Origin of the sequence: Shewanella kaireitica (assembly GCF_023284045.1) — a bacterium.
GTDB lineage: Bacteria > Pseudomonadota > Gammaproteobacteria > Enterobacterales > Shewanellaceae > Shewanella > Shewanella kaireitica.
In genome coordinates, this window is sequence record NZ_JAKIKQ010000018.1 from 1 (window position 1) to 106304 (window position 106304).

At 43.5% G+C, this 106304-nt stretch carries 92 protein-coding genes, 9 tRNA genes and 2 rRNA genes; 38 read left to right on the forward strand and 65 right to left on the reverse strand.

Annotated features, from left to right (window positions below):
- Nucleotides 1-93 (forward strand): 23S ribosomal RNA (locus L2730_RS17965); the annotation flags it as partial.
- A gap of 219 nt (nt 94-312) precedes the next feature.
- Nucleotides 313-428, forward strand: a 5S ribosomal RNA gene (gene rrf / locus L2730_RS17970).
- Nucleotides 429-677: 249 nt separating this feature from the next.
- On the opposite strand, the gene L2730_RS17975 is transcribed toward rrf, so the two are convergent.
- Nucleotides 678-1628, reverse strand: a complete 951-nt coding sequence (locus L2730_RS17975; protein WP_248975857.1) for a patatin-like phospholipase family protein — start codon at nt 1626-1628, stop codon at nt 678-680.
- Nucleotides 1629-1949: 321 nt separating this feature from the next.
- Between L2730_RS17975 and L2730_RS17980 the strand changes: the two genes are divergently transcribed.
- From L2730_RS17980 to rimI, 3 genes are all read left to right on the forward strand, one after another.
- Nucleotides 1950-2026: transfer RNA gene (locus L2730_RS17980), tRNA-Trp, on the forward strand.
- A 126-nt stretch (nt 2027-2152) separates the two neighbouring features.
- Nucleotides 2153-2500 carry a hypothetical protein gene (locus tag L2730_RS17985; protein WP_248975858.1) on the forward strand — a complete coding sequence of 116 codons (348 nt, stop codon included), beginning with the start codon at nt 2153-2155 and terminating at the stop codon, nt 2498-2500.
- Nucleotides 2500-2937: a ribosomal protein S18-alanine N-acetyltransferase gene (rimI, locus tag L2730_RS17990; protein ID WP_248975859.1), complete on the forward strand. Its 438-nt coding sequence runs from the start codon at nt 2500-2502 to the stop codon at nt 2935-2937. The genes L2730_RS17985 and rimI overlap by 1 nt, the downstream gene beginning before the upstream one ends.
- 78 nt (nt 2938-3015) lie before the next feature.
- Here the strand turns inward: rimI and lipA are convergent, their stop codons facing one another.
- The 14 genes from lipA to leuS all read right to left on the reverse strand — a co-directional run bounded on the left by lipA (nt 3016) and on the right by leuS (nt 17051).
- On the reverse strand, nt 3016-3981 hold the full coding sequence (lipA, locus tag L2730_RS17995; protein ID WP_248975860.1) for a lipoyl synthase: 966 nt from the start codon (nt 3979-3981) through the stop codon (nt 3016-3018).
- On the reverse strand, nt 3978-4634 hold the full coding sequence (lipB, locus tag L2730_RS18000; RefSeq protein ID WP_248975861.1) for a lipoyl(octanoyl) transferase LipB: 657 nt from the start codon (nt 4632-4634) through the stop codon (nt 3978-3980). The genes lipA and lipB overlap by 4 nt, the downstream gene beginning before the upstream one ends.
- Nucleotides 4635-4727: 93 nt before the next feature.
- Nucleotides 4728-4994 carry a DUF493 family protein YbeD gene (gene ybeD, locus L2730_RS18005; RefSeq protein ID WP_248975862.1) on the reverse strand — a complete coding sequence of 89 codons (267 nt, stop codon included), beginning with the start codon at nt 4992-4994 and terminating at the stop codon, nt 4728-4730.
- A 141-nt stretch (nt 4995-5135) separates the two neighbouring features.
- On the reverse strand, nt 5136-6308 hold the full coding sequence (locus L2730_RS18010) for a serine hydrolase (protein WP_044556056.1): 1173 nt from the start codon (nt 6306-6308) through the stop codon (nt 5136-5138).
- A gap of 103 nt (nt 6309-6411) precedes the next feature.
- Nucleotides 6412-7200, reverse strand: a complete 789-nt coding sequence (locus tag L2730_RS18015; protein WP_248975863.1) for a septal ring lytic transglycosylase RlpA family protein — start codon at nt 7198-7200, stop codon at nt 6412-6414.
- Nucleotides 7187-8185: a lytic murein transglycosylase B gene (mltB, locus tag L2730_RS18020; RefSeq protein ID WP_248975864.1), complete on the reverse strand. Its 999-nt coding sequence runs from the start codon at nt 8183-8185 to the stop codon at nt 7187-7189. The genes L2730_RS18015 and mltB overlap by 14 nt, the downstream gene beginning before the upstream one ends.
- Nucleotides 8186-8274: 89 nt before the next feature.
- Entirely contained in the window at nt 8275-9381 is a 1107-nt protein-coding gene (gene rodA, locus L2730_RS18025) for a rod shape-determining protein RodA (protein ID WP_220739172.1), read from the reverse strand.
- Nucleotides 9378-11234 carry a penicillin-binding protein 2 gene (gene mrdA / locus L2730_RS18030; RefSeq protein ID WP_248975865.1) on the reverse strand — a complete coding sequence of 619 codons (1857 nt, stop codon included), beginning with the start codon at nt 11232-11234 and terminating at the stop codon, nt 9378-9380. Before mrdA ends, rodA begins: the two co-directional genes overlap by 4 nt.
- An 84-nt stretch (nt 11235-11318) precedes the next feature.
- Nucleotides 11319-11789, reverse strand: a complete 471-nt coding sequence (gene rlmH, locus L2730_RS18035; protein WP_020913937.1) for a 23S rRNA (pseudouridine(1915)-N(3))-methyltransferase RlmH — start codon at nt 11787-11789, stop codon at nt 11319-11321.
- Nucleotides 11789-12118 carry a ribosome silencing factor gene (gene rsfS, locus L2730_RS18040; RefSeq protein WP_020913936.1) on the reverse strand — a complete coding sequence of 110 codons (330 nt, stop codon included), beginning with the start codon at nt 12116-12118 and terminating at the stop codon, nt 11789-11791. Before rsfS ends, rlmH begins: the two co-directional genes overlap by 1 nt.
- Before the next feature lie 105 nt (nt 12119-12223).
- Nucleotides 12224-12877 (reverse strand): nicotinate-nucleotide adenylyltransferase, encoded by a 654-nt coding sequence (gene nadD, locus L2730_RS18045; RefSeq protein WP_248975866.1) that lies wholly within the window; start codon nt 12875-12877, stop codon nt 12224-12226.
- Nucleotides 12877-13908, reverse strand: coding sequence for a DNA polymerase III subunit delta (holA, locus tag L2730_RS18050; protein WP_248975867.1), 1032 nt, complete (start codon nt 13906-13908; stop codon nt 12877-12879). The genes nadD and holA overlap by 1 nt, the downstream gene beginning before the upstream one ends.
- Nucleotides 13908-14402 carry an LPS-assembly lipoprotein LptE gene (locus tag L2730_RS18055; RefSeq protein ID WP_220739162.1) on the reverse strand — a complete coding sequence of 165 codons (495 nt, stop codon included), beginning with the start codon at nt 14400-14402 and terminating at the stop codon, nt 13908-13910. The genes holA and L2730_RS18055 overlap by 1 nt, the downstream gene beginning before the upstream one ends.
- Nucleotides 14403-14471: 69 nt before the next feature.
- The gene (leuS, locus tag L2730_RS18060) at nt 14472-17051 is read right to left on the reverse strand and encodes a leucine--tRNA ligase (RefSeq protein ID WP_248975931.1); all 2580 of its coding nucleotides are present in this window, start codon (nt 17049-17051) and stop codon (nt 14472-14474) included.
- A 120-nt stretch (nt 17052-17171) separates the two neighbouring features.
- Between leuS and L2730_RS18065 the strand changes: the two genes are divergently transcribed.
- The gene (locus tag L2730_RS18065; RefSeq protein ID WP_248975868.1) at nt 17172-17672 is read left to right on the forward strand and encodes a zinc ribbon-containing protein; all 501 of its coding nucleotides are present in this window, start codon (nt 17172-17174) and stop codon (nt 17670-17672) included.
- A 217-nt stretch (nt 17673-17889) separates the two neighbouring features.
- On the opposite strand, the gene L2730_RS18070 is transcribed toward L2730_RS18065, so the two are convergent.
- The 8 genes from L2730_RS18070 to L2730_RS18105 all read right to left on the reverse strand — a co-directional run bounded on the left by L2730_RS18070 (nt 17890) and on the right by L2730_RS18105 (nt 26540).
- Nucleotides 17890-19755, reverse strand: a complete 1866-nt coding sequence (locus tag L2730_RS18070) for a methyl-accepting chemotaxis protein (RefSeq protein WP_248975869.1) — start codon at nt 19753-19755, stop codon at nt 17890-17892.
- Between the two features lie 319 nt (nt 19756-20074).
- Nucleotides 20075-20566, reverse strand: coding sequence for a type II secretion system protein (locus L2730_RS18075; protein ID WP_283105782.1), 492 nt, complete (start codon nt 20564-20566; stop codon nt 20075-20077).
- Entirely contained in the window at nt 20563-22098 is a 1536-nt protein-coding gene (gene lnt / locus L2730_RS18080; RefSeq protein WP_248975870.1) for an apolipoprotein N-acyltransferase, read from the reverse strand. Before lnt ends, L2730_RS18075 begins: the two co-directional genes overlap by 4 nt.
- A gap of 35 nt (nt 22099-22133) precedes the next feature.
- Nucleotides 22134-23009, reverse strand: a complete 876-nt coding sequence (gene corC / locus L2730_RS18085) for a CNNM family magnesium/cobalt transport protein CorC (RefSeq protein ID WP_248975871.1) — start codon at nt 23007-23009, stop codon at nt 22134-22136.
- Nucleotides 23010-23036: 27 nt separating this feature from the next.
- On the reverse strand, nt 23037-23507 hold the full coding sequence (gene ybeY / locus L2730_RS18090; protein WP_248975872.1) for an rRNA maturation RNase YbeY: 471 nt from the start codon (nt 23505-23507) through the stop codon (nt 23037-23039).
- Nucleotides 23500-24540, reverse strand: a complete 1041-nt coding sequence (locus tag L2730_RS18095; RefSeq protein WP_248975873.1) for a PhoH family protein — start codon at nt 24538-24540, stop codon at nt 23500-23502. Before L2730_RS18095 ends, ybeY begins: the two co-directional genes overlap by 8 nt.
- Before the next feature lie 162 nt (nt 24541-24702).
- Nucleotides 24703-26130 (reverse strand): tRNA (N6-isopentenyl adenosine(37)-C2)-methylthiotransferase MiaB, encoded by a 1428-nt coding sequence (gene miaB, locus L2730_RS18100; RefSeq protein WP_248975874.1) that lies wholly within the window; start codon nt 26128-26130, stop codon nt 24703-24705.
- Between the two features lie 95 nt (nt 26131-26225).
- Nucleotides 26226-26540 carry a hypothetical protein gene (locus tag L2730_RS18105; RefSeq protein WP_248975875.1) on the reverse strand — a complete coding sequence of 105 codons (315 nt, stop codon included), beginning with the start codon at nt 26538-26540 and terminating at the stop codon, nt 26226-26228.
- A 354-nt stretch (nt 26541-26894) separates the two neighbouring features.
- Here L2730_RS18105 and L2730_RS18110 point away from each other — a divergent pair, with 354 nt between their 5' ends.
- The 11 genes from L2730_RS18110 to L2730_RS18160 all read left to right on the forward strand — a co-directional run bounded on the left by L2730_RS18110 (nt 26895) and on the right by L2730_RS18160 (nt 31662).
- Complete coding sequence (locus tag L2730_RS18110) at nt 26895-28034, forward strand: FAD-dependent monooxygenase (protein WP_248975933.1); 1140 nt, start codon at nt 26895-26897, stop codon at nt 28032-28034.
- Between the two features lie 225 nt (nt 28035-28259).
- Nucleotides 28260-28844: an aminoacyl-tRNA hydrolase gene (gene pth, locus L2730_RS18115; protein ID WP_248975876.1), complete on the forward strand. Its 585-nt coding sequence runs from the start codon at nt 28260-28262 to the stop codon at nt 28842-28844.
- A 51-nt stretch (nt 28845-28895) separates the two neighbouring features.
- Nucleotides 28896-29987 (forward strand): redox-regulated ATPase YchF, encoded by a 1092-nt coding sequence (ychF, locus tag L2730_RS18120; protein ID WP_248975877.1) that lies wholly within the window; start codon nt 28896-28898, stop codon nt 29985-29987.
- A 362-nt stretch (nt 29988-30349) separates the two neighbouring features.
- Nucleotides 30350-30426: transfer RNA gene (locus L2730_RS18125), tRNA-Met, on the forward strand.
- Nucleotides 30427-30592: 166 nt separating this feature from the next.
- Nucleotides 30593-30677, forward strand: a tRNA-Leu gene (locus L2730_RS18130).
- A gap of 50 nt (nt 30678-30727) precedes the next feature.
- Nucleotides 30728-30802: transfer RNA gene (locus L2730_RS18135), tRNA-Gln, on the forward strand.
- 5 nt (nt 30803-30807) lie between these two features.
- Nucleotides 30808-30884 (forward strand) — tRNA-Met (locus tag L2730_RS18140).
- A gap of 266 nt (nt 30885-31150) precedes the next feature.
- Nucleotides 31151-31235: transfer RNA gene (locus L2730_RS18145), tRNA-Leu, on the forward strand.
- A gap of 49 nt (nt 31236-31284) precedes the next feature.
- Nucleotides 31285-31359 (forward strand) — tRNA-Gln (locus L2730_RS18150).
- A gap of 100 nt (nt 31360-31459) precedes the next feature.
- Nucleotides 31460-31544: transfer RNA gene (locus L2730_RS18155), tRNA-Leu, on the forward strand.
- A gap of 43 nt (nt 31545-31587) precedes the next feature.
- A tRNA-Gln gene (locus L2730_RS18160) sits at nt 31588-31662 on the forward strand.
- Between the two features lie 443 nt (nt 31663-32105).
- On the opposite strand, the gene L2730_RS18165 is transcribed toward L2730_RS18160, so the two are convergent.
- Entirely contained in the window at nt 32106-32444 is a 339-nt protein-coding gene (locus L2730_RS18165; protein WP_248975878.1) for a cytosolic protein, read from the reverse strand.
- A 444-nt stretch (nt 32445-32888) separates the two neighbouring features.
- On the opposite strand from L2730_RS18165, the gene L2730_RS18170 reads away from it, so the two are divergent.
- The 4 genes from L2730_RS18170 (at nt 32889) to L2730_RS18185 (ending at nt 39157) form a co-directional block, all read left to right on the forward strand.
- Nucleotides 32889-33389 carry a hypothetical protein gene (locus L2730_RS18170; RefSeq protein WP_248975879.1) on the forward strand — a complete coding sequence of 167 codons (501 nt, stop codon included), beginning with the start codon at nt 32889-32891 and terminating at the stop codon, nt 33387-33389.
- A gap of 347 nt (nt 33390-33736) precedes the next feature.
- Nucleotides 33737-34516: a hypothetical protein gene (locus L2730_RS18175; protein ID WP_248975880.1), complete on the forward strand. Its 780-nt coding sequence runs from the start codon at nt 33737-33739 to the stop codon at nt 34514-34516.
- 709 nt (nt 34517-35225) lie between these two features.
- A complete protein-coding gene (locus L2730_RS18180) occupies nt 35226-37595 on the forward strand; it encodes a multiheme c-type cytochrome (RefSeq protein WP_248975881.1) in 2370 nt (789 codons plus the stop codon).
- Between the two features lie 188 nt (nt 37596-37783).
- Nucleotides 37784-39157: a winged helix-turn-helix domain-containing protein gene (locus tag L2730_RS18185; RefSeq protein WP_248975882.1), complete on the forward strand. Its 1374-nt coding sequence runs from the start codon at nt 37784-37786 to the stop codon at nt 39155-39157.
- 105 nt (nt 39158-39262) lie between these two features.
- Here the strand turns inward: L2730_RS18185 and L2730_RS18190 are convergent, their stop codons facing one another.
- The 3 genes from L2730_RS18190 to lolB all read right to left on the reverse strand — a co-directional run bounded on the left by L2730_RS18190 (nt 39263) and on the right by lolB (nt 41792).
- Complete coding sequence (locus L2730_RS18190) at nt 39263-40210, reverse strand: ribose-phosphate pyrophosphokinase (protein ID WP_028769213.1); 948 nt, start codon at nt 40208-40210, stop codon at nt 39263-39265.
- Nucleotides 40211-40275: 65 nt separating this feature from the next.
- Complete coding sequence (ispE, locus tag L2730_RS18195; RefSeq protein ID WP_248975883.1) at nt 40276-41130, reverse strand: 4-(cytidine 5'-diphospho)-2-C-methyl-D-erythritol kinase; 855 nt, start codon at nt 41128-41130, stop codon at nt 40276-40278.
- Nucleotides 41127-41792 (reverse strand): lipoprotein insertase outer membrane protein LolB, encoded by a 666-nt coding sequence (gene lolB / locus L2730_RS18200; RefSeq protein WP_248975884.1) that lies wholly within the window; start codon nt 41790-41792, stop codon nt 41127-41129. Before lolB ends, ispE begins: the two co-directional genes overlap by 4 nt.
- A 270-nt stretch (nt 41793-42062) precedes the next feature.
- On the opposite strand from lolB, the gene hemA reads away from it, so the two are divergent.
- From hemA to prmC, 3 genes are read left to right on the forward strand one after another with little or no spacing between them, the layout of a single operon-like run.
- Nucleotides 42063-43313, forward strand: coding sequence for a glutamyl-tRNA reductase (gene hemA, locus L2730_RS18205; protein ID WP_248975885.1), 1251 nt, complete (start codon nt 42063-42065; stop codon nt 43311-43313).
- A 13-nt stretch (nt 43314-43326) separates the two neighbouring features.
- Nucleotides 43327-44412, forward strand: coding sequence for a peptide chain release factor 1 (gene prfA / locus L2730_RS18210; RefSeq protein ID WP_020913910.1), 1086 nt, complete (start codon nt 43327-43329; stop codon nt 44410-44412).
- 40 nt (nt 44413-44452) lie between these two features.
- A complete protein-coding gene (prmC, locus tag L2730_RS18215) occupies nt 44453-45295 on the forward strand; it encodes a peptide chain release factor N(5)-glutamine methyltransferase (RefSeq protein ID WP_248975886.1) in 843 nt (280 codons plus the stop codon).
- A gap of 71 nt (nt 45296-45366) precedes the next feature.
- Here the strand turns inward: prmC and L2730_RS18220 are convergent, their stop codons facing one another.
- Nucleotides 45367-45777 carry a GNAT family N-acetyltransferase gene (locus L2730_RS18220; RefSeq protein ID WP_248975887.1) on the reverse strand — a complete coding sequence of 137 codons (411 nt, stop codon included), beginning with the start codon at nt 45775-45777 and terminating at the stop codon, nt 45367-45369.
- Nucleotides 45778-46857: 1080 nt separating this feature from the next.
- Here L2730_RS18220 and L2730_RS18225 point away from each other — a divergent pair.
- The 4 genes from L2730_RS18225 (at nt 46858) to L2730_RS18240 (ending at nt 50750) form a co-directional block, all read left to right on the forward strand.
- Nucleotides 46858-48933: a protein-disulfide reductase DsbD family protein gene (locus L2730_RS18225; protein ID WP_248975888.1), complete on the forward strand. Its 2076-nt coding sequence runs from the start codon at nt 46858-46860 to the stop codon at nt 48931-48933.
- A gap of 132 nt (nt 48934-49065) precedes the next feature.
- Nucleotides 49066-49851 carry a DsbA family protein gene (locus L2730_RS18230; protein WP_248975889.1) on the forward strand — a complete coding sequence of 262 codons (786 nt, stop codon included), beginning with the start codon at nt 49066-49068 and terminating at the stop codon, nt 49849-49851.
- Nucleotides 49844-50368 (forward strand): protein disulfide oxidoreductase, encoded by a 525-nt coding sequence (locus tag L2730_RS18235; RefSeq protein WP_248975890.1) that lies wholly within the window; start codon nt 49844-49846, stop codon nt 50366-50368. The genes L2730_RS18230 and L2730_RS18235 overlap by 8 nt, the downstream gene beginning before the upstream one ends.
- 172 nt (nt 50369-50540) lie before the next feature.
- On the forward strand, nt 50541-50750 hold the full coding sequence (locus L2730_RS18240; protein ID WP_020913901.1) for a dodecin: 210 nt from the start codon (nt 50541-50543) through the stop codon (nt 50748-50750).
- Between the two features lie 35 nt (nt 50751-50785).
- Here the strand turns inward: L2730_RS18240 and queG are convergent, their stop codons facing one another.
- The gene (queG, locus tag L2730_RS18245; RefSeq protein WP_248975891.1) at nt 50786-51970 is read right to left on the reverse strand and encodes a tRNA epoxyqueuosine(34) reductase QueG; all 1185 of its coding nucleotides are present in this window, start codon (nt 51968-51970) and stop codon (nt 50786-50788) included.
- Between the two features lie 86 nt (nt 51971-52056).
- The gene (locus tag L2730_RS18250) at nt 52057-53910 is read right to left on the reverse strand and encodes a GGDEF domain-containing protein (RefSeq protein ID WP_248975892.1); all 1854 of its coding nucleotides are present in this window, start codon (nt 53908-53910) and stop codon (nt 52057-52059) included.
- 376 nt (nt 53911-54286) lie between these two features.
- On the opposite strand from L2730_RS18250, the gene L2730_RS18255 reads away from it, so the two are divergent.
- Entirely contained in the window at nt 54287-54724 is a 438-nt protein-coding gene (locus L2730_RS18255; RefSeq protein ID WP_248975893.1) for a DUF3069 domain-containing protein, read from the forward strand.
- Nucleotides 54725-54820: 96 nt separating this feature from the next.
- Here the strand turns inward: L2730_RS18255 and L2730_RS18260 are convergent, their stop codons facing one another.
- From L2730_RS18260 to L2730_RS18290, 7 genes are all read right to left on the reverse strand, one after another.
- Nucleotides 54821-55516: a polymorphic toxin-type HINT domain-containing protein gene (locus L2730_RS18260; protein ID WP_248975894.1), complete on the reverse strand. Its 696-nt coding sequence runs from the start codon at nt 55514-55516 to the stop codon at nt 54821-54823.
- A gap of 298 nt (nt 55517-55814) precedes the next feature.
- Nucleotides 55815-56507: a hypothetical protein gene (locus L2730_RS18265; RefSeq protein WP_248975895.1), complete on the reverse strand. Its 693-nt coding sequence runs from the start codon at nt 56505-56507 to the stop codon at nt 55815-55817.
- 297 nt (nt 56508-56804) lie between these two features.
- Nucleotides 56805-58493, reverse strand: coding sequence for an NAD-dependent malic enzyme (locus tag L2730_RS18270; protein WP_248975896.1), 1689 nt, complete (start codon nt 58491-58493; stop codon nt 56805-56807).
- Between the two features lie 208 nt (nt 58494-58701).
- Nucleotides 58702-59166 (reverse strand): YehS family protein, encoded by a 465-nt coding sequence (locus L2730_RS18275; protein WP_020913893.1) that lies wholly within the window; start codon nt 59164-59166, stop codon nt 58702-58704.
- 77 nt (nt 59167-59243) lie between these two features.
- The gene (locus L2730_RS18280) at nt 59244-60392 is read right to left on the reverse strand and encodes a serine hydrolase domain-containing protein (protein ID WP_248975897.1); all 1149 of its coding nucleotides are present in this window, start codon (nt 60390-60392) and stop codon (nt 59244-59246) included.
- A gap of 18 nt (nt 60393-60410) precedes the next feature.
- Complete coding sequence (locus tag L2730_RS18285; RefSeq protein ID WP_428848471.1) at nt 60411-61610, reverse strand: Nramp family divalent metal transporter; 1200 nt, start codon at nt 61608-61610, stop codon at nt 60411-60413.
- Between the two features lie 112 nt (nt 61611-61722).
- Nucleotides 61723-62259, reverse strand: coding sequence for a PH domain-containing protein (locus L2730_RS18290; RefSeq protein ID WP_248975899.1), 537 nt, complete (start codon nt 62257-62259; stop codon nt 61723-61725).
- 215 nt (nt 62260-62474) lie between these two features.
- Here L2730_RS18290 and L2730_RS18295 point away from each other — a divergent pair, with 215 nt between their 5' ends.
- The gene (locus L2730_RS18295; RefSeq protein WP_248975900.1) at nt 62475-63098 is read left to right on the forward strand and encodes a glutathione S-transferase family protein; all 624 of its coding nucleotides are present in this window, start codon (nt 62475-62477) and stop codon (nt 63096-63098) included.
- Between the two features lie 119 nt (nt 63099-63217).
- Here the strand turns inward: L2730_RS18295 and L2730_RS18300 are convergent, their stop codons facing one another.
- The 4 genes from L2730_RS18300 to L2730_RS18315 form a co-directional block, all read right to left on the reverse strand.
- Nucleotides 63218-63718 carry a DUF4447 family protein gene (locus L2730_RS18300; protein ID WP_020913888.1) on the reverse strand — a complete coding sequence of 167 codons (501 nt, stop codon included), beginning with the start codon at nt 63716-63718 and terminating at the stop codon, nt 63218-63220.
- Nucleotides 63719-63754: 36 nt separating this feature from the next.
- A complete protein-coding gene (locus tag L2730_RS18305; RefSeq protein ID WP_044556050.1) occupies nt 63755-64156 on the reverse strand; it encodes an SMI1/KNR4 family protein in 402 nt (133 codons plus the stop codon).
- Between the two features lie 108 nt (nt 64157-64264).
- A complete protein-coding gene (locus tag L2730_RS18310) occupies nt 64265-65047 on the reverse strand; it encodes a RelA/SpoT domain-containing protein (RefSeq protein WP_248975901.1) in 783 nt (260 codons plus the stop codon).
- Nucleotides 65048-65287: 240 nt separating this feature from the next.
- Nucleotides 65288-67372, reverse strand: coding sequence for a M13 family metallopeptidase (locus L2730_RS18315; RefSeq protein WP_248975902.1), 2085 nt, complete (start codon nt 67370-67372; stop codon nt 65288-65290).
- A gap of 383 nt (nt 67373-67755) precedes the next feature.
- Between L2730_RS18315 and rsuA the strand changes: the two genes are divergently transcribed.
- Entirely contained in the window at nt 67756-68448 is a 693-nt protein-coding gene (gene rsuA / locus L2730_RS18320; RefSeq protein WP_248975903.1) for a 16S rRNA pseudouridine(516) synthase RsuA, read from the forward strand.
- Between the two features lie 175 nt (nt 68449-68623).
- On the opposite strand, the gene L2730_RS18325 is transcribed toward rsuA, so the two are convergent.
- The gene (locus tag L2730_RS18325) at nt 68624-73600 is read right to left on the reverse strand and encodes a S8 family serine peptidase (protein ID WP_248975904.1); all 4977 of its coding nucleotides are present in this window, start codon (nt 73598-73600) and stop codon (nt 68624-68626) included.
- Between the two features lie 452 nt (nt 73601-74052).
- Here L2730_RS18325 and L2730_RS18330 point away from each other — a divergent pair, with 452 nt between their 5' ends.
- Complete coding sequence (locus L2730_RS18330) at nt 74053-74967, forward strand: LysR family transcriptional regulator (protein WP_248975905.1); 915 nt, start codon at nt 74053-74055, stop codon at nt 74965-74967.
- A gap of 125 nt (nt 74968-75092) precedes the next feature.
- Here the strand turns inward: L2730_RS18330 and L2730_RS18335 are convergent, their stop codons facing one another.
- From L2730_RS18335 to lhpI, 4 genes are all read right to left on the reverse strand, one after another.
- Nucleotides 75093-76034: a DUF4097 family beta strand repeat-containing protein gene (locus tag L2730_RS18335; protein WP_248975906.1), complete on the reverse strand. Its 942-nt coding sequence runs from the start codon at nt 76032-76034 to the stop codon at nt 75093-75095.
- A complete protein-coding gene (locus L2730_RS18340; protein ID WP_248975907.1) occupies nt 76031-76561 on the reverse strand; it encodes a hypothetical protein in 531 nt (176 codons plus the stop codon). Before L2730_RS18340 ends, L2730_RS18335 begins: the two co-directional genes overlap by 4 nt.
- A gap of 24 nt (nt 76562-76585) precedes the next feature.
- The gene (locus L2730_RS18345; protein WP_248975908.1) at nt 76586-77119 is read right to left on the reverse strand and encodes an RNA polymerase sigma factor; all 534 of its coding nucleotides are present in this window, start codon (nt 77117-77119) and stop codon (nt 76586-76588) included.
- A 179-nt stretch (nt 77120-77298) separates the two neighbouring features.
- Complete coding sequence (gene lhpI / locus L2730_RS18350; protein WP_248975909.1) at nt 77299-78252, reverse strand: bifunctional Delta(1)-pyrroline-2-carboxylate/Delta(1)-piperideine-2-carboxylate reductase; 954 nt, start codon at nt 78250-78252, stop codon at nt 77299-77301.
- A 411-nt stretch (nt 78253-78663) separates the two neighbouring features.
- Between lhpI and L2730_RS18355 the strand changes: the two genes are divergently transcribed.
- Complete coding sequence (locus L2730_RS18355; RefSeq protein WP_248975910.1) at nt 78664-80526, forward strand: methyl-accepting chemotaxis protein; 1863 nt, start codon at nt 78664-78666, stop codon at nt 80524-80526.
- A gap of 61 nt (nt 80527-80587) precedes the next feature.
- Here the strand turns inward: L2730_RS18355 and L2730_RS18360 are convergent, their stop codons facing one another.
- The 5 genes from L2730_RS18360 to L2730_RS18380 all read right to left on the reverse strand — a co-directional run bounded on the left by L2730_RS18360 (nt 80588) and on the right by L2730_RS18380 (nt 84342).
- Nucleotides 80588-81445: a glucosaminidase domain-containing protein gene (locus L2730_RS18360; protein ID WP_428848472.1), complete on the reverse strand. Its 858-nt coding sequence runs from the start codon at nt 81443-81445 to the stop codon at nt 80588-80590.
- Between the two features lie 534 nt (nt 81446-81979).
- Complete coding sequence (locus tag L2730_RS18365) at nt 81980-82387, reverse strand: c-type cytochrome (RefSeq protein WP_248975912.1); 408 nt, start codon at nt 82385-82387, stop codon at nt 81980-81982.
- Between the two features lies 1 nt (nt 82388).
- On the reverse strand, nt 82389-82796 hold the full coding sequence (locus tag L2730_RS18370; RefSeq protein ID WP_248975934.1) for a cytochrome C: 408 nt from the start codon (nt 82794-82796) through the stop codon (nt 82389-82391).
- Entirely contained in the window at nt 82796-84022 is a 1227-nt protein-coding gene (locus L2730_RS18375) for a sulfite oxidase (protein ID WP_248975913.1), read from the reverse strand. Before L2730_RS18375 ends, L2730_RS18370 begins: the two co-directional genes overlap by 1 nt.
- Nucleotides 84022-84342: a c-type cytochrome gene (locus tag L2730_RS18380; protein ID WP_248975914.1), complete on the reverse strand. Its 321-nt coding sequence runs from the start codon at nt 84340-84342 to the stop codon at nt 84022-84024. The genes L2730_RS18375 and L2730_RS18380 overlap by 1 nt, the downstream gene beginning before the upstream one ends.
- 451 nt (nt 84343-84793) lie before the next feature.
- Here L2730_RS18380 and L2730_RS18385 point away from each other — a divergent pair, with 451 nt between their 5' ends.
- Nucleotides 84794-85627 (forward strand): hypothetical protein, encoded by an 834-nt coding sequence (locus L2730_RS18385; RefSeq protein WP_248975915.1) that lies wholly within the window; start codon nt 84794-84796, stop codon nt 85625-85627.
- 305 nt (nt 85628-85932) lie between these two features.
- On the opposite strand, the gene L2730_RS18390 is transcribed toward L2730_RS18385, so the two are convergent.
- Entirely contained in the window at nt 85933-87648 is a 1716-nt protein-coding gene (locus L2730_RS18390; protein WP_248975916.1) for a chloride channel protein, read from the reverse strand.
- A gap of 66 nt (nt 87649-87714) precedes the next feature.
- Between L2730_RS18390 and L2730_RS18395 the strand changes: the two genes are divergently transcribed.
- Together L2730_RS18395 and erpA are read left to right on the forward strand one after the other, a co-directional pair.
- A complete protein-coding gene (locus tag L2730_RS18395; protein ID WP_248975917.1) occupies nt 87715-88518 on the forward strand; it encodes a DUF6776 family protein in 804 nt (267 codons plus the stop codon).
- Nucleotides 88511-88861, forward strand: coding sequence for an iron-sulfur cluster insertion protein ErpA (erpA, locus tag L2730_RS18400; protein WP_020913868.1), 351 nt, complete (start codon nt 88511-88513; stop codon nt 88859-88861). The genes L2730_RS18395 and erpA overlap by 8 nt, the downstream gene beginning before the upstream one ends.
- Nucleotides 88862-89236: 375 nt before the next feature.
- Here the strand turns inward: erpA and L2730_RS18405 are convergent, their stop codons facing one another.
- The 5 genes from L2730_RS18405 to L2730_RS18425 all read right to left on the reverse strand — a co-directional run bounded on the left by L2730_RS18405 (nt 89237) and on the right by L2730_RS18425 (nt 95417).
- On the reverse strand, nt 89237-89680 hold the full coding sequence (locus L2730_RS18405) for a hypothetical protein (RefSeq protein WP_428848470.1): 444 nt from the start codon (nt 89678-89680) through the stop codon (nt 89237-89239).
- A gap of 67 nt (nt 89681-89747) precedes the next feature.
- Nucleotides 89748-90128 (reverse strand): DUF2750 domain-containing protein, encoded by a 381-nt coding sequence (locus L2730_RS18410; RefSeq protein WP_248975918.1) that lies wholly within the window; start codon nt 90126-90128, stop codon nt 89748-89750.
- A 133-nt stretch (nt 90129-90261) separates the two neighbouring features.
- Nucleotides 90262-90957, reverse strand: a complete 696-nt coding sequence (gene aqpZ / locus L2730_RS18415) for an aquaporin Z (RefSeq protein WP_248975919.1) — start codon at nt 90955-90957, stop codon at nt 90262-90264.
- A 196-nt stretch (nt 90958-91153) separates the two neighbouring features.
- Nucleotides 91154-92497, reverse strand: coding sequence for an alkaline phosphatase (locus L2730_RS18420; RefSeq protein ID WP_248975920.1), 1344 nt, complete (start codon nt 92495-92497; stop codon nt 91154-91156).
- A gap of 160 nt (nt 92498-92657) precedes the next feature.
- The gene (locus L2730_RS18425; RefSeq protein WP_248975921.1) at nt 92658-95417 is read right to left on the reverse strand and encodes a TonB-dependent receptor plug domain-containing protein; all 2760 of its coding nucleotides are present in this window, start codon (nt 95415-95417) and stop codon (nt 92658-92660) included.
- Nucleotides 95418-95747: 330 nt separating this feature from the next.
- Between L2730_RS18425 and L2730_RS18430 the strand changes: the two genes are divergently transcribed.
- The gene (locus L2730_RS18430) at nt 95748-97895 is read left to right on the forward strand and encodes a winged helix-turn-helix domain-containing protein (protein WP_248975922.1); all 2148 of its coding nucleotides are present in this window, start codon (nt 95748-95750) and stop codon (nt 97893-97895) included.
- An 11-nt stretch (nt 97896-97906) separates the two neighbouring features.
- Here L2730_RS18430 and L2730_RS18435 read toward each other — a convergent pair whose 3' ends face one another.
- Together L2730_RS18435 and L2730_RS18440 are read right to left on the reverse strand one after the other, a co-directional pair.
- Complete coding sequence (locus L2730_RS18435; RefSeq protein WP_248975923.1) at nt 97907-99016, reverse strand: anhydro-N-acetylmuramic acid kinase; 1110 nt, start codon at nt 99014-99016, stop codon at nt 97907-97909.
- A 38-nt stretch (nt 99017-99054) separates the two neighbouring features.
- Nucleotides 99055-100455: a peptidoglycan DD-metalloendopeptidase family protein gene (locus tag L2730_RS18440; protein ID WP_248975924.1), complete on the reverse strand. Its 1401-nt coding sequence runs from the start codon at nt 100453-100455 to the stop codon at nt 99055-99057.
- A gap of 126 nt (nt 100456-100581) precedes the next feature.
- Here L2730_RS18440 and tyrS point away from each other — a divergent pair, with 126 nt between their 5' ends.
- On the forward strand, nt 100582-101778 hold the full coding sequence (gene tyrS / locus L2730_RS18445) for a tyrosine--tRNA ligase (protein WP_248975925.1): 1197 nt from the start codon (nt 100582-100584) through the stop codon (nt 101776-101778).
- Between the two features lie 51 nt (nt 101779-101829).
- Here the strand turns inward: tyrS and L2730_RS18450 are convergent, their stop codons facing one another.
- From L2730_RS18450 to mtnN, 6 genes are all read right to left on the reverse strand, one after another.
- Nucleotides 101830-102231: a hypothetical protein gene (locus tag L2730_RS18450; protein ID WP_248975926.1), complete on the reverse strand. Its 402-nt coding sequence runs from the start codon at nt 102229-102231 to the stop codon at nt 101830-101832.
- A 135-nt stretch (nt 102232-102366) separates the two neighbouring features.
- Nucleotides 102367-102846: a nuclear transport factor 2 family protein gene (locus L2730_RS18455; protein WP_248975927.1), complete on the reverse strand. Its 480-nt coding sequence runs from the start codon at nt 102844-102846 to the stop codon at nt 102367-102369.
- Entirely contained in the window at nt 102843-103469 is a 627-nt protein-coding gene (locus L2730_RS18460) for a trimeric intracellular cation channel family protein (protein WP_248975928.1), read from the reverse strand. The genes L2730_RS18455 and L2730_RS18460 overlap by 4 nt, the downstream gene beginning before the upstream one ends.
- On the reverse strand, nt 103466-103843 hold the full coding sequence (locus tag L2730_RS18465; protein WP_248975936.1) for a DUF2721 domain-containing protein: 378 nt from the start codon (nt 103841-103843) through the stop codon (nt 103466-103468). Before L2730_RS18465 ends, L2730_RS18460 begins: the two co-directional genes overlap by 4 nt.
- A gap of 161 nt (nt 103844-104004) precedes the next feature.
- Nucleotides 104005-104931: a cobalamin biosynthesis protein CobD/CbiB gene (locus L2730_RS18470; protein WP_248975929.1), complete on the reverse strand. Its 927-nt coding sequence runs from the start codon at nt 104929-104931 to the stop codon at nt 104005-104007.
- A gap of 112 nt (nt 104932-105043) precedes the next feature.
- Nucleotides 105044-105736, reverse strand: a complete 693-nt coding sequence (mtnN, locus tag L2730_RS18475; RefSeq protein WP_248975930.1) for a 5'-methylthioadenosine/S-adenosylhomocysteine nucleosidase — start codon at nt 105734-105736, stop codon at nt 105044-105046.
- Between the last annotated feature and the right edge of the window lie 568 nt (nt 105737-106304).

The following is a 106304-nucleotide window of genomic DNA, read 5'->3' on the forward strand; positions in this document are numbered from 1 at the left end:
AGCCGTTCGAGACTAGGACGTTGATAGGTCAGGTGTGTAAGCGTTGTGAGGCGTTGAGCTAACTGATACTAATGACTCGTGAGGCTTAACCATACAACCCTGATGGGTTTTATGAGTAGACTAATAGGTTCTACTGAAAATGCTCCATGCATTTTCGAGTATTTCCTCCATCCATGGAGGTCATACGACTAAGATTAGAAGCACTTAATGTGTGTTTAACTCAATAATTTATATTTACTTGCGACAGCGAGTAACAGCTTTCTAAACTTTTTACCTTTAGCTTTTTAAAAGCTGAAAGTAATGCCAAATTTGTCTGGAAACCATAGAGCTGTGGTCCCACCTGATCCCATTCCGAACTCAGAAGTGAAACACAGTATCGCCGATGGTAGTGTGGGGTTTCCCCATGTGAGAGTAGGTCATTTCCAGGCGCCTAATTAGTAAAAAAGCCCGCTATTATATAGCGGGCTTTTTTACGTCTGTAAATTGAGTCAGTTAATCATTTTTCTGTAGCGCTTAGGACTTTAAAGACAGTGTGTGGCCGATATGCCCATGTATGAGTAGGCCATTTCCAGGCGCCTAATTTCTCGTAAGAGAGTATCAAGCCCGTTGCTAACGCAACGGGCTTTTTTACGTCTGCGATTTATAACTAATGAGCTGTTAAAGTATAGATACCACAACTACCTGTAACGTAATGTTTTACGTGGAGTGATAATGCTAACCGGAGGAGTTTGGGTTAAAGAGTTGGCGTGCAGTTTAATAAACGCAACTCCAGCCTGTTTACCAAGTACGTAATCAGATTGTAATGCAATTTTTTTGCTGCCGATTAACCTGCTTTTTAGACTCCTCTTTGGGAATATTTGGATGATCTCAAGACCGCTCGGCGGTGATTCTATAAAGCGTAGTGCATCCCGGTAGGCATATTCGTGATGTACAAAGAAATCGATGGCTTTTGGACATTGGTTAGACGTGCAAACCCAAGATTTTAGTCGATTTACCCATGGTGTATGAGCTGCATATTCTCTGGGTAGGGTCCGTAGCACAACTATTTTTTTAGCACCGCGTTTATAGGCTTCTTCAACAGGAAGTGGTGCAGAAAGTCCTCCATCAACTTGGTAATCTCCATCAATTTTGACTCCCTCTTTATATAACATGGGCAAAGCACTTGAAGCTTTAAGCAATGTTAGCCAGTTGTCTTTATTTGGTTTGTAAAAGCTAGCTTGGTAACTTGAACTGTTGGTCGTCGATATAAGTAGTTGCCTACGGTTTAACTCTTGAAGGCCCTTGTTCGTGTCGAGTTGAATGCTAGCTTTATATTTTGATTTGCTATTCACTTGGTCAAAGTACCAATCTAGATCAACTGTGTTTTGGCCCTTTAGTGGCCGGCTTAAGCTAAAAAACTTGGGATCGCTAGAAAACTCTGTGATTGTTCGATGCGCGAAGCCTGGCTGTTGGGTGATATAACTTGATAGGTTTTGTGCTCCTGCAGAGGTCCCTATCAATAAGCTAAAAGGATTGAAGTTTTGTTCTAGCCAGCTATCCAAAATCCCCGCGGTAAAAATACCTCGTTGACCCCCGCCCTCAGCGACCAAAGCAGTTTGGGCTATGGGACTATTAGTGTCACTAATCATTATGGTTACTCTCTGGGATGTTAAAGCTAGGCCATAGGTAATACGATGGAAGCTTGGCTAGAATTAAGGGGAAAATTTAACGCTTACTCATCTTGTTGTATAATTGATTAAACAAATTGCCCAGATAGAGTTTACCTATCACCTCTCTTTCATATCTGTCCGTTGTTGCATAGATGTGCTTTTTAGGGTTAATCGGACCTGCTTTGTCTGCTAAATGTACTTGCTTTAACTGTTTTGATTGAAAAGAGAGCAGTCGATAACTTTTGCTTGAAAAAGTACTTTACCTTTTAGGCCAGTTTACGCATAATGCGTCTCGTCAACAGGGGTGTAGCTCCAATTGGTAGAGCGCCGGTCTCCAAAACCGGATGTTGTGAGTTCGAATCTCCCCACCCCTGCCAAATAAAGAAAAAGCCGAGCATTAGCTCGGCTTTTTTGCATCTAGGATTTAACTAAATGCTAGATGCCTTCACAAGCCTGCAAGTGAACTGTTATTCTTGTTTGTCTCTATTACCTTTTGGTCTTATATGAAATCGAGCGATTACCTAGATGCGATGGGAGTTACCCGTTGGATCAAGCCAGAATTAAAGCCTGAATTATCCACGGTGCTAGTGAACCCTCGTAGGCTTACCGAAACGAGTAGCCCGATCATCACTAAGGTATTAGAGTTGATGGGCTACGATCGCGAGCATGTTCGCTTTGCTTCAAATGCTGAAGCTAATGTAAAAGTCATTTGGGATATGCGTGGCAAACAATCATCGGTTAGCACTGAGATGTTACTTTCTGCGCCTATTCATGAGATTGAAACGAATCCGGAAGCTAAAAAAGCACTATGGCGCAATATGCAGCCATTTCTGAAGCATAAGGGACCTTGATGAACCTAGTTACTCTTTCTGGCGATTCTTCGTCTGAAATGGCTCTTATCGCCGCTAGCGCCCATAGTCACCCTATGACAGAGTCGACGATTAAGAGTTGTTTCGGTGATCTTTATAGTTGCGTAGGCATTTACCAGAATGATGCATTATGTGGTTTTGCGATCCTGCATCAAATCTTTGAAGATGCGACATTGATGGATATCTGTGTAGAGCCAGTTCATCAAGGTAAAGGTTACGGTAAAGCGTTGCTTGATAATGTTATAAGCCTTGCTCGCAAAAAAGATGCGGAGGTACTAATGCTAGAAGTTCGTGAGTCTGCAGTCGGTGCACAAGCACTGTATGTTAGAGCAGGCTTTGAACGCTCAGGCGGTCGTAAAGGTTATTACAAAACTGATAGCGGCACCGAAGACGCTATTTTGATGTCTCTAGCTTTATAAATAAAAAAATAGCGCCAAACGGCGCTATTTTTATCTCTATTCCAATTAATCTGTTTAATCGCTAGAGCATAAACAGAGTTATTTTACTTCTTTGCCCTGTGCTTGCAGATCGGCATGATAGCTTGAACGAACCAAAGGACCACAGGCTGCATGAGTAAAGCCAATGCTTTCAGCTAAATCTTTCAGTTCATCGAATTCTGCAGGCGGCACGTAACGTTCAACCGGTAAATGGAATTTAGATGGTTGTAGGTACTGACCAAGGGTTAGCATTTCAACGTTGTGAGCTCGAAGATCATGCAGCACTTGTGCAATCTCTTCATTACTTTCACCAAGACCCATCATAAGACCAGACTTTGTTGGCACATCAGGGTGACGTTCTTTAAACTTTTTCAATAGATCAAGTGACCACTGATAGTTTGCACCTGGACGCGCTTTACGATAATGCATTGGCGCTGTTTCAAGGTTGTGGTTGAAAACGTCTGGTGGCTCAGTAGCCAATATATCGAGTGCTTTATCTATACGGCCGCGGAAATCAGGGACTAATGTCTCAATTTTAATTTGCGGATTCAGTAAGCGGATCTCTCGAATACAGTCTGCAAAGTGTTGAGCACCACCATCACGAAGGTCATCACGATCGACTGAGGTAATAACCACATACTTAAGCTTCATGTCTTTGATGGTCTGAGCAAGCTTCTTAGGCTCTTCAGCATCAGGCTTGAGCGGGCGACCATGAGCAACATCGCAGAAAGGACAACGACGCGTACAGATAGCACCTAAAATCATAAAGGTTGCAGTACCATGGTTGAAACATTCAGAGAGGTTAGGGCACGAGGCTTCTTCACAAACAGAGTGCAGACCATTTTTACGCAGAGCCTGCTTTATCTCTGTGATACGTTGATTTGAAGCTGGCAGTTTTACCCGTAGCCAGTCTGGCTTTCTAAGCATCGTTTCACGCTCAGACGGCACAACTTTCACTGGAATGCGTGAAACTTTATCGGCATCTCTTAATTTAACGCCAGGTTGTAATCTTTCAGGCCTATTCATAATGACTCTGGTAATCCTTGATGGTGAACTAGGTTTGCTAAACCGAGCTCTTGGCTAAGGGTTTCAACTAATTGCTTGCCAGCCTCTTCAACGGTTTGCGGGCCGCCTAGCTGTTTGCATTGGATCATCTCCATACCGGCATAGCCACATGGATTGATACGTTGAAAAGGGGACATATCCATATCCACATTTAAGGCCAATCCATGGAAAGAGCATCCTTTTCTGATCCTAAGACCCAAAGATGCAATTTTACGCTCTTCAACATATACACCAGGTGCATCAGCTTTTGCGTAAGCTTCTACACCATAGCGTTTTAACATGTTGACGATGCTTTGTTCGATGTGAGTAACAAGTTGGCGCACGCCTACTTTCAGGCGCTTGATATCAAGCAGAGGATAAATAACCAGTTGCCCTGGACCGTGGTAGGTAACTTGTCCACCACGATCAACTTGGATCACCGGAATATCTCCGGGATTCAAGATATGTTCGCTCTTACCTGCTTGGCCTTGAGTGAATACAGGCGTGTGCTCAACAACCCAGATCTCATCTTGGCTATTTTCATCACGATTATCGGTATAATGCTGCATAGCATGCCATACCGATTCGTAATCTTGGCGACCCAAATGGCGAATATGCAAAGTGCTTTCTAGCAAGGGCAACCTCTCCCCTCAAATATAAGTGCGGCTATTATACGCCTCAAATTGATAAATGTAAGACAGATCACATTTATCAGTAATGAGTAATATTTATAAGACGCGCTTAACACCTTCAAGTTCGGCAAGTTGAGTGTACAATTTTTCTATTTGCTCTTTGCTTGTAACCGTCACACGGATAGTGACAGAGTAATAGGTGCCTTTGCTTGATGCTTTGGTTGAAGGCGCATAATCACCAGGTGCCAGAGCTTGTACGACCGCCAAAACGCGATCTTGTAGGGTATCACTGGCATCACCGACAACTTTAAATGGAAAAGAAGCTGGAAACTCCATTAACTCGTCAAATCTAGTATCTAACATTTTTTACTCTCGAGAATTTCAATAACCTTAATATGGTGCTAATTATAACGAATTCAAGGTTAGTAATACCACTGTTGATAACTTCAGCTGCATTAAACGCAAGAAGCCACCCTTAGGTGGCTTCTGTCAGCATTGAAACTGTTAGCTAAACCAGCCTTCAAACATCTGCTTAAAGTAATCCATTAGCTGGCTAAACCAACTGCCTTCATTGACTTCTTGCAGAGTAACTAGCGGGAATTGAGCAATATCTTTACCATTTAGTTGGAAGTAGATGCGGCCAACGGTTTCCCCTTTAGCAATTGGCGCCTTTAACTCTTTGGTGAGTTCAAAGTTAGCTTGCAAGTTTTTAGCTTGCCCGCGGCTAATAGTGATTGGCGTATCGGTGGTGACACCTAAATCAATTGTTTCTCTGTCACCGTACCAAATCTTTTGGGTGACGAAGCTGTCGCCTGCTTGGTAAGGAGTCACGGTTTCGAAGAAGCGGAAGCCATAATTTAGCAGCTTTTTACTTTCTGCTTTACGAGCTGTTTCGCTCTTTGTTCCCATAACGACTGAGATCAAGCGCATGCCGTCTTTGGTCGCCGAGGTTACTAAGTTGTAGCCAGCTCCTGAAGTGTGGCCAGTCTTAATACCGTCAACATTTAGACTTTTATCCCATAAAAGGCCATTACGGTTATATTGTTTGATGCCGTTATAAGTAAAAGATTTCTCTTTATAGACTGCATACTCTTCAGGGACGTCGCGAATGATCGCCGCACCTAAAATTGCCATGTCGTAGGCGGTGGTCTTGTGATTATCTGAATCAAGGCCGTGAGAGTTTTCAAAGTAGCTATCTTGCATGCCAAGCTGCTTCGCCCATGAATTCATGAGGTCTACAAAGCCATCTTCGGTGCCAGCAATGTGCTCAGCCATTGCAACACACGCATCATTACCAGACTGGATAATGATGCCTTTGTTAAGCTCTTCTACTGAGACAGTCTTGCCTACTTCGATAAACATTTTTGACGAATCAGGGAAGTTTTTAGACCAAGCATTCTTGCTAATGGTCACTTCATCTGATGGTGAAACATTTCCTACTTTAATCTCATGACCAATAACATAACTGGTCATCATTTTAGTTAAGCTGGCAGGGTTAAGGCTCTCGTAAGCGTTGTTTTCAGCAATAATCTGCCCTGTATTGTAGTCCAAAAGGACATATGCTTTGGCTGCAACAGTCGGTGCATTAGGGGTTACTACTGGAGCTGCTTGTGCAGAAAAGGCGGCGACTGAGGTCGCGAGCAAAAGCGTTTTTATTGGTTGGTTTAATAAATTCATATTAATAATGCACGTCTTTATGTTTAGGTAAGATGAAAGCGAAGTTCCACAAAGTATACCATTAGTCGACAAGGTAATTCGCCATAGGTTCATTAATCTTGTTTCATTCAGTGATTAAATAGCTTTGCGGGTAACCCTGCAGTTTAAGTTTTTCCGTTAGTTTTGTGGCTAGCTGCTGTTGACCTATGGGGCCGAGCTGCAAACGGTATAAATTATTAGATTGTTGAAGGCGGCTATTCACTTGATACTTCTGTTCAAGATCTTTCGCGAGCAGCTCTAAACGGGATTTATTAGAAGATGCCACTACTTGGATAAAATGAAGTTCAGTACCTTTAAGTTCCGCCAATGCTATTGATTCGGGATCTGCAATATAGATAACCTCTAGGCTTACATTTGCTGTGCCTGTTTTAAGCATGTCGAGCCTGTGAGCGGCTGCATAGGATAGATCTATCAATCTATCTTCATGGAATGGGCCGCGATCATTTACCCTAACAACGACTGTTTTATCATTTTTAAGGTTGGTGACTTTTACGTAACTCGGTAATGGTAAGCTCTTGTGAGCAGCTGACATTGAGTACATGTCATAGGTTTCACCATTGGAGGTTAAATGGCCATGAAACTTACTGCCATACCACGAAGCAATACCCTTAGCTTGGTAACCTTCACCGCTATCCATTACTTGATAACTCTTACCTAAAACCGTGTAGTTTTTTTTATTACCACCACGGCTATAAGGCTCAAATTTTGGATGTGCATCTTCAACCTTCGAAACGTCTGGAGCAGATGTTGGCGCTCTATCGTCAGCAATATCGTAACGGCTTTTATCACTACTCGAACAAGCTGCTAGCAAGACTGTGATGAAGAGGATAAGGAGAAGATTAATACGTTGCATAAGCTTGCTTAAGTTCCTGACTAAACTGGTATACCGCCATAGCGTATAAAGGGCTGCGGTTATAGCGGGTGATAACATAAAAGTTTTTCAGACCTAACCAATACTCATCATGTTCTTGTTGTTCAAGCTTGATGACTAGACCTGGCTGGGAAATATCGATGTCCATTGACTTAGCGAGAGCGACGTTTGGAGATAAAATATCTGCAATTTTGTAGTGCATCTTCTCTCCAGCCCAAGTTTTCACTGTAGCAGGTAATGCTTTATTTAACGTTAATTCCAACGCTACTGGCTGATTTTTCTGCCAACCATGCTGATGGAAATAATTGGCGACACTGCCAATGGCATCAACAGGGCTATTTAGCAGATCGCGGCTGCCGTCCTTGTCAAAATCGACTGAGTAATGACGATAGCTGGATGGGATAAATTGACCAAAGCCCATCGCGCCTGCGTAGCTACCTTTTAGGTTGTTAATATCAAGATTTTCTTCTTTGACAAGTTCTTGCAAATTGGCAAACTCTTTTCGGAAGAAGGTGGCTCTTGGAGGGTAGTGAAAGCCCAGTGTGTATAAGGCATCTTTAACTGGGTAGTTGCCCATATAGCCTCCATAAAAGGTTTCAATACCGATGATGGCCACAATAATTTGTGGGTCAACATTAAACTCTTTTGAGGCTCTTTTAATGGTGTCGGCATGCTCTTTCCAGAACTTAAGTCCAGCATCTAGCCGTTTTTCGGTTAGAAAAATAGGGTAGTACTGATGCCAAGGCTTAGCTTCCCATGGCTTGGTCATCGCATCAATGACTGCTTGGTTAAATTCGGCATTATCAATAAATGCCTGAGTTTCTACGTCGCTAAAGCCTTTAGCATTTTGTGTTTGCAAAAACTCTGCTTTAAGTTCAGCAACATTAGGCTCGACTTGATCGGCGAATACGGAGCCTGATAAAAGAGTCAGCGCTATTGGCGCTAGAATACGATTCAACAGTTTCATCTGTTCTACAATCCTTATACTTCGACTGCCGCTTAAACATCTGACAGAGTTTATAAGCGCAATCGAGTGAATTTGTAACGTGAAGTCAGTTATCTATCAATAAAGCGTCTATGAGTATGGATACTCATTAAGATCCCAAATCCAGTCATTAATGTCAGCATCGAGGTACCACCATAACTTATCAGTGGCAGAGGTACACCTACTACAGGTAATAATCCTGAAACCATGCCAATGTTTACAAAAATGTAAACGAAGAAGGTCAAAGTAATACTTCCTGCGAGTAAGCGAGCAAAACTGGTTTGGGCGCGAGAGGCGATAACTAGGCCGCGGCCAATAACATACAGGTACAGGGTTAGCAGCAGTAAACTGCCGATAAGCCCAAACTCTTCACCAATCACGGCAAAGATAAAGTCAGTGTGGCGTTCAGGTAAAAATTCAAGTTGCGACTGTGTTCCATCGAGCCAGCCCTTACCCCATAAGCCTCCTGAACCAATGGCAATTTTCGACTGTATAATATGGTAGCCTGCACCCAGCGGGTCTTTTTCGGGATCGAGTAGTGTCATGACACGTGTGCGTTGGTAGTCATGCATAAAGAAAAACCACAGAGCAGGCAACATGGCCAACACCGCGCCGACACAGCCACCTACAATGCGCCAGCTCATGCCCGAAAGAAACAGTACAAAAATACCAGAAGCAGCAACCAAAATTGAGGTGCCCAAATCTGGCTGTTTGGCGATAAGTAGAGTGGGTACCAATAAAATAACAATAGCACCCGCTAGATAGCGCTTTTTCGGTGGCAGCGGAAACTTACTGATATACCATGCCATGGTTATCGGGAATGCGAGCTTGATTAGCTCTGAGGGCTGAAACTCCATAAAACCAAGGTTGAGCCAGCGCTGTGCTCCTTTGTTGATCTCACCAAAAAAGTGCACACCGAGTAGCAGAATTATTCCGGCTATATAGATGGGAAATGCCCAACGCCTAAGAATTTCAGGGTTTATTTGTGCCACGGCAAACATAATGACCAGTGATAGCCCCATCCGAACTAACTGACGATCCATAAGTGCTAGATCTTCGCCACCTGCAGAGTAGATAACGACAAGCCCGAAGCCCATCAGTGCAAGTAAGCCGATTAATAGTGGCAGATCGATATGTAGACGTTGCCAAATATTAGGGCGGTTGTTATGAGCACTCATTTTTTGTCACCCCATGAATCTCTTAGTAAATACTCATCAAGCAGAGCACGTGCGACTGGGCCTGCATTAGCGCCACCCCAACCGGCGTTTTCAAGCACAACAGCCAAAACGATTTTAGGGTTCTCATAGGGGGCGTAAGCAATAATTAAGGCGTTATCTCTAAGGCGCTCATCAATTGTATCGGCGTCGTACTTGGCGTCTTCTGCCACACTGAACACTTGCGCGGTACCTGTTTTCATCGCTGCTGTATATTTGGCATCCGTGAAACGTGATTTATGCGCTGTGTCTCGCATTGCTTCGTTAATAATGTCCCAGTTCTTTGGGTCTTTAAGCACAATTGGCGCAAGTTCATCTGCAGGGGAATCGATTTTAGCGGTTTGATCTTGAATCGATTTGAGCATATGCGGCACAAAGCGACGGCCTTTATTTGCTAAAATAGCGGTGGCATTGGCAAGCTGCAGTGGGGTAGTCGTCCAGTAACCCTGTCCAATACCGACCGATATGGTATCGCCAATATACCAAGGTTGGTTATAGCGTAAACGCTTCCAATCTTTAGATGGCATGATCCCTGCGGACTCTTCAAAAATATCGACGCCGGTGCGCTCACCAAAGCCAAATGGCTCCATAAAGTTGGCGATGGCATCGACACCTGTTTTATAGGCTAAATCGTAGAAGTAAGTATCGCATGAACTCACAATCGCACTGTTAACATCAACCCAACCGTGGCCCCAACGTTTCCAGTCTCGGTATTTACGTTCAACCCCAGGGATCTGCCAGAAACCAGGATCCCAAATACGAGTTTTTCGGTTTACAGTTTTATTTTCTAAGCCAAGCAAAGCAAGGTGTGGTTTAACCGTTGATGCTGGCGCATACTGGCCTTGGGTCGCACGATTGATTAACGGTTTTGATGTCGAATTAAGCAGTTCGTTGTAGGCCTTACTGCTGATCCCATGTACAAACTGATTAGGGTCATAAGTGGGGCTGGACAAAAGTGCAAGGATGCCACCATCTCTTGGATCTATGGCAACAACTGACCCTCTACGTCCATTGAGCAGTTCCATGGCTTTTTTCTGTAGATTAAGATCTAAAGTCAGATAGATATCTTGGCCAGGAACAGGTGGCTCAGATTTTAATGTACGAATAGTTCGGCCTCGGTTATTCACCTCCTCTTCGAGATGTCCTGGCTTACCGAGCAGCATGCTTTCATAAAACTTTTCGATACCTTGTTTACCGATATCCTTTGTTGCAGCGTAATTACTCCACTTGTTATTGCGTTCAAGTGAGCTTTTATCACGGCTATTAATTTTGCCTACATAGCCAAGAGCATGAGTCATTAAGCCATTATAGGGATAGTGACGTTTGAGACCGGCTTCAATAGAAAAACCAGGGAACTGATGCTGGTTGACGCTAAATTCGGCCACTTGCTCTTCGGTGAGTCTATTTTTGATGGTTAGCGGTTTGAAGCGTCGGTGATATTTAAGCGCTTCGATTACAGTCTCTTTTTCATCGCTAGATAGAGAGATAACTTGGCTTAATTTATCTAGGGTTCCACTGATGTCGCTGACTTTTTCAGGCACCATTTCTAATGAAAAGAATGGCTGGTTTTCCGCCAGTAGTTGCCCATGTCTATCATAGATAAGGCCGCGACTTGGAGCGACTGGTACGACTCGGATGCGGTTATCATTCGAGCGTGTTTCATAATCTTTGTAAGAGAGGATCTGCAGCTGGTAGAGGTTTACGAGCAGCAAGCTCAGCAGAACGAAAACACAAAGGAAGGTAAATAGAGCGCGACGTTTAAACAGCGAGGCTTCAGCTGCGTGGTCGTTCATGGTGATGCGCTTTCTAGGGGACACTTACATTTTCTCCTGCTCAAAAAAAGGTGCCAAGCACATATCTTATTCCTGCTAAGGTAAGACTAACTGAATGTAAAGTCGATATTATTCTCTATGGTAGGGATGATTATTGTTAATACTCCAGCCTCGGTAAAGGCTTTCTGCAACAATCACTCTCACCAAAGGGTGGGGGAGGGTTAACGCTGATAAGCACCAGCTTTGCGCCGCAGCTTTTTTACAGTCAGGAGAGAGTCCTTCTGGTCCACCAATTAACAGGCTAACATCTCGGCCATCGAGTAGCCATTTGTTCATCTGTTGCGCCAGTTCGGGGGTCTTCAGGTTTTTACCTGGAAGATCGAGACTGACAATATGGTTACCTTTTGGGATTGCCGCCAACATTAACTCGCCCTCTTTTTGGAGGATACGAGCTATATCGGCATTTTTACCGCGTTTGCCAGCCGGGATTTCAATTAACTCAAGCGCCATATCTCGAGGAAAACGGCGCTGGTATTCTTTGAAACCTGTTTCGACCCAATCTGGCATGCGGGTCCCTACTGCAACTAACTGAATTTTCATTATTCAGGTTTTTCTGACCATAGCTTTTCAAGCTGGTAGAAGTCGCGAGTTTGGTCTTGCATTACGTGCATGATGACATCGCCTAGGTCAACAAGAACCCACTCGCTGCTTTCACGGCCTTCGACACCTAAAATCTTTAGGCCAGCACGTTTTGACTCAACCACTAAATTTTCAGCGATTGCTTTTACATGAGTTTTTGAGTTACCCGTACAAACCACCATAAAATCGGCGATGTTAGATTTCTCTGATACGTCCATGACGACAATATCTTTAGCTTTAAGGTCTTCAACCTTATCGATTACAAATTGCTTTAGCTCGGCGCTTTCCACGCGGATACCCCATTAATTTTTAGACAGCGCGATAGTATAGCAGGTAATGAGATGTAGATTAATAGCGAAGATTAGAAATAGTGACTTTAGCGCTTAAGATTTTTGTTACGGATTATAGGTCGTTGTTGCGTATAGCTGATGCTGTTTTATATATTGCTGAATACAGGCAGGTAAAGCATCGTTAACCGTTAACCCTTTATTGAGGTCGGCTCGAACTTGAGTGGATGAAAAAGGTTGCTCGGTGATCGATACTCGGAAGATGTGACCCGTTTTAGGCGCTGTGCTGACAGATGTTAATGTAGAGCTCGCTTCATGGGATTTTAATATGGCATGCATGGGATGCTCTAATGACATATTTGAGCCTGGGCGCTGGCAAACAACAAGATGGCACAGCTCAAATAAGTCTTGCCACTGATACCAGCTCTGTAGCCCCAAAAATGAATCCATTCCCATTAGAAAATAAAATTCATGTTGAGGATACTGTAGCTTAAGTTCTTGTAGCGTTGTGACAGTGTATGAGGGGCTTTCTCGCAATGCTTCAATTGCACATAGTTTTAGCGGTGGAAAAGCTTCACATACTGCTTGAGCCATTGCGAGGCGATCATCAGTACTTACATGGGTACCATTTTTGTGTGGTGGAATATGATTTGGCATCAACCAGACTTCATCTAATACAAGTTGCTGTTGTACTTCAAGTGCTGGTCGAATATGACCAAAGTGTATCGGGTCGAAGGTGCCGCCCAAAATACCAATTTTCATTAGTCGAGCACTATATGTTTAAGTGCATCGTGAGCTTTAGCATCAAATAATAGACAGATGTGGCTCAGGCCTGTCCAATCCTCAATACCTTGCTGCTTAAGTTTTAACTCTAACGTTGATGAAGTCGACAGTAGGGTTTCGACTTGAGCTAGAGATAAACGTTTAATCGCTTGCTGGTATAAAGGTTTACGTTTGTCCCAAATACGCAGCTTACTCCAAAGACCTTGCAAAGCTTGGCCATTGACTTCTGCAGTCTTGAGTTGCAGTAACACACCGAGCTCTTTGAACAGTGACCAGAGTATTATCGGCATTGCCACGCCTTCGCTCTTAAGCTGTGACAGGATATGCTGCGCTTTATCTTGCTGGTTGCTTAACATGGCATCTGTCAGCTGGAACACACTAAAGCGTGATTGGTCTTCAAAATACTGACTTAGCTGTTCAGGCTCGATAGGTGCCGTTGGACTCAGTAGTTGTAAGAGCTGTAAGGCTTGATCTGCAGCGAGTAAGTTGCCTTCATAAAGTGCAAATAGCATCTCCCGAGAATCACGCGATAACGTCAAAGAATAATGGCTAATTCTGCCATCAAGCCAACGCTGGAACTGAGCACCCTCAGGTGTGATACAAGGCACGTATACACCTTTTGCATCAAGTGATTTGAACCACTTACTCTTAGTTTGTTCGGCCGCGAGTTTAGGCCCTGTTAAAATCAGTAATACATCTGGATTATCCATCTGCATTAATGACTGAAACATAGCACTTCCCTCAGTGCCCGGCTTTGCGGTCGGCAGAGTGAGTTCAATAATGCGGCGACTAGAAAATAAGCTCATCGCCTGCCATTGATCAATTAACTCATTCCAACTGAATCCAGTCTCTTGAGTTAATTGAATTTTCTCATCGAAGCCCTGTTGCTTAGCGACTTGGTATAGCGCTACTCGGCTTTGCTCACACAACCATGGATCGTCACCAAAGATAAGGCAACATTGGGGTAATGGGCTGAGGTTTCGCAGCAATTGATCTGGGTAGACCCGCATCAATTAACCTCTGTAGCTGCCAAGGTTTGAATGATACGGTCGGCAGCTTGGTTGCGCATCTCTTTGAGTAGCAATTGCATCTCTCTACTTTTAGCGAGTGCTGTACGGGGATCGTCCAAATAGTCGCGATGAATGTCAACTTCAAAACGTTGTGATTCAGCTTTAGGCAGTTGCACCGCAAAGGAAACTTGGTAGATCAGTTCGTATTCGGCCACATTACCCGTAGGGTAGATAGACAGGGTAGAGCGATCAAGTGAATCGCTAATAATGCGAACTGTTGGAATGTTATCTGCCGGCTCAACAACCGCAATACTATTAAGCCTTAAACGTTCACGCACTAAACGAGTCAATTCACTGTACTCGTCTTGGCTGCTTAAGCTCAACGTTTGCAATTGTTCAGGGATTGAGTAGCTTCCCTGTAATTTAAAGCCGCAACCAGCACTAAGCAGTACGCTCAGTGCTAAGGTTGCTAAAAATATGCGTTTAATAAGCATAAGTTTTGTTTAGTCTTCCTTGTTTGCCCTTTGCGTTAAACAAAGGGCATAGGTCTATATTAGACTGCTTTAGTTAGCGACGATGTTGAGCAGTTTGCCCGGCACGTAGATAACTTTACGAACGGTTTTGCCTTCCGTGTGCTTAACCACACCCTCTTCGGCCATCCCTGCTGCTTCAACGGCTTCTTTACTCGCATCAGCTGCAACAGTAACTTTTGCACGCAGTTTACCGTTAACTTGGACGATGATAAGTTTGCTGTCTTCAACCAGTGCTGACTCGTCAACTTCAGGCCATAGCACGTCTTCAATCGCACCGGTATTACCAAGTTCATTCCACAAGCTAAAGCTAGTGTGAGGAATGATAGGGTAAAGCAGACGCGTGACAGCACTTAATGCTTCTTGCATTAATGCTCTGTCTTGCTCTGAATCAGTTGGCGCTTTCTGTAAGCGGTTCATCAACTCCATCACAGATGCAATGGCTGTGTTGAACATTTGACGACGTTCAATATCATCACCCACTTTAGCGATGGTCTTGTGAAGCTCACGACGAAGCTCTTTTTGGCCAGCATTCAGTGATTTAACATCAAGTGCTACAGTTGGGCCCGCAGCGACATGATCGTGTGCTGTTTTCCACAAACGCTTAATAAAGCGATGCGCGCCTTCAACACTTGATTCTTGCCACTCAAGCGTTAGCTCAGGTGGCGCTGCGAACATCATGAATAAACGAACGGTGTCAGCACCGTATTTATCGACCATCTCTTGTGGGTCGATACCGTTATTCTTAGATTTAGACATCTTGCTCATACCGGTATAAACCAGTTCATTACCTTCGCTATCAACAGCTTTAACGGTACGGCCTTTGTCATCAGTTTCAAGTACGGTCACATCACTTGGTGCAACCCAAACGCGTGCGCCTTTCTCATTGTTATAGTAGTAAGCATCGGCTAATACCATACCTTGAGTCAGCAGTCGTTTAGCTGGCTCGTCAGAGTTAACCAGTCCAGTATCGCGGAGCAATTTATGGAAGAAACGGAAATACAATAGGTGCATACAGGCATGCTCGATACCACCAATGTATTGGTCGACTGGTAGCCAGTAATTTGCTTTCGCAGGATCAAGCATCTCATCTGCATGTGGGCTACAGTAGCGAGCGTAGTACCAAGATGATTCCATAAAGGTGTCAAAGGTATCGGTTTCACGGAACGCTTCTTGGCCGTTAATCGTGGTCTTAGCCCACTCTTTATCGGCTTTGATTGGGCTCTGAATGCCATCCATAACTACATCTTCAGGCAAGATTACTGGTAGCTGTTCTTCTGGTGTAGGCATCACAGTGCCGTCAGCCAGAGTCACCATAGGAATTGGTGCACCCCAGTAGCGTTGACGTGAAACACCCCAGTCGCGTAGACGGAAGTTCACTTGGCGCTTACCTTTACCTTCAGCACTAAGTTTGGCATCAATTGCGTCAAAAGCGGCTTGGAAGTCTAGACCATCGAACTCTCCTGAGTTAAACAGTACACCTTTTTCAGTGTAGGCTTCTTCGCTGATATCAAGCTCGATATCAACAGGCTTAACGACGCCTTCGATAGTAAGGCCGTATTTCTTCGCAAACTCGTAATCACGTTGATCGTGCGCTGGTACAGACATGACTGCACCAGTACCGTAGTTCATTAAGACAAAGTTACCGACCCAAATAGGCACTTCTTTACCTGTCAGAGGATGGATTGCATTAAGGCCTGTAGCAACGCCTTTCTTTTCCATCGCTGCCATCGCAGCTTCAGTGGTATCAGCGTTGTTACACTCTTCAATAAATTCAGCTAATGCTGGGTTATTGATAGCAGCTTGCTTCGCAAGAGGGTGAGCAGCTGCGATAGCCACGTAGGTGACACCCATAACAGTATCTGGACGTGTGGTATAGATATCAAAGCTTTTGTCGCTACCGGCAACTTGGAAGGTCATCTCGATGCCTTCACTACGACCAATCCAGTTACGTTGCATGGTCTTAACTTGCTCTGGCCACTCATCGAGCTGGTCGATATCTTTTAGAAGCTCGTCGGCATACTCAGTAATTTTAATAAACCACTGTGGGATCTCTTTCTGCTCAACGGTAGTATCACAGCGCCAGCAGCAGCCGTCGATAACTTGCTCGTTCGCAAGCACGGTTTCATCATTTGGACACCAGTTTACGTTAGCAGTCTTCTTATAAACCAAGCCTTTTTCATACAGCTTAGTGAAGAACCATTGTTCCCAGCGGTAGTACTCTGGCGTACAAGTGGCAATTTCACGTGACCAGTCATAACCAAAACCCAGCATTTTAAGCTGGTTCTTCATGTAGTCTATGTTCTCATAGGTCCATGGGGCTGGTGCGGTGTTATTTTTAATCGCTGCGTTTTCTGCAGGCAGACCAAATGAGTCCCAACCAATAGGTTGTAGAACATTTTTGCCTTGCAGGCGCTGGTAACGAGCGACTACATCACCTATGGTGTAGTTACGTACATGGCCCATGTGTAGTCGACCTGAAGGGTATGGAAACATAGAAAGGCAGTAGAACTTTTCTTTGTTTGCATCTTCGGTAACTTCAAATGTCTTTTCGTCTTTCCAGTGCTGTTGCACTTTTGCTTCAATTTCAGAAGGAGTATATTGCTCTTGCATCAATCTATTTCCGGCCATGCCGCCTATTGTTTGATCTCGCGCTATTTTCGCGCGAGTTATATCGACATAGAATAAACTAGAAGTGAGTCATTAAAAAGGTTCGTAGAAGGAGTATTTACTATGAGTGATAAAAGTACTGAGTTACTTTCGCTGTATGAGGCGCTTATTCAACAGATAAAAGCTCAATATAGTGATGATAACTCATTGACTGTAAAGAGTTTGTATCAGCAGACCCAAAACAGTAAAGAATTCTTAGCCATTAAAGAGCAAGCAAAAGCTGAAGAGTTGGCTTTGGTTGAACAATTTTTAAAACGTGATATTGCCAGTTTTCTACAAGAGAAAAATGCCACCGACCTTAGTCATAGCCCGACAATGATCACAGTAGAGAACACTTTATGGCATTGGCTCAGCGAAATTACTGATAGAAGTCAGGTGGAGTGGCATGAAGTTGCACAGGACTTTAAGCATCATGGCTACTATGAAACAGGCGAAATAGTAGGCCAGGGAACCATGGTTTGTACTGCGTGTGGCCATGAGGCAAAAATCGAATTTCCAGGCGTAGTTTCTGATTGCACCGAATGCGACAATGGTGAATTTACCCGCGAAGCATTAGCACCGTAATCGGGCAGCAATGACCGATAAATCGATAAGCTAGTCTTTTTAGTCATGAACCTCGCTGGACTGTTGGCTAAATGTATTATTTTTAGCTTTCTCATTGCACTGTAATGTGTTCGTTTTAACTATGTTTGTATCTCCTATAGCAAGTGGTTTTAAAAATACCCGCAACATGCGGGTATTTATGTTTAAAAGTAACTAATGGCTCTCATGAGCAAGAATGCTAAACAATAAACTGATTAAGTAGTGCTTCTTGCTCTTTTACTTGTTTCATTTGAGCCACCATTGCCAAATCAGCTTGGCTAGCATTTTCTGCAACTTCTACTGTAAGATCCTTAATGTTAGCTGTGTTTTTATTCATCTCTTCAGCAACTTGACTCTGTTCCTCCGCAGCGCTAGCAATTTGAAGGTTCATATCTGTGATCTCTTGAATGCTGTGGCGGATGTCTTTGAGTGTGTCATTTGCCGTTAAAGCTTTTTCTACGGTTTCCTTGGTTGTGCCACGACTCTCATCCATGACATGAACGACAGCGGCAACTCCTGTCTGCAGCTTCTCTATTTTATCTTTAATCTCTGATGTCGACTCCTGGGTGCGAGCCGCCAAACTTCTAACTTCGTCTGCTACAACAGCAAAGCCTCTGCCTGATTCACCCGCTCTAGCAGCTTCAATTGCAGCGTTTAGTGCTAATAAGTTGGTTTGTCCGGCAATTTCATTAATAACACTAAGAATGGATTCTATACTGACTGTATCAGCCTCTAGCTCTTTAACCACATCACTAGCTTGTGCTATTTGTTCAGACAGATGGTCAATTGAGCTTGTGGTTTGATCCACTGCCATTGCACCGTTACTGACGGCTGTATCAGCTTGTTGGACCGCAAATGCCGCTGTTTGAGCATTGGAGGCTACTTCAGAAGCCGTGACTGACATTTCATGCATAGCGGTTGCGAGCTGCTCAACTTCTTGAGTTTGACGTTCCATAGCTCTCGATGCAGCTTGCGCTCCTTCTGCTGTCATTTCAGTTCCTAGCGCGACCTCACCGCCAATGACTTTAACTTGCTGGATCAAGCCTTGAAGCTTTATGACAAAGCGATTAAAACTGCTAGCTAAACTGGCAAATTCTAAGTCAGAATCAGTACTTAACCTTCTGGTCAAATCTCCTTCTCCTGAAGCAACATCCTCCATTGCTTGGTTAAGAATTTCTAATGGTTTCATTAAACGCTTAATAAATCCAACCATCAACAATGTAGCTAAAACTAACGCTAACAATGAGTAGAAAATTGCATCAGCACCGAGTTGATTTGCCGCTGCGTAAATAATGTCTTCATCAAGTACCACTCCTAAACTCCAATCTAAACCAGATAGGGGAGTGAAAATAACACTATGCTCTTTATCATTTATTGTTATGTGGGTGATGCTTTGATTTATATCTAATTGGCGTCCAAATACGCTGCTCATGGGCTGACCATTCATACTCGCATCAGAATAGGCTATAAAATTACCATCATTACCCACAATAAAAGCTTCGCCAGCACCGAATAAGTTAGCTTTGTTACTAATGTCTGCAAGCGCTTTAAGACTTATATCTGCAAACACCGCTCCCTTAAACTCGCTATTATTAAACAGAGGCGCAGCAACTGAGACTAAGATCTCTCCAGTGCTTGCATCGGCGTATGGAGCTGTGAATAGTTGCTTGCCCTGTGTTTTAACTTCTTGGTACCAGGTTCTTTTACGAGGATCATAATTTTGCGGTTGCCAACTAAGTTCATTGCCGATGTAATGTCCAGATTCAAGCCCCATACCGGCCAAGATAAAGTGCTTCTTGATAACAGCTTGCCCTAATACTTTTTGAAAGTTTTTATCTGAGAGATCGGCTTCAAACAATGCTGTTGCGAAACGAATCAAATCTGACTTTTCAGCCATAACCGCTTCGATATTATTTGCCATTGAGTCTGTAATTTCATTCACACTTTGTGTGACTTGATTATTTATCTGCTGTTTAACTTGAAAATATTGGTAGCTCGATAAGCCACCTAAAGACAAGATTAAAATCAAACTCGCGCTGATAACTATTTTATGCAAAAACTTCATGCTAATCCCCAAAACTAACGGTACTAATACCTTTGATGGTTAGTACCGAAAACGACGCAGTCGACACATCTCCTTATGAATGACTACAAATTATTAATATGTGTTTCAAGTGTTACTATCGGCTAGATATTAAGGAATCTTTAGTGAATTGTCGCAAACAAGTATTGCAAATGTGACTTTAGTAGTGGAATTAATGGGATGTATGAAATAAAACTTCAAAGAAAAGGCTTGTTGTGTAAAGAATGTTGGCTCAACTGTACGGTTTGAGCCCTGTGGTTGGGGCGAGGACTATGGATGTATCGATTCGCAAGTCGACAGGTTAGCAGCCGCTATGCTCTGTAAGATAAAGGGGGGCACTGTTGGCTGTGGCTTGTTGGTACCTGAAGTAGCATAAATCATCTCTGACTTTGCCATCTTGGTTATCGTCATAACCTATGTAGGTGTAGTTTACACTTTGCTCTTCAATAACAAATACATCATCAAGTTCAATCCAGTTCTCAATATCGGTGTTATCTAAATAGCCTGACAATAGTCGAGTCTCAAAGCTGCCATCACCATCAATATCTACATCAATAATATCATCTCGACTACTGTGCGGCCTTACTCCAAGACCTGGCATTTGCGACTTAGCATAGACTAGCTGATTAGCCGTTTTTACACTGGCCTCTATTTGATTAACTGCTTCTGTTTTTGCTTCAGTGGATAAGCCTATAAATTTTGGCGCTGCAATCACGGCTAAAATGCCGAGAATAATAATGACAACGACTAATTCAATTAACGTAAATCCATTTTTCAATATAATTGATTTCAAGGCTTAAACTTCCTAATTATACCTATCGCTGCAAGTAAAAAACTTAAAATTAGTATTGGCCACTGCCCTATATAAGTAAACAATGTGTGGCCTTTTACTAGCGCAATATCTGCAGTAAGTACGCCAGCCTCAAACTGTGGCAGCTGGTGGGTAATGTTACCGTGTTCATCGACTACCGCTGTAACGCCATTATTGGTGGCACGCACAAGCGGTCTGCCAAGTTCCACTGAGCGCATCTGCGCTATTTCCATGTGTTGCAGAGGGCCATTAGAAGTACCAAACCATGCATCATTTGACACGGTCAGCAATAGATCGGTTGTGTCATTCATGTTGGCTCTTAGTTGCTCAGGAAAAGCAATTTCATAGCAAATAGCGGGGGAGATCTGATGGCCAACCGCATTTAAGTTCTGTTGTTGATAGTCACCACGATTAAAGGATGACATCGGCAAATTAAAGAAGGGGGCAATAGGTCTAAGTAGAGACTCAAATGGTACAAATTCGCCAATAGGGAGTAGATGGTGTTTTTTAAACTCGTTATGCTCTTCGCCATAATAATCGGCTTGCTCTTGCTGTTTCTCTCCGTAATTACCAAGAACAATAAGAGAGTTATAATAATGGTTGCCACGTTGACTAATGATGCCAGTAATAATGGCACTATTATTTAAGTTGGCGGCTTGGTTAGCATTATAAAGAAAATCCTTAACCATATGCTCAGGTGCTGGGATTGCAGCCTCTGGCCAAACAATTAGATCAGCAGAAAACTCAGGTCTCGAGAGATCCATATATTTGAGCATGGTTGGCCAAAGTGCATCAGGCTCCCATTTCATACTTTGGGGAATATTGCCTTGCACTAGTGCTACGCTGAGGTTTTCATCTTTAGACTCAACGGTAGAGGTTAGTGGCGCGATAAAAGTTAGTACGGCAAGAACTGGCACAATAACAAATATACTTCGCCAGCGTTTAGCTGCAGCAAGCGCCAATGCTCCCGCTAACAGAGCCACGACAAAGCTTAGGCTCAATGTACCTGTCATTGAGGCGATAGGCTTTAACGGGCCTTGAGTTTGACTGTAACCTGCCCATAACCAAGGAAAGCCTGTGAGTACCCAGCCTCTAGCCCACTCGGTGAGTGTCCACAGCGCAGGGAACAGCATTAAGTTTCGGCTGAGGCTCGTAGCTGGGGCTAATTTTTGTAGCAGATAACCAGTAATCGCAGGATATATTGCCAGATAAAGCGCCAATAGAGCCATTAAAGCGATTGATGCTATAAGCGGCATGCCGCCAAAGGTATCCATACTGACATGGACCCAGCTAATGCCGATGGCAAAACAGCCAAAGCCGAAGCTCAACCAGTATTGCATCCCTTGTTTGGCTGATAACCCCGCACTTTGATGCAGCGCAAATGCCATGGCAATTAAATATAACGGCCAGTAGGAGTAGGGGGCAAAAGCGAGGGCTGTCATGGCACCAGCCGCGAAGGCTAGTACCAATCTAAGATAGGTATGATGGGCGGCTGCCCGAATGTTATTCAGCATACTGCCTCATCATGGGGGCTGTAGACGGATTATTGCTAGGCAATAGTCTCGCTTACAGTTTTATCGGGAAATTTTACACGTAGTTGTATCAGTCTACGAGTATCTGCATTAACGACTTTAAATTCTATACCTTCGATCGTGACCTTTTCATCACGCTCTGGCAAATGGCCAAAGGCATGAGAAACTAAGCCACCGACGGTATCAAACTCTTCATCACTAAATTGTGTAGCGAAGGCTTCGTTAAAGTCATCAATCGGAGTGAGTGCTTTGACCATAAAGACTTGCTTTGCAACTTGCTTGATTTCTGTCTCTTCAGCAGAGTCATGATCAAACTCATCTTCAATATCACCGACAATCTCTTCGAGGATATCTTCAATGGTTACCAAACCTGATACACCACCGTACTCATCGACAACAATCGCCATATGATAACGCTGAGAGCGGAACTCTTTTAGTAGTACATCGACTCGTTTACTTTCTGGGACAACCACAGCTGGGCGGATAACTTGGCCAAGCTCAAAAGGTTTTTCACTGTTCTTAAAGCCATACTGAAGTAGATCTTTGGCGAGTAATATACCCTCGATATGATCTTTATCTTCATTGACTACTGGAAAGCGGGAGTGTGCTGAGCCGATAACAGTAGAGAGTAGCTCTTCTACCGTATTGTCTATTTGAAGTGCAACGATTTGCGCGCGTGGGATCATAATATCCCGCACTCGAAGATCGGAAACCTCTAAAACACCTTTAATCATTTCACGCGTATCTTCACTGATCACTTCACGCTGCTCTGCATCATGAATTACATCAACCAAGTCTTCGCGATTTTGGGGTTCGCCCTGGAATAACTGACTTACTTTGTCCAACCAGCCCTTCTTTTGGGCGCTGGTACTCGGGGGGATATCGTCACTCATAGTTTTTTATCGACTCATTTGAGTCAATTATTGCTCCTGATAAGGATTGTTATAACCAAGGCTTTCAATCAGTTGGGTCTCTAATGACTCCATCTCTTCAGCCTCGATATCTTCAATATGATCATACCCTAGCAGATGGAGACAACCATGTACAACCATGTGTGCCCAATGTGCGTTAAGGGGTTTATTCTGATCAATTGCTTCTTGCTTTACTACCGCAGCACAAACGACTAAGTCGCCTAGCAGTGATAGCTCTATGCCTGGTGGTGCTTCAAACGGAAATGACAACACATTAGTGGGTTTGTCTTTACCGCGATAGGTACTATTGAGCAGTTGGCTTTCAGCCACATCAACAATACGTATCGTCAACTCCGCTTGGTCCATGCTATCTCTGAGCGCTGTTTTTACCCAAAGTTCCATCTCTTGTGCTGATGGCAGTTCAAACCCTTCAACTGCGACTTGCAGATCGAGGTCAACACTCGTAGCAGTATTAGTCATGGTTTGGTACTTCCTGTAGTTGATATTGGCTGTCTTTGTTGCCTTTGCTTGTCTGACTTTTTAAGTCAAATGCTTCATAAGCTTCAACAATTCGAGCTACAACTGGATGGCGAACCACATCTTTTGCTTGGAAGAAGTTAAAGCTAATTTCACTCACCTCTCCTAATACTTCGATTGAATGACGTAGCCCTGATTTTTGATGTTTTGGCAGATCTATTTGAGTGATGTCGCCAGTTATCACTGCGCGAGAGTTAAAACCTATCCGCGTTAGAAACATCTTCATCTGCTCAACCGTTGTGTTCTGACTCTCGTCTAGAATAATAAAGGCATCGTTTAACGTACGTCCGCGCATATAAGCGAGCGGTGCGACCTCAATTACGTTACGCTCAATAAGGCGCTCAACTTTCTCAAACCCCATCATCTCAAACAATGCATCATAGAGGGGACGCAGATAGGGGTCGACTTTTTGGCTTAAATCTCCCGGTAAAAAACCAAGCTTTTCACCGGCTTCAACAGCTGGCCGCGTTAAAAGAATTCGGCGAACCTCTTGGCGCTCGAGTGCATCAACCGCAGCAGCGACCGCTAAATAGGTTTTACCTGTCCCCGCAGGACCAATACCAAAGGTAATATCATGGGAGACAATATTACGAACATAATCGCTCTGATTCGGGTTACGCGGCTTAATCACTCCACGCTTGGTTTTTATATAGAGTTCTTTCTCATCGCGAGGGGCTTCTAAGTCCAATGCAACGGCTTCTTGAATCGCAAGGTGCACGGTGTCAGGCTCTAGATCCGGTGTACTGCCTCTAACAGGCTGCGTCTCTATATATAGTTCTTTTAATAAGTTATTGGCTGTTAAACAGTTCTGCGGCGCACCAACAATCTGAAAGTGATTGTTACAGTAGCTTATCTCGACACCAATTCGGCGCTCTAATTGCTTAATATTGTCATCAAAAGGACCACAAAGAGAGACTAATCTACGTGTTTCAGCGGGCTCTAAATACAGGTTGAGCGTCGTTAACTTATTTGACAAGAAATAACTCCAAATATTAAGAATAAAATTGTACGCTAGCACTCTAGTTTACGAGCGAAAATCAATAAATGCGAATGGTATTTTTTAATGGTTATAGAGACGAAAAAAGCGGCATCTAAGATGCCGCCTTATAAGCCTATTTACCCGCTTTTATTCAGTCAATTAAGACGGGGTAAACTGAGTGACACCTAAAGCATCATCTAGCTTATATTTCGCTACAATATCTGATGGGCGTAGATCGCGACGTAAATCCATCTCATCTTCAGCGCGAACAAATACACCGCGAAGTGAGTTGGTGTAAACATCGACAATCTCTACATCAACAAAACCACCAATGTGTTCAGGCTTACCTTCAAAGTTAACAACGCGGCTGTTCTCAGTACGACCACGTAGCTCCATTGGATTCTTAACTGACGGGCCTTCGACTAAAATACGTTGAACCGTGCCCACCATGTGGCGGCTATAACGCATCGCCTGCTGGGTAATACGATCTTGCAAGATAGCTAAGCGCTCTTTTTTCTCTTCTAATGTCACATCATCAGGAAGGTCGGCTGCTGGCGTACCAGGGCGTGCGCTATAGATAAAGCTAAAGCTGTGATCAAATTGAACATCTTCGATTAACTTCATTGTATCTGCAAAATCTTGCTTTGACTCGCCAGGGAAACCAATGATGAAATCAGAACTAATCTGAATGTCTGGGCGAGCTTTACGTAGACGGCGAATAATTGACTTGTATTCAATTGCCATATGGCCACGTTTCATCTGCGTTAAAATTAGGTCAGAACCAGACTGAACTGGCAGATGCAAGAAACTCACTAGCTCAGGTGTGTCTTCGTAGACATCAATAATGTCTTGAGTGAACTCAATCGGGTGGCTGGTGGTGAAACGTAAACGGTCAATACCATCGATTGCTGCAACATAACGAAGTAGTTCTGCGAAAGTACAGATCTCATCATCATGAGTCGCACCGCGGTAGGCATTTACGTTCTGCCCTAGAAGGTTAACTTCACGCACGCCTTGGTCGGCTAATTGTGCAATCTCTAGAATGATGTCATCTAAAGGACGACTAACTTCTTCACCGCGCGTATAAGGCACTACGCAGAAAGAGCAGTACTTGCTGCAACCTTCCATGATTGATACGTATGCGCTAGGACCATCGGCACGGGGCTCAGGTAGGCGATCGAATTTTTCGATTTCTGGGAAGCTAACGTCAATAACTGCTTTCTTGCCATCTTTAATCTGATCAAGCATTTCTGGTAATCTGTGTAGCGTTTGTGGGCCAAAAATAAGATCCACACTCGGAGCACGCTCTTTAATTGCTTTACCTTCTTGTGAAGCAACACAGCCACCCACGCCAATAATAAGCCCAGGCTTTTTATCTTTTAATGTTTTCCAACGCCCTAGCTGATGAAAAACCTTCTCTTGTGCTTTCTCGCGAATAGAGCAGGTGTTTAATAGCAGCACATCCGCTTCTTCTGCTTCATCTGTTAGCTCATAGCCTTCGTATTCGTCGAGAAGGTCAGCCATCTTTGATGAGTCATACTCATTCATTTGACAGCCCCAAGTTTTAATATGGAGTTTTTTACTCATCAGTTTGTATCACTCTAGAGGCACCGAAAAAATAGCGCAATATTTTAACGCTAATACAAGCCGCTGGCTAGCATTTAGCCTATGTTTGAGTGAATTTATTCTGCTGAGGTCAATACCCCTGCACTTGCTAAGGATTCATCATGCTGTTGTTCCATTGAGAGCTTATTACTTATAAGGCTATGTTCTTTGGCCATTTGTAGGCTGCTCATGCGGGCTTGAATATAGATATCAGCAAGTAATTGAAGGTTAAAATTACTGAGTACTTCTGCTGTATATTGATAAGCAGCGTACTCAAGTGGTGCTCTATATACGACTGACATATGCTCCATATCCTGTTGGTCATTTGCAGCTAAGGCTGTAAAAGGGCTTATTGATGCAATGATTAGTGCTGCGTAAATTGACTTTTTCATATCATTCTCACTCATTCCGTTGTGGGTAATTGACTTGTAGGTAATAGATTTGACTACTTGAGTCTATGATATGGTTTGAAGCTTCGATTGAGCAGGATGTAACCAGTTGTTAGTAATTTGGCTCTCAGACACATTTGAATACGTTAGAGTGCGCGGAGACATTAAACGACATATATTAGCAATGAGAAAGCACCACGTTAGATCAAATTTTGTGGTGCTAATAGTCAATCTCGTGAGTTTTGAGTGTAAACTGGCGCCAATATATTCTCTGGTGCGATCGTTTGGGAGTTGGGTTCGGTGGAACAGCTAAAGAGCAAAAAAGATAAATACGATGCCGTTGTCGTTGGTGGCGGTATGGTTGGAGCAGCGACGGCGATTGGCTTAGCGCAGCTAGGGCTAACTGTTGCGGTAGTAGAAGCGTTCGCCCCTAAAGCTTATGAAAGCTCGCAACCACTTGACTTAAGAGTCTCTGCTATAAGCGCCGCATCAGAAGAGCTACTGTCACGTTTGGGAGCATTAGAGTTTTTGCAAACTATGCGTCAAGTGGCTTACAAAGGGCTTGAAACATGGGAGCTAGATGGCTGCATTACCCAATTTCATAGTGACCAAATAGGTGCTTCACACCTTGGCCATATTGTAGAAAACCGCCTAATTCAGCTCTCGTTATGGGATCGCATAGCGCAGTTAGATAATATTAGCCTCTATTGCCCTGTTAAAATCAATCAACTGCAACGCAATCATGGTGATGCCATTGATGTTTCTTTAGAGGACGGACAAGTATTCTCAACTAAACTGTTGATAGGAGCTGATGGCGCTAACTCCTATGTTAGGCAGTGGGCGAATATTGGTATTACAGGCTGGGATTATGCGCAGTCGGCAATGCTTATCAATATTGAAACCAGTTGCGATGAGCAAGATGTTACCTGGCAGCAGTTTACGCCTCACGGCCCGCGCTCTTTATTACCATTACCGGGTAACAATGCCTCATTAGTTTGGTACGACGATGCCAACCGTATTGCACAGTTATCTCAATTGAACAATAACGCCTTGAAAAAGCAAATAGACCAATATTTTCCTGCCCGATTAGATCGTGATTTTAAGGTGGTAAACAAAGCCAGTTTTAAACTCACTCGTCGTCACGCACAGCGCTATTACAGTGACAATCTAGTGATCCTTGGTGATGCTGCTCACACCATCAATCCGCTAGCGGGGCAGGGAGTTAACCTAGGTTTTAAAGATGTAGATGCACTTATTACAACTATTGAGTCTCAATTGCAAAATGAATCAGGCTGGTGGAACTCTGAGGTTCTTAAGCAATATCAAGGGTGTCGTTACCGCGATAACCAGTTAATGATGTCCGCTATGGATATGTTTTATGCCAGCTTTAGTAATGACATTTTACCATTAAAACTGTTGAGAAATAGTGCACTTAAACTGGCAAATATAGATACTCCAATTAAGAAGTATGTACTGAAATACGCAATGGGTTTTTGATTCGCGAGTAAGCGAATTTGGCAAACGGAAAGCGAGGATGCTTTCCGTTTTTTTAATGTTTCTTAAGCATGAATAGATGCTTAGTTTGGCCTCTATATCCCAATAACGAAATGGCCAATTTTGCGTATAATTTGTTGGCAGGGACTTTGAGTGCTAAAATGCCGCGTTTTTAATTTTGTGGCTAATGGCGGCAAAACATCAATAAGTAAACACAGACTGAGTATTATGAGCAATATTAAACTTATTGTTGGGTTAGCAAATCCCGGCGCACAGTATGAACGAACGCGTCATAACGCAGGGGCTTGGTATGTTGAAGAGCTCGCTAGAGTGTGTGGTGCGTCTTTAACATTAGACAGTAAGTACTTTGGTATGACGGCAAGAGCCACACTTCATGGCAAAGATGTGCGTTTATTGATCCCGACGACCTTTATGAACTTAAGTGGTAAGTCGGTTGGCGCATTAGCAAACTTTTTCCGGATTGCACCGGAAGAGATTTTGGTTGCCCACGATGAGTTAGATATGCCGCCTGGGGTGGCTAAATTTAAGCTTGGCGGTGGGCATGGTGGCCATAATGGCCTGAAAGATATTATTGCCAAGCTAGCTAATGACAAAGGTTTCTACCGTTTACGAATCGGTATTGGCCATCCGGGTGATAAAAATCAGGTGAGTAATTACGTACTCAGCAAAGCATCGCCAACGGATCAAGAATTAATGGACGCCGCAATAGATGAAGCAGTGCGCTCCACAGAGATATTATTTAACGAAGATATGGCAAAGGCGATGCACAGGTTGCATTCTTTTAAAGCATAAACAAATACTTGGGGTTAGCTCTAAGTTATTCATTGATATAAAGGTAACAATATGGGTTTCAAATGTGGCATCGTAGGCCTGCCAAATGTTGGTAAATCAACACTTTTCAACGCGTTAACTAAAGCAGGCATCGAAGCGTCAAACTTCCCGTTCTGTACAATTGAGCCAAACACAGGTGTTGTGCCTGTACCTGATTCAAGACTGGATGCATTAGCTGAGATTGTTAATCCTGAGCGCATCATGCCTACAACAATGGAATTTGTTGATATTGCAGGCTTAGTTGCTGGTGCATCAAAAGGCGAAGGTCTAGGTAATAAGTTCCTAGCTAATATTCGCGAAACAGACGCAATTGGTCATGTTGTCCGTTGTTTTGAAGATGACAACATTGTTCACGTAGCAAATAAAGTATCACCTGCTAGCGATATTGAAGTTATCAATACTGAGCTAGCACTTGCTGATTTAGATTCATGTGAGCGTGCTATTACTCGTCAAGCTAAGCGTGCTAAAGGCGGAGACGCTGATGCTAAGTTTGAAGTCGCAGTGCTTGAGAAGATGCGTCCAGTATTGGACGAAGGAAAAATGCTGCGTTCAATGGAGCTAACAAAAGAAGAGTTAGCTGCAGTTGGTTATTTGAATTTCTTAACCATCAAGCCAACTATGTACATTGCTAACGTATCTGAAGATGGATTTGAAAATAACCCACATTTAGATACTGTTCGCGCTATTGCCGCAGAAGAGAACGCTGTCGTTGTTGCAGTATGTGCCGCGATTGAGTCTGAATTGGCAGAAATGGATGCGGAAGACCGCGAAGAGTTCATGGCCGATCTTGGTTTAGAAGAGCCAGGTCTTGATCGTGTTATTCGTGCTGGTTATGACTTGCTGACTCTACAGACATACTTTACTGCTGGCGTTAAAGAAGTGCGCGCTTGGACGGTTCGAATCGGCGCGAGCGCACCACAAGCCGCTGGTGTCATTCACACCGACTTTGAACGTGGCTTTATTCGTGCCCAAGTGATGGCGTACGATGACTTTATCACTTATAAAGGTGAAGCAGGCGCTAAGGAAGCGGGTAAACTGCGCGTTGAAGGGAAAACTTATATCGTTAAAGATGGCGATGTAATGCATTTCTTATTTAACGTATAAGTTTATTGCGGCGCAATCGCCGCACTAAGATAACGAAAAACGCGGCGCTTGGGCTTACCCTCAGGCGCCGCATTTGTATTTAATAGCAGGCCAGTATGTTCATTTTGGTGGCTAAGCTTCGGCTTTGATTGAATTTTAAGCATTCAGTTTTTCATTTTTAGCGATAGAGTATCTGTTTGAGCTGCTTTTTTGTGGTCGAATTATTTAAAATTAGCATATATTGCACATCTGTTGCCCAGTTTGGCGAAGTAATAGCCTAACAGTGTGTTTAGTTTAAATTAGCGAAAAAAAGCAGTTGACCTGCATACGCTGAATAAGCATAATACGCCCCGTTCCTCAGCAAGAGGGACAGATAAGTAGATGGCAATGTAGCTCAGCTGGTTAGAGCACAGCACTCATAATGCTGGGGTCGCAGGTTCAAGTCCCGCCATTGCTACCATCTTCTCTGGATGTTAAGTCCCGACAATATGGCTACCATCTCCTCTAGATGAAAAATAGAGAATAGCCGATTAGTTGATTTATTAAATCAGAAATATGATTGGCATCATCTTAATCTAGATGTAAAATTGATTATCATCTTATCTAGATGTAAAACTTGATGCTGTGCGGGAGTGGTGGAATTGGTAGACACGCCAGATTTAGGTTCTGGTGCCGTAAGGTGTGAGAGTTCAAGTCTCTCTTCCCGTACCATTTATTTTAAAGTAATGAGCTTAGGCTTGTTATTAGCAAGAAAGATTAATTGGGATATCGCCAAGCGGTAAGGCACCGGGTTTTGATCTCGGCATTCCCAGGTTCAAATCCTGGTATCCCAGCCATCTTTGGCAATGTAGCTCAGCTGGTTAGAGCACAGCACTCATAATGCTGGGGTCGCAGGTTCAAGTCCCGCCATTGCTACCATCTTTCTCAGGATGTAAAATATAGAGTGTGTAGCAATAACGGTACGCAAGTCCCGGCTATATGGCTACCATCTTTCTCAAGATGTAAAATATAGAGTGTGTAGCAATAACGGCACGCGAGTCCCGGCTATATGGCTACCATCTTTCTCAAGATGTAAAATATAGAGTGTGTAGCAATAACGGTACGCAAGTCCCGGCAATATGGCTACCATCTTTCTCAGGATGTAAACTCGAGTCATCTTAATCAAGATGTAAACTTGATGCAGTGCGGGAGTGGTGGAATTGGTAGACACGCCAGATTTAGGTTCTGGTGCCGTAAGGTGTGAGAGTTCAAGTCTCTCTTCCCGTACCATTTATTTAAAGTAATGAGCTTCGGCTTGTTATTAGCAAGAAAGATTAATTGGGATATCGCCAAGCGGTAAGGCACCGGGTTTTGATCTCGGCATTCCCAGGTTCAAATCCTGGTATCCCAGCCATTTTTAAAAGGTTAATTTATTGACCTTGTCAGCATAACAGCAGTAATTTATTACTTGATGTTATAATGATGAAGTAGGGAAACCTACAGTAAAGTTCGATGCGGGAGTGGTGGAATTGGTAGACACGCCAGATTTAGGTTCTGGTGCCGTAAGGTGTGAGAGTTCAAGTCTCTCTTCCCGTACCATCGAATTTTATATTGATAGCTTTCATATCAATAAAGAGTTAATTGGGATATCGCCAAGCGGTAAGGCACCGGGTTTTGATCTCGGCATTCCCAGGTTCAAATCCTGGTATCCCAGCCATAAACAGAAAGCCCGTCTATATGACGGGCTTTTTGCCGTTCAGCGTTTGTGAATACTGCTTGGTATAATATGTTAGCAGTTCATGGTTTTGCTCAAACAATGCTGCTAGTGCCACTCAAGCCGCCAACCTAAACTTGCAATTTTATCGTTAAAAATCGCCTGCAGCGTACTTATGCGCAGACACTGCTGAAGCACGGTGAGAAAAGCGAAGCTTTGTGTTACGAACGAGAAGCATGGGTGCTGAGCTGGCTATTAGATATGGATATCGTTGCAAGTGCATCTCTATAGGCTCAACGAAAACATTCATGTTTTCGACGGCTTCAGCCGTCTCTATAGTTGCTCATTGGTGAACTCATTCGACTGAAAGGCTTGGTTTCTAACTTGGAAATGCCGCATTCTTGCTGGGGATGCCAATTCGCCGATTTTAACTTACTAAATAATTTTCAGTCCATTCGTGTAATAAAGGTCTGTTCGTCATCCACAAAAGCCACAAAGCCGCCGTGATAGATAAATACCCGCCCACGTCCCTCAACTAGGCAGGCAAGCTGTGGGGTCAAATCTTCTTCGTTATCCTGACTTTGGAATGTGCCAGTATCGGTGATTACGCCGCTGAGTGTAGGTAAATATCCATAAGCGCGCTTGGCTTGATCAATCAGGTTCAATTCGCTGGCGGTAGAGAAGCAAAAGGGGATCGCGCCGGCTTCTTCGACAAATATAGTTTTCAGTTCTTCAAAAGCTGTAATCACCAGCCAGTCGATGCCGTTAACATTATGGATAAACATAGAGTTTCTCGGTAATTTTGATGTGGAGATTCTATCACTATCAGGGGGGGAACATAGTAGAGATTTAGTTGCCATTCTGTGTCATTTCCGGGCATTCACTAGGCCAACTTGAAACACGTTTTTGCCCCAAAGTTTGCTAGAACACCTTTGCTCAATTGCAAATTGACAAATGAGTTGCCCTACAAAATCTCATCTTTAATCTCTGCTTTTAGTGCTTTATCTGATTGTTTGAAACTGGAGTATACAGTCGTATTAAGGCTGAACGGGTTCTGAGTGTTTTTAAATTCATTTGTTTGCGCATTTTTCCGGATGGTGTATTTGATAGAAAGCTGATAAGTTCTCTGCAATACAACTAGTTAACAATGCGCGATTTTACTGGTCTAATGAGGTAAATAGCGCAGCGCATAAATACTAAGACGTTGGCTATGCATAAGGATTTTGAACTTGTACCAAGTTAGATACTGGAATCTGTTAAAGGAATTAAAGGCTCAGGTAGCTTACCTTCACGCATATGCGGCAAGTGATGAACTGTTTGATAAATCAGTGAATATTTTTCTTGCAGTTACGTCGTCAGCAAGTATTGCCGGTTGGGCTATGTGGAATGAATATCAACTTATTTGGGCTTGTATAATTGCCACATCACAAGTAGTAACTGCGGTTAAGCCTTTTCTCCCATTTAGAAAACGATTGAAAGCAGTCTCAGATTTAAATACACAAATACAAGCAATTTTTTTAGAAGCGGAAACTGGGTGGTATAAGGTTGCTGAAGGCTGTATCACTGAAGAAGAGATCCATCATGAGACAGTGAGACTCAAAGGGCGAGTTTTAAGTGCTGAAAGAAGCTGTATGAATGGGTTAGTTCTTCCACGGAAACGAAAATTAAAAGAAATCGCAGAGACAGCGGCAGACGAATATTTTACGGTTAATTACTTAGGAGAAGCATGATGAGCAACAAGCCATCTCAGGACAATAATCGCGGGAAAATTACTCCCAATACTGGCCGAAACTTGCCTAACATGACAGTTAAAACCCCGATGCCGCCTGTTAAGCCTCCAAAGTCTCCAAATTCTGGAAGCGGGAACAGTAAAAATAGCTAAAAAAAGAGCGGATGCTTCGCACCGCTGCTTTGGGCGTTATGCCGTTAAAATAGTAATGCATAGACAGGCATGATAAAAAGAATAACTAATAATTCATTAAATAAACTCTACACAGCTAGCTATGGTTAGTTATTTTATATTATTAACCAAAAATTTAGTGCGAATTAGTAAGGCTTATAAATCAAGGAAGATCATATGTACATCTATGAAATTGTTCAACCTGGCACGTGGCTAGACAATGAAAATCAACATGAAAAATTTGAAGCCGAGTCCATTGTTAGAAGCCTTATATCTCAGTTTTATGAAGCTAATTTATGTCTGAACTTGTTTCTATCTTCGGTTCAAAGTAGAAGTTCAGGGCGGAGCAGCCAGTGGAATCAAGACTCAATCAGAAAAGCTGACATCCGCCGTGAAATCGAATCTAAATTAGGACGTTTGGACGCTGAGCATTGGGAAGATGTTAATTTTGAAGCTGAATTGATTTTCAAAAGAGAGCAGTGGTCAAAAGGAAGGTTACCGAGAGAATTCGAACATAACACGTCTTTTATATATGCTCGCTCCTTTCTTTATGCTCTCGATTCTTTTGATAAATTCACTAAAGTCCTAAAGAATAACCCAATATCACCTGAGAGCATTAGTGATTTTTATGATGAGATTTCAGTCACATTTCCTGACCTTCGAGGTGTAAGGAATACATCACAACATATGGAAGATAGAAGTAGAGGATTAGGTGCAGGAAGAAATCCTAAACCATTAGACCTCAAGCCAATTAATAATAATATGGTAAATTCGGATAATGGCGCTTTAATGCTTAATTGTCTAAACGGAACAAAGTACGGTAACACTATGGCGGATGGGCACTATGGTGAAGTTGATGTATCACCGCGTTCTATGGAAATGTTGCAGAGCATACTTCAAAGAATACTTGATGCTCTTTCCTGGACAGGAGCAAAAAGCCATTATCCTAACATTTGATCCATAATAGAACATAAACCTACTTTCTTAAGCTAATCATTAGCAATGATAATGTGAACTTGGAGTTTTAGAGCAACAGCACTAACGGATTAGTGTCCAAAAACGAGTTAACGGTTAAAATAACCTTGCTAGTGATTCATCAGAATTGGGCTGTGCAAGCTTCTAAATCAAGGATGATTTAGTAGAGCCTATAGGGATATATTCACGGCGACTTGCGAAAGCTCAAGGCAGTTGAATTGCATTTACTTCCCCTTTTCCGCAAACCACAATACAGCCCTTTAGACTATTTGCAGTAACTCGTTTTGGCCTTGCCATGTGCCAGTAAAATGCTGACATATTTATACCATCTCTTTATGCAAAAACGATTTTAGCACTCGAAAGGGAATTAAATGATTTGCTGTCGAGTCCTCATTGTTGGGTGAAATCCTAGTGTTTGGTAACAAATCAGGGTTTTGTTAACTATTGTCAGCTTAAAATGTGCTAACAATCACATGACATTTGCAGTTTTTAACGTTTGCACTGCTTCTTTGTTACATCTTTGGCGCCTTTTTGATACCAATCGTTTACCTAATTCGGAAGTTATGTGGCATACCTCTCAAGAGGTAACATTGTCAAAATTGCAATCGAAGTCATCACACTAAATCACTCGCTAAGCAGATAAATTTCACTTGCCCCAATAAAGAGGGCGGAATATAAGTGAGTGGAATTGATGATGAAAATATTCGATATGAAAGTTGCAACACTAGCAACCCTCATCGGGTTGGCCTTAGCGGGTTGTTCAGGAGATAATGGCACAAATGGTAAAGATGGTGCTCCGGGTACACCTGGAACGCCAGGCACTCCTGGGATCCCGGTTGCTACCGATGCCAAGGCCTTGACTGTTGCTGTTGACACTATTGCTGTTGGGGCAACATCCGATGTTACTTTTACCGTAACTAATGAAAAAGACCTACCGGTTGTTGGCTTAGAGAAGTTTGGCTTTATATTGTCAGGCCTTGAGCAAGGCACTGATGGTGATGCGAGTAACTGGAAGCTATTGAGCTCTGAAGCATGTCCGGCAAGTAAGTACGCTAAGTGTGGCAGCTTGGTTGATAACCAAGATGGTACTTATACTTATAGCTTTGAGAAAGACGTTACTACCGAGAGCGCTTTCGCCATCACCGATGAAAAGACATTAAGATTGGTAATGAGAACGGGTGGCGAAGCTGTTGGGGCAACAGAGCTTAGCTACGAGAATATGCATTATGACTTTAGAGGACAAGGTTTAGAGCCGCTTTACAGCAAGAATGTGGTCAATAACCAGAACTGTGTAAGCTGTCATGATGACTTTACTATTCATGGTGGTAAATATACTGAAGTAGAAACTTGTGTTGCTTGTCACGCAGACAATAAAGTGAGTGATATCAGCAAAGTGTTCCCAATGCTGGCTCATGAAGTTCATATCGGAGTGATCCCTGCACCAGTTGGTGGCTGTGATAATTGTCATGCAGAGAACGAGCAAGCAACTGATTTTGCAAACTGGAAGAACATTCCTACGCAAGAAACCTGTATTACTTGTCATACAGACGTAAACTTTAAAGAAGGTATTGGTCACTGGCCATATCAAGACAATGCACAATGTGCCAATTGTCACACGTCAGATACGCTTGAAATGGTGCATTTGTCTACTTACAAAGGGCAAAACGAGCGCCGTGAAAATCTGCACTTGACCGTTACCGAAGCAAAAATGGTTGATGCGCCAGAAGCAAAAGCTAATATCGATGCCAATCTAGATACTGATAAGACTGGTTATGTACAGTTGACCGTTGATATTTTGGACAAAAATGGTAACACCCGCAATGAGCAGTTAGATCTGGTTAAGTACATGTACTACGCCGAGTTCTATATCAACTGGGGTGGTCAAGATATGGGCATGGATCGCGGTAAAGTTTTACGCGTTCACACCAACAAAGAGAACTTCCCAGGCTACGTAGATGAGCCAATCGTACTTAACTATGAAAATGGTAAGACGACCTTTGAAATCGGTCCGTTTGATCTTGAAGACGATTTCGATGGTGATTTGAACGACAGCTACGGCATGGTGACACCGCGGATCTGGTTCTGTATCGACAAAGATGGCGAAACAATTCAAGACTGTGATGGCAAAACCGATTGGAGTAATGGTGCTGCTGGCTATAACTGGCAACACTTCTTCAATAAAGAGGGCATGCTAGAAGAGCGTCCACGTCGTCAGATTGTGACCAATGCACTTTGTGGTGATTGTCATGGTACGACAACCTCAGATGACGGCTTTGTACAGATGACGCTTAACTGTCGTAGCTGTCACTCAGTGGTTAAAAACGATAGCACCTATTTCGGTACAACCTGTGCCTCTGGCTCGGTTGATTCTGATGGTGATGGCTCTTTAGACCCAATGGTGATGATGAAAGATCTGATGCCTCGTGCAGAGCGAGACTGGACCACTGCATCAAATGCTGGTGAAGAGTGTGTCGCTTGTCATAATGCCAACAACATGCCAACTCAGGTCATTCGTAATTCACAAACCAAGCAAGGTGATGAGGATTACATTGAGCAGTTGACGATGAGCCATCCGGATCAAAAAGTATGGATCCATGCTATGCATGCCAACAACCGTGCTAACCAAAGTGGTGAAGGTTGGAAGCGTAATGTTGAGTACTCAGCAGATTTGGCTAACTGTGCTAAATGTCATGTTGAAGACAGCTTTGACGCTAAGTACCTCGTCGGTCGTAAGCCATTAGCGCTTGATCTTGATTACATGGATACCTATGACGGTCTTGACCCTGCAAATGGCAAAGACACTAGCGGTAACAAACGTTATGCCGTCGACGCTGTTGCTGATGCATTTGTATCGCCAACTGCAGCTGTATGTTTGAGCTGTCACGGAAAACGAGCAGCTGAAGAGGGTGAAGATCGCCGTCAGGTTCGTAAAGATGTGGTCAGTCATATGAAGCAAAATGGCGCTCAGTTTGGCGTAGAGATGGGCCAATATACAGGCGAAGAGTCATGTGCAGTTTGTCATGATCTTAACAACCTAAAGGAATCTCATAACCTCAAATAAAGTTTATCCCCCTGCAATTATTTTGACCCTAGCATTTTGCTAGGGTCTTTTTTTAACAGGGTCACAATTATTAACAAAGTCTCAACTCTTTTTCTAAAACCTTTAATCGGGTCAGGTTAAAAAGAGCGACAAAGACATAGAATAGCCTAGGGGAAGCTACAGGGATGGTAGGAAGTAGGGGTTAGCTTGTGAAAATTACCGAATTTTTAATTATAGATTTAGATGCAAGAGACTTAGTCGATCTACGCACGACAGAACGGCAAGCTCTTTCTCTTGCTGAATTAGAAGTTTTAAAATGTTTAGTCAGCCATGTGGGTGACGTTGTAAGCAAAGAGCAATTGAATGCTGCGGGTTGGCCTGGGCGTGTTGTCGCACCCTCATCTTTAACCCAGTGCATGAGCAGTTTGAGAAAAAAGCTGGTGGCACAAACTGACATCGAACTGAAGAATATTCCACGTTATGGCTATAGTTTGTGTATCGTTGATGAACACGATATTGCTACGTATGAAACTAAGGCGGAAACCGTATCAACCGCTGCTGAACCACAGGCTGAAGAGGGGCATGCTGCATTTAAGAGTAAGCGTCTTAATATCAATCTAGCAAGTCGCCTAGTTCCAAGCCGACTACTGTGGTCGACGTTGGTCGTTTTGGCTGGCATTATCATCACGCTGCATTTTTCTGGTGGGCTGAAAAAGGCTGTCAATTATATTGCGCTTCTTGCTAAACCACAGATCGCCGCCATCACAACTCAAAATCTTGAGTTTAATCATACCTCTTCTTTAGTCAGTAAGGTCTTCTTAGATTCACAATCAACCGATACCTCTGCGCAAGCAACGAGTGCAGATGAGCTGATTGCGAACTGGTTCAATTATGAAAGCGTGCTAGCAGCTTCCAGTGAAAAACAGTTATTTACTTATGACAATGGTCAGTATGAATCAATAGCTCTGTGTAATGACTTTGACAGCACTTGCAGTGATAGACAGCCACTTAACTTAGTGAGGACTGCAGATGCGCCAGTCACCCCGCTAGATATTCAATGGTTGGCTGATACTAAACTGAGGATGGAGCAAGTTACCTATAATAAGATTTTGCTCGATAAGTTTGAGACAGAGAATAGCGGTGTGGTTGAAGATGTTTATCGAGCGGATGTTTATTACTACTCAGATACAAAAAATGTTGTTAGAGCCGATGTTAGATTGTCGATGATATTTGATTCAGATAATCGCGGTAAGCTGGTGGCTGCTGCTTGTATAACCGATGATATGCTCAGGGAGATCTCGATAAGGTACCAATTTAGCGGCGATTTTAAACTGAAGCAGTCTCTTATTGATGGCAAAGTCGTAAAAACATTTCTAGTCGACGTTGATGAGCGCAGCTTTACCAGCCCTCAGCAAGTTTCAAAAGAGTCGGCAACGATTTATAGAGAGATCCGCAAGAACGTTTTACAGAATGAGCAGATGGTGATCAGACAAGTTTACCAAGATGATGATAGCGGTGTATGGATGCTTCCCCTCTGGGGAGAGACAATGGTCTGGGCGCATAGAGAGCAAGTGTCGTTATAATGTCAGCGTGCTCGGCGATATCTGCCTAGCAATAAAAGTTAGGGATAAAAAAACGCACTCAATGGAGTGCGTTTCTTATTTCAGCATTAAGCCTAAGCATATTTATTAGTGCTTAAACATCGCTGAGATTGACTCTTCGTTACTTACACGGCGAATCGCTTCAGCCATAACGGTAGACATAGTCAATTGAGACACTTTATCAAGTGCTGCAATTTCAGGGCTTAGCGGGATAGTGTCAGTCACAATCACTTCGTCGATAACAGACTCTGCGATATTCTTCGCTGCATTACCTGAGAATACTGGGTGAGTTGCATAAGCGAATACGCGGTTTGCACCGTGCTCTTTTAGCGCTTCAGCAGCTTTACAAAGTGTGCCACCAGTATCAATCATGTCATCAACGATGATGCAATCACGGCCTTGAACGTCACCAATGATATGCATAACTTGAGCAACGTTAGCTTGTGGACGACGCTTATCGATGATTGCTAAGTCAGAATCATCAAGCAGCTTGGCAACTGCACGAGCACGTACAACGCCACCGATGTCAGGAGAAACAACCACTGGGTTTTCTAGATTCTTAGCTAACATATCTTCAAGTAGCACTGGGCTACCAAATACGTTATCAACAGGAACGTCAAAGAAACCTTGGATTTGCTCTGCGTGTAAATCACATGTCAATACGCGGTCAACGCCGACGCTTGAAAGGAAGTCTGCAACTACTTTTGCGGTAATTGGTACACGAGCACTACGAACACGGCGGTCCTGACGCGCGTAACCAAAGTAAGGAATAACAGCCGTAATACGACCAGCTGATGCACGACGAAGCGCGTCAACCATAACGATAAGTTCCATTAGGTTATCGTTAGTAGGCGCACAAGTAGATTGAATGATGAACACATCCGCACCACGTACATTTTCATTAATTTGGACACTGATTTCGCCGTCACTGAAAACGCCTACTTCCGCGTCTCCAAGTTTACAAAATAGACGATCGGCTATCTTCTTAGCGAGACTAGGTGTTGCGTTACCGGCAAAAAGTTTAATGTCAGGCACTGTATGAACCTCAGGCGTATGCTTCATGATAGTGGCTGGGACTTAAAAAGGTATCCCAGTTGTAGTTAACACTGAGCTAATCTCAGCATTAATGGCGATTTATTTGCCCCTTTGGCAACAAAGCCATTCATCGACGCAGGCAGTTTTGCCAAGGCATCGTTAGCTTGTTGCTCCTGTTCGAATTGACCGAAAACACATGCTCCAGTTCCGGTCATTCTAGACGGCGCATATTCTAGCAGCCACGCTAAGGCTTTGGCAACTTGGGGAGAGCGTTTTACAACCAGTTCTTGGCAATCATTTTGCCAAGGGCTCTCCATTAAAGAGGCCAGCGTATGCTTTGGAGTATTACGAGGTAATGCTGGGTCTTGGAAAATTTCAGCTGTTGATACATGCACATCCGGCACCACTACAAGGTACCAAGGTTGAGGAGGATAAACGGGCTGCAAACGCTCACCAACACCTTCTGCAAAAGCTGAAAAACCATTAATAAAAACAGGGACATCAGCGCCAAGCTTTAGTCCTATTTGAGCAAGTTCAGCGATAGGGATATTCAGCCCCCAAAGCGAGTTTAGTGCGACTAAAGTGGTTGCCGCATCGGATGAACCTCCACCCAAACCGCCTCCCATAGGTAAGCGTTTATCTAACCAAATTTCAGCGCCTTGCTGGCATTGGCTATACTCTTGTAACGATTTTGCGGCTCGCAGAATTAAGTTATCGTTATCGGCGACAACAGCAGACATATTTGAATGCAGTTTCAAGTTTGTGTTTTCAGTCACTTTGAAATCGAGAAAGTCACAATGTTCGATAAATTGAAACAGTGTTTGCAGTTCGTGATAACCATCTTCGCGGCGACCATTAATATGCAGAAAAAGATTGAGTTTGGCTGGTGCGGGCCAACCTAATGAAAGTGCTGCTGTCATAAAGAAGACTCATTGGCGATAGGAGGTGGAATATTGGTCATTATTTGTTTTTCAGGAATAAGTGCTTGCCATTTACTGACCTGAATTTTAAGCCGAATATCATCACGATTTATCTCTAGCAATCGCGGTAACTCAGCGTCACTTTGGGTTTGCCAACTCTTAAAGCTGACTTCCCAAGCGGGAAGTTGATTTGAATTGATGAGCTTGATAGGACGATTGAGTGAATCTTGGTTAATCACTTTATCCCCCTCGCTGAGTTGTCCTGTGATCCAAAGCGGTAAGGCATCGATAGGAATCGCCCATCCGGTGATACGCGCGAGTAACCGCTGTGCATTGGTATCGGTATAAGTCTTACCATCGAGTTCTAATAATGTATCACCGGCAGTACTCGATAAACTCAGTACCGTAGTGCCTAACATTGTGGTTAATTTTAACTCATCGGAAGTTTGCGTGTGCAACCAATACAGATTGGTACTAAATTTGTCGTCAGCAGTGCGCACCGCAAGTTTGCCTTGCATTTCCCAAGCTTGCGCTTGTTCGACCTGCTCAACAGAGACGGGAACTAAGTTGTCTGGTATGGTAGTTGAGCAACCGCTAATAAAAATAAAGCTCAATATCACCCATACATAAGTGTTTTTTGTGAAGCTGCTCAAATTATTCATCTATTACTGATATAAAAGAGCCCTTATGATACGAGGGGTTGGTAAATTTACCAATGCCCTAACGCAAAAAATAACCATTTGCACAACGTTTATTGTCGTCAATCGCTGTCATAGCTATTTAAAAATAGTTAAAAAGGTGACGCTAATTGGAAAAATGGGTAAGAACAGAGATTATTATTCGGTTTTGTTAAGCGTATTCTGTTTTTAACAAAGCCAATTCAGTAGAATGGCACCAATAAATAAGATGCCCAAGAGTCCAGAACGAGTCAAATGAGCCTTGTAGCAATCGGAATAAATCATAAAACGGCCACGGTCGACCTACGTGAGAAAGTCGCTTTCGCACCAGACAGAATTCATGATGCTATGAAGAGTCTTGCGTCTCGCACTCAATCGGGCGAAGCCGTCATAATCTCCACCTGTAACCGTACAGAACTTTATTGTAACAACAGTGAAGCTGCTGACGTTGTTGCGTGGTTGGAAGAATATCATCAACTTTCTCATGAAGATGTTGAGCCCTGCTTGTACCAATATAAAGGTCAGGAAGCGGTTAAACATTTAATGCGAGTATCAGCAGGCCTTGATTCACTGATTTTGGGTGAACCACAGATCTTAGGTCAAGTGAAACAGTCTTTTGTAAAAGCTAAAGAAGCGGGCACTGTTGCAACCACAATGGATCGCTTATTTCAGAACACTTTTTCAGTGGCTAAAAAGATCCGTACTGAGACTGAAATTGGTGCTGCTGCCGTATCAGTTGCATTTGCTGCAGTAAGTATGGCTAAGCATATCTTCTCTTCCCTGAGTACGACCCAGGTATTATTGGTCGGTGCGGGTGAGACGATTGAGTTAGTGGCGCGTCATTTAAAAGATAATGGCGTTAAAACAATGGTGGTGGCAAACCGAACAATTTCACGTGCTGAAGCGATGTGTGACGAGTTCGGTGCAACTGCGATTACACTCGAACAGATCCCTGATTTTCTCCCTAAGGCCGATATCGTGATATCCTCTACCGCTAGCCCGTTACCGATCCTTGGTAAAGGCATGGTAGAAAAAGCGCTTAAGCAGCGTCGTCATCAACCTATGTTGTTGGTAGATATAGCAGTTCCTCGAGATATTGAGGCCGAAGTAGCGGATCTGGATGATGCGTTTCTATACACCGTCGATGACCTGCAAAGCATCATTGAACAGAATATGGCTTCTCGAAGAGAGGCTGCCGAGCAAGCAGAATTAATTGCAGACGATCAATCTTATCAATTTATGGAGTGGATCCGCTCATTAGAGTCGGTTGACAGTATCCGTGAATATCGCACTCAAAGTATGGCGGTAAAAGATGAGTTGGTAGAGCGAGCGGTCAATAAGTTGGCCCAAGGTGGTAATAGCGAGCAAGTGTTACTTGAACTTGCTAATAAGCTGACCAATAAATTGATCCATGCACCGACCCAAGCGCTTACCGCTGCGAGTCGCCAAGGTGATCTTAATTCACTTGGACAATTAAGGACGATGCTCGGACTAGATAAAGACTAAGGTTAGCGTTTTAATGAAGGACAGTGTAATTCGCAAGCTTGAAGGCTTGCTTGAACGTAATGAAGAAGTATTGGCGCTACTAAGTGATGCAGGCATTATTGCCGATCAAGAGCGTTTTCGCGCCTTGTCTAAAGAATATTCTCAACTAGAGGATGTTGTTAAAGCTTTTAAATCTTTTCAGCAAGCTGAAGAAGACCTTGAGTCGGCTAAAGAGATGATGGAAGAGGATGATGCCGAGCTGAAAGAGATGGCTCAAGAAGAGTATAAAGCGGCTAAAGAGACGATAGAAACGTTAGAGTCTGAGCTACAAATTCTGCTACTTCCAAAAGATCCTAATGATGATAATAACTGTTTTATCGAAATTCGCGCTGGTGCGGGTGGTGATGAAGCGGCTATTTTTGCTGGCGATTTGTTCCGTATGTACAGCAAGTATGCTGAAAGTAACCGTTGGCAAATTGAAGTTATGAACACCAACGAAGGCGAACATGGCGGCTTTAAAGAAGTGATTGCTAAAATCAGTGGTGAAGGCGTTTACGGTAAACTGAAATTCGAATCTGGTGGGCACCGTGTGCAACGTGTTCCAGAAACAGAATCTCAAGGCCGAGTACATACTTCAGCTTGTACAGTGATCGTTTTACCAGAAATCCCTGAAGCTGAAGCGATTGAGATCAATAAAGCAGACTTAAAAGTTGATACTTTCCGAGCATCAGGTGCGGGCGGACAGCACGTCAACAAAACGGATTCTGCGATTCGTATTACTCACATTCCAACAGGGATTGTTGTTGAGTGCCAAGACCAACGCTCGCAGCATAAAAACCGTGCTCAAGCGATGAGTGTTCTTTCTGCTCGAATTCAAGCTGTTGAAGATGAAAAGCGCCGTAGTGAAGAAGATAGTACTCGTCGTAACTTAGTCAGTAGTGGTGATCGTTCAGAGCGTATTCGTACTTATAACTTCCCACAAGGTCGAGTGAGCGAGCATCGTATAAATCTTACCTTATATCGCTTAGGCGAATTTATGGAAGGCGATATCGATGTGGTGATTGAACCTCTAATTCAAGAAACCCAAGCTGATATGCTTGCAGCTCTTGGCGAAGGTTAACGGCTCAGTTCTATCGTTATTCGATGAATAAGGACATTCCTTGCAATTGACTATATCAGGGGCCCTAAAATGGGCCTCTTCTCAATTAGACGCTATTTCAGATTCAGCCTCGCTGGATGCTGAAGTGATGCTACTACATATCATTAATAAGCCACGTAGTTACCTTTATACTTGGCCAGAGAAGAGCTTAGATTCGGCGCAAGTCTCCGAGTTTAAGCAGATGCTTGCCAAACGCCTCCGTGGTAACCCTATCGCTCACATTGTGGGGGAAAGGGAGTTTTGGTCGCTGCCGTTTAGGGTTAACCCAACGACGTTGATCCCAAGGCCTGATACCGAGATTTTGGTGGAAACCGCACTTAATCTGCCTTTGGCTGATAATGCTCGAGTGCTGGACTTAGGTACAGGGACTGGCGCGATAGCGTTGTCTCTTGCTCATGAGCGCAATGAGTGGCAAGTGTGCGCTATCGACAAGGTTGAAGAGGCGGTGGCACTGGCGATTGAGAATCGAGTTAACCTAAAACTCGAGCATGTTGATGTATTTCAAAGCGATTGGTTTGATGCAGTAGAGTGCTACGATTTTAATTTAATTGTTTCTAATCCGCCTTATATTGATGAAGAAGATGAGCACCTGTCCCAAGGCGATGTACGTTTTGAGCCGCAAAGTGCCCTAACTGCACCGTTAAAAGGCTTTGCTGATCTGTTTCATATTGCTAGCTGTGCTCGCGATTATTTAACCCCTGGTGGTTATCTGCTGCTTGAGCATGGTTACCAACAAGCGATTGAGCTCAGAGAGAAGTTAATTGAACTGGGTTATGAAAACGTAGCGACAGTGCGAGATTTCGGTAGTAATGATCGTTGCACCATAGGTCGCTGGCCAAGATAGAGCGTTAATACTTCTGATAAAAAAGGCACTTTATAGTGCCTTTTTTATATCTCCTAGCCACAACAATACGGCTATAAGGTTTTAACCATAAAATATTTACAACCCGTCTTTGGGTACGCTGCCTGCGTCCACTGCACTTGATAACCCCTCGCTTCATAGAAGGGCTTAGCTTGAAAGTTTAGCGTATCTAGAATGGCAAATTTGCAGCCTTTCGCAAGTGCTAGCCGTTCAGCTTCTACTAATAATTGGTGGCCGATATTTTGCCCTCGTAGGTTCTCCGATACCCATAGGTTGTCAATCATCAGCCAGTTTCCAAAAGTGCGTCCTGAAAAACCTGCCAACAGTTCACCGTTGTCACCTTCCATTTTTAGCCCTAAGGGCAGTCTTTCTGAGACTTCCCAGTTTTGCCAATTAAATTCAGCAATTTTGTCTTCAACGGTTTGTGCAAACTCTTTGCTGTTATCGGTAACAAATTGGCTCATCGGTATACGGCTCCTGGGGCTTTAAGTGAAGATGTTGAACTTTAAGTCGGTATATTTTCGCTGTGACTTAGCAGATAAGTGTTTATAAAAAGCGTTACTCGTCATTGTTGCTCTGTACTCTAATATATTTTCATCTAGTGATGAACTAAATCCGCGAATAGTCGGTCTTATCCTTTAATAACTGCAAGGCATTGGTAATCATTGATACATCGGGAGTGTGTTATCCGTTTTTTTTGTAAAGCAGCAACGGCTAGAAATTCGATCGTCATGGTTTTTACTGTGTTGGTCATTTTGTGTTTGATGCAAAACAGCGGAATATTACGCAGCATAAATCAGCTTGTTGGAGAAGAAACCCCACAGTTGAGTATACAAAGCCAAAGCTCGTCAATGGATGAGTTAACGTTAGATACGTGTGAACTGTCTGAAAAATCATTGCGAGCTTGCATGGATGAACCCAATTTAAACCTTGTTTTGTTATTGCTGTTTTTCATTCCACTATTACCGATTATTTTTCGTCAATTACCTCGGATTTTTGATATCCCCACTTTGCCTAAGCCTAGGCGAATACATCTCTGTTTTTGTCGATTTCAAGAGTAAGGCCAATACCCGTTCTACCTGAAGATGCTGGGGGCCGCGGGAATTTAATGGGCTTTAATCACAGGTTCATTGCTTCATGCTGAACCTAAGCACCTATATCCATGTAGGCGAGGCATTGATTGCCATTAATGGTCGTTCCCTTAGTAAGTTCAATAACACGGAGTAAAGCCTATCAAAACCCATCGCAGAAGGTTTTGTGCCAGCCCACTTCGTTGTTGCACTAACTTAAAAGGAATAACCATTTCTACGTTAATACGCCTAGAGTTGAACTGGCACATAGCCTCTGAAACGAGCATGTTCAAGTAGAACGGGTATAGATCAACGTATACAGCCACTAACTTTAGCGCTAGATTGGCTTGATGTGCGTTGTTCTATCTGTTTAATCAATGTATTGCTGCAGTTTGCAGCCACGATGAAAATACGCTGACAACATAACGACTCAGTTTTACTATTCGCTTTTTTATTAATTAGATAGCTGAGATTATGTCTGTTACGGAGATAAAATTGAAAACTATTAAATATTTTTTGCTGGTGCTGAGCTTATTATCTAGCTCTGTCTTGGCACAATCAACCGGTTGGATTGAAAACCCAAATCACCCTCCAGTCCAAGTTAGATTTATGCTGACGGGTGAACTCGACCCTGTAAGCAATACTTTGCCCGCTGTGCTCGAGGTAAAATTAGATGACGATTGGAAAACCTATTGGCGTAGTCCGGGAGAAGGAGGGATAGCTCCCAGTATAAAATGGGATACTTCAGGTAACCTTGCCGATGTCAGCTGGGATTGGCCTGCACCTGAGGCTTTTTCGCTACTAGGCTTGCAGACCTTTGGTTATAAGCATGATGTAGTCTTCCCCATGCAGGTAAAGGTTAAAGATATTAATCAGCCGTTTGAGCTTAAAGGGCTACTTACTTTATCGAGTTGTACCAATATCTGTGTGCTAACCGATTATGACATCAACCTAGATGTTGACCTTAAAACAATAACTGCCGACCCAGGGGCCATGTTTGCCTATAACAAGGCCAAAGTTAGCGTACCACAACGTAGAACATCGGCCGATATCAATCTTGGGTGGAACAATTCAAAGCAGCAACTTCAAGTGATACTGAAAGAGGGCGAATGGCAATATCCACAAGTGATTATTGATGGTGAACCCGATGTCAGTTTTAAGCTTAAACGTATAGAGACAACTGAGGATGAGCATGGGAGCAAGCAGCTGAAAGCCGTTTTTGACGGCAGTAGCTGGTTAGGTGAAACTGATGTTATCGGTAAAAGTTTAAATATAACGCTAATCGAAGCGGAAAACGCTATTGAATATGCTGCGGTTGTGACGGCCGCGGAGATTGTCAGCCACAGCTCTCCATTATGGACAATGATGCTGATAGCGTTGCTTGGTGGTTTAATCCTAAACGTGATGCCATGTGTATTACCTGTATTGGGGATGAAGTTAAGTGCTGTAGTGGCGGCGCCGGATCTTAATCAAACCCAAATAAGGCAGCAATTTTTAGCATCTGCGCTAGGAATTCTGGTCTCATTTTGGTTATTAGCGGGCTTTATCCTTACTTTAAAAATGACCGGCCAGGCGATAGGTTGGGGCGTGCAGTTCCAAAACCCATGGTTTATTGGTTTTATGGCGCTGGTTACCTCAGTATTTGCTATCAATATGCTAGGCGCGTTTGAGATAAACCTGCCGTCTAGCTTGCAAACTAAGCTTGCCACAAGTGGTGGTAATGATAACCGCGGTCACTTCTTGCAAGGCATGTTTGCCACACTATTAGCAACGCCCTGTAGCGCGCCGTTTTTAGGAACCGCAGTCGCCTTTGCCTTAGGGGCTGACGTGGTGAGTCTGTTTGTTATTTTCACCGCATTAGCTGTAGGAATGGCATTGCCATGGCTATTAGTTGCAGCTGCTCCTCAAGTGGCAAATTACTTTCCAAAACCAGGCCGTTGGATGAGTGTGGTTAAAGTTATTTTTGCTGGCTTACTGTTAATCACCAGCCTTTGGTTAATCAGTTTGTTAGCCAACTTTATCTCATCAGGCATTCTTTGGGGTGTTGCCGCGATATTAGTGCTGTTATTTATCGTGTTGATGGCAAAGCTACATGGATCTGCTGCCGTAGTCGCAAGTATTAGTGTGACCATTCTCATTAGTGCAATAACGGCGTTTGCGACATCAGATAATTGGGCGCGTCCGTTACCAACTGATTTGAGTTGGACACCTCTTCAACAAAGTGACATTCAGGCACAAGTTGCCAAAGGGCAAACGGTGTTTGTTGATGTCACGGCAGATTGGTGTATCACCTGTAAAGCCAACAAAGTTGGTGTGATTTTGCAAGATCCAGTCTACAGCCGTTTAAAGCAAGCTGATATGGAACTTGTCATTGGTGACTGGACTAAGCCGTCTGCACCAATAACTGACTATTTACAAAGTCATAATCGCTATGGTGTGCCGTTTAATGTGGTTTATGGACCCAATGCGCCTGATGGAATCGAGTTGCCGGTAATCCTTACAGCAAAGCAAGTGATCGATGCGATTAATCAAGCTTCAGCTCAATTGTAATCGACTTGCTTAAATATCTTAGTCGCTAGCGTCAACGCTAGCGAGTTTCCTAATTATTGATAACTGCTTTTGATAATCGCCACCAGGCGCTTTGAAGGCAGTCAATAGCAGATTTTTGAAGAGATCATCTAGATGAATTTTACCATAAAAATTAAAGCCATTTTTGGCGTAACATTAGCTATCCTTGCAGCATTTATTACGATTCAAGCGATGAGCAGTGGAGCTGTAAGTGCAGCTGATAGGAATCTTAGTACTGCGCAACAGCAAGAGGTAAGAGCAATAGTTAAAGATATGCTGGTTAATGACCCTGATTTGCTTAAAGAAGCTGTTATTGCGATGCAAATACGTGAACAAGGTTCACAGCAAGCAAGTGTGAAATCGCTTATTAAGCAGCACCAGCAATCTCTGTTTAATTCCAAAACGGATCCGTGGAAAGGTGCCAAAAACCCAGAGCTAACCATGGTTTACTTTACTGATTTTAACTGTCCTTACTGTAAGAAGTTGGAGCCTGAGTTGGAGCAATTAATGGCTGCATTTCCGCAGTTAAAAATCATAATAAAAATGGTACCGTTACAAGGAAAAGGGGCTGAAGACGCTGTAGATTTGGCTCAAACTGTTTGGTTGAATGAGCCAGAAAAGTACCTAGCACTTAAAGATACTTTGATGGCGGCTCCGCGAAAGCTGGACTCTGCTACCATTGCGAAAGTGGCTAAGTTAACCAAAACACAAGATTGGTTAAACCAGAAAGACAGTAGAGTCGATAGTATTGTGGATAATAATCTACAGCTTATGCGCCAGCTTGGCTTTCGCGGTACACCGAGTATGATTATTGGCGAACAAGTTATCCCTGGTTTAGTACCTTTTGAAACGCTTAAAAAAGCAGTTGAAAGTGCGCTTGAGGAGCAAAAAGATGGATAAGAAAGCACCATCAAAGACCATGCTAGCCAGAGTGTTAAACGGGGTAAAACAGCTAGCCATTATGTTGGTGTTTTTTACATTATTCTCGGCCGCTATCGACCTATGGCGTAGTAAGGATATCCCAACCGATAATCTACCTGACTTACAAGCTATGACGCTCAACGGCAATGCCGTTGATGTTTTAGCGATGAGTTATCATGAACCTGTATTGGTTTATTTCTGGGGGACATGGTGCCCGGTGTGCAGCTTTGTAAGCCCATCGGTTGATATTATGGCAAGCCAGTACTCAGTGGTTACAGTAGCGATGAACTCGGGCGAAGATGAAAAGCTTAGTCAGTACTTGAAGCACAAGCAATATGATTTTCCGGTAATTAATGACCAGAGAGGGCGATTAGCTCATGATTGGTCCGTCAACGTGACACCGACATTGATGGTGATTAAAGGCGGTGAACTGCAGTTTTATACCAGCGGTTTTACCAGCCTGCCGGGTATGTGGTGGCGGATGTTGCTAGCTTAAGTGGATTAGCCGCACATATGCTCGTTAAAAGGTAACCTCATGGGTTACCTTTTCATCTTAGTTGCAGGGTTAAACTCAAGGCTACTTTATCTGAGGTAGCAAAAACCTACTCTCTTTGACAGGTGTTCTATACTGGTAAGCATCACTCTGTTTTACCCTGTTGGAGCTTGTTATGAGTCATACCTACAAGATTATAGAGCTTACGGGTTCGTCGCCTATTAGCTCTGATGAAGCGATCAAAAACGCAATAGCAGCCGCCAATGAATCGCTACAGCATTTAAGGTGGTTTCAGGTAACCGAAACTCGAGGCCATTTAGAAGAGGGAATGATTGCTCATTGGCAAGTGACTGTGAAAGTAGGATTTACACTTAATCCTAAATAATAGTATTCGTTTCGCTGCTTTAACTGATATAGGGGTTACGCATCACGTACTAACCCTTTTTCCACTGTACGGATCACACGTTGTGTTTTACGGCTGAGTTCAGCGTGTTTGCTACGCTGCTGCTCAAGTGCCCAGTCGATATGCTCAATTACCATTTCGTCCACTTCATCAGATAGCTTTCTCGATTCTAGTGCCGCAATTATTGATGCGTTTGTTGGGGCATTACCAAGTGCTATAGCGATGTTACGCAGCCAGCGCTTATGGCCAATACGGCGAATAGCGCTACCTTCGGTGAGTTTTAGAAACTCAGCCTCACTCCAAGCAAACAAAGTTAATAGTTCTGGTTGTTGTAATGGTCCGCGGGTATGGAAGTCTTGCTCATTTGTGATGGGTGCTTGACTATTAACCGGGCAAACCAGTTGGCAGTCATCACAGCCATATATACGATTGCCAATTGCTTGGCGAAACTCAGTAGGGATAGCACCTTGCAGTTCAATGGTGAGATAGGAGATACAGCGACGCCCATCAACGATATAAGGCTCTACGATGGCATTGGTAGGGCAAGACTTAATACAGGCAACACATGTATTACAGTCTGCTTTAACAGGCACATCGACAGGCAGTGGCAGGTCTATAAATAGTTCTCCCAGAAAAAACCAACTGCCAGCATCGCTATTCAGCAGTAAGCTGTGTTTACCTGTCCAGCCTAAGCCTGCTTTATCTGCAAGAGGGCGCTCAAGGATCGGCGCTGAATCGACAAAAGGGCGTGAGTTTGGCTGGCCAAATCCTAGTGCTTTAAGTTCAGTTTCTATTTTGTCGCCTAGTTTTTTCAGGCGGTTACGAATCATCTTGTGGTAATCACGACCACCAGCATAACGTGAGATATAAGCTAAATTAGGGTCTTTTAAATTGGTAGCAAAACCGGCATTAGGTGGCAGGTAGTCCATTCTGGCACTGATAACTCGTCGTGTACCTGGGTGCAACTCATCAGGCCTTGCGCGCATCATGCCGTGGTTGGCCATGTAACTCATCTCGCCGTGATAGTCGTTATCTAACCACTGCTGTAGTTTAGGCTCTTCGGCGCTAAGATCTGTATCGCAAATACCGATTTGTGCAAAGCCTAACTCTTGCCCCCAGACTTTGATCTGCTCAGCAAGTTTACGCAGTGTTTCTGGGGATATATGGCTTATGGGGTTCAGTTCGCAATCAGAATTTGGCATAGGTAAAAAACGCTTAAGAGTGACCGCTAATAATAGCAGTATTTCTCCTACGCTGAAATCTTCTGCTCCCTATTAACGAATAGGCATTAGCACTTTTGACAAGCAGCTTGATTGCGACCGGCATTTTTTGCACTGTAAAGGGCATCATCTGCGCGGTTGATGAGTGTTGCTAACTGTAGATCTGATGCCTGTAGCGTTGAAACGCCAGCGCTAATCGTCAAAGAAAAGCCTGTTGGCAGCGCACTGTAATCTGCTTCTTTTACACTATTTACCAGTTGGGTCGCGATGCGCATTGCTGCTGTCAAACTTGTTGCGGGCAGTAATATTAGAAACTCTTCTCCCCCCGTTCTGCCAACTATTTGGTTATTTCTCATTAATGACTGTGCTGAGTTAGCAATATGCTGCAGTGCAATATCACCCGCTTCGTGACCGAATGTATCATTAACAAGCTTAAAGTGATCGGCATCAAAGGTGATGACCGAGAATGGATGTTTGTTGTGGCGCGCATGCTCAAAAAAGCTTTGAGCTTTTTGGTATATGTGGCGTCGATTAGGAAGTTGAGTGAGATGATCCGTCATTGCTAAAACCGATAAAAATCTATTTTTTTGCGATTGTTTAAAGGTCAAAACGGCAAGGATTATCAAGATCATGCTGCCCATAACAATAATGATTAACTGCTGTAATTTATTAATTTCTAATATTTCAACTTCATGTTGCTTGAGCTTTTGATTCTCGACAAGATGCTTGTTTTCCAGCTCTATTTGTTGAGAGTTAAATTGAGTTCTCATCGCAATGGTTTGCCCAGAAGTTCTTTGTCGGTTAAGTTGCTGGTGCACTTCAAGGTATCTCGTCAAGGAAGTGTACGCTTGCAAATAATCTTTTTGCTGGAAGAAGAGTTTGCTTTCGAGTTCCAGTAGTTGTTCAGTCCCGCGAAGATTACTGACTGAGTCGAAAGATTGGCGTGCAGCTTCTAGATTGATATGAGCTTCATCAAGCTGATTATTAACCAACAAAGCTTGTGCTCGGAAGAGTTTCATAAAGCTATAGGTTTGAAAATTATCAGGCTCAATAACCTCTTCTGCTTCATCAAGGTAGGCCATAGCTTGAGGAATATCTTGCATATGAATTAATGCACTGGCCAAATTGACAGCAACTTCAGCGCGAACAACCAAATCACCTTGTGCTTCCCAATACTGGTAGGCTTGCATAAACCGGTTTAATGCTTCATCAAGGTGACCTAACTCTTCTTCGGTTATCCCTATCATGACTTGTATATAGTTAAAGCCGTCTAGATTACTGTCTTCAGTATGCTTTGCTTCAATTTGCAGGTAGTACTTGAGTGCATTTTTATAGTTACCCATCTGTCTGAATGCAGTGGCAATGCCAGCCAATAGATCTTCCGCTTCAAGTTGCCTATCTAATTTTACATATAGGTCATGTGCGATGATAAGATCTTCTAGCGCTTGACTAAATAGCCCTTGATAACGCAGTAAACCGCCGCGAATCGAGCGGCCATCAGCAATGAGCAGTAATTCTTGGCGTTGAGTCGCTTCTTTGATTACCGCGCTATAGCCCGCTACTGCAGTATCAAAATCGCCTGAACGTTCGATATACCAGGACTTACAAAGCTCTAGGTCAAGCCTGTCTTGATGGTATTGGTCCATGAAAGGCTTGGCTAATGACTGGGTTGCAAAAGCTATCGCTTTCTCTGTCTCTCCCTCTTGAATGTCATCAAATTGACGACACTGAAATCGAAGAAAACGTGCTTGCCGAGCGATATCATCAGTGGTCAGTAGCGACTCAATTTCAGCCATTGCCGTTTCGAACTCTTCGGCCGAGTCCATTTCTTCACTGTCTATATAAAGGAATAAACTATCAATTCTCAGTTGCTTAGCAGAGAGAACACTGGTTTCAGTATTAGCTTCACCGCCGATGGTCATTGGCTGTGTAGAAGCTTTGCATACGTTGAAAAACAAAAGAAAACATATGCATAGAGATAGGGTCAGAGTTCTTGTTATTGCCATATGGCTAATTTCCCCTAAAGCACTGGCGTTAATGGGAATATTGTATCCTATACTTCACTAGTTAAACTTGCCGTATGTCATACCAGTGTCAGCATTTCATTCTAAAAATGACTTATTTTGCTTTTATTGGTGGGGATCTGTATAACAACGGGCTTGCTGATGTGGCAATTGAAACTGAGTTTGATATGCCGTTGTAATGTTGATGCTAACGATGCAAAGAAGCTGTACTAACGATAACGTGCCGCTAGCTTTATATTGAAGCCGCATCATAAATTGTAATTGAGAGTAGAAAATGACTGAAATTAACGCTGAATATCGAGCGCGCGCCGAACTGGTGGCATTGAATGTATGTAATACCGTTATGCCAATGGATCAGATCCCTGAAAACTTGCTCGAAGCCTATGCAAACCTTTGTAATGAACTGATTGAAGATACCGATCTTAAATTCAATAGTGGTTGGGATGCACTGCCTGCTAGCGCTAAAGCGCTACTTCCGAAGGAAGATTTTCATGGTTTTTATATTGCCAATGCTTGGTTTCAGTTAAGTCGAGTAGCGCAAGATATTGCAGAAATGGCTGATACCGATGATGAAATTGCCGAAAAAGAGTATAACGGCATATTTACTCGTCTGTCTGATGCATCATTAAAAGAGAGTGTACGAAAACTAAAGAAATCGCGCACTGACCGTTCAATGCTTAATAGCATTAAAGCGGTTATTGAAGGTAAGTAAACACTTCTAGCAAAATGTTTTCAGCTGTAATCTATTAAATAAATATAAGGGGTTATGCGCAAGCATAACCTTTTTTAATGCTTAGGTTAAAGAGTGCTAATCAGCTTTGGGAGAGGGGAGATGGTCTCGGTGACTCTTAATGATATCGCTGGCTCCAAGTGAGCCATCATTTAATGCGCAGCCGTAGTTCTCTCGACAATGCTGACAGGGGCTCATAGTATTCACGAAACGACCTTTCTTAGTGTACTTCCTTATGTAGGCATGAGATATCTCGACATTACCTTGGTGCAATGTAATGTTATCGCCAAGTTTTAAACGTAGATTGCTCACCGCTGCATCTTCGGCGCACATTAAGTCATTGGCACGCCCCCATGCTATGACATCTTCGCTAGATTCATTTGCTATATATCGTGCTGCTGCCCACGGACCGCTGTGGTTACCTGTGGGTTTGCCATCAGCAAAGTGAGAAGGCTTATCTGCTAACTGGTATGCCACTCGTTCAAGTTCGTTACTGGGTAATGTGTCGGTATATACCGCGCCAAGTGACTGACTTTGTTCAGATTTGAAATAGTGATGATTGTGGCTGACCATTAAGTCGCGGCATTGGTATTGGCCTTCTACAACCTTGATATTGGTAATTTCGGCCATACTGCCATTTTTGGCCAATATCCTAGAGCCAATTTTAAGTTCTTTGGCTTTTGTCCAGCTTTGGGTACTGAGAAAAAATGTGTGCTCGGCGTTTACAAACATTAAGGTGGTTATCTCACCAATTGAATATTCAATCTCAATCATATCTAGAGCTGGTTTCCTAATCTTTGTTTAGTAGGTTGAGCTAGTTTTTGTTTGCTAAGTATAACGTCTGTAGCTGCCGCAATATAGCTTGGCGGGAGATCTAGGAGGAGTCAGTTTACAAGTGACTGATTAGTTTCTTACGAACGTTCGAGTAGTAAACGTCTTTGGCATTCCCTACTCATAATTTATCAAACCAGCATATGAGCAGGTTGAATTTAATGCTTGTTTCTGAATAACCAGCCTCATTTTCTTAACTGGACTGAAAATGAGGCCGGCAGCTATTTTACTTTTAGTTACTTCAAAGTGTTGTTGATGTATCCGCTATTTTAGTTTGGCTCTTTTGTTGAATTTGAGCCTTTAGTGCAGGATCTGAAAGTAGCTGTAATAGCTGATCATGGTAAGCGCGAAGAATGTTGTTTTGTGGGGACTCACTTCCTTGCTCTTCGATGACATCTCTTTCTTGAGTGGTTTTCTGATAGGTTAAACCAGCTTCTTTATCAAATAAATAAGTATCAACATGAGTATCAAAATTGAATGAAGATACCCAGTTTAAGTTGATGCTAAAAAACCATTCTTGTAAGTTGAGCACTAAAAGCTGTTGTGATTCTTGCTCTGTAAGGGTGTAGCTCGCAATAGTTTCAGTAGGCACGGTTTTAAAATCTACTGGAGTAACCTGCCAACCTTTTTCTGTTAGGCCTTTCACAATTCTTTTTTGCAACCACTGAGTTAAAGTTAACTCTTTATCACCTTTATCCGTTGCTAGTATTTGCTCAACACTCCAGTCTACAGGGATCCCAAACGTTGCATGTGCACGACCAACAAAGGTTTCTGGTTTACCTTCTTTAACCTTTTTTCGGTTATCGATCACGCTAATTAGAATAGGTTGCTCGTTTTTATATTCTGGCGAGGGGGTCTGTTCGTGTAACGGAATTGGTGAAACACACCCTGTTAAAATGAATATGGCAAATGCCATTGCTAAACTTTTGTACATAGTAAGTCCTTTTTATTTGTAATTAGTTTATTCAAGCCGCAGAGATTATATATATAAACAGATATTTATCAATTGCTTGTGTAAGAAGGTTTTTTCCAATTACTACTGTTGATTATAAAGGTCTGCAATCGGGAGGCTTAAATGTATCTAGTTAAATCCATTTGCGTAAATAGCGATGAGAGTAGCAGCTTAAAGGGGGCAAGCCATATAGTTGGTGCACTTATAATTACTATGTATTAGTAAAAAAGCAGCCTGGTAAGGCTGCTTTTCTTGTATTTTTAGCTTGTAGGTTACGACTTAGAATGAAGTTCGCTTATAACGTCGATATTCAGCGGTCCAGAAGTTATCTTCAATAGCTTGAGTTAATAACTCATCGCTAGTTGGCAGGGCGTGTCCTTCATCGATGGCGACTTTAGCAACGGCAAAAGCGATATGCTTACTAACCTTATGAATATCTTCCAGCTGTGGTAGTAATGAACCTTCACCATCAATAGATAATGGCGAGCATTCAGCTAACGCACGACTTGATGCCATCAGCATTGCATCACTGACTCGCTCAGCACCAGCGGCTAGGACTCCAAGACCTATGCCTGGGAAAATATAACTATTGTTGCACTGGGCGATCTCATAGGTAACATCGTCCAGCACGACTGGCTCGAACGGGCTACCTGTTGCTACTAATGCTTGGCCTTTAGTCCAGTGTAGAATATCTTTTGGCGTCGCTTCTACGCGGCTTGTCGGGTTTGATAGTGGGAATACAATTGGGCGTTCACAGTGGCTGTGCATCGCTTTAATGATCTCTTCGCTAAATAGACCTGGTGCGCCAGACACACCAATCAATACCGTTGGCTTGGCATTGTTAACCACATCCAGTAGAGAGATATTTTCGCTGAAATTGTCCCAATTTGTTATGTCGTCACAATTTTGCGCTAATTTTTGCTGGAACGGGAGTAGGTTTGGCATATTCGATTGCAACATACCCCAGCGGTCAACCATAAACACTTGTTTACGCGCTTGGGATTCTGCTATGCCTTCCGACACCATCTGCGCTACGATAGCTTCAGCAATACCGCAACCCGCAGAGCCCGCACCTAAAAAGGTGATGCGCTGTTGACACAGTTGTGTGCCTGCAGCCTTACATGCTGCCAGAAGTGAGCCTACAGTGACAGCAGCTGTGCCTTGGATATCGTCATTAAAGCAGCAATATTGGTCTTTATAACGCTCAAGTAATGGCATGGCATTCTTTTGGGCGAAGTCTTCAAACTGAATAAGGGCATCAGGCCAGCGGCGATGAACCGCTTGCATAAAGGCTTCGACAAATTCGGTGTACTCTTCACCGCCGATGCGCTGATTACGCCAGCCCATGTACATAGGGTCTTCAAGTAGGTGTGGATTGTCGGTACCGACATCGAGAGTAATGGGCAGGGTATATGCGGGACTAATACCACCACAACTGGTGTAAAGTGAAAGCTTACCAATTGGGATCCCCATGCCGCCAATACCTTGATCACCAAGACCAAGAATACGTTCACCGTCGGTTACTACGATGATTTTAACTTTCTGGCGAGTAGAGTTATTAAGAATATCATCGATGCGGTCTTTATTCGGGTACGAGATGAATAAGCCACGGTTGCGGCGGTAATCTTTTGAAAAACGCTCACAAGCCATTCCCACTGTTGGAGTATAGATGATAGGCATCATCTCGGTAATGTGGTTTTGCACTAAACGGTAGTAGAGCGTTTCATTAGTATCTTGAATATTTCTAAGGTAGATATGTTTATCTAGATCATTAGTAAAATTCTTATACTGGTCATAAGCACGTGATGCTTGCTCTTCGATGGTTTCAATCACATGGGGCAACAAGCCTTCAAGGTTGAAAAAAATACGTTCTTCGTCGGTAAAAGCACTGCCTTTGTTAATCAACGGTGCTTCAAGGATGGCAGGACCGGCAAAAGGAAGATAGAGCGGGCGTTTGTTATCGTCCATTAGAAACCTTTTCTCTGTTTTTGTTAGTGTTGTGGGGGGCTGTGACATTAATCATCGAAGACTAACACAAAGTGTGATCATTGTTGTGTTTTGTCGGCGGATAAATTGATTTTTTTAATGGCCAGGTTGTTTTAAACGCTGTGAGATTCAGACATAAAAAAGCACAGCAATTGCTGCGCTTTAATCTGAAGCTAAAATAAGCGAGCGCTTACTTTGGACGATGTTTAAGAGAAAGTCCCATCAAGAAGTTACGTAACACTTGATCGCCACAAGGCTTATAATGTTTGTGACCTGGCTTTCTAAATAAAGCGCCCAGTTCCGATTTAGACATATTAAATTCGGCGAGGGTCAATGCTTCAAGAATGTCGTCTTCACGTAACTCAAAAGCAACTCTTAACTTTTTGAAAATAAGGTTGTTGGTTAGCTGTGAAAGTGGCTCTGGTACTTCTGCACCAGGCTTGAGTCCGCGCTTGTAGATCACGAAGCCATCAAGGAACATACACATGGTTTTGTCGTTACAAGGCTGGTAGCCCTCTTCTGACTCTTTTTTTAACATGTCTATCATCTGTTCTTGGGTAACTTCATGCTTAGCCTTAGCAAAAATACGGATCATTTTTGCGTTGCTTAAGTCAAGAATGTAGCGAACTTTACGTAAAATATCGTTGTTAATCATATATGTGCTTTCTTTAATCTATTTGACCACGCGGCTGCGTAGTCATCGCGGGGTATTATAGCAGAAATGCTCGGCGTTTACTTTGCCGCAATCAGAGTCGCTGTGATAGCCTCTTTACCTGCTTGGTATAACTTGGCGACGGGTCTGTCTTCCAGTATCACCAATTTACTTCGAATGCTCTCACGTAGCTTGTCATGTAAGCCAAATGTGCGCTGAGTATCGTGGAGATCCCATGAAGTATTTTCCAAAATAACCACATTAACGTTCGACTGTGGATAGTAAAGAGCCAAACTGACATACCCCGGAAGATACCCACTATGGCTATACTCGGTAATACCGTTATATTCATCTAGTTGAGTGCCATAACCATATCCAATCTCTCCCCAACGATGAGTGCGTATGCTGTAGCTGGTGGTCATAGCCTTCAAACTTTTTTCACTGATTAACTGCCCTGAAAAAAGTGCATATTGAAAATGGCTGTATGCATCTGCAGATGCCATCATACCGCCTGCAGGGATTAAACTAGAGGTGATTTCAACATCTGCATCTGCGTAGCTGGATAATGTATTGTCATCTTGCTGATGTATCGTTTCAGCTCTACCAAGCAATAGCTGTGAGTAATGCTTTTTAATCGTCGATGTTTTGCCCTGTTGAGCAGTGAGACCACCTAAAGCTGCTTGCTCATTCAGGGCATTTATCTGCGCTGAGATTGGTTGTTGATACACATTTTCAAGTATTTGCCCAAGTAACGTGTAACCGTAGTTTGAGTATTTAAACTGGCTGCCCGGTTCAAATAGTGGTGGCTTGCCAGAAGCCATCAGTCCAGATGTGTTACTGAGCAGTTGTGAGATAGTGACACTGTCTGGAATCGTTGCGTTTTTGCCTTGTGATGAGCGCAAATAGCGATTGGCAGAACTTGTTAATTCGAGCTTGCCGTCATCGACAGCTTTTAGCACTAACGTCGCTGTTACTTGTTTAGAAAGCGAGGCGATAATAAAACTAGAACGCAGTTTTACATCATCACCAGAGATATAGGTAAATAACGGTTCATCATTGCGCTTAACCATAATGATACCGTTAAAAGGGCGTTCATTCTGGGCGATAATAGTAGGAAGTTGGCTGGCAATATCGCTGTTAGCAATGAGGTTCGCACTGGCTTTATTCGCTGCCCATAACAACAGCGTGAGCACTAAAATGCTGAGTAGAGTTTTTGTTAGAAATTGCATTAGGAGTAGGGCGTTCCGTTATTTAGTCAGCATCCAATAAATGAATAAAACAGCAAAACTTACTAAGTAAGTTAAACCGACCAGAGAGAGTATTCTCATTTTTGCACCATAGCGATCTTCAACAGGAATTGCTGTGCTGATCATCAACTTATAGTTAAGCCAAGCAAAAATCACAGTGGTCATAAAGGCGAGGATCATAACAAACTCAAGCAGAGGAAGCAGTGCACCCTTGAAAAATAAAATGATAGCGAGTCCACATAGACTCATTAAACACATCACCACATTGAGTCTTTTGTCACTGGGGCGCCCATCCTTTAATAACTGCCAGCCCATGTTTAGTGTACGGCTATAACCGTCTATTACGGTCACAGTGGTGCTAAAGATACATAGAAACGCCACCATTCCTATTAAGTAGCGGCTCTCACTGCCCATGACTTTGCTATAAAGACTGATCAATTGCTGAGAAAACTGCACCCCAGATGCTGAGAATGTTTCGCCGCTACCGTGCATAACAAGCGTACCGAGTGCTAAGAACACCACTGCAAGCAGAGCTGTGACGATATAACCAAAGTTAAAGTCGAGAATGGCTTGCTGTTTACTGACTTGTTGGCTTTTTTTCTTTTCAAGTAACCAAAGTGAATTCCAGGCACTGACTTCGATGGGGGCTGGCATCCAACCCATCATTGCAACCAAAAAGCCAATGTAGGCCCACTGCCAAGGTGAGGTCGATACAAAACCGGGTTGCACAATGGACGGAGCGTTAAACGCCAAAGCAACCGCGATTAACGTGGTTAAGGTTAAAGCCAGCATGATGACCTTTGTCATTTTATCGAGCAGTGCATAGTGGCCAAAAATAAGGATGGTTAAACTTGATAGCAGTACCAGTAGTGCTAATAGATCAATGGACAACGGCACAAATTGAGTCAACATCGCCGCGGTCAACATGGCGACACCTGCCGTACTCGCTATCGCTGCGATGACATTGAGACAGGTAAACAGTAATAAATAATTTCGCCCTTGCTTTAAGTAACCTTCGAGGAGGCTCTCACCAGTCGCTGCCGTATAGCGAGCACCCGCGGCAAAGAAGGGGTACTTTAGTATATTGACCGCCAGAATGACCCAAGCCAGTTGCCAGCCAAATTCAGCACCAGCACGAGTCGATGCGACTAAGTGAGAAGCGCCAATCGCGGCGGCCGCCATTAATATTCCCGGCCCCATAGCTCCTAATAGTGCACCTAATTGAAAAGAGGGTTTGGTTAGAGACTGAGTATTACTGTTGCTCATGGTTTAAATTCTGTCTTATTGATTAAAGGAAGTGCCATCTCAAAGGTTAACTTTTACTATTAGCTTCAATGCGTTTGAGGGTATCAGAGATCTCTTGTAAAAGGCTCACGACACTAATGTCATTATTTTCATCTTGTGCTGGACTGGTTTCAAGTTGGCTGAGTTTCTCTTTCTGAGCCAATACCTGACTTCTAAAATCGGCAGCATCGACAATTCCGGTTAAATTAAGTAGTGCCCCAGTTCCCGATTGACCCGCTGTTTCTATGGTTAGTTTGTGGAGTTTGAACATCCGCATCAATGGCCCTTGAATGAGTGCCATGTCAGTGATTTTATCTAGCGGTACCGTATTCTCAGTGCGGGTGAAAACACCTTTGCGAACAATAAGCTTTTTGTCGGTTAACTCGGTGCTCATGTTAGCGATATAGCGCTTAGTAAAAATATGCCCTATGGGGAGCCATAGCAGCAGTAACGGCAAGCCGACAAGCGACAGTGCTAATAAAATGCTAAATGGTGTCAACCAGTATTGCCCAAGGTTACTAACAAATTCCGCTTTCTTGATACTTGTTTCCGTACTCTTTTGCATACAGTTTCCTTCCATTGATCGTGAGCCTACCCAAGTTTTTTTGACTCAGCTTAGCCAGTAATGGTGAGCCAACTGACTACTTTTAATTGTGTTTTATAAACTTAAGCAAATTCGAATCTAATTTAAAGCTATTTCACTACTTTAGAACTAATTGCTAGTTTCTATTTTCCTTTTAACGGAGTAGTTTAATGCTTTTACTGCAGAGGAAGCGCAAGATGATTACTTTATATGGGGTTCCACGTAGCCGTTCACTGAGAGTTTCTTGGACATTAGAGGAGTTAGGGCTTGAGTGGCAATATCAGTTCATTAACTTTTCCAAAGGTGACAGTCGCCATCCCGATTTTCTAGCGATTAACCCTTGTGGAAAAGTGCCTGCGTTAATCGATAATGGCAATGTGATCACTGAATCTGCAGCTATTGCGCTATTTTTAGCTGAAAAATATGGTGAAGGTCGCTTGTTACCTAAGGCTGGCTCTGATGCGTCAGCGCTACACCATAAGTGGGTAAGCTTTATTACCTGTGAGCTTGAGCAACCTCTGTGGACTATCGGTAAGCATAAGTTTGCCATCCCTGAGGAATTAAGGCTTGAGGCTATGCTTGCGGTCGCAAAATGGGAGTTTGATAAAGCCGCTGCGATTGCAGAACTTTGGCTACCAGATAGTGAGTTCTTACTTGGTGATGAGCTCAGTGTCGCTGATATTCTATTAGGTCATACCTTGTTGTGGGCTACGCGATTTGAGCAAGATATTCCACCCAAACTTGCGGCTTATCGGGATCGAATCACTACTCGTAAGGCGATGGCGAGCGCCCTTGAAAAAGAGGATGCTGGCGCAGCTTGATATTATTTAGCAACGGTTAAGCAATCAAAAAAGCATCCAATAGGATGCTTTTTTATCTCTGAAGTTTAAGCAATGCCTTGCTAACCGATATTGCCTTTTAGGCAATCATTGCCGTTTGCTTACAACTGAGCCGCAGCCCATTTAGCACGATTCTCACGGCTCTCTTTTAGGCCATCTTTGTCGCGGAATGCTTTGTAAGACTCAAAGTTAAGCGGTACGAGCACTACCTCTACTTCAAGCATTAACTTACACTCTTTCTTGATACGCCAAGCTGAGGTGTTGTATAGCTCTGCAAGGGGCAAAGTACCTAAAAACTCTGGGTTATATTGAGCATATAAGGCTTGAGTTGGGTAAACGACAAAGCTTAAGGTGCGCTTTGGCTCTTTAGTAAATAATTCTTCGATACCGTCGCAAGTATTTAGCACCTGCATTTCGATAGCTTCATCAATCTCAATCAGCTTTTTTTGTACAGGCATATGTGCTGGCTTTTCGCCCGCTTCCCATGCAATAACGTCAGCTTCTGTGACTTTACCTATCTCGGCAACTTGTGCAGTGGATAGCGCAAGTGAATGTCGAAGGTACTGCATTTCAATGGCATTTAGGCCGAGATCTTTAGACATGGTGTTTCCTTAATAAATTTAATATGTTGCTAGCGCTTAACTACGCATCCAAACATCTTCAGCCCATTCCCAGAATGTTTCCCAGCTGTCCTCTTCTATCTCATCGTCTTGCCATAACTTCACTTCGCCCTCTTGGCTAATAAAGAAAAAGGCATCGCCACGTTGGCAGATAGGGACAAATTCACGCGGTAAGCCGATAGACCAGGCATAGGCTGCGACTTCAGGCAAAAAGGTATGAGAATGCGGATCGCTGGCAGTGACAGGCTCTAAACTGCCAACGATAACGTCACTGGCTTCCATCAAGTACTCTTTTAAAGCCAAAGGTAGCGGGATTAGGATCTCTTCCTCTACTTCAACAATTTGTTCAAAGGTTGCGAGTTCTAACGGTACCGGAACCGTTTCGCTCATCTCTTGTAGCTGCTCAATGATATCGTTCATATTTTTTCGCGTGTGAAGACTATTGGGCGGGAGTATAGACTTTTATCAGGCAAGTCACAAAAAGAGATGTAAGTTGCGGGGCGTATTTTGAGCCCCGCTAAAGAGGTTTCAGGCAGCGGCTAGGATATTGGCTTGATCTAGGCGCTTATACCTAAGCCATGCTTTGTGGTAAAGCTTGTGTGACTGCTGGCGTAACTGGACTATTTTTGCCGCTTCTAAATCATCAAGTTGTCGTAATTGATCTGCGGCATTAGCTTGGATCTGCTGCACTTGCTGGTAAACCTCATGCTCATCACCGCTTTTAATCTCAGCGATATCAGCCAAGTGTAATTGGATCTCGGCAATCATCTGTGACTGAGGCAACCTAACCAGCAGGTTAAGATCGCGATAACCGGACTCTTTGGGCTCGGCAAAGCGGTTCTTAACTTGAATAATTTGGCTATCGGTTTTAACCAGTGCGAATGCTTGCATCAGGTTTTGAATATCGTTACTAACAATACTGGCTCTAACCAGATCAGTCAGTTGGCTGGCATCACCATCGAGTTTATTTCTCACTTTCGCTTCAGCTCTTTCGCGGCTTTTTATATCCGCCAGAATCGATTGGGTTTGAGTTTGCTCGGTAATGTGATTCAGTAAATTGGCCAGCTCTTGCTGAGCGTTCGAAGCGTTTGCGTAAAGAGAGTCTAAGTCCGCGCTAGTTTGCCTTGGTTGTTGGTACTGTATTGATTCGATAGCGGTAAGGCCATCTAGGTCATTGGAAAATGCCAGTTTAGCGTTATAGCTACCTTTTGAGGTATTGATATCGTGTTCGAGAGGCACGGTTTGTGCGAAGGCTGAACGAGTCGAAAGAAGCAATAAAAAAATAAAAAACGTTCGTAATATCCGATTCATAGCTATCCCTTTTAATGGCTGTAGACCTATATCAAATCTGATTGCCTCTTTGGTATAGAAGAGGTAATTCTAATCAGATTTGGTATTAATCTAACCTGTGGATACTGAAGCTATGCTGAATGGCAAATTAACATTTATTCATAATTACATGTGTGAGGGGCATAACAAAAAAAGCCGTTGAATGAACTTGTCATCAACGGCTTTATTTATTGCTAATTACGGCGGTTTATATTGCTGTAATTACCAAATTTTAACGCGCTTTTCTGGAGCAATATACATAGCATCACCAGGTTTCACGTCATAAGTACTGTAAAACTCTGGCATGTTTGAAAGTGCGCCAAGTGAACGGAACTGTGCAGGTGAATGTGGATCTGTCGCTACACGGTTACGCATTGACTCTTCTTTAATTTTTGCACGCCAGATCTGGGTGAAACCAATGAAGAAACGCTGATCGCCTGTTAGGCCGTCAATCACTGGTGCTTCTTGGCCGTTAAGTGATTTCTTGTACGCACGGTAAGCGATGGTTACACCAGAAAGATCACCAATGTTCTCGCCAAGTGTTAGTTCACCATTAACGTGTAGGTCGTCAAATACGGCGTAATCATTGTACTGATCGATAAGGGCTTTACCGCGAGCAGAAAACTCTTTCAAGTCTTGCTCTGTCCACCAATCACGCATGTTGCCTTCACCGTCAAACTTTGCGCCTTGGTCGTCAAAACCATGTCCCATTTCATGACCAATAACTGCACCGATACCACCATAGTTAACCGCGTCGTCAGCTTCCATATTAAAGAATGGAGGTTGCAAGATCGCTGCTGGGAATACGATTTCATTCATGGTTGGGTTGTAGTAAGCATTAACCGTTTGTGGGGTCATATGCCATTCCCACTTGCGAATAGGACTACCCAGTTTTTCTAGCTCTTTTTCATGGCTCCGCTCGCTTGCGCGTAGGTTGTTGCCGAATAGGTCGTCAGACTTGATGGTTAACTTGTCATAGTTTTCCCAACGATCAGGGTAACCAATCTTAGGATCAAACTTAGCTAGCTTATCTTTAGCGGCAATTTTAGTGTCAGCACTCATCCACTCTAATGACTCAATGCTATCGCCGTAAGCGCCACGTAAGTTCTCAACCAAAGTCTGCATGCGTGTTTTAGCTTCTGGTGCAAAGTGACGCTTAACATAGACTTTACCGACGACTTCGCCTAACAAACCGTTGACTGAAGCGACACCGCGCTTCCAGCGAGGTTGTTGCTCTTCTTGGCCGTTAAGTGTTTTCGAGAAGAACTCAAAGTTTTCAGTATCTAACTCTTCACTTAGGCTACTTGCTGCATGTGTCAGTACCTGCCACTGCATGTAGGTCTTCCAAGTATTTAGGTCTGTCGTCTTGATGACTTCATTCAGTCCTTGAATAAAGCTAGGCTGGTTGATGATGATGTCAGCTTGCTTGTCTGCGCCAAGGGTTGCTAGGTAACCATCCCAGTTGATGTCTGGTGCAAGTGTTGGCAGATCTTTAACTTGGTATAAGTTGTAGGTCTTAGTGCTATCACGAGTTTCAACTACATCCCAATGCTTTTCAGCAATTGATGTTTCAAGAGCCAGTACCGCTTCAGCGCTAGCTTTAGGGTTAGCAAGACCTGCAAGGGTATACATCTTTTCGATGTGTGCTACGAAAGCTTTACGGATATTAACGAAGCGCTCGTCTTGGTTAAAGTAGTAATCTTTTTCTGGCAGGCTTAAGCCATACTGCCAGATATGTGTTGCATAACGGCTAGAGTCTTTCGCATCGACACCGATGTAAAATGCCATTGGAGTGCCGCCGCCAATCACTTGGCTACGAGCAAAATAAGTCACTAGCTCATCTTTATTCTTAATGGCACTGACTTTATCAAGTTCGCTCTGAATTGGTGTCACGCCCAGTTTATTGAGTGTTTCAACATCCATGAATGAACGGTAAAGATCAGCCACTTTCTGCTCATCGCTACCAGCTTTAAGGTTAGGTGTTGCAGCGACTTCTTCGATAATTGCTTTTACGTCATCACGTGACTTTTCTCGAAGATCATAAAATGCACCAGTACTGGTGCGATCGCTCGGGATTGTGGTGTTTTTAACCCAAGTGCCGTTTACATAAGAGTAAAAGTCATCCTGCGGGCGAACTGATTTATCGAAGTTGGCAAAATCAATACCTGAAGTTAGTGCTTTTTGCACGGCAACAGCGGCTTCTGTTTTGCTTGTTTCTGGTGCTTTAGGGGCTGCAGTGTCGCTATTGCAAGCGCTTAGGCCTACGATAAGGGAAGCGCATAAGCCCCCAACGAGTACTTTTTTCATTTTTCTTCCTTTATATAAACCGTCAATTTGTTTTTGTTTTATAAATAAAGCGATGCACTCATGCTTTTATCAAGATAGCGAGAGTTACATTGGGTAACACATGTTAAGGCTTTTTGGTTTGTATCGACAAGTGCGCATTGGAAACTGCTTGGGGTAATTGGCCGCTGAACTGTAAGAAAAGGTTTCCTTAATCCATTTTGTGTCTTTTATCAGCAATATACATCGCATAGGAGTAACAGAAACAGTAAACCATTTATTGAGTTTGATTTTAACTGGATAAAGGTTGAGTAGAGCAAGCATTAATATGTCGCCGCAAAACTTTGCCCTTTACACCTGTAGCCCTCATAATGTCGGCCATTATGGTCATATAGCTGAGTATTACTGTGCGTTTAGATAAATTTATTTGTGAGTCAACTTCCCATTCTCGTGTCTCGGCTAAAAAAGCGTTGCATCGTGGAGATGTTACCTGCAACGGTGAAGTGGTTAAAACTTCTGGTTTTAAAGTCACAGATGAACACGAGATCCGTCTCGAAGGCGAAGTGTTAAAGGTTATTGGCCCACGCTTTATCATGCTCAATAAACCCGTTGATACTATCTGTTCAACCATTGACGAAGAGTACCCGTCTGTTATTGGGTTGCTTGATGTTATTCGACCTGAAGATCTGCATATTGCAGGCCGCTTAGACGCTGATACTACTGGTTTGGTGTTGATCACTACTGATGGAAAGTGGTCACATAAGATCACGTCACCAAAGAAAGAGTGTGGCAAGCGGTACTTGTTAGAGACTGCTGAGCCGTTAACTGAAGACCTAATTGAGCAGTTTGCTACTGGGTTACAGCTTAATAATGAAGATGGCCTCACTAAGCCTGCCATACTTGAACTGCTGGGCACTCATCAAGCGCGTTTGACCATTACTGAAGGTAAATATCATCAAGTAAAACGTATGCTGGCAGCCGTTGGCAATAAGGTGACTAAACTTCATCGTGAAGTTGTTGGAGAAATTGAGCTCGATAGTACGCTTGAGCTAGGCGAGTGGCGCTTTCTAACTGAGGCCGAGATAAAGTCAGTTAAATAAGGTACAAAGAAAGTATTCATTGACCGAGGCTGAGATAGTGTCCGTTAAGTAAGCTGTGAAGCATGTTTTCCTAAGCTGAGACTGATTGGAACTTGGTAAAAAAGGGGCCCTCAAATGAGGGCCCAATGACAAGGTTAAGCAAATCGCAAATGCTTAACTTTATTGCTCTTGAAGATTAATGAAGCTTTTTACGTGAGCTTGCAATGAGTCCAAGTAGCGCGAGTGCTAAGAACCCTAAGCTACCACCGCTTGAATCACTAGACTCTTCCTCAATCGGTGCTTCTTCTGCTGGTGGCGGTGTAGGTTCTACCCCATCAGAATTAACGGTCAACATAAAGCTAGTGCTGCCCTGATCTGAAGGGTAGGCCATGTCGTGAACCGTTACCGTTACCTCTGTAGTACCGTGCCAGTCGGTATCTGGCGTGATAGCAAATGTTTCACCTGTTACTACTGCAGTAATGTAATCACCCGTAACCGTCATGCCGTTTACCGTGCCTTTGACGTCGTTGTACATAACGCTCAAGCCTTCGATAGTGCTGTTCTCTTCCATGACCATATCCGACATTGGAGCGACGGTGATATTGGTTGGGGTCGATAACGTGTGGGAGACAGAAACAAGCTCCGAGTCAGCGTACTGAGTGTCTACTGAAACAACATTGTCGCTACCAATTGCTGCGGCTGATACGCGTGCCGAGAACTTAAGTGACAGTGCAGTTTGTTCTGGACCGCGATAATCAGCACAAACTACCGTACCTTCGCTGACTTTTTCATCGACGTCGTTAAACGCGAAGCCATCATTGAAATAGCCTGATAGCGGACCAAACGGTGTTCGCTCTCCCCAATAACCGTGTAGACCAATTGAGCCAAAGTGATCATTCGCTGACTTTAAGGTCTTATAAGCAAAGATCATCTCAGGTGTTTCAGGGTCAAAACTAATTGAATTAGAAATAATGGTTTGAATGTTAAATTTAGCGTCTGGATCTGGGTTGGTGTTGCCGACCAAGAAGCTATTCCACTCTTCACCACCATCCCACTGGAAGATGTAGTGATCGTTGGTGACTACACCATATACCACGTTGATATAGCGGAATGTTGCCCAGTCAATCGAGCCCTGTGGCATCTGCACATCACCGCGCCATAGAGGAGCTATGACTGTGTCAGGGAAGGTTTGGAACATCTCCGTGAAGGGTTGGTTATAGTTCCAGAACTCAGGATTTTGATCCAGTTGAATATACCCGAATGGCGATATTCCTAGCGTATTCTGGGCAAAACGCTCAGGGTTTGCGTATAGAGGAATGTGGGGTAAACCATTTTCTTCCATCGGAATATATAGCATTTGGTTAGAAAGACCTGAAATACCTAAGTCACCGTAGCCTTGCATAGGTAAATCATAGAATGTCTCATCGTCGCCATAAGGCACCTTACAGGTCGCATCATCTAAGTTAGTGGTATAAACATAATGACGCTGCATATCACTTGAAGAGGCTTGAGCGGCGCTGATGCTGATCGCATTGCCATCCACTGTTAGGCCTGCTTCATAGTCACCTACACCACCGACAACGATTGAGTCTTCAATTAACTGCATCCCCTCAGAAATGGTTGCATTTAAAGTAAACTCTCGCTCTGCTCCCACTAGATTTGGTGCTAAATCGACAACATAGTTAACCACATCCCCGACCTTAGCCGCAGTTTGCGATGCTGTAATTTCTGTATCGGTGCCCATATGTTGTAACTTAACGGCAAAATCACCTAAGTTTGTCGCGTTATAGTCATCACTGCCTAGCGCAACAACACCATAGTAAGTGTCACCATCGCTAGCACCTGGCAAATTGTAGTTTAGCTGCAGTTGATATGGAGTCATACCATCAGTACTTGCTGGGCCTTCAACTGTCATGTTGGCATCATCTGACTCTCCCACTATACCTAAGCTGAGAACAAACTCATCAGCTAAATTTTTAGGATCTTCAAAATCATATTTCCAGTTGGCAGCGATTGCCCAGTAACGACCTGGAGTTGGGTTATTGATAGCACAGAAGTCACCGTTATCTGTAAATGAGTAACAGATAGCTTCATCTAACCACTGAATATCACCATCTTCATTGATGTCCATACCAAGGTCGATAGAGGTAAAGGCATGTTTAGGCGCTGAAAGCACTTCCCAAACAATGCGCTGTGTGCCTGCTGGTACATCAAAGAAATGTACCTTAGCACCGCCATCGGCTTCTATCTCCTCTACCGTTAAGCCGTCGGAGTAAAGGCGTGCTTCGGCTCTTGGCAATGTGTAGGTATATGTTTCACCTTTTGTTAGGCCAAAGACCTTTGAGTTAAGTGATTGGATCTCATCGGTGTTGAGCATTGGTGTTAACGTATGCCCCTGTTCACGGTGGATGATCCCTGAGACTTCTGTGGGTAAGTTGTCGCCGCTATAGCGTACACCTACTGGTAGATGTTGCATTGGGCTGCTGCTATTTGCAGGTGTCAGCTTAACAGAGCCTGTAAGCTGAAGCCCTGATGAGTCGGCGCCAATGGCTTCCACTTCAAGTACTTTTGCTTTTAGGCTAATGGCTTGAGACTCACCCGCTTTAAGCGTAAAGGTCTTTGGCGAAGCCTCTAGCTCTAACATTGGTGCACCATCCATAACGTTGGCCGTTGCATCAACCGTCCAAGTACCATCTTCTGTTGCAGTTACTGTGCGCATCCAGCTACAGGTTGAAGGACAGTTATCTTGATAGAAGTAAGGCAAGTTCAAGGTATGGATGTTACCGCCATTATTTGGGTTGGCAGCGCGGTAGTTTTCAGCAGTCTCGCTAAGTAATAAGCCTGCGTTATTAGCACGTGCTACGTTAATGACTCCGCTGCCCGCGTCACTATATCCAGCTGGCACAGGATCATAGGGCGAACCGTCTCTAGAGCGAGTGGCATTGTCCAGTGACGCTGTAGTCATTAATGCAGATTGGATCTCTGCTGGCGTCCAATCAGGGTGTGCTTGTGTAAGCAGTGCCATTGCACCTGCTACATGGGGCGCCGCCATCGATGTACCGCTAATTGCAGCGTAATCAGCTGGCATACCTTGGGTGCTAAATGGCATTTCATCGGCCCAGGCGGCAAATACATCAACGCCCGGTGCAGCTAAGTTTGGCGACATCACATCAGGAGCTTCGAGGTTTGGACCGCGAGATGAGAAATCTGCGACGTAGTCAGCATCTCGTTCATTGGCAACAACTTCAGAGGCTGTGATAGTAATGCTGTGGTTATCACCAGCAGCAAGCCAGTCTTGTAATCCAAAGTAACCGTTTTGGTAATTACCATAGTAAGACGCGTAATCAATATGAATCCCTGGAATTGAGTAAGGGTCATTAGCTGTGGTTTCTGAATAGCCAGAGTTCCATAAGATAAAGCCACCAGCACCACCAGCTTCAACGTTTGTTGCTTTCGCTACGCGAGCAATATCACCTCGTTTGCACACTACAATTGGCGCCGTGGCGAATGGATTTCCATCAGGATCTACCGAGAAAAAGTCTACTGGGAAGGGGTCATTACATTTTTCAAACTCGCTGCCATAAGCACTTGCTTGCACTACGGGCCCAGTATAAGCGCCGGTAAGCCCACCACCAACTAACACGTCTAGTGGCTTTTCCCCACCCGTTGAGTCGGCTAAGGTCTTACCTTCAACTGCAATTTCGCGGCCATGGGTGGTGGCTGCTACAGAGGTGATCCAAGGTGAAAAGTGATCGATAGCCCCGCGTGCTTGGCTGGCGTATTGCGGTGCGTAGGAGTTACCCGCAGAAGCTGACACCGAAATGCCTGCTTCACGTGCTGCAAGGAAACCCATCTCCATCGGATCGTCCCAAGGGAATGTACCAAAAGGACTACCAATTGAGTAGTTAATCACGTCAACGCCATCAGCCACCGCATCTTCAATGCCGGCTAATAAAGCAGAACCAGGACAACCACCGTAGTTGTCACCGTAGCTGCCATCGCCAGGAAAACACACTTGGTACATAATGATATTTGCACGTGGTGCAACGCCTGACACTTTGTCAAACATTAGACCCGTTCCTAAGCCATCACCGGTTTCACCAGTAACAGCAACCACATGCTCTACATTAAATAGTTCGTTGCCTGCAGCTGTAGAGGCTGTGTGTGAACCGTGACCGTTATAGTCTTCACCATTTTGTGGACGTTTAGGGTCGGTGATGTTCCAAGAGGGTTGATCTGGCTGAAAAGCCGCATCCATATAACTCTCAGTAATGCTTTCATATGAACGAATACCAATAAGCTTGTCGTTACACATGCTGGCGAATTCGACTTTTTCACAATCCCCTAAGTAATTGTCATAACGGTCAGGCATTTTGTGGGTATAGCCATCGCCTGCAACTGCCGCAAAAGAGGCATGATCTGAATTAATACCGGTATCGAGTACCCCAACAACAATGCCTTCACCTTTGTATTTATCGTCAGCAGCACTTCCTGTCCAGATAGCATCAGCGCCAATGTGTCCTGGGCCATTATCTGTATGTAACTCATACATTTTTTCAAGACTAACATTGCGAATACCAGGAAGATTAGCAACGTTTGCTGCTTGCTCCTGAGTCATACGCAGTGCCATACCGTTAAACGCCAATGTATAACGGTTTTTAATATCAAGGTTTGCACCAACAGTGGCCGAGATTTGGTTTAATGCTTGATCTTGTTTGCTTGTTAAGTATTGGCTGTATTGCTTAACTGAACTGCTCTTGGTATCAAGCTTGTTGTGGCCGCGCGGGCTCAACATGCTAGGGATAGCGTTAACGGTGGGTGATGTTGCTTTAAATTGCTCAACACCGCCGCGGTAGAGGGAAACGGGTTTATCGCTTAACTCGACAATGTAGGTTTGTTCACCTTGCAGCCCCGCTTGATGTTTAAACGGAACCTTGCTGTTTTGATTTGTCGCTATAGCCCGGTGAATATTTTGTGTATTACTTGCTGGACGGTTTACGGTATTACCGGCTCTGCTGTTACCGCTTCGGAGCTCTTCATTATATTTGATAATAGCATCGGTAATTTCGATGCTGCGCATATTGTTATTATCATTGCCAGAAGCGGCAACACTGCCTGCACCAGCTGCATATATCGCAGCTATTGTCATCAGACTTATTTTTTTTAGTTTCATTATCCTGCCTTCTAGTTGCATTTGTGCAACTAGATTGTTATCGGTTTGTTGTTATTAAGGCGAATAGGTAAAGTGTATTAATCAATAGGCTTTAGGTATTTTAAGAAAAAGTGTACAAGGAAAGTGAATTTTTAGTCATTGCAGGAATTTTCGTTGTTATTTTTTATATAATTTTTACTTTGTTATAGAGCATGGGTTTAGAGGTTTTTTAAGAGTAAAAAGACCGCTTAAACGACTTAATATTTTAAAGATACACTTGATACAAAGTGATACCAATTAATTTTAGCTCACTTGTACTTGATTAGTTTTTGCAATACTTTATGCGGTAAATTCTGAGTAGATACTTATATAGTGGTACTTAATCAGCACTTAAGGTATCAGTGTTAGAGTCTATATTCTATTTAGGTGTTCTCTTCGTACTTTAATCATTCAGTAGCATTTTAGGAGGCGATATGGAATTAAGACATATAAAGCATTTTGTAGCGCTTGCACAATCTAAAAGTTACAGTGTTGCTGCCAGTAAATTGGAGATATCTCAGCCTTCATTAACTCGTAGCATCCAGAAGATGGAACAAAGTTTAGGTGTAAAACTGTTTACTAGAGATTCACGAAGAGTCGCTCTCACTTACCATGGTGATTTGGTACTAAAACATAGTGATAAAATCCTCAATACAGTATGTAACCTAGAAGCTGATATTAAGATTAACAGTGGCCGTTCAAGTGGAAAGTTAACAATAGGTGGTGGCACGCTCGCATCGAGTAATATTCTCAATGACATCTTGCACAATTTTTCTAAAGAGCATCCTAACGTCAGCGTCGAGTTAAGAACTCGAGATATTGATGAACTGTGTTCGTTATTATCAAAAGGTGACATAGACCTCTTTATTTCAGAAATTAAAGTATCAGGTTTGTCTGAAAGAGAAGAGTTACAAGTTATTAGTTATAAAAAGTCTAGAGGGGTATTTTTTTGTAGGCCAGGACACCCACTATTAAATGATAAATATCTTTATACGCCAAGGTTAAAAGATTTCCCGATCTCTTTACCTAGAGCAACGACATCTGATATTGAGAGTTTATTTGGCGATCTATTTGATACTAATCGCAGTGCATTTTCTGGTTTGTTTAAATTTGAATACTTTCATTCAGTAAGTAAAACCATTGAAGAAAGCGATATGATAGGCTTAATTCCTGAAATAGTGATTGCCAATGAGTTAGCATCTGGCGAGTTAGTCCTTTTGAATGTTTTAGATATGCCTGATATTCAAGTTGATTATGGGGTGGTGTTCCATAAGTCGAGAGCTCCTGATGGAGCTAAAAAACTGTTCCTTGAATTTTTTAAGTCGCTGGTGGCCAAGCCCTGCCATTGAGCTGCTAATTGGTAATGTTTAGTTGAAAAACTGGTCGAATTAAGGCCTGTAATTAATATTAAGGCAGGGAAATAAGGGCGCTAAATTAACTATTCTAGCGCCAGTTTGTTTACTTTTACAGCTCTCTAGTTTGAAAGTTTTATATTGCCACTGATTGTGGAAGCATTGAGAGTAGCACTGCCATCACCAGTTTGAAACTTTAGGTATGTTTGTGGAGAGTACTTCTCTTTTGATACCTGATCATTGCTTAGCTTGTTTTTGATAGTACCTCCAGGGCCACCATTGATATCGAACGACACATTCACTTCACTATTAAAATGGACGTCAATATCACCACTGACACTGCCTAGTTTTGCTTTGTCAGTAAGTTTGCCAACTGAAAGCTCAATATCGCCGCTAACGGTTTTAATGCTAAGGCTGTCGACATCACCTAATGCGACAGTCGCATCGCCTGAGACTAATTCTACAGAGACTTGATTGGCACGGCTGCTTGCAGTCAGTTCTCCGCTGACCAAGCGATAGGCCACTTTTCCAGCGCTGCCGGTATCCTTAATTTCACCGGAGACGGTTTCTAGCATCACTTTACCGTTAAGTTCTCGGCTACTAATATCTCCTGATACAGTATGGATCATCACTTTATCTTGTAATTGAGTCGCCTTAATATCGCCACTAACCGAGCTAATATCCATTTTACCGTTGAACCCATCAATACGGTAATTAGCTGAAACGCCCTCAGCTTGTAGCTTAATCTTTTGCGGAAGCATGATGGTTAATTGGGAGCCCTCTTTGTTGCTACCGTTGTATTGCCTTGGCATCTTGTCTTCGATCACCACATGGCTACCATTAACGGTGAAGGTTAACCCTTCGCTCAATTCATCGAGTTCACCTTTAACTGAAATCTCATTTTTATCCCAAGGTTTAAAGATCACATCTCCTCGTTGAACATTGACGCTGACTTTTGCTTCTCCTTGGACCGGCTGTGTTTGGTCGACAGACTCCGCTGCAATGAGCGTTTGACTGAAGACAAGTGTGGTTAACGCTAGGCTAAAAAGTGGTGTTTTAATCATATTAATGCTCCCTGATTTAAATCTGCAGCAGGCAGGTTCTGACCTTGCTGTAATAATTCTATTTCTCGTTGTTGAGTCCAAAGCCACAGTTGCCATAGCTCTTTATCATTGGGTGTTTTCTTTAGTGTTTGATAAATTTTCTCAGCGGCTTTTCTAAGTTGCTCAATGCCTTTGTTTAACGGCAAACCGAGCTCGCTGCTTTGCCAGTTCACCTTTTGGCTTTGCTCTAATAATACGACTTGTTGCTCATGCTCAAGCTTGATATCTGCTAGCGTCGTTAAAAGTGGTGACGTGATGGTTTGCACGGTATAAGTGGGTGAGATAGCACTGTTATTCCATAGTGTTGTGCCAATAACTGCACAGAGGAGTACCACGCTTGCAACTGCCAATCTGCGCCAATGATTCGGCTGCTGGTATTCAGGTTTATCCAGTTGCTTTTCGATATCAGTCCACAGTTCGCGCTCAGGCGTTAATGTGTTGGGCGTTTGTGCGATCAACTGCTGCAATTTGTCTTGTGAATGGCTCATTTCTATACTCCTGTTAACCATCATTTAATCCAGCATTTCAGCTAATAACTTTTGTGCTCTATGGTACTGCGCCTTACTGGTTCCCGAAGCTATCCCCATAAGCTGACCGATCTCTTCATGCTTGTAGCCTTCTAGTGCATGTAGCACAAAAACAATACGAGCTCGCTCTGGTAGCTTGACCAAAATTTTGTCGAGATCTTCATATTCATCACAGACCGTTTCTACATCGGTTTCGCTGGCGACAAATCGAGACCAAAAAGAGCGATGCTTCTTTAGGCTATTCAGTGCCTGATTTACCGATAAGCTATGTAACCAAGTGGTGAACTGGCTCTGCCCTTTAAACTGAGGCAGTTTTTGCCACAGCGTCACAAAACAGTCTTGAGTAGCATCTTCCGCCAAGGCAACTTGACCTGTAATGCGAAAGCACAGCGCATACACTCGTTTGTGGTGTTGCTGATAAAGCTGTTTAAACGCAGCTTTGTCGCCTTTTTTGGCGCTATCGATAAGGTCCGGTTCATTCAATGAATTCTGCTCAAAGACCTTCAATTGTGCTGTCACTACATGTTCCTTATGTGCCTGCCGATATAGATAAGACAAAGCTAACCTATAAAAAGGTTTAAACAGAAATAAAATAAATTTTAAATTAACAATATTGGTAAGGTGATAGCGGGTTTAAGAGTAGGGGAGCTAACAAGTATGTGGTGGGGCCGAGAGATACAGCCCCTGATGGCAGAAGGCTAGTCTTGACTTACTTTTGCATAAACAAGCTGAGCACCCACAAGGTCCGAAAGCGCCGTACCTACAGTTTTAAATAGGGTGTTCTGTTCATCACTTGTACGCGCAAAAGTGCCTGACTGGCATAGCTGCGCCAATTCACCTTTAACGTCATCGAGAGAGAATGCACCTTCGGCTACCGGCAGTAATAGCTCGCCTGCTTCGGCAAAAACATTGATTTTTGAATCGACGAATACCGCGGACTTGCTAACAAGTTCGGTATCGCATTCGCGGCGGTCATGATTATGATTACCGACAAAATCGGTATGGGTACCTGCTTGTACCCACTCACCAGGAAATAAAGGGGTTGCTGAGCCTGTTGCGCAGCTAATGATATCTGCTTCACGCACGCTAGCTTCAAGGTTATCGCAGTAGAACACTTCAATACCTGGACGTTCATTACGGATAAGCTCAATCGTTGACCGGGCTTTTTCTTCACTGCGGCCCCACACTCTAATTTGCTTAATTGGACGGACACTTGCGTGGGCAAGCGCCATAAATGAAGCCAAATTACCAGTGCCGCATACTAGCAGCTTGCTTGAATTTTCACGGGATAAATACCGGCTGCCAAGTGCTGAAACCGCTGCTGTGCGCCAGTAGGTCACACTAGTGCCATCAACTAACGCTTGTGGCTCACCGGTTTCGCGGCTAAAAATAAGGATTTTCGAATAGAGGCTAGCCAAGTTTGGATCTTTTTTAGGATTGCCTGGAAAGTAGGTAAAAGCCTTTACTGCAATGGTTTTTTCGTTCCAAGAGGGAAGCACTGCAAAAGCATCACTGTGGCTGGATGATGCATCAAGGCTAAATACTTGTCGCTGTGGCATGCCTGCAGGGCGAGAAAATGTTTCATCAAGCGCATCGACGAGCTCTTTGAAGTTTAAAGAATGGTGCACAGACTCGGCATTGATGACTAACATGGAGATCCTTGTTTGCAAATATATTTTATACTATTTGTGATAATTGATTGAGTCAATCAACTTTTACAGCTCCTTAGGCGAAAGTACCTTAGCTAAATCCGTTTAAAAAATATACTAGCAATAAGCGCTTAGATATCTATGACTGAATTTATGGCGGTTTAGTGTTCGAAAATGTAGTTTAAATAAACTGGTTGGATGACTGAAATATCATCAGTCTTGACGTGGGAATTGTAATTGACTCAATCGGTTATTATTTTTTGGGCGTTGCAGTCGCTATGGTTTTAAACCGTCAATAGCTACAATACTAGTTTTAACGATTAAATATGCGGTGAAAAATAGCTTAATGTTGTAGAATTGCGCTTTTAGTTAATGTTGCTCGCTAGATGTTTTTATCTTGCTGTAGGGGGTTATATGTTGATCCGTCATAAGTTACTTTTAAGCGCTGGGGTGTCGATTGCAGCACTGGCTGCTATGTTTGGTTTACAGCTTTATTTTGGCCAAGTTCAATCAGAACTCTCTAAAGCTTCGCAAGAGATCTCCAGTCTAAAAAGTGAAGTGTTAAGTCTACGTCGTGATGAGAAAGACTTTCTTGCACGGTTAGATCTTAAATATGTTGATAGACATCAATCAAACCATAATGATATTAACGCGCTTACCCAAGACCTTCAGCGCATATTTAGCAGGCACGATATTCCCACAGAGGCACTCACTGCCTTCAATCAAGACCTCACTTTATACAGCGACACATTTAAAAATGTTGTAGCACTAAACCAAGAGGTTGGTTTAACGCCTAAGTCTGGTTTATATGGCACGCTGCGTAGCGCTGTTCATCAGGTGGAATCATTAGTTAAGCAACATGACGAACCTAGTTTAATGGTAGCAATGTTACAGCTTAGGCGCGCCGAGAAGGATTTTATGCTGAGACGTAGCGAAAGTTATGTCGCAAAATTTGATGCGGGGATCAACCAGTTTCATCAAGCGTTAGCTCAGTCAACTGTAGAAGCGGCTTCTCAACAAAACATCGCCAAACTCATTAATCAATATAATGCTGATTTCAAAGAGTTAGTAAGCAAAGAGCGCCAGCTCGGACTTAACATCACCCTAGGGGAAATGGGCGAGCTTAGGCAGGCGGTAGCCAATACAGACAGCGCACTTAATCAACTCGAATCGTTAGCGAGTGCTGCGATTAAAGAGAAGGAAGATTCCGCTTTTTACTTTGGTTTATCAATAGCCGTGTTAATTGCTTTGGCTTTATCGGCTGCTACATTTGTGATTATTCGCAGTATCATTGATCCGGTTAAACAGATCACCGCAGTGATCACCCATATTGAAGTCAATAAAGACTTATCTATGCGCTGTGATGAAAGCAGTGATGATGAACTTGGACAAATTGCCAAGCACTTCAATAGTATGGTTGAAAGCTTTCAGGAACTTATTGAGCAGGTCACAACGTCAGTTGACACCATGAACCAGTCCTGTCAAGAACTGGCAAGCAATGTGACGCGAGCTTCTGAAGGGGTAGCGAGTCAGTTAAATGAGACTGATATGGTTGCTACGGCGGTAACAGAAATGGGAGCCACCATCGAAGAGATCGCTAAAAACACTGAACTTGCCGCTAATAAAGCGAGTAGCACTCACGAGAATGCTCAACTCGGTCAACGTGGCGTTGAGCAAACTATTGAGAAAATAGAGTCATTGGCTCAGCAAATTAACGAATCTTCCATTGTGGTGAATGAACTTGAAAAAGACAGTGAAACCATTGGCAGTGTGTTGAGTGTAATTAAGTCTATTGCCGAACAGACTAATTTACTGGCCCTAAATGCAGCGATTGAAGCAGCACGAGCAGGAGAGCAGGGGCGAGGCTTTGCTGTTGTTGCAGATGAAGTGCGTAGCTTAGCGCTGAGAACACAGGAGTCTACTGAAGAGATTTCCAATATTGTTCAGGCTTTGCAAAGTCGAACTCGCTCAATTGTACAAGTGATGAGCGCCAGCCGTATTCAAGGAGGCGAAAGTGCAGCGCAAGCAGCATCTGCTGGGGATCTACTGCAACAAATAAACAACGATGTTACCAATATTATGGATATGAGCACTCAGATCGCTGCGGCGATTGAGGAGCAAAGTATGGTGGCGACAGAGGTAAACAAAAACGTAGTGGTGATTAGAGATATCGCTCAAGCCACAGCTGATAGCGCTGCTGAAAACTCTGCAGCGACAGAAAATGTCAAAGAGCGAGCGGAGTTTTTGCAACGAGCAGTGAGTAAGTTTAAGATCTAGTCTCATGCCCAGAACAATAAAAAGGCTAGCTTAAATTGCTAGTCTTTTTTATGCAGCTTGTCTAAGGGGAGGCTCTGGGGACAAGACGCAGTGGTGCGGCGTCACTTAAATAAGCCTCATCCACTTGATCAAGCTTGTTATAGCTAATCATCTGTCTGATCCCATCGATATAAGCTTGTCCTCTTTCTGAGTATTTATCCAAGGTTCCAGCGAGTTCCATGCCGGTTATGGGAGCGTTACTGGCCCTTAGGCTAGCTCTTAAACTGCGTAGTTTCTTATAGGCATTATTGGTATTGAGATTAAGCATATATCCTTCAACAGACGCTAACGGAGTATCAAAACGGGCGAGACCATAATTGCCAAGTTCTTTTCGCTGTTGTTTAGGGATCATGCCGTTACCACTGAAATCCCATTGGCCGAAAAATGCATTGCCTTCGATAGTAAACCTTGAAGTTGCCCAGCCACTCTCTTCAGCTGCTTGCACTAATACCAATGACGGCGGCAGAATATCTATCTCTTCAAGCAATTGCTGCCGCTGCTGTTCGGTTATAGGTTGATCAACACTCTTAATCATCCGATATTTCACTGCGATATTGAGCAATACAATGTCATCTAAAGGAGCTGATTCAATTAAGCGCCTCTCTAGTAAAATATTCTCGTTAGCCATTAAGATTAGCGGCGCAAGCAATCGAAAAAATACCATCTTTTTTTGTTGAACAGGAATTTTATTCGAGGTTTCCTGCCAGCGTTCACTGACTGAATCAAAGGTCAGTCTGGGAACTTCTCGATTGCCCTCTTGCCAACTCTTTGTGTTGTAATTTAAAGAGTCAAACAGGGTCGAAAGTTCATCAAGAGAGTTAATTTGAACATCTTTAGGAGCCTGAGTCGGTCTGTCATCAGAGACTTTTATGAAGCTCATTTGGGTCTGCGTCGACCCCTCTTTTGTTGCAAGATCTGCTGCAACAAGGCGTTGTTCTGAGGCTGTATTATCGAGCTGTTCACTGCTGCTTTTATTGCCAACCACTTTAGCCGCTTCTTCAGCTTTTTTTACTGACTCTGCCGTATTAACGACTGCGCTATCATTGTCTGGGCTAAATTGAGAGTTAGCCGCATAAACGAGGGATAAAATAGCCGCAGCAAGTAGCGCGAGTTGTACTTGAGGTTTTCTAAGCATTAAAGCGTCCTTTATTTGCTTTTTATGAAGCACTAGCAATGGGTGGGTTATCGTTTAAATTTAGTCGAAGATCGATCAATATTCTTGAATTCTATTAACTTAACTAAAGTGGCGGCAGCATATCACCATCAAGCTTAATGCGAGGTGAATATAGAGTGAATAGAATAGGCGCAGCTATTCAGCATGCTAGTTGTTGTAGTGTGAGGCAATAAAAAGGCGGCAATGTTACAACAAAAGTATAAGCCCGGAGTTGTATCCGGGCTTGGTGATGACAGTTAATTATTGGCTTAGGTCAACGGCGGTTTGCTGTGAATAATAGAGTGCGACATCTTTCATTTCAGTTTCGGATAGCATGCTCGCTTGCCCTTGCATAATGGGATTTATGCGCTCACCACGTTTAAACTGTACTAGCTGTTTAAACAGATAAGCCCCTTTTTGCCCCTTTAGGTTAGGATAAGTAGACATCATTTTTAGCATCGCGTCACCATGGCAAGCAACACAGCGTTGGTTAGCTAACACCTCGCCTTTACTTGCATCGGCCTGATAGTTGAGCAGCTCACTTTCTAAAGCTAACTCTTTGAGAGCAAGCGTCTCTTTGAAGGAGTTGTCTTGAGCTTCTACATTACCGATTACTAAGCTTGTCAGCAGGGTACTGCAGCAGGCAATTTTTAATAGAGAGTGCTGCACATTAATGCTCCTTGATGGCTGGCGATAGCTTTATCGGCATGGGCGGCATTTTGTTTGCATCCAAAGGCTTACGTCTGAAGATCTTCATATCAATGCCTGTTTCGTTGTAATAGGTTTCAAGGTAATCAAGTACAGGTTCCCAAGTATCAGACAAGTCCCAAAGCCCCTGAGTGTCGATCATCCACTGAATCGTTTCTCGCCACACTTCTCGGCTACCAACATTCTGTGGAATAATTAGGCTAGTGTGGCAGGCGTTGCATTGCTGCTTAACCACTTCCCATCCTGGCGCCATAATTAGTCCAGTAGTCGGGTCAACCGGATAGCTTTTGACTTGAATCGAGTCCGCGGCCATCGCAGCAGGCATAAGTATTGTGCTTAGCACTGCGATGGAAAAGAGTGCTTTTCTCATCATACGACCCTTACTGCGACACGATGACAGCCGTTAAAGAGATAGCCTTTAGGATTCCACTGCGGTTGCACCATTGGTTGAGTATCGCCTTTTGCATCCGTTGCGCGGGCCCAGATTTCGTAGTAGCCAGTTTGCGGTAGCTTGAGTTCAATATTCCACTGCTGCCAAGCCATTGGGTTTACTGCTTTGGTTAACGCTGCGGTCTGCCATGTTGTGCCGTAGTCATAGCTGACTTCAACTTTAGCCACGTCACGGGTGCCTGCCCAGGCATGCCCGCTAACTTGCAAAGTGTCACCTAAAGTGAGTTCTCCACCTGTTTGTGGTGCTGTAATAAGTGACTTTACGATCATCTCTTCAATGATTTTAAAGTCCTTATTGTCGACTTTCTCACCTGGAGCTACTGGATTGGTTGGCACTTGATAAGCTGGAGCTGCCATTTTTTTACCATCGTGAACACGGTCTCTAACGCCCATACCTACGGCACATTTTTGTGAAACTGAGCCAGGGCGACCACCAAAAACAATCCGTAAAGGGTAGCCATGCATATACGGAATATCTTCGCCGTTCATACCCCAAGCAATCATAGCGTTTTCATTCATGGCGGCTTCAATAGGCACCCCACGTGAAATGGCGGCTCCTTTGCCGCTAATGTGTTTATCAGCACCATAGTGCGCCGTGTATACCGCATCGCTTTTAACGCCACAATCAGCAAGTACGTCTTTGACTAAAACCCCAGTCCATTCTGCGCAGAAAACCGCAGTATTACTCCATTGGTTGCCTTTGGCATTGGGGTAGAAGTTCTCACGGCTATTGCCGCCACACTCTAATACCAGTTGTTGGGTGACGGTTTTAAATTTTTGCTTGAGCTCGGCAATGGTGTAGGTCTTTGGTGTTTCAATTGACTCGCCATCAACGGTGAACTCCCAAGTGTCTGCATCAATCTCTGCAAAATTCGGCATCTGTCCATTCCAACGAATAAATGCGACATCTGCAGGTGTTTTTACTGGAGCAAGCAGGTGCTCAGGTGGAAACGCGTTGAGTGGATTTGAATTCAATACTTTAAAATGGCTAGGTAGGTCATCGACTTTCGACCAGGTGACCGCTGATACATCAAGCGGTGCCATTCCTGCAGGGCGGTTTTGCGCAAATGCCCAACTTGTAGGCAGCATTACTGATACTGAGGTTGCAACAGCACCTTTTAGAAAATTTCGTCTATCGATAGCCATTAGTGTTGTTCCTTTCCTGTATAGAAGTAGTTTGCCATCTGTTGCATCTGCTCTTCGGTTAGCAGTTTTGCGACCTTGCTCATCGTCTTATCCGGCCGTTGGCCTGATTTAAACTGCTTTAATTGTTCGACCATATAGGCAGCGTTTTGCCCCTTTAGATTAGGGATTGAGCTGTAATTGTTACTGCCATCTTCACCGTGACAGGCGATACACATGTGCAGCAATTTCTGACTTTCTTGTGCCTGTAACTGCGTCACTTGTCCTGCAAGTGGTGCGAGTACAAAAATAAATACAGCTAACTTAATTTTCATAACACTCATAAATAGCCCTTTTCGGGGGAAGTAATTATTTTCACAAAGTGAATAGCGCCCTTTTCGTATCGCGCTCTTAATGACTCGCGTGCTTGAGCGACAACATAGGGCTCTAATGTTTTTTAATAGTTATCAAAAGCTGTATCAGCGATTGAGATCGTAAAATTACAGATAAATGTGATCTATAGCCTGTAAAAAGTTATAAAAAGTTCTAAAAGAACCGGTTTTATAGAAGGTAAATGGCTTGTATAGGCGGAATTTGTTCGTTTAAATAGAACGTTAATGCGAGGAATTACTATTGCTTAGTTATTGAACTTGTCGCAATAGCTTGCTAGGAGAGCCGCTGACTTATCGAGATTAGAGCCATTTAACTGATAATGAGCTGATTATTAGGTGGTGTTTTATTCGCGGCTATGTGAAGGTTAGCTTCAACTGAAGTGATGTATTTAAGGCCTAGTCGATGTTTGAACTGATTTTTATTTCAAAAATTTTAGTCTCAATTTTTGCAGTGCTCGGCCTCTCTTTCATCGCTGAACATGTTAGCCCTAAGGTTGCAGGGATCTTATCGGGTTACCCATTAGGAACGGCTATTGCCCTTTTCTATATCGGGCTAGAGAATGGTGAGCAATTTGCGGCTAGCAGCGCCGTGTTTACCCTTTCAGGCTTTAGTGCTTCGCTAGCTTTAGTTTATGTCTACTATCAAGTCTCATCGGCATTGGATAATAATGTTAAACAGGTATCAGTGCCGATGAATGCCTGCATTACCTCGTTGTGCAGCATTATTGCTTTTCTCTTTGTTGGGCTTTTATTGGCTTGGTTTGAACTGGCTATAATTCCAAGCTTACTTTTGTCAATAAGTGCTATTGCTGTGTTTGGTTACTTGCTCAGGAAAATTCAAGATACAAGAGTAGCGGCTACAACGACGTTAAAAGGGTGGGGGTTACTGCTCCGTGCAATCGCAGCAGCGGCAATTGTTATTGCCATTACCGGTGTGGCAAAACTAATTGGTCCGAATTGGTCTGGGTTATTATCAGCCTTCCCTATCACTCTTTTCCCATTTTTAATCATTATTCATCTTACATATGGTAGTAAGCAGGTACACACGATTATCAAGCACTATCCATTTGGCTTGGGTTGTTTGTTAATTTATGCCGTGTGCGTTGCTCATTTATATTCAACGCTAGGCTTGGGATTGGGGACCGTATTGGCATTTGTTGCGGCAACATTATACTTGTTACTCTTGGCCTTGCTTCAAAAACGATTATCGCGACAAAGTATGACTAGGGCCTGTTGATTTTTCGAGCTTAGTTTTTATTCGATTCTTTACCGTAAGGAATAATGCTTCTAGTGCAAGGCTTGAGCGATGACGCTTAGCCAGCTAAGTGAAGAGCTCATAACGCATTCTAGTCATAAAAGAATAGAAGCAATGAAACGAATCCAAAGGACGGCATTTCTTGGCTATTTCTTCTGCGTTAACGGCTATTTGTGGAGAATGACGACACTACATAGCCTCAGCCTTGCCAAAATAGCCAATAAATTGCTTTAAAAACAACTATGAAAGATCAACTGACCCTAGCAATCTAAGCTAAGTTTTGTTACTTACACCTGCCCTAAGCGGATCTCTTTTTGGAGTGTTGCCCAGTTGATCACGCCAACTATATTGTCTGCATTATCTTGATATATGTAGACCTCACCGCGTCGCTCTTTAGATAAGCACAGGTAAACCTCATTAAGGGTGGCTGTATCTGCTATTCCCTGGATCGGATGCCTCGTTAATGTAGTGGCAGTATCGCTGGCTTGCAGTTCAAGTTGGAGCATCTCTACTTCATTGTTGGTATTACGTGCTAATACTGAGCGACCTTCAGCACGTTTTAGCACTTCTAATAGTAACTCATCATCGTCGCGAACAATCACAAACCGCTTATCCATAAGGTGGCGTACACCAACCTTTTGTAGACCTAGGTTCACTGGCGCGACTTTATAACCAAGCCCCATTATTTCAAGCTGCTTGAAGAAGATTGATTTGGTTTTAAACCCTTGGTGTGAGATTAAGAACGCAGGAATAACGACAAACATTGACGGCAAAATGATAGAAGCGTTATCAGTCAATTCTATCAGGGCGACTAGAGCAGCTAGTGGTGCACTTAAACAAACTCCCATCATGCCTGTCATCCCAATAATGGTGTAAAGGCCAATATAAGGCGCAATCGATGGGAACCACATAGCACAAATTAAGCCGAGTATTGTACCGAGCAGGGCGCCTATACCATATAAAGGACCGATTAAACCGCCAGGGATCCCAAGTCCTATTGCAGCTATTGTGGCCACCATCTTGCCAATGAGTATTGCGCTTAAAAATAAAATGCTTGGGTGCTCACTAATTGTTTCTGCAATGGCCAGTTCGCCGCTACCAATAGCTTGTGGTAACACCAGCCCAACTAAAGTGGTAATGGCTCCAGCCAGCAGTAGCCTTTGCATTAATGGCCACTTTTGACCCATTGCGGTAATGCTCAGTAGCGAGCGGTTAAAAAAGGCCGCAATACAACCCAGTACAATGCCAAATAGAGCTAGCAGTGGGTACTGGCTAAGGGGAATGACTGCTGCACCTATCTGTTCAAACTCATGCACATTACCAAAAACTATCTGACTGCTTAATGCGCCGCAAATAGCAGAGATCATTACTGGGAAAAAGTAGTGAATTTTGTATTCACGCAGCACCACTTCAAATACAAAAATAACCGCTGCTAACGGCGCGTTGAAAATGGCTGCGATACCAGCAGCGATACCGCTGGCACACATAATACGGACACTGTTATCGGGCAGTTTGAATTTTTCAGCGAGTACGCTAGCACTGACGGCGCCGAGATGAATCGCTGGACCTTCACGGCCAACAGAGAAGTTAGTTGCTAGGGCAAACAGCGCTTGAAAGAACTGACCCGGGGCTGATTGCAGTGGAATTTTGCCATAATGCAGCTTAACGCGATGAATTACGTAGGCAATTCCCATGCGTTTATATCGTTTAGATCCCATTTTTGCTACGCCCCAGATCAAAAAAGATCCGAAAAGCGGCAATAACACTCGCCAGTCATCGATGATATCCGTAAAATTCAGAGCCTGAGTCTGGGTATAGGTGTCAAACCAAACTAAGAGTAATCTAAAAAGCAGGATGACACCTGATGCAAACAAGGCAAAAAGCAATGCAAGTAGACACAGCTGAACACTTACCTTCGCTTGAGAAAGCGTGTCTTTAAGTTCAGTACTGAGATACTTTTTAACTTGCTGCTGCATTTTAACGATTGTTTGATACACAGACATTTCCAAAATTTTTGATTGTCACATTTATATTTGAATGTGAGGTTTTTATTAAGGGGCTGTTACTTAATGGCAAATTATCATCGTTGGCTTGATCGCTTGCAAGTGATTGAGCGACAATTTCGTACCTCTAGTGTTTATTTATTTTTATTGATTGTCACTGCTTTTGTTCTAGGGGCGTTGTGTTTTGATGTTGGTTCTCGTTATTTTACGCCAAAAGTCGAGCAACAGGCAGATCGAACCCAAGAGTTTAACGCGCTGTTAAAGGAGCAGGCTGATACGTTAGCTGCGCGCAATATTGAATTGGCACTCGAGCGAGAAGCCAACAGTAACATGCAAGCGATGTTTGTTGAGCAAGAAGCTAAGCAGAAGGAGCTTTCTCGTGAGCTGGCATTTTACCGTAGCGTGATGGCGCCAGAAAACAGCGCTGAAGGCATAGCGATTAATGGTTTAGAGTTGATACCTGAGCTATTGCCACGTCAGTACCGTGTTAAATTGGTGCTGACTCAACTTGAAAAGCGTCGGCGTTCAGTGTCGGGGCGCAGCGAAGTGAGCTTTATCGGTCTGCAAGATGGTAAGGCTAAAACCATTAAGTTATCTGAATTAAGTGAAGCAGCGTTCAAATTTAAGTTTACCTATTTTCAGGTTCTAGAAACAGAATTTACTTTACCTGAAGGCTTCATCTTATCTAGAGTGAAGGCTAAGGTCGTTGTTCCAGCAAGTCGCTGGACTAAAGGGTCACAGACTGAACAGGAATATAGTTCACAAGAATTACTTGTGAATGAAAATGAGCAGAGCATATTACTTGAACAAAACGGTCAGGTATTAGATAATTCTGCACAGCAAATAGATGTAAGAGGTAGTAATGACTGAACAAGCTGAAGATGCTTTGCCAATTAGCTTTACTGATGCGGCTGCATTAAAAGTAAAAACCTTGCTCGATGAAGAAGAAAACGATGCCCTTAAATTACGTGTATACGTAACTGGTGGCGGTTGCTCAGGTTTCCAATATGGTTTCACTTTCGATGAGAAAGTAAATGAAGGTGACTTTACTGTAGAGAAGCAGGGTGTTCAGTTAGTTGTTGACCCTATGAGCCTGCAATACCTTGTTGGCGGTGAAGTGGATTACACTTCAGGCCTTGAGGGATCACGCTTTTTTGTAAAGAATCCAAACGCGACGACAACCTGTGGTTGTGGTGCTAGTTTCTCAGTATAAGTCAATCGCTTACTGAGAGTCAGTTCCGTCCATTAAAAAGCCGTCAATAGACGGCTTTTTTGTGTCTGGGTACTCAATACTTGGGGCTGTTGATCTTTCACGGTTGTTTTTGCCGCAGTTTATTGGCTATTTTGACAAGGCGGAGGCTATGCCGTTTAGTTATTCTCCACAAATAGTCTACAACACAGTAAAAATAGCCAAGAAACGCGGCCCTTTGGGTTCGATTCAATGCTTCTATTCTTTTATGACTAGAATGTGTTATGAGCTTTTCACTTAGCCGGCTAAGCTTTATCGCTCAAGCCTTGTACTAGAAGCATTATTCCTTACGGTAAAGAACCGAACAAAAACTAAGCTCGAAAGATCAACAGCCCCTAGTCAACGCATAATATTAAGATCCACTTTTCGATTAAAGTATGAGCCAACTTTAGCTGTGAACGCAATCCACACTTGTACTATCGCTAATATAATCAATATGCTAAATATTATCCAGTCTGGCACTTGAGCTTTAAAGCTGCCGATAGCAAAACTTGAAGGGCCTGAAGCTGCAAGGTTTTCAGGGTCGTACAATACGACTGGCAAGATGCTAACGATAGCCAATTGCAATGAAGTGTATACCCGTAGCATGATTAACGCTGCTTTTTGTCTGCCAATAATTGCCAGCACCATAAATAGGGTCAATATACAAAACAGCACACCTTGTTTGGCAAGTAAGCCACTGACTGAAATTATCACTAAAAAAGCAAGTAGCGCGATAAGCCGTTTGGGCATGCTCACTTTGGTTGGTGCGGTAGTATTGTTAGCGGTATTTTTAGTTTCCACTTTTTAATCTCTTTGCAGACGGTAGGGAATAAAGGCTAGCGAATCGCTAGCCATAAAACGATAGAAATTAGTGACGCTTTTTAGGGGCTAAACGCTCTTCAAGTTCGTAAGGTGGGATCACCACACCTAAATCATCCTGTACTGGGAATACAGCAACAAACAAGTCATCATCCTGCATACCTGGCACCCAACGCTCTAACCATTCATCAAGGGGGATTGCTAAAGCTTGGCAATCTTTCCAGTCATCAACAGCCCAAAGTGCAGCCGCTTCTTCTGTTGGCCACATTGGGATGCAGTCTTCATCATCGGTGGTAAGCATTACACAACCGTCTAGGTCTTGTAGAGACCATAAGGTTTTGTGCTCTTTAACTTGCTCAACAAGGTAGTCGTAACGAGATTCTGGCGTCATTTCAGTAATTTGCTTTAAGCTTTTGCTTTTGTTGCTCATGGTGTACGTCTCTTCATTTTAAAGGGGGCGAGCGTAAGCTATGCACGCAATGCGCCGAATTGCTGTGGATAGTAACATTTCATGCCGCAATGAAAAAGAAAACAGAGCCTATTCAGCTCTGTTTTGGGGATTGCTATGTTTTTGCATTAAAGAACTTATAAATAATGCCTGCGAGTATGGCGCCCGCAATGGGGGCGAGCCAAAATAGCCACAGCTGAGACAGTGCCCAATCACCAACAAACAGCGCAGGACCGGTACTGCGAGCAGGGTTCACAGAGGTATTGGTTACCGGAATACTAATCAAGTGGATAAGGGTGAGTCCCAAACCAATAGCAATGGGGGCAAAACCTTTTGGCGCTCGGTCATCGGTGGCGCCTAAAATAATGATAAGGAAAAATAACGTCATTACCACCTCACACACCAACGCAGCAGTTAGGCTATACCCACCAGGGGAGTGTTCGCCAAAGCCATTAGAGGCAAAGCCGCCAGCAAGGCTAAAACCATCTTGGCCAGAGGCTATTAGATATAGAATACCTGCACCTGCGATACCACCCAATACTTGGGCGATAATATAGGGTGCCAGCTCTGATGCCGGAAAACGGCCACCGGCCCACAAGCCAAATGAAACCGCGGGGTTGAGGTGACATCCCGATATATGACCAATGGCGTAGGCCATGGTTAATACAGTCAGACCAAAGGCAAAGGCGACTCCGAGTAAGCCAATGCCAACGTCAGGAAAAGCTGCGGCTAACACTGCGCTGCCACAGCCCCCTAATACTAACCACAATGTGCCGATAAATTCAGCCGCCATTTTTTGAGTTATATTCATAAGTCTTAATCCTTTTCGATTTGACCGACATACCTCAATGAATCGTCTAGGCGACAATATCCATTATGTGGTTTATATGTAAAGTTCACGCACTGCTATTGAATATAAAGCATAATTTGAATAAATGTTAATTTGATGATTGTCATCACGCTTGATATAGAGAGCAGCAAGCGTGGCTGAGCTTAGCGCCTATAAGTTACTGGCTTACCATCTGCATCAATATTGCTGCAATATCGGTATTGTCTTGATGACCAGTAAACGCCTTGTGCCCCTTGCCATAAGCAAAAACCTGAACGTCAACGCCATCGTGACCACTCGTTGTCCAGCCTGTATAAGTGATTTCATCAATGAGTTGCTTTATAAAACGGGTCAGATACTTTGTTGGCTTTTTTTCAAATTTAGCATCGGCAACGTTCTTGATAAGTCGAGCATCTTGCTCTTTAGTGAGTGGTAATTGAGTGGTTTGTTGCCAAAGTGAAATAGGTTGCTCAGTTTGCAGCATTTTTTCTGCAATCGCGCTTGGCATCATGGTCACTTGCTTTAGTGCTTGGCCTTTCCATTGATAAGTGCCAGCTCGGCCTAAGCTGAGGCCACCAGTGGAATGATCGGCAGTCATCACCAGCAGGGTATCTGGATGGGTATCGATATAGGCTTTTATTAATGTCACCGTCTTGGCTAAGTCATCCATCTCTGCCATTGCGCAGCTAATATCGTTGCTGTGGCCACACCAATCAATTTGACTGGCTTCGACCATCATTAAAAAGGGCTTTTTTTGTGCGCTTGCGAGTTGCAGTGCTTTATCTGTCATCTGCATTAAACGTTGAGGGTATTCACTGCCAAGTGCGGGCTTTAAGCCTTTAGGAGCAAATAGCCCGAGAGCGGGAAACTGGTTCAGTTGTTCTAGATCCGCGATATTGTCGATGTAATGATAGCCAAACTTGATAAAGCCTTTGGTAAGGTCTTTGTCATCACGGACAAAGTATTGCTGCCCCCCACCAAACATTAGATCTGCTATCGGTTGACCATTTATAAGATTTGTTAGGTAGCTATCCGCGATCTCATTATAGTTACGACGATGCTCGTTATGTGCCAGAAAGCTTGCCGGCGTCGCGTGGTTTATTTGTGAGGTAACCACTACAGCAGTGGTTTTATTAGCCGCTTTGGCTTGTTCGAGTAAGGTCATTAAAGGTTGCTGCTCTTTCGTTACTGCAATCGCGCCATTATAGGTCTTATGGCTGGTGGCTAGCGCCGTTGCTGCAGCTGCTGAGTCGGTAACGTAGGTGTCATCATCAGGGTAGGTACTCGACATGCCTACCAACAGTTGGTCGAAGATGGTTTTTTCCACCGCCCTTGTGTTTGGATCATCATTAAAGTAGCGGTAGGCGGAGGTGTAAGCTGGCCCCATACCATCACCGATCACGTAGATGATGTTTTTTGGTACTGTTAGTTTTGATGTTGTTGCCAACGTGCTGGCTGAGTGAGCGCTGAAAAGAGTGAATAGTGATAACAGTAGTGCAGAGGGTTTCAATAAGTACTGCATAGAAATATCCCTAATTAGAAATGTAAAAGTCGTTTAGATAGCATTTACTTAAGTCGTAGTATTCGTTAGAACATTTGTTTGGGGTCTAAGGCTTAAACTAAGGCATCTAAATTGAATAAAAAAAGGCGCCAAGAAGGAACAAGGCGCCAAAAGGGTGCTGTTAGAATTTTTGTGAGTAACCGAAGAACACGCTGCGGCCTACGGCTGAATAACTGCTGTTGTCCTCTTCATAGAATGGCCAGCTGTTGTGCTCATCATTTCGCTCATCGTATAAAGGTGGCATTTCATCTGTTAGGTTCTTTACACCCGCCGTAAACTTACCATCCCAAGGTGTACTGTAGCTTAGTGTTAAGTTTAAAGTTTGGTACGCGCCCAACGTGTCGGTGTAATCATCTTCTTCATACTCTTCACCATCTGCGTCGATAAGGGTAAAGGTGTCGGTGCCTTTAGCTTCGCCTGTGTAGTAGTAGGCTAAAGTCGCGGAGAAGTCTTCCATCTTCCAATTTAAGCTCGCTTTGCCTTTCCATTTAGGGAAGTAATCGGTTTCAGTCTGTTCCTCAATTTCGCTATCAAGGGTCTCTTGGTACTCTTTCTTAATTAAGTATGATGCACTAACTTTAAGCTTGAACTCACCGGCAACTGTTTCTGGGAACTGATAGTTAAAGCTTGCATCAATACCTTCAGAGGCTTCATAAGCACTGTTAATAGGGCCTTTTCGCATACACGCTAAGTTTTCGATGCCATCATCATCAAACTCGTTAAGATAACCTACAACATTCATTTGGTCACAGCTGGTGTAGTTACCCGTTTGGTCGTATTGGGCCGGATCATCACGCATTTCATCAGTTGAGATAGTTTTTACCGCACCTTCAAGTTCGATATTCCACCAATCTAAGGTTAGATCGGCATTGTCGGTGATATTGGCGACTAAACCTAAGTTCCAAAAATCACCTTTCTCTTCCGTCAGATTGATATTGCCTGAACTAATACCATCGTATTGATCTTCGTAGACCTCACCTGGAATTGTAGGGTGAGGGTACTCTGTAGTACCAAAGCTGCGGGTGATCCCTGCATATAGGCGATGCATATCCGGTGCTCTAAAGCTCTTACCCCAGTTAGCGCGGACTAATACTTCGTCAATTGGACGATACATAAGCCCAACTTGTGGTGTAGTGGCGCCGCCAACACTAGAGTCATCTAAGTAATGGTCGTAACGCAGCGCAGCTGATAGCTCTAATGATTTTACAGCCGTAATGTCTGCCAGCAGTGGGATCTGTAACTCGCCAGCAATAGCCACTCGATCTCGGTCTCCCTTACCGCCTGTGCCGCCCATGCCGATATAACCGCCGCTGGTGGTCGTAGCGTCTAAGGTATCCTCATAACCTTCACGCGCCCATTCTGCAGTGGTTGCAAATCCGACTGTACCCGCCGACAGCTCCATTAAGTCGCCGGTAAATACGGCTTGTAACTGGTGCATGCTAGAGTCTGACTCTTTGGTCGAGTCACCAATCAAAGATTCAGCTTGTTCAGTGGTCAGCTTGTTATTGGGATACCATTTACTGAGATCTGCATTATTCGGGTCAAACGTGACCATTTCCAGCAGAGCATCTGCCTTAACCATGTGATGGTTTTGCTTCTCGTACTTGTTGTAGCTACTTGACCAAGAGACATCTAGTTCGTAGTCGCCGATTGCGCCATCAATACCAAATGAGATGGCGGCTTTGGTATTTTGAGTGTCATAGGTTCGTGTGCCTGGATACTCTTCCATGCGGCGACGCATTTGGAATTTGTTGTAGTCATCAAAGTCGGTTTTTTCATAGCTTAGTGCACCCGAAGCGGTATCTTCATAGATGTAAGCGCCGAATCCTTTTTCATCTTTATATTTGGTGGACTCTTTATATGAAGCATTGACCATGCCGTATAGCTGCCAATCACTATTGAGATCATAAGTGCTACTGAGGACTAAGTTGAGGCGATCATAAGCTGACTGTAAGCCACGATCCGCGTACTTATCATAGTAACAATCATACTTTCCTACAGGGGTGTAGATCCCCTTATCGCCAAAGAGGCTACTACATTGGGCTTGATCAACAGGGCTATATTTGTCACTGGTATAGACTTTATCGTAATCACGAACCCACGACGCCCAGCTTGATGCTGAAGCATCTCCATATGGACCCGCTCCCCAACGTGTTTCACCCTCGTCATCTTCATAATAAGCTGGGCTATAGAAGAGATCTCTTTGATAGGTTTGGATCTGTTTTACATTTTTGTATTCGAGCATGACCAGTGTCTGGCTATTCTCAGTATTAAAACCTTGTAGATAAGAGAGGTCTAGCTGTTCACCGCCACCTTGCGTTGGGTCGTTATATTTGGCTGCGACCTTGGCTCCTTCATATTCAGTTTTAAGGATGATGTTTACTACACCACCAACAGCATCAGAGCCATAAATTGCAGATGCACCGCCGGTTAGAATTTCAATTCTCTCAACGGCGGCGGTTGGGATATCTGACACGTCAACAAAGTTTGAAGTGCCACCTGCCGCGCTTGGAAATGAAGCTTGTCGACGGCCATTGATAAGCACTAGGGTTCGGTTGGCACCCATTCCACGTAAATTGACTGAGCTTGCACTGTCGGTAAAGCCATCGCTCTCTCCATTTAAAGAGCCGCCGCTGCTGGCAATTGATGATTGTAATACTTCCGCGATAGAGGTTAATCCGCTATTGGCTATCTCATCTGCTGAGATGACAGTAACAGGGGCAACCCCTTCAAAGTCAGCCCGCTTAATTCGTGAACCGGTAACTTCGATTTTTTCCATCGGCTCTTCGGCATTTTGATTTTGCAGTGTTTCTGCTGCGAACGTTGTAGCAGGAGTTATGGTGGCAAGCGCAATCGCCATACTCAATATTGATCGTTTCATCTGTCATCCTTTCGTTTTGTAAGCCATTTTAATTAGGATATTTACTGGCTATTTTTATAGAAGCTTTGTTTTTCGGTGTTATTCACACTCATCAGTTTTGCTCTGAGGATACTTGTAAATTCTTTGTTAATTTGCAGCAATGTTTTGCGGGTCGTTTCTTCGTTGTTTATATATCTATTTAATATCTATTTTCTTTTTTATTAATGAGTTACTATGTTTTATTTGTAATGCGTTAGATGTGTTAATTTTGTGACTTTCTTTGCTGGTAACACTGTGGCAAAGAAAGGGGGGGAACTCTGAATTGACCTGTAGAGTGGCTAAAGAGGCGGTATGACGATGGTAAAGCTAGGTATAAAGTTTGAACTTGAAAACTGCATTGTTGATCCAAGCGACTATAGTTTACGCTTTCGGTCCTTAGTTGATAATTCAGAACCTTCTAATGCAGCTACGCTGCAACCTAAGTTCATTGAAGTACTTGCTTTTCTCGCGAACCGATACCCAGAAGTTGTTTCTCGAGAGGAGATTATTGAGTGTATTTGGGACGGCAATGGGTATGTTGGTAGCAAAGCGCTTACTAACGCTATCTGGCATCTTCGTCAGCAACTCAAACCTATATCTGATAAGCCAATAATAGAAACCGTGCGTAAAAGTGGATACCGTTTGCTGATTGAGCCGCAGTATAATTCAGCGGATTTAGTCGATGATGTTGATGTGTTGCACCAGCTACAAAACCGAATAGAAAAATTGACAGTTGCGTTAAAGCGCAGCTGGATTGCGATAGCTTGTGTTAGCGTTATCAGTCTTATCACACTGGCCTATCACCTCTATCATGATCAGATAAAAATGATGGAACCTCAGGTTTCAAGACTGTCTTGGGGCGGTGAAGCTGAACGCTTCCCAGCCGTGTCGCCAGATGGTCAATGGTTAGTTTATGGCAGCCGTAATAATGGTCAAAGCTATAGCTTGTACCTGAAAGATCTATCAGACTTTAACAGTAGCCCTAAACGATTAACCTCTAACGCAAGCCGAGAAGCTCGTGCAGTTTGGAACTCTGACGGCACAACGCTATATTTTCCAAGTACTGATAAGCGAACTGGTGAATGCTTTATAAAGCAATTCACTATCGCTACAGCCAATGCGGTTGATCTTAGCCGTTGTAATAGCTACATGTCGGCACTCGACCTTGCCCCTAACGATACAGAACTCGCCTATATAGGCTTTGACTTAGACACTAATACTGGTGGCTTATACACGGTTAATCTGCAAGAGACACATGCACAGCCCCACAGACTTTCTTGCCTGGTGGATTGCAACTACCGCGATCGTGATTTAGCCTACAGTACCGATGGTAAATGGCTCGCTATCGCACGACGTTTTGGTAATATTTCAGAGGATATTTTCATTCGAAACCGCGCTACGGGTGAGGAGCTGCGCTTAACAGAAGGGTTGGAGGACATTCGTGGGCTTAGCTGGCATCAAGATAATCAGCGCTTGGTATTTAGCACTGAAACATCAGGGGTGCGTAATGGGTTCATTATTGATATTGCTACTAAGCAGTCAAAAGCTTTAAACATAACAGGCTTTAGTTACCCAAGCTTTCTGACGAATAGCAATGCACTGGTGTTTGAGCGTCATAAAAAAGAGTACCAGATCGTTTACTTGGCAACTGATTCCGCGGTGGCCAGCGCGCCATTTCCGATGTTGCAATCAGGCTTTAGTTTTCGAAATCCAGATTACTCTGAGCAGACCAAGCGTATTGTTTATGTTTCTAATCTCACTGGTGCCAACGAACTTTGGTCTGCAGACATTAACGGTGAGAATAGGCGCCAACTGACAACCCTAAACCAGCGAGTCGCTTACCCTAAATGGTCTCATGATGGCAAAAATATTGCTTTTCTAGCACCCGATGCTAAAGGGGAAGGCAATGTGATCCACGTGCTTAATCTTGCTAGCCAAAGTTTGAGTATTCTCGCTTCGCCTTACATTGATCATGGCCGACTGAATTGGAGCCATGACGATAATGCTATCTTTACTTCAACTGATGATGGTTTAACGCAGTTTTTCCTTACTGAACATCAGGTTGAAGTTATCTCCAATGTAGCAATGAGGTTAGGCCATGCAACCCGCGACAATAAGTTGCTGTTTACTAGGGAGGACCGAAATGGGTTGTGGTCGTTATCGTTAGCGGCTCCCACTATTATGACTCAAGTCATCTCTTCGCAGCTTTTTAAAGAGAACCATAACTGGACTGTCGCCGACAAAGGGATCTTCTTTAAAGAAAATGGTTCAGGCTTTCAACAAATAAACTATTGGAATTTTGAGCGCAAGCAGATAGAACCTATATTACGACTACCAGCCTCAAGTCTCAGCTCTTTTGGCTCGATGAGCTACAGCGAGCAGCAACAACAGTTGCTAATGACGCTGTCTAAATATTCAGAGCGTGATGTGATGATGCTTGAGCATAAGTTGCTAAGGTAATAGCCACTGTACTATAACGCGCTAAACTTTCCGCCGAGAATTGCCGCGCGGCTTGCACCCGTCACTGCAGGTAAATTACCAGGCAAGCCTAGGTGGAAGCGCATTGCTAGCCAAGCAAAAGCGATACCTTCCACCCATTGTGGATTGATACCAAGCTCTGTAGTACTACTTATTTTATAGTGCGGTAATAGCTGCGTTAGTCGATACATTAGCTCTGTGTTGTAAGCACCGCCGCCGCAGACGTATACTTCCCCTTCGGTTGATAGAGCTAAGATGTCATTGGCAATGCTAAAGCAGGTTAAATCGAGCAAGGTTGATTGAATATCAGCGTCACTAATATGGTTAAAGTCTGCCAATTGCTGTTCTAACCAAGCTTGGTTGAATAGCTCTCGGCCAGTACTTTTGGGTGCCGCTAATGAAAAATAGGGGTGGGATAATAAGTGCTGTAGCATATCATCATCTGTCGTCCCTGTTTTTGCCCATGCGCCGTCTTTGTCATACGGCAACTCTTGCTGATATTGAATCCAAGCATCCATCAATGTGTTACCTGGGCCAGTATCAAAACCCGTTACCGCATCGGTGTTGCCGGGTAAATAGGTGATGTTAGCAATACCACCAATATTGAGAATGATACGTTTATGATTTTGGCTGGCAAATACATGGTGATGGAAAGCCGGAACCAGCGGCGCACCTTGGCCACCAAGGGCAATATCTTTACGCCTAAAATCTGCAATAACATCAATGCCAGTTTCAGCTGCAATGGTATTTGGATCGCCTATTTGCAGGGTAAAGCCCATCTCAAGGTTGGGCATATGACGAACCGTTTGGCCGTGGCTACCAATCGCAATAACCGCCATTTTATCAACGCCGGCAGTATCAAGCAGTGCATTGACTGCTTTGGCAAATAGTTTCCCTATTGCACGATCGAGATGACCTAAACGATTAATTTCGTCGTTACCCGGTAGGCATAGCTTCTGCAAATTGGCTAATAGGGCAGCAGGGATCCCTTCAGAGTGGTGAGCTATCAAGGATGGTGTATCACCACTGAACTTAACGAGCACGGCATCGACACCATCCATACTGGTGCCTGACATTAGACCAATGTAATAGCTTTTATTCATGGTATTGATCTCTTCTGTTAGCCTTGATTGAGCAAGCATTAATGCGATGCAAGCTGTACTTGTTTATTGTGCTCAAGCTCACCCATTAGCTTTTTACTTACGATAGCAAATTGGGCTTTCTCTTTTTTAGCAATCGCTTGCGACTTTGGCAACTTAACGGTGCGTGGGTTACGGTGAACACCATTTACAATGAACTCATAATGCAAATGCGCACCTGTTACACGCCCTGTCGAACCTAGGGTACCAATTATTTGCCCCTGTTTGACTGAAGCGCCAGTTTTCACTTTACGCTTTTTAAGGTGTAAATACTTAGTGGTGTAGGTGTCATTGTGCTTGATGAAAACGTAATTGCCGTTGTATTGATTATAGGCTGATTTTATCACTCGGCCTTTACCCGCAGCTTTTATCGGCGTGCCAACTGCGGCAACATAATCAACCCCTCTATGGGCTCGTACTTGCCCAGTAACTGGATGTAAGCGACGTGGGTTGAAGCTTGAACTTACATATTTAAAGTCGACAGGTGAGCGTAGAAATGCCTTACGCATGCTGCGACCTTCAGCAGAGTAATAGTTGCCGTCTTTATAACGCACCGCAGTGTATAGGTCGCCCTGGTTAGTAAACTCTGCTGCTAGAATATTACCGTTACGCAAAAACTCGCCGTCGGCGTATTCCTCCTCGAACAGAATGGCAAAACTGTCACCTTTCCTAAGGTCCAAGGCGAAATCAATATCCCAGCCATAGATTGTGGCCAGTTGCATGATTTGATTGGGGGTTAACCCAGCGGCAACGCCAGCATTCCAAAAGTTATTTTCAATGGTGGCATTGGCAAACTTGCTGCGAATTTCAACTTGCTTAGTGCTAATGGCCTCTTGATATTTACCATCAACTCGGTTGACAACTAAGGTTGAGATTTTATCTAAGTGGTAGCGTAGCTGTACCAATTGGCCATCATCATCTTTAGCAATGACTAGCTCATCGCCAGGCATGATTTTAAGCAAATTCTTTTTGGACTTAGGCAATTGAGTAACATCATAGACATCTTTTGCTGTTAAACCAGCACGGCTAAAGAGTGCTGCGAGGGTGTCACCACTTTTAACCTGAAAGTGTTTTTCATTTAATACCGGTTCAATATCTACTGTTGCTTGTTCTGTTTGCGCTTGATTGGATGAAGACGATTGCGCTAGCGGCTGTTTTCGTGTTTCTGCATTTTGTTGATTGATTGAATCAGAGCCTGCTGGAGGAGTCGGTGTACGAAATGCTAAAGGTACGTCATAACGGGTATTTAAGTCATATTCACCGTTTGATGACACCGTCTGTTTTGATGCTTGAACATCATCTGACGGTATTAACACAATAATTAGGGTGACAAAAACTAAGATACAAAGGAGTATTTGATGTAATTTTGGCAGTAATTTAAATAAAGTTATAACCTTTCCCATTGACCTCGGTACCAAATTCGCTCTTTCTTAGTGATCCCCTTAGTGTACACACTTTCATTTGTGCTGGCTAACAAGTAACATTAGTCCCCAGATTTTATGATTAGGCTCCCAGGAGTAACCGCCGACATGGCTGATTTAGAGCAAGCATTAGCAGAAATTAAACGTGGTACTGACGAAATTTTACTTGAAGCGGATCTGCTGGAGAAGCTAAAAGAGGGTCGTCCACTAAAGATCAAACTTGGCGCCGATCCAACCGCGCCAGATATCCATTTGGGCCACACCGTTATTTTAAACAAAATGCGTACCTTTCAAGAGCTAGGTCATGAAGTGATCTTCTTGATTGGTGACTTCACTGGTATGGTCGGCGATCCAAGTGGTAAAAACAGTACTCGTCCACCATTAACGCGTGAGCAAGTACTTGCCAATGCTGAGACTTATAAAGAGCAAGTGTTTAAGATTTTAGACCCTGCTAAAACCCGCATTGAATTTAACTCTAGCTGGTTAGAGCCACTTGGCGCTGCGGGTATGATCCGTTTAGCATCGCAGCAGACTGTTGCGCGCATGATGGAACGTGACGACTTTAAAAAGCGTTATGGTTCAGGCCAAGCTATTGCAATCCATGAGTTTATGTACCCGCTGTTGCAAGGTTACGATTCGGTCGCACTTGAATCAGATGTTGAGTTAGGTGGTACTGATCAGAAGTTTAACTTGCTGATGGGACGTGAGCTACAGAAGTCGTCAGGTCAAAAACCACAAACTGTGATCATGATGCCGCTGCTAGAGGGTCTTGATGGCGTTAAGAAGATGTCTAAGTCTGCCCACAACTACATTGGTGTGAGCGAGCCAGCCGGAGAGATGTTCGGTAAGATCATGTCTATCTCTGATGAGTTGATGTGGCGCTACTTTGAATTGCTATCGTTCCGTCCTTTAGCTGAGATAGAGCAGTTTAAAACGGATATTGACGCCGGTGCTAACCCGCGTGATGTAAAGATTGCTTTAGCCAAAGAGATCATTGCTCGCTTCCATGATGATGCTGCTGCAGAGGCTGCCCATCAAGAGTTTATCAACCGTTTCCAAAAAGGTGCGCTTCCTAGCGATATTCAAGAGTTAGAAATAGCGGCAGGTGAAGGGATAGCGATTGCTAACCTACTTAAAGAAGCGGGTCTGGTTAGCTCTACATCTGACGCAATGCGGATGATTAAGCAGGGCGCAGCTAAGATAGACGGTAACAAGATTGAAGATACACGTATGCAGCTAACGGCTGGCACAACGGGTGTTTTCCAAGTGGGTAAGCGCAAGTTCGCTAAAATCACTTTAGTATAAAATTTATTTAACATAAAGATTTATACTGCCACAGTGTCCATAAAACGCTGATTATTGACAACGGTCTGTACCAAAGTGCAGGCCGTTTTTACATTGCCAAGTAAGCTTAGCAGCATCGACAATCCACAAACCTTTCTGTTTCTCCATCGATAATATCAATAACATTTTTGGGTGTTTACTGTTCTGTTGGCTAACACTGTAAGTGACCACCTTGCCCTCGAAGTTTTTAATTCTTGCTAAGGTAAAGTTATCGCCTGAGTAATGGGCCGAGATAGATTCCGGTGCCTGTGTCCACTTTAATGACTCTTGCTGAGCTTGATCAAGCTGCTGATTAAATTTGTTTATTGGTTGCACAGCGTAAGATACCACGATCGGGTTTTCATAGGCTGACGCCGCGTTGCAAAACAGGACTGAAAAAGCAAAAAGGGTACGAATAATATTGATAAAACTCATAACAACCTACAGCAAAAAGTATGTCTCTATTACTTTGACAGGCTAGATTGAAAAAGTTTCCTACAGCAGCTTTAAAATGCGATCCAGCGCTCACTGAAGATATTCCGTCTGCTGGTTACTCGTAAACTTTAGCGGTTATTGAGTGGATAGCTGATCCGACATGGTTTGATAGTCCATCAGATCTTGATGCTCTTTGACGCGATTATTGGTCATATCTAAGTTTAAAGTTGTCACCCCAGGGATGGCGAGATCAATAATACGACCGGGCTTACCAAACTGTTCTCCAGGGCCTTTATAATGGTAGTTACCAATGAGAATGACCAAAGAGCCTGAGTTAAACATATGCTCAATATTAAAGTTGTACTCAAGCACGCCTTTATGGGCACGTTTTAAAAAGCTTAATATGTGGCGTTTCCCGGTGTATTTTCGGCTTGCGGTTCTGTCATTAAAAACGCTGTCACGATTATAAAATGAGGTTAGCTTAGCGTAGTCTTGGCTAGTGAGAGCCTTAATATACTTGACCGCTAGTTGTTGTTCTTTAGGCATGTCACCGATGTTGGCGAAGCTTGGCAAACTGAAAAAAACCAGGAGTAAACTAAATAATTGTAATCTCATTTTTGTTGCGTCTTTAAGTCAAATGCAGGTAAGGATAGATGCCAGCGTATTGCAGCTAATCTTATAGTTAATGCGGTCGCCATAGCAAACAGCAGCGCGAACATGTCAGGCGCTCCCCAATATAAGCTAATGGTGTAGCAGATCCCACCCATAATTGATGCCGTCGCATAAATTTCTGTGCGCAATACCATTGGCACTTGTTGGCAAAGTAGATCGCGTATGATACCACCGCCGACACCGGTTATTAGTCCCATCACTACGGCTATCATGCCACCTAGCTCGAGGCTCAAGGCCTTCTCTGCGCCAATAATAGTAAACAGAGCTAAACCAAGAGCATCAGCCACAGGAAAGATATATCGAGGTACACGTTTGGGTTTACGTACAAATATCAATGTCAGCAGCACGGTCGCTAAAATAACAATAATATAGTTAGGATCCTGGATCCAAAACACAGGCGTAGTACCTAATATAGCATCGCGAATACTGCCGCCACCCACGGCGGTCACAGAGGCCAATACAATCACCCCAAACGGATCCATTTTATGTCGACCAGCTGCAAGCGCACCAGATAGTGCAAATACCGAGGTTCCGCACAGGTCGAAGAAATAGATCCAATCTATCATTTGTCGAGCTCTTTCAGGTGGATGTTTAGCGCATCGACAGAAATACGAATTTCAATGACAGACAATAGCAGCGAGTAAAGCAATAACAGCAAGCTACAACCAAAAATTAGTGAGCCGATTTTGTTAAAGCCAATATAGATGAAAATCATGCATAAAACGCACAGTGCAAAACTGAGCACGCCAGACTCTTGCATTCTTTTGATAATACTAATGCGTTGCCGTAAGTTTTTAAGCTGACTGTCGTGGATAGGTTGGCCGTCTGCGCTCAAATTGCGAATAAGTGCGGCCAATGCAAAAAAACGATTGGTATAGGCGAGCAAAAGCAAAGAAATTGCCGGAAACAGCAATGCGGGTGTAGTAAGCGATACATGTATGTTATCTAGCAAATCGAAAGCCCGTAAAGGAGATAATAACCAAATTAAGAATAATACCTATGCCAATAATATATACAAGATGATGGTATTTTTCTGATTGAATTTAAGCCTGTTTGGCGAATTATAACGCACTCGGGAGCGACAAGGAGGTAAAAGGCCAATTAGCCATTTAACATTCGTAATGTGCCCCAGATTGCTGGAAGAAGAATAATGGCAAAGGTCCATAAGCCAAACGCCATAGAGTTGAGCTTTAACGCACGTTGAATATCGTCAGCTTCGGGCAAGCGGCCATATTTTAGTTTGGGTAAAATGACTTTTTTATCGGCATTTTTACCACATTGAAATTTAGCAGGCCCGCCGAGCTCAACATTAAGTGCACTGGCGATAACGGCGCTGGTTTGATACTCAACCATCGGAGCGGCATTGATTTTAGGATTCAGTAGTACGGCTAAACTTTTTGGCCCCCCTTGAATCGCAAGAGTAAAGCTCCAAAGTTTAGCGGGGATGAAATGAACAATGCTACTAAGTGCGTATACGACAATGCCGAAGAAACGATATTGCGGGTTGTAAACTGGCCAAACATTATCTAACTGCTTAAGCATTCTAGCGGCTAACAGCAATGGCACTCCACCAATACAATAAAAAAGTACAGTTGAAGCTATGCCATAGGTGGGCGTGGTTGCTAAACGTTCTATGGTGACCTTGCTTAACCCTACGCTAGACAACGACTGAGTACTGCGATTGAGCCAAGGTTGTAATAGTGCGCGAGCGCGTCCTTTATTATCCCGTTGTATCGCAATGGATACTTCGCGGGCTATATATCTGAAGTGATCGTCTTGCAGGCAAATGTAGATAACTAAAGCTTCAAAAAACCAAGTGAACTCAGCCAGTTCAATAAAAAAGCTAATAATGAGCCAGAAGGGGAGTATTAACAGTAGTGTTGATAATACTCCAGCAATGACCTGCTGCGATGCAGCCCGGTGAGTATGGTTAACTTTTACACTTAAACTTAATGCTAGGTTGCTTAGCCAAACGAGTGGTTGCAATTGTCGCGGTAGCGGAGCCATGCGTGCTAGAAGGATCGACATTAACAGCACTATAGCACCGATATAAAGTTGACTATCTTGCGAGAAGATTTTTGTAAACTCCGGAACCATAGTGTCTGTTATATCCTTATGCGACTTATTTAATTATACAGCGTTAAAGTTGTTCAATGAGCGCGATAACCATTAGTGCAGAATGGTGACCCGCTTTGATGATGTACTCATCAAAATCAACTGCTGAGTCGTCATTGGCATTATCAGACAGTGAGCGAATGACTACAAATGGCATTTCAAATTGATGACAAACTTGAGCTATGGCAGCAGCTTCCATTTCGCACGCAGCCATAGTTGGGAAGTTTTCTAACATGGTCTTAGTGCGCACTGGATCGCAAATAAAGCTATCACCAGTACAAATCAGACCTTCAATTGCTTTGACTTCACCTAAGCTAGCAACGGCTTTTTGCGCAGCGGCAACCAGCTTAGCATCTGGAATAAACGCGGCAGGCTGTTGGGCCATTTGACCAATTTCATAACCAAATGCGGTCACATCCACATCGTGATGACGCACTTCTGATGAGATAACAATATCACCAATAGCAAGGTCATCGGCGAAACCGCCGGCAGAACCTGTATTGATAATGACATCGGGTGCATATTTTTCAATAAGCAGTGTCGTCGCGATACTCGCAGTAACTTTACCGATCCCAGAGCGAGTGACAATAACGTCCTTTCCGGCTAATTGACCGGCGACAAACTCGATACCCGCAATAGTGGTAGAAGTCGAATTTTCCATCGATTCAACTAAATGCGCAACTTCTGGCTCCATAGCGCCAATAATACCGATTTTCATGAAATGACCTTTTTTAACTGCCTGAATGATTATGGGCGCTAATATACCACGGCCTATGGTGATAGTGAAAAAGCCATAGTGGTAAGTTGAGATATGATGCAAGCGCGGCTAGTTGCAGCATGCTGATTGCAAGCCATTGGAGTTGTCTTTGCTAGTGGTTAACTCGGATGTGTCTCAAAGTTAATTGGCCTTCGAATGAAGACTGATTACATTTTTTGAATTGTGTTGCCAAGCAACCTGTTTGAACTTGTATTCCCGACACCATTATGACATTTCCCATATCCCTATGGGTCAATGTGAATGAACGATCGCATGTTTAGACACTGCCGTGACACGCAGCAAGTCCATCCATGGAAGCTCGGCCATGACGTCCATGTCATGGACGGTCACGGCCGTATCTACACTTGATAGTTGGAATAATCATTAGGCTGTAGAGTTTGGATTTCTAACAAGGAAATGCCCCAAAGTGAGTTGGTCCTCTATTAGTTTTATCAAGCTACGCTTGATCAAAGTCGTGAGCTTCCAGCTCACACTCGGCCAAAAGGGGATCAACAGCAATCCCCTCTTG

Coding starts and splice junctions, on each gene's coding strand:
- L2730_RS17975 (WP_248975857.1), bottom strand. CDS start 1,628: ATGATTAGTGACACTAATAGTCCCATAGCCCAAACTGCTTTGGTCGCT.
- L2730_RS17985 (WP_248975858.1), top strand. CDS start 2,153: ATGAAATCGAGCGATTACCTAGATGCGATGGGAGTTACCCGTTGGATC.
- rimI (WP_248975859.1), top strand. CDS start 2,500: ATGAACCTAGTTACTCTTTCTGGCGATTCTTCGTCTGAAATGGCTCTT.
- lipA (WP_248975860.1), bottom strand. CDS start 3,981: ATGAATAGGCCTGAAAGATTACAACCTGGCGTTAAATTAAGAGATGCC.
- ybeD (WP_248975862.1), bottom strand. CDS start 4,994: ATGTTAGATACTAGATTTGACGAGTTAATGGAGTTTCCAGCTTCTTTT.
- L2730_RS18010 (WP_044556056.1), bottom strand. CDS start 6,308: ATGAATTTATTAAACCAACCAATAAAAACGCTTTTGCTCGCGACCTCA.
- L2730_RS18015 (WP_248975863.1), bottom strand. CDS start 7,200: ATGCAACGTATTAATCTTCTCCTTATCCTCTTCATCACAGTCTTGCTA.
- mltB (WP_248975864.1), bottom strand. CDS start 8,185: ATGAAACTGTTGAATCGTATTCTAGCGCCAATAGCGCTGACTCTTTTA.
- rodA (WP_220739172.1), bottom strand. CDS start 9,381: ATGAGTGCTCATAACAACCGCCCTAATATTTGGCAACGTCTACATATC.
- rlmH (WP_020913937.1), bottom strand. CDS start 11,789: ATGAAAATTCAGTTAGTTGCAGTAGGGACCCGCATGCCAGATTGGGTC.
- nadD (WP_248975866.1), bottom strand. CDS start 12,877: ATGAAAATTGGTATTTTGGGCGGCACCTTCGACCCGATACACTTTGGT.
- holA (WP_248975867.1), bottom strand. CDS start 13,908: ATGCGGGTCTACCCAGATCAATTGCTGCGAAACCTCAGCCCATTACCC.
- L2730_RS18055 (WP_220739162.1), bottom strand. CDS start 14,402: ATGCTTATTAAACGCATATTTTTAGCAACCTTAGCACTGAGCGTACTG.
- leuS (WP_248975931.1), bottom strand. CDS start 17,051: ATGCAAGAGCAATATACTCCTTCTGAAATTGAAGCAAAAGTGCAACAG.
- L2730_RS18065 (WP_248975868.1), top strand. CDS start 17,172: ATGAGTGATAAAAGTACTGAGTTACTTTCGCTGTATGAGGCGCTTATT.
- L2730_RS18070 (WP_248975869.1), bottom strand. CDS start 19,755: ATGAAGTTTTTGCATAAAATAGTTATCAGCGCGAGTTTGATTTTAATC.
- lnt (WP_248975870.1), bottom strand. CDS start 22,098: ATGCTGAATAACATTCGGGCAGCCGCCCATCATACCTATCTTAGATTG.
- corC (WP_248975871.1), bottom strand. CDS start 23,009: ATGAGTGACGATATCCCCCCGAGTACCAGCGCCCAAAAGAAGGGCTGG.
- ybeY (WP_248975872.1), bottom strand. CDS start 23,507: ATGACTAATACTGCTACGAGTGTTGACCTCGATCTGCAAGTCGCAGTT.
- miaB (WP_248975874.1), bottom strand. CDS start 26,130: ATGAGTAAAAAACTCCATATTAAAACTTGGGGCTGTCAAATGAATGAG.
- L2730_RS18105 (WP_248975875.1), bottom strand. CDS start 26,540: ATGAAAAAGTCAATTTACGCAGCACTAATCATTGCATCAATAAGCCCT.
- L2730_RS18110 (WP_248975933.1), top strand. CDS start 26,895: ATGGTTGGAGCAGCGACGGCGATTGGCTTAGCGCAGCTAGGGCTAACT.
- pth (WP_248975876.1), top strand. CDS start 28,260: ATGAGCAATATTAAACTTATTGTTGGGTTAGCAAATCCCGGCGCACAG.
- ychF (WP_248975877.1), top strand. CDS start 28,896: ATGGGTTTCAAATGTGGCATCGTAGGCCTGCCAAATGTTGGTAAATCA.
- L2730_RS18165 (WP_248975878.1), bottom strand. CDS start 32,444: ATGTTTATCCATAATGTTAACGGCATCGACTGGCTGGTGATTACAGCT.
- L2730_RS18175 (WP_248975880.1), top strand. CDS start 33,737: ATGTACATCTATGAAATTGTTCAACCTGGCACGTGGCTAGACAATGAA.
- L2730_RS18180 (WP_248975881.1), top strand. CDS start 35,226: ATGATGAAAATATTCGATATGAAAGTTGCAACACTAGCAACCCTCATC.
- ispE (WP_248975883.1), bottom strand. CDS start 41,130: ATGACAGCAGCACTTTCATTAGGTTGGCCCGCACCAGCCAAACTCAAT.
- lolB (WP_248975884.1), bottom strand. CDS start 41,792: ATGAATAATTTGAGCAGCTTCACAAAAAACACTTATGTATGGGTGATA.
- hemA (WP_248975885.1), top strand. CDS start 42,063: ATGAGCCTTGTAGCAATCGGAATAAATCATAAAACGGCCACGGTCGAC.
- prfA (WP_020913910.1), top strand. CDS start 43,327: ATGAAGGACAGTGTAATTCGCAAGCTTGAAGGCTTGCTTGAACGTAAT.
- L2730_RS18220 (WP_248975887.1), bottom strand. CDS start 45,777: ATGAGCCAATTTGTTACCGATAACAGCAAAGAGTTTGCACAAACCGTT.
- L2730_RS18225 (WP_248975888.1), top strand. CDS start 46,858: ATGTCTGTTACGGAGATAAAATTGAAAACTATTAAATATTTTTTGCTG.
- L2730_RS18230 (WP_248975889.1), top strand. CDS start 49,066: ATGAATTTTACCATAAAAATTAAAGCCATTTTTGGCGTAACATTAGCT.
- L2730_RS18235 (WP_248975890.1), top strand. CDS start 49,844: ATGGATAAGAAAGCACCATCAAAGACCATGCTAGCCAGAGTGTTAAAC.
- L2730_RS18240 (WP_020913901.1), top strand. CDS start 50,541: ATGAGTCATACCTACAAGATTATAGAGCTTACGGGTTCGTCGCCTATT.
- queG (WP_248975891.1), bottom strand. CDS start 51,970: ATGCCAAATTCTGATTGCGAACTGAACCCCATAAGCCATATATCCCCA.
- L2730_RS18250 (WP_248975892.1), bottom strand. CDS start 53,910: ATGACCATCGGCGGTGAAGCTAATACTGAAACCAGTGTTCTCTCTGCT.
- L2730_RS18255 (WP_248975893.1), top strand. CDS start 54,287: ATGACTGAAATTAACGCTGAATATCGAGCGCGCGCCGAACTGGTGGCA.
- L2730_RS18260 (WP_248975894.1), bottom strand. CDS start 55,516: ATGATTGAGATTGAATATTCAATTGGTGAGATAACCACCTTAATGTTT.
- L2730_RS18265 (WP_248975895.1), bottom strand. CDS start 56,507: ATGTACAAAAGTTTAGCAATGGCATTTGCCATATTCATTTTAACAGGG.
- L2730_RS18270 (WP_248975896.1), bottom strand. CDS start 58,493: ATGGACGATAACAAACGCCCGCTCTATCTTCCTTTTGCCGGTCCTGCC.
- L2730_RS18275 (WP_020913893.1), bottom strand. CDS start 59,166: ATGATTAACAACGATATTTTACGTAAAGTTCGCTACATTCTTGACTTA.
- L2730_RS18280 (WP_248975897.1), bottom strand. CDS start 60,392: ATGCAATTTCTAACAAAAACTCTACTCAGCATTTTAGTGCTCACGCTG.
- L2730_RS18285 (WP_428848471.1), bottom strand. CDS start 61,610: ATGGGGCCGGGAATATTAATGGCGGCCGCCGCGATTGGCGCTTCTCAC.
- L2730_RS18290 (WP_248975899.1), bottom strand. CDS start 62,259: ATGCAAAAGAGTACGGAAACAAGTATCAAGAAAGCGGAATTTGTTAGT.
- L2730_RS18295 (WP_248975900.1), top strand. CDS start 62,475: ATGATTACTTTATATGGGGTTCCACGTAGCCGTTCACTGAGAGTTTCT.
- L2730_RS18300 (WP_020913888.1), bottom strand. CDS start 63,718: ATGTCTAAAGATCTCGGCCTAAATGCCATTGAAATGCAGTACCTTCGA.
- L2730_RS18305 (WP_044556050.1), bottom strand. CDS start 64,156: ATGAACGATATCATTGAGCAGCTACAAGAGATGAGCGAAACGGTTCCG.
- L2730_RS18310 (WP_248975901.1), bottom strand. CDS start 65,047: ATGAATCGGATATTACGAACGTTTTTTATTTTTTTATTGCTTCTTTCG.
- L2730_RS18315 (WP_248975902.1), bottom strand. CDS start 67,372: ATGAAAAAAGTACTCGTTGGGGGCTTATGCGCTTCCCTTATCGTAGGC.
- L2730_RS18325 (WP_248975904.1), bottom strand. CDS start 73,600: ATGAAACTAAAAAAAATAAGTCTGATGACAATAGCTGCGATATATGCA.
- L2730_RS18330 (WP_248975905.1), top strand. CDS start 74,053: ATGGAATTAAGACATATAAAGCATTTTGTAGCGCTTGCACAATCTAAA.
- L2730_RS18335 (WP_248975906.1), bottom strand. CDS start 76,034: ATGATTAAAACACCACTTTTTAGCCTAGCGTTAACCACACTTGTCTTC.
- L2730_RS18340 (WP_248975907.1), bottom strand. CDS start 76,561: ATGAGCCATTCACAAGACAAATTGCAGCAGTTGATCGCACAAACGCCC.
- lhpI (WP_248975909.1), bottom strand. CDS start 78,252: ATGTTAGTCATCAATGCCGAGTCTGTGCACCATTCTTTAAACTTCAAA.
- L2730_RS18355 (WP_248975910.1), top strand. CDS start 78,664: ATGTTGATCCGTCATAAGTTACTTTTAAGCGCTGGGGTGTCGATTGCA.
- L2730_RS18360 (WP_428848472.1), bottom strand. CDS start 81,445: ATGAGCTTCATAAAAGTCTCTGATGACAGACCGACTCAGGCTCCTAAA.
- L2730_RS18370 (WP_248975934.1), bottom strand. CDS start 82,796: ATGAGAAAAGCACTCTTTTCCATCGCAGTGCTAAGCACAATACTTATG.
- L2730_RS18375 (WP_248975913.1), bottom strand. CDS start 84,022: ATGGCTATCGATAGACGAAATTTTCTAAAAGGTGCTGTTGCAACCTCA.
- L2730_RS18380 (WP_248975914.1), bottom strand. CDS start 84,342: ATGAGTGTTATGAAAATTAAGTTAGCTGTATTTATTTTTGTACTCGCA.
- L2730_RS18385 (WP_248975915.1), top strand. CDS start 84,794: ATGTTTGAACTGATTTTTATTTCAAAAATTTTAGTCTCAATTTTTGCA.
- L2730_RS18390 (WP_248975916.1), bottom strand. CDS start 87,648: ATGTCTGTGTATCAAACAATCGTTAAAATGCAGCAGCAAGTTAAAAAG.
- L2730_RS18395 (WP_248975917.1), top strand. CDS start 87,715: ATGGCAAATTATCATCGTTGGCTTGATCGCTTGCAAGTGATTGAGCGA.
- erpA (WP_020913868.1), top strand. CDS start 88,511: ATGACTGAACAAGCTGAAGATGCTTTGCCAATTAGCTTTACTGATGCG.
- L2730_RS18410 (WP_248975918.1), bottom strand. CDS start 90,128: ATGAGCAACAAAAGCAAAAGCTTAAAGCAAATTACTGAAATGACGCCA.
- aqpZ (WP_248975919.1), bottom strand. CDS start 90,957: ATGAATATAACTCAAAAAATGGCGGCTGAATTTATCGGCACATTGTGG.
- L2730_RS18420 (WP_248975920.1), bottom strand. CDS start 92,497: ATGCAGTACTTATTGAAACCCTCTGCACTACTGTTATCACTATTCACT.
- L2730_RS18425 (WP_248975921.1), bottom strand. CDS start 95,417: ATGAAACGATCAATATTGAGTATGGCGATTGCGCTTGCCACCATAACT.
- L2730_RS18430 (WP_248975922.1), top strand. CDS start 95,748: ATGACGATGGTAAAGCTAGGTATAAAGTTTGAACTTGAAAACTGCATT.
- L2730_RS18435 (WP_248975923.1), bottom strand. CDS start 99,016: ATGAATAAAAGCTATTACATTGGTCTAATGTCAGGCACCAGTATGGAT.
- L2730_RS18440 (WP_248975924.1), bottom strand. CDS start 100,455: ATGGGAAAGGTTATAACTTTATTTAAATTACTGCCAAAATTACATCAA.
- tyrS (WP_248975925.1), top strand. CDS start 100,582: ATGGCTGATTTAGAGCAAGCATTAGCAGAAATTAAACGTGGTACTGAC.
- L2730_RS18450 (WP_248975926.1), bottom strand. CDS start 102,231: ATGAGTTTTATCAATATTATTCGTACCCTTTTTGCTTTTTCAGTCCTG.
- L2730_RS18455 (WP_248975927.1), bottom strand. CDS start 102,846: ATGAGATTACAATTATTTAGTTTACTCCTGGTTTTTTTCAGTTTGCCA.
- L2730_RS18460 (WP_248975928.1), bottom strand. CDS start 103,469: ATGATAGATTGGATCTATTTCTTCGACCTGTGCGGAACCTCGGTATTT.
- L2730_RS18470 (WP_248975929.1), bottom strand. CDS start 104,931: ATGTCGATCCTTCTAGCACGCATGGCTCCGCTACCGCGACAATTGCAA.
- mtnN (WP_248975930.1), bottom strand. CDS start 105,736: ATGAAAATCGGTATTATTGGCGCTATGGAGCCAGAAGTTGCGCATTTA.